Annotated in this window: 110 protein-coding genes (1 of these 110 only partly in view); 57 read left to right on the top strand and 53 right to left on the bottom strand. The window is 62.8% G+C overall.

Annotated elements, in window-relative coordinates:
• The 4 genes from GFJ39_RS03620 to spt form a co-directional block, all read left to right on the top strand.
• Positions 1-1,064, top strand: the 3' portion of a protein-coding gene (locus tag GFJ39_RS03620) for a sensor domain-containing protein (protein WP_153429895.1). The gene continues 67 nt to the left of window position 1, outside the view; the window shows 1,064 of its 1,131 coding nt (coding positions 68-1,131); its start codon lies beyond the left edge, outside the window; its stop codon occupies positions 1,062-1,064.
• Entirely contained in the window at positions 1,064-2,875 is a 1,812-nt protein-coding gene (locus GFJ39_RS03615) for a fatty acyl-AMP ligase (RefSeq protein WP_194285276.1), read from the top strand. The genes GFJ39_RS03620 and GFJ39_RS03615 overlap by 1 nt, the downstream gene beginning before the upstream one ends.
• A 114-nt stretch (positions 2,876-2,989) precedes the next feature.
• A complete protein-coding gene (locus GFJ39_RS03610; protein WP_011253570.1) occupies positions 2,990-3,244 on the top strand; it encodes an acyl carrier protein in 255 nt (84 codons plus the stop codon).
• The gene (gene spt / locus GFJ39_RS03605) at positions 3,241-4,434 is read left to right on the top strand and encodes a serine palmitoyltransferase (protein WP_325062817.1); all 1,194 of its coding nucleotides are present in this window, start codon (positions 3,241-3,243) and stop codon (positions 4,432-4,434) included. The genes GFJ39_RS03610 and spt overlap by 4 nt, the downstream gene beginning before the upstream one ends.
• Before the next feature lie 40 nt (positions 4,435-4,474).
• Here spt and GFJ39_RS03600 read toward each other — a convergent pair whose 3' ends face one another.
• Both GFJ39_RS03600 and GFJ39_RS03595 read right to left on the bottom strand, forming a co-directional pair.
• Positions 4,475-5,413 carry a hypothetical protein gene (locus tag GFJ39_RS03600; protein ID WP_153429889.1) on the bottom strand — a complete coding sequence of 313 codons (939 nt, stop codon included), beginning with the start codon at positions 5,411-5,413 and terminating at the stop codon, positions 4,475-4,477.
• Entirely contained in the window at positions 5,406-6,353 is a 948-nt protein-coding gene (locus tag GFJ39_RS03595) for a diacylglycerol/lipid kinase family protein (protein WP_325062816.1), read from the bottom strand. The genes GFJ39_RS03600 and GFJ39_RS03595 overlap by 8 nt, the downstream gene beginning before the upstream one ends.
• Before the next feature lie 139 nt (positions 6,354-6,492).
• Here GFJ39_RS03595 and GFJ39_RS03590 point away from each other — a divergent pair, with 139 nt between their 5' ends.
• The 6 genes from GFJ39_RS03590 to GFJ39_RS03565 are packed head-to-tail and all read left to right on the top strand — an operon-like array spanning position 6,493 to position 12,346.
• Positions 6,493-7,458, top strand: a complete 966-nt coding sequence (locus GFJ39_RS03590) for a metallophosphoesterase family protein (protein WP_153429885.1) — start codon at positions 6,493-6,495, stop codon at positions 7,456-7,458.
• Positions 7,455-8,609, top strand: a complete 1,155-nt coding sequence (locus GFJ39_RS03585; RefSeq protein WP_325062815.1) for an LptF/LptG family permease — start codon at positions 7,455-7,457, stop codon at positions 8,607-8,609. The genes GFJ39_RS03590 and GFJ39_RS03585 overlap by 4 nt, the downstream gene beginning before the upstream one ends.
• Positions 8,606-9,715 carry an LptF/LptG family permease gene (locus GFJ39_RS03580; RefSeq protein ID WP_194285275.1) on the top strand — a complete coding sequence of 370 codons (1,110 nt, stop codon included), beginning with the start codon at positions 8,606-8,608 and terminating at the stop codon, positions 9,713-9,715. The genes GFJ39_RS03585 and GFJ39_RS03580 overlap by 4 nt, the downstream gene beginning before the upstream one ends.
• Entirely contained in the window at positions 9,712-10,527 is an 816-nt protein-coding gene (locus GFJ39_RS03575; RefSeq protein WP_153429881.1) for a sterol desaturase family protein, read from the top strand. The genes GFJ39_RS03580 and GFJ39_RS03575 overlap by 4 nt, the downstream gene beginning before the upstream one ends.
• Positions 10,524-11,279: a nucleotidyltransferase family protein gene (locus GFJ39_RS03570; protein WP_153429879.1), complete on the top strand. Its 756-nt coding sequence runs from the start codon at positions 10,524-10,526 to the stop codon at positions 11,277-11,279. Before GFJ39_RS03575 ends, GFJ39_RS03570 begins: the two co-directional genes overlap by 4 nt.
• Positions 11,276-12,346: a glycosyltransferase gene (locus tag GFJ39_RS03565; RefSeq protein WP_153429877.1), complete on the top strand. Its 1,071-nt coding sequence runs from the start codon at positions 11,276-11,278 to the stop codon at positions 12,344-12,346. The genes GFJ39_RS03570 and GFJ39_RS03565 overlap by 4 nt, the downstream gene beginning before the upstream one ends.
• 9 nt (positions 12,347-12,355) lie before the next feature.
• Here GFJ39_RS03565 and GFJ39_RS03560 read toward each other — a convergent pair whose 3' ends face one another.
• Positions 12,356-13,246: a glucosamine inositolphosphorylceramide transferase family protein gene (locus GFJ39_RS03560; protein ID WP_153429875.1), complete on the bottom strand. Its 891-nt coding sequence runs from the start codon at positions 13,244-13,246 to the stop codon at positions 12,356-12,358.
• An 83-nt stretch (positions 13,247-13,329) separates the two neighbouring features.
• Here GFJ39_RS03560 and GFJ39_RS03555 point away from each other — a divergent pair, with 83 nt between their 5' ends.
• The 3 genes from GFJ39_RS03555 to GFJ39_RS03545 all read left to right on the top strand — a co-directional run bounded on the left by GFJ39_RS03555 (position 13,330) and on the right by GFJ39_RS03545 (position 15,638).
• The gene (locus GFJ39_RS03555; RefSeq protein WP_153429873.1) at positions 13,330-13,869 is read left to right on the top strand and encodes an MmcB family DNA repair protein; all 540 of its coding nucleotides are present in this window, start codon (positions 13,330-13,332) and stop codon (positions 13,867-13,869) included.
• 9 nt (positions 13,870-13,878) lie between these two features.
• Positions 13,879-14,667, top strand: a complete 789-nt coding sequence (locus tag GFJ39_RS03550; protein WP_153429871.1) for an inositol monophosphatase family protein — start codon at positions 13,879-13,881, stop codon at positions 14,665-14,667.
• Between the two features lie 86 nt (positions 14,668-14,753).
• A complete protein-coding gene (locus GFJ39_RS03545; protein WP_153429869.1) occupies positions 14,754-15,638 on the top strand; it encodes a lipid-binding SYLF domain-containing protein in 885 nt (294 codons plus the stop codon).
• A gap of 35 nt (positions 15,639-15,673) precedes the next feature.
• On the opposite strand, the gene mltG is transcribed toward GFJ39_RS03545, so the two are convergent.
• The 7 genes from mltG to GFJ39_RS03510 all read right to left on the bottom strand — a co-directional run bounded on the left by mltG (position 15,674) and on the right by GFJ39_RS03510 (position 22,073).
• Positions 15,674-16,723, bottom strand: a complete 1,050-nt coding sequence (gene mltG, locus GFJ39_RS03540; protein ID WP_153429867.1) for an endolytic transglycosylase MltG — start codon at positions 16,721-16,723, stop codon at positions 15,674-15,676.
• A 17-nt stretch (positions 16,724-16,740) separates the two neighbouring features.
• The gene (fabF, locus tag GFJ39_RS03535) at positions 16,741-18,027 is read right to left on the bottom strand and encodes a beta-ketoacyl-ACP synthase II (protein ID WP_153429865.1); all 1,287 of its coding nucleotides are present in this window, start codon (positions 18,025-18,027) and stop codon (positions 16,741-16,743) included.
• 136 nt (positions 18,028-18,163) lie between these two features.
• Entirely contained in the window at positions 18,164-18,403 is a 240-nt protein-coding gene (locus GFJ39_RS03530; RefSeq protein ID WP_011253554.1) for an acyl carrier protein, read from the bottom strand.
• 221 nt (positions 18,404-18,624) lie between these two features.
• Positions 18,625-19,365 carry a 3-oxoacyl-[acyl-carrier-protein] reductase gene (gene fabG / locus GFJ39_RS03525; protein ID WP_153429863.1) on the bottom strand — a complete coding sequence of 247 codons (741 nt, stop codon included), beginning with the start codon at positions 19,363-19,365 and terminating at the stop codon, positions 18,625-18,627.
• Between the two features lie 12 nt (positions 19,366-19,377).
• The gene (gene fabD / locus GFJ39_RS03520) at positions 19,378-20,322 is read right to left on the bottom strand and encodes an ACP S-malonyltransferase (protein WP_153429861.1); all 945 of its coding nucleotides are present in this window, start codon (positions 20,320-20,322) and stop codon (positions 19,378-19,380) included.
• Between the two features lie 72 nt (positions 20,323-20,394).
• Positions 20,395-21,153 (bottom strand): hypothetical protein, encoded by a 759-nt coding sequence (locus GFJ39_RS03515; protein WP_153429859.1) that lies wholly within the window; start codon positions 21,151-21,153, stop codon positions 20,395-20,397.
• Positions 21,154-21,194: 41 nt separating this feature from the next.
• A complete protein-coding gene (locus GFJ39_RS03510; RefSeq protein WP_153429857.1) occupies positions 21,195-22,073 on the bottom strand; it encodes a class I SAM-dependent methyltransferase in 879 nt (292 codons plus the stop codon).
• Positions 22,074-22,319: 246 nt separating this feature from the next.
• On the opposite strand from GFJ39_RS03510, the gene GFJ39_RS03505 reads away from it, so the two are divergent.
• Positions 22,320-23,099, top strand: a complete 780-nt coding sequence (locus GFJ39_RS03505; RefSeq protein ID WP_153429855.1) for an acetoin reductase — start codon at positions 22,320-22,322, stop codon at positions 23,097-23,099.
• 43 nt (positions 23,100-23,142) lie between these two features.
• Here the strand turns inward: GFJ39_RS03505 and GFJ39_RS03500 are convergent, their stop codons facing one another.
• The 4 genes from GFJ39_RS03500 to GFJ39_RS03485 all read right to left on the bottom strand — a co-directional run bounded on the left by GFJ39_RS03500 (position 23,143) and on the right by GFJ39_RS03485 (position 27,666).
• Positions 23,143-23,868, bottom strand: a complete 726-nt coding sequence (locus GFJ39_RS03500; protein WP_153429853.1) for a glycine betaine ABC transporter substrate-binding protein — start codon at positions 23,866-23,868, stop codon at positions 23,143-23,145.
• Between the two features lie 74 nt (positions 23,869-23,942).
• Complete coding sequence (locus GFJ39_RS03495) at positions 23,943-26,039, bottom strand: M13 family metallopeptidase (protein WP_153429852.1); 2,097 nt, start codon at positions 26,037-26,039, stop codon at positions 23,943-23,945.
• Between the two features lie 70 nt (positions 26,040-26,109).
• Positions 26,110-26,745: a Dabb family protein gene (locus GFJ39_RS03490; protein ID WP_153429850.1), complete on the bottom strand. Its 636-nt coding sequence runs from the start codon at positions 26,743-26,745 to the stop codon at positions 26,110-26,112.
• Positions 26,746-26,844: 99 nt separating this feature from the next.
• Positions 26,845-27,666: an acyl-ACP desaturase gene (locus GFJ39_RS03485; protein ID WP_153429848.1), complete on the bottom strand. Its 822-nt coding sequence runs from the start codon at positions 27,664-27,666 to the stop codon at positions 26,845-26,847.
• Between the two features lie 103 nt (positions 27,667-27,769).
• Here GFJ39_RS03485 and bioB point away from each other — a divergent pair, with 103 nt between their 5' ends.
• The 4 genes from bioB (at position 27,770) to GFJ39_RS03465 (ending at position 32,533) form a co-directional block, all read left to right on the top strand.
• Positions 27,770-28,810 (top strand): biotin synthase BioB, encoded by a 1,041-nt coding sequence (bioB, locus tag GFJ39_RS03480; RefSeq protein WP_325062814.1) that lies wholly within the window; start codon positions 27,770-27,772, stop codon positions 28,808-28,810.
• 123 nt (positions 28,811-28,933) lie between these two features.
• Complete coding sequence (locus tag GFJ39_RS03475; RefSeq protein WP_153429846.1) at positions 28,934-30,235, top strand: Hsp70 family protein; 1,302 nt, start codon at positions 28,934-28,936, stop codon at positions 30,233-30,235.
• 260 nt (positions 30,236-30,495) lie between these two features.
• Complete coding sequence (locus tag GFJ39_RS03470; RefSeq protein ID WP_407645856.1) at positions 30,496-32,094, top strand: carbohydrate porin; 1,599 nt, start codon at positions 30,496-30,498, stop codon at positions 32,092-32,094.
• A gap of 157 nt (positions 32,095-32,251) precedes the next feature.
• Positions 32,252-32,533, top strand: a complete 282-nt coding sequence (locus GFJ39_RS03465) for a hypothetical protein (RefSeq protein WP_228391769.1) — start codon at positions 32,252-32,254, stop codon at positions 32,531-32,533.
• Between the two features lie 52 nt (positions 32,534-32,585).
• On the opposite strand, the gene GFJ39_RS03460 is transcribed toward GFJ39_RS03465, so the two are convergent.
• From GFJ39_RS03460 to GFJ39_RS03440, 5 genes are read right to left on the bottom strand one after another with little or no spacing between them, the layout of a single operon-like run.
• Positions 32,586-33,482 carry a hypothetical protein gene (locus tag GFJ39_RS03460; protein ID WP_153429842.1) on the bottom strand — a complete coding sequence of 299 codons (897 nt, stop codon included), beginning with the start codon at positions 33,480-33,482 and terminating at the stop codon, positions 32,586-32,588.
• Positions 33,479-34,435: an MlaD family protein gene (locus GFJ39_RS03455; RefSeq protein ID WP_153429840.1), complete on the bottom strand. Its 957-nt coding sequence runs from the start codon at positions 34,433-34,435 to the stop codon at positions 33,479-33,481. Before GFJ39_RS03455 ends, GFJ39_RS03460 begins: the two co-directional genes overlap by 4 nt.
• On the bottom strand, positions 34,435-35,154 hold the full coding sequence (locus GFJ39_RS03450) for an ATP-binding cassette domain-containing protein (RefSeq protein WP_153429838.1): 720 nt from the start codon (positions 35,152-35,154) through the stop codon (positions 34,435-34,437). The genes GFJ39_RS03455 and GFJ39_RS03450 overlap by 1 nt, the downstream gene beginning before the upstream one ends.
• The gene (locus tag GFJ39_RS03445) at positions 35,147-35,971 is read right to left on the bottom strand and encodes an MlaE family ABC transporter permease (protein WP_153429836.1); all 825 of its coding nucleotides are present in this window, start codon (positions 35,969-35,971) and stop codon (positions 35,147-35,149) included. The genes GFJ39_RS03450 and GFJ39_RS03445 overlap by 8 nt, the downstream gene beginning before the upstream one ends.
• Positions 35,968-38,286: a cache domain-containing protein gene (locus tag GFJ39_RS03440; RefSeq protein WP_153429834.1), complete on the bottom strand. Its 2,319-nt coding sequence runs from the start codon at positions 38,284-38,286 to the stop codon at positions 35,968-35,970. The genes GFJ39_RS03445 and GFJ39_RS03440 overlap by 4 nt, the downstream gene beginning before the upstream one ends.
• 276 nt (positions 38,287-38,562) lie before the next feature.
• On the opposite strand from GFJ39_RS03440, the gene ygfZ reads away from it, so the two are divergent.
• Positions 38,563-39,375 (top strand): CAF17-like 4Fe-4S cluster assembly/insertion protein YgfZ, encoded by an 813-nt coding sequence (gene ygfZ / locus GFJ39_RS03435; RefSeq protein ID WP_153429934.1) that lies wholly within the window; start codon positions 38,563-38,565, stop codon positions 39,373-39,375.
• On the top strand, positions 39,372-39,782 hold the full coding sequence (gene hisI / locus GFJ39_RS03430; RefSeq protein WP_325062813.1) for a phosphoribosyl-AMP cyclohydrolase: 411 nt from the start codon (positions 39,372-39,374) through the stop codon (positions 39,780-39,782). Before ygfZ ends, hisI begins: the two co-directional genes overlap by 4 nt.
• Here the strand turns inward: hisI and GFJ39_RS03425 are convergent.
• The 3 genes from GFJ39_RS03425 to GFJ39_RS03415 are packed head-to-tail and all read right to left on the bottom strand — an operon-like array spanning position 39,770 to position 42,497.
• Entirely contained in the window at positions 39,770-40,534 is a 765-nt protein-coding gene (locus GFJ39_RS03425; protein ID WP_325062812.1) for a ribonuclease T2 family protein, read from the bottom strand. The genes hisI and GFJ39_RS03425 overlap by 13 nt on opposite strands.
• Positions 40,531-41,379: an S-formylglutathione hydrolase gene (fghA, locus tag GFJ39_RS03420; protein WP_325062811.1), complete on the bottom strand. Its 849-nt coding sequence runs from the start codon at positions 41,377-41,379 to the stop codon at positions 40,531-40,533. The genes GFJ39_RS03425 and fghA overlap by 4 nt, the downstream gene beginning before the upstream one ends.
• A 2-nt stretch (positions 41,380-41,381) precedes the next feature.
• Entirely contained in the window at positions 41,382-42,497 is a 1,116-nt protein-coding gene (locus GFJ39_RS03415; protein WP_153429827.1) for an S-(hydroxymethyl)glutathione dehydrogenase/class III alcohol dehydrogenase, read from the bottom strand.
• A gap of 180 nt (positions 42,498-42,677) precedes the next feature.
• Here GFJ39_RS03415 and GFJ39_RS03410 point away from each other — a divergent pair, with 180 nt between their 5' ends.
• From GFJ39_RS03410 to GFJ39_RS03390, 5 genes are all read left to right on the top strand, one after another.
• Positions 42,678-43,553: a bestrophin family protein gene (locus GFJ39_RS03410; protein ID WP_153429825.1), complete on the top strand. Its 876-nt coding sequence runs from the start codon at positions 42,678-42,680 to the stop codon at positions 43,551-43,553.
• Between the two features lie 76 nt (positions 43,554-43,629).
• A complete protein-coding gene (locus tag GFJ39_RS03405; protein WP_024716784.1) occupies positions 43,630-44,217 on the top strand; it encodes a CarD family transcriptional regulator in 588 nt (195 codons plus the stop codon).
• Between the two features lie 172 nt (positions 44,218-44,389).
• On the top strand, positions 44,390-45,190 hold the full coding sequence (locus GFJ39_RS03400) for an SDR family NAD(P)-dependent oxidoreductase (protein WP_153429823.1): 801 nt from the start codon (positions 44,390-44,392) through the stop codon (positions 45,188-45,190).
• A gap of 5 nt (positions 45,191-45,195) precedes the next feature.
• On the top strand, positions 45,196-45,576 hold the full coding sequence (locus GFJ39_RS03395; RefSeq protein WP_153429821.1) for a response regulator: 381 nt from the start codon (positions 45,196-45,198) through the stop codon (positions 45,574-45,576).
• A 9-nt stretch (positions 45,577-45,585) separates the two neighbouring features.
• Positions 45,586-47,214, top strand: coding sequence for a tetratricopeptide repeat protein (locus tag GFJ39_RS03390; protein ID WP_153429819.1), 1,629 nt, complete (start codon positions 45,586-45,588; stop codon positions 47,212-47,214).
• Positions 47,215-47,217: 3 nt separating this feature from the next.
• Here the strand turns inward: GFJ39_RS03390 and GFJ39_RS03385 are convergent, their stop codons facing one another.
• The gene (locus tag GFJ39_RS03385; protein ID WP_153429817.1) at positions 47,218-51,363 is read right to left on the bottom strand and encodes a translocation/assembly module TamB domain-containing protein; all 4,146 of its coding nucleotides are present in this window, start codon (positions 51,361-51,363) and stop codon (positions 47,218-47,220) included.
• Positions 51,363-53,513 carry an autotransporter assembly complex protein TamA gene (locus GFJ39_RS03380; RefSeq protein WP_153429815.1) on the bottom strand — a complete coding sequence of 717 codons (2,151 nt, stop codon included), beginning with the start codon at positions 53,511-53,513 and terminating at the stop codon, positions 51,363-51,365. The genes GFJ39_RS03385 and GFJ39_RS03380 overlap by 1 nt, the downstream gene beginning before the upstream one ends.
• Positions 53,514-53,834: 321 nt before the next feature.
• Here GFJ39_RS03380 and GFJ39_RS03375 point away from each other — a divergent pair, with 321 nt between their 5' ends.
• The 12 genes from GFJ39_RS03375 to GFJ39_RS03320 all read left to right on the top strand — a co-directional run bounded on the left by GFJ39_RS03375 (position 53,835) and on the right by GFJ39_RS03320 (position 68,012).
• Positions 53,835-54,791: a lysophospholipid acyltransferase family protein gene (locus tag GFJ39_RS03375; RefSeq protein WP_153429813.1), complete on the top strand. Its 957-nt coding sequence runs from the start codon at positions 53,835-53,837 to the stop codon at positions 54,789-54,791.
• Between the two features lie 273 nt (positions 54,792-55,064).
• On the top strand, positions 55,065-56,465 hold the full coding sequence (gene miaB / locus GFJ39_RS03370) for a tRNA (N6-isopentenyl adenosine(37)-C2)-methylthiotransferase MiaB (RefSeq protein ID WP_194285279.1): 1,401 nt from the start codon (positions 55,065-55,067) through the stop codon (positions 56,463-56,465).
• Positions 56,459-57,640 carry a PhoH family protein gene (locus GFJ39_RS03365; RefSeq protein WP_153429809.1) on the top strand — a complete coding sequence of 394 codons (1,182 nt, stop codon included), beginning with the start codon at positions 56,459-56,461 and terminating at the stop codon, positions 57,638-57,640. The genes miaB and GFJ39_RS03365 overlap by 7 nt, the downstream gene beginning before the upstream one ends.
• On the top strand, positions 57,609-58,130 hold the full coding sequence (gene ybeY / locus GFJ39_RS03360) for an rRNA maturation RNase YbeY (RefSeq protein WP_153429807.1): 522 nt from the start codon (positions 57,609-57,611) through the stop codon (positions 58,128-58,130). The genes GFJ39_RS03365 and ybeY overlap by 32 nt, the downstream gene beginning before the upstream one ends.
• Positions 58,127-59,074 carry a hemolysin family protein gene (locus tag GFJ39_RS03355; RefSeq protein WP_153429805.1) on the top strand — a complete coding sequence of 316 codons (948 nt, stop codon included), beginning with the start codon at positions 58,127-58,129 and terminating at the stop codon, positions 59,072-59,074. The genes ybeY and GFJ39_RS03355 overlap by 4 nt, the downstream gene beginning before the upstream one ends.
• Before the next feature lie 55 nt (positions 59,075-59,129).
• Entirely contained in the window at positions 59,130-59,765 is a 636-nt protein-coding gene (locus GFJ39_RS03350) for a thioredoxin domain-containing protein (RefSeq protein ID WP_153429803.1), read from the top strand.
• Positions 59,766-60,401, top strand: coding sequence for a thioredoxin domain-containing protein (locus tag GFJ39_RS03345; RefSeq protein WP_153429800.1), 636 nt, complete (start codon positions 59,766-59,768; stop codon positions 60,399-60,401).
• A gap of 34 nt (positions 60,402-60,435) precedes the next feature.
• Positions 60,436-64,971, top strand: coding sequence for an AAA family ATPase (locus GFJ39_RS03340; RefSeq protein ID WP_153429798.1), 4,536 nt, complete (start codon positions 60,436-60,438; stop codon positions 64,969-64,971).
• 112 nt (positions 64,972-65,083) lie between these two features.
• Positions 65,084-65,770 carry a metallophosphoesterase gene (locus GFJ39_RS03335; RefSeq protein ID WP_153429796.1) on the top strand — a complete coding sequence of 229 codons (687 nt, stop codon included), beginning with the start codon at positions 65,084-65,086 and terminating at the stop codon, positions 65,768-65,770.
• Positions 65,771-65,780: 10 nt separating this feature from the next.
• Complete coding sequence (locus GFJ39_RS03330) at positions 65,781-66,116, top strand: chorismate mutase (RefSeq protein ID WP_153429932.1); 336 nt, start codon at positions 65,781-65,783, stop codon at positions 66,114-66,116.
• On the top strand, positions 66,116-66,625 hold the full coding sequence (locus GFJ39_RS03325; RefSeq protein ID WP_153429794.1) for a SixA phosphatase family protein: 510 nt from the start codon (positions 66,116-66,118) through the stop codon (positions 66,623-66,625). Before GFJ39_RS03330 ends, GFJ39_RS03325 begins: the two co-directional genes overlap by 1 nt.
• Positions 66,626-66,716: 91 nt before the next feature.
• Positions 66,717-68,012 carry a citrate synthase gene (locus GFJ39_RS03320; protein ID WP_153429792.1) on the top strand — a complete coding sequence of 432 codons (1,296 nt, stop codon included), beginning with the start codon at positions 66,717-66,719 and terminating at the stop codon, positions 68,010-68,012.
• 16 nt (positions 68,013-68,028) lie between these two features.
• Here the strand turns inward: GFJ39_RS03320 and GFJ39_RS03315 are convergent, their stop codons facing one another.
• On the bottom strand, positions 68,029-68,265 hold the full coding sequence (locus tag GFJ39_RS03315) for a hypothetical protein (protein WP_325062810.1): 237 nt from the start codon (positions 68,263-68,265) through the stop codon (positions 68,029-68,031).
• A 207-nt stretch (positions 68,266-68,472) separates the two neighbouring features.
• Between GFJ39_RS03315 and GFJ39_RS03310 the strand changes: the two genes are divergently transcribed.
• Positions 68,473-69,219, top strand: a complete 747-nt coding sequence (locus GFJ39_RS03310) for an orotate phosphoribosyltransferase (protein ID WP_153429790.1) — start codon at positions 68,473-68,475, stop codon at positions 69,217-69,219.
• A complete protein-coding gene (gene murI, locus GFJ39_RS03305) occupies positions 69,219-70,064 on the top strand; it encodes a glutamate racemase (RefSeq protein ID WP_153429788.1) in 846 nt (281 codons plus the stop codon). Before GFJ39_RS03310 ends, murI begins: the two co-directional genes overlap by 1 nt.
• Before the next feature lie 46 nt (positions 70,065-70,110).
• On the opposite strand, the gene GFJ39_RS03300 is transcribed toward murI, so the two are convergent.
• Positions 70,111-71,166: a polyprenyl synthetase family protein gene (locus tag GFJ39_RS03300; RefSeq protein WP_153429786.1), complete on the bottom strand. Its 1,056-nt coding sequence runs from the start codon at positions 71,164-71,166 to the stop codon at positions 70,111-70,113.
• A 150-nt stretch (positions 71,167-71,316) separates the two neighbouring features.
• Here GFJ39_RS03300 and GFJ39_RS03295 point away from each other — a divergent pair, with 150 nt between their 5' ends.
• Complete coding sequence (locus GFJ39_RS03295; protein ID WP_153429784.1) at positions 71,317-72,159, top strand: tRNA1(Val) (adenine(37)-N6)-methyltransferase; 843 nt, start codon at positions 71,317-71,319, stop codon at positions 72,157-72,159.
• 22 nt (positions 72,160-72,181) lie between these two features.
• On the opposite strand, the gene GFJ39_RS03290 is transcribed toward GFJ39_RS03295, so the two are convergent.
• Both GFJ39_RS03290 and GFJ39_RS03285 read right to left on the bottom strand, forming a co-directional pair.
• Positions 72,182-73,201 (bottom strand): ribonucleotide-diphosphate reductase subunit beta, encoded by a 1,020-nt coding sequence (locus GFJ39_RS03290; RefSeq protein WP_153429782.1) that lies wholly within the window; start codon positions 73,199-73,201, stop codon positions 72,182-72,184.
• A 25-nt stretch (positions 73,202-73,226) separates the two neighbouring features.
• Positions 73,227-75,203, bottom strand: coding sequence for a ribonucleoside-diphosphate reductase subunit alpha (locus tag GFJ39_RS03285; RefSeq protein ID WP_153429780.1), 1,977 nt, complete (start codon positions 75,201-75,203; stop codon positions 73,227-73,229).
• Positions 75,204-75,541: 338 nt separating this feature from the next.
• Here GFJ39_RS03285 and GFJ39_RS03280 point away from each other — a divergent pair, with 338 nt between their 5' ends.
• Positions 75,542-75,973, top strand: a complete 432-nt coding sequence (locus GFJ39_RS03280) for an OsmC family protein (RefSeq protein WP_153429779.1) — start codon at positions 75,542-75,544, stop codon at positions 75,971-75,973.
• A 19-nt stretch (positions 75,974-75,992) separates the two neighbouring features.
• Here the strand turns inward: GFJ39_RS03280 and aroC are convergent, their stop codons facing one another.
• Together aroC and fabI are read right to left on the bottom strand one after the other, a co-directional pair.
• Complete coding sequence (aroC, locus tag GFJ39_RS03275) at positions 75,993-77,075, bottom strand: chorismate synthase (RefSeq protein WP_153429777.1); 1,083 nt, start codon at positions 77,073-77,075, stop codon at positions 75,993-75,995.
• Between the two features lies 1 nt (position 77,076).
• Positions 77,077-77,928 (bottom strand): enoyl-ACP reductase FabI, encoded by an 852-nt coding sequence (gene fabI, locus GFJ39_RS03270; RefSeq protein ID WP_153429775.1) that lies wholly within the window; start codon positions 77,926-77,928, stop codon positions 77,077-77,079.
• A gap of 144 nt (positions 77,929-78,072) precedes the next feature.
• Here fabI and GFJ39_RS03265 point away from each other — a divergent pair, with 144 nt between their 5' ends.
• From GFJ39_RS03265 to GFJ39_RS03230, 8 genes are all read left to right on the top strand, one after another.
• Positions 78,073-78,615 carry a hypothetical protein gene (locus GFJ39_RS03265; protein WP_228391766.1) on the top strand — a complete coding sequence of 181 codons (543 nt, stop codon included), beginning with the start codon at positions 78,073-78,075 and terminating at the stop codon, positions 78,613-78,615.
• A gap of 129 nt (positions 78,616-78,744) precedes the next feature.
• A complete protein-coding gene (gene pdxH / locus GFJ39_RS03260) occupies positions 78,745-79,362 on the top strand; it encodes a pyridoxamine 5'-phosphate oxidase (protein ID WP_153429773.1) in 618 nt (205 codons plus the stop codon).
• A gap of 48 nt (positions 79,363-79,410) precedes the next feature.
• Complete coding sequence (locus GFJ39_RS03255) at positions 79,411-80,295, top strand: universal stress protein (protein WP_153429771.1); 885 nt, start codon at positions 79,411-79,413, stop codon at positions 80,293-80,295.
• A gap of 42 nt (positions 80,296-80,337) precedes the next feature.
• Entirely contained in the window at positions 80,338-81,066 is a 729-nt protein-coding gene (locus GFJ39_RS03250; RefSeq protein ID WP_153429769.1) for a hypothetical protein, read from the top strand.
• 70 nt (positions 81,067-81,136) lie between these two features.
• Positions 81,137-83,017, top strand: a complete 1,881-nt coding sequence (locus tag GFJ39_RS03245) for a glycosyltransferase N-terminal domain-containing protein (RefSeq protein WP_153429767.1) — start codon at positions 81,137-81,139, stop codon at positions 83,015-83,017.
• On the top strand, positions 83,014-83,997 hold the full coding sequence (gene lpxK / locus GFJ39_RS03240; RefSeq protein WP_153429765.1) for a tetraacyldisaccharide 4'-kinase: 984 nt from the start codon (positions 83,014-83,016) through the stop codon (positions 83,995-83,997). The genes GFJ39_RS03245 and lpxK overlap by 4 nt, the downstream gene beginning before the upstream one ends.
• Positions 83,994-84,908 (top strand): lysophospholipid acyltransferase family protein, encoded by a 915-nt coding sequence (locus tag GFJ39_RS03235; protein WP_325062809.1) that lies wholly within the window; start codon positions 83,994-83,996, stop codon positions 84,906-84,908. Before lpxK ends, GFJ39_RS03235 begins: the two co-directional genes overlap by 4 nt.
• Positions 84,909-85,073: 165 nt before the next feature.
• Positions 85,074-85,457, top strand: coding sequence for a hypothetical protein (locus GFJ39_RS03230; RefSeq protein ID WP_153429762.1), 384 nt, complete (start codon positions 85,074-85,076; stop codon positions 85,455-85,457).
• Positions 85,458-85,543: 86 nt separating this feature from the next.
• On the opposite strand, the gene GFJ39_RS03225 is transcribed toward GFJ39_RS03230, so the two are convergent.
• The gene (locus GFJ39_RS03225) at positions 85,544-86,857 is read right to left on the bottom strand and encodes a penicillin-binding protein activator (protein ID WP_153429760.1); all 1,314 of its coding nucleotides are present in this window, start codon (positions 86,855-86,857) and stop codon (positions 85,544-85,546) included.
• Positions 86,858-87,006: 149 nt separating this feature from the next.
• Between GFJ39_RS03225 and rsmI the strand changes: the two genes are divergently transcribed.
• Entirely contained in the window at positions 87,007-87,840 is an 834-nt protein-coding gene (gene rsmI / locus GFJ39_RS03220) for a 16S rRNA (cytidine(1402)-2'-O)-methyltransferase (protein WP_153429928.1), read from the top strand.
• A 4-nt stretch (positions 87,841-87,844) separates the two neighbouring features.
• Here the strand turns inward: rsmI and GFJ39_RS03215 are convergent, their stop codons facing one another.
• From GFJ39_RS03215 to GFJ39_RS03200, 4 genes are all read right to left on the bottom strand, one after another.
• Entirely contained in the window at positions 87,845-88,471 is a 627-nt protein-coding gene (locus GFJ39_RS03215) for a LolA family protein (RefSeq protein WP_153429758.1), read from the bottom strand.
• A gap of 3 nt (positions 88,472-88,474) precedes the next feature.
• A complete protein-coding gene (gene mbfA, locus GFJ39_RS03210; RefSeq protein ID WP_325062808.1) occupies positions 88,475-89,431 on the bottom strand; it encodes an iron exporter MbfA in 957 nt (318 codons plus the stop codon).
• Positions 89,432-89,458: 27 nt separating this feature from the next.
• Positions 89,459-90,835 carry a glutamate--cysteine ligase gene (locus tag GFJ39_RS03205; protein ID WP_153429756.1) on the bottom strand — a complete coding sequence of 459 codons (1,377 nt, stop codon included), beginning with the start codon at positions 90,833-90,835 and terminating at the stop codon, positions 89,459-89,461.
• Positions 90,836-90,908: 73 nt separating this feature from the next.
• Entirely contained in the window at positions 90,909-91,655 is a 747-nt protein-coding gene (locus GFJ39_RS03200) for a 16S rRNA (uracil(1498)-N(3))-methyltransferase (protein ID WP_153429924.1), read from the bottom strand.
• 35 nt (positions 91,656-91,690) lie between these two features.
• Here GFJ39_RS03200 and ubiA point away from each other — a divergent pair, with 35 nt between their 5' ends.
• Positions 91,691-92,608 (top strand): 4-hydroxybenzoate octaprenyltransferase, encoded by a 918-nt coding sequence (gene ubiA / locus GFJ39_RS03195; RefSeq protein ID WP_153429754.1) that lies wholly within the window; start codon positions 91,691-91,693, stop codon positions 92,606-92,608.
• Positions 92,605-93,273, top strand: coding sequence for a class I SAM-dependent methyltransferase (locus GFJ39_RS03190; RefSeq protein WP_153429752.1), 669 nt, complete (start codon positions 92,605-92,607; stop codon positions 93,271-93,273). Before ubiA ends, GFJ39_RS03190 begins: the two co-directional genes overlap by 4 nt.
• Here the strand turns inward: GFJ39_RS03190 and GFJ39_RS03185 are convergent.
• From GFJ39_RS03185 to GFJ39_RS03165, 5 genes are all read right to left on the bottom strand, one after another.
• Positions 93,242-94,630 (bottom strand): MFS transporter, encoded by a 1,389-nt coding sequence (locus GFJ39_RS03185; RefSeq protein WP_153429750.1) that lies wholly within the window; start codon positions 94,628-94,630, stop codon positions 93,242-93,244. The genes GFJ39_RS03190 and GFJ39_RS03185 overlap by 32 nt on opposite strands.
• A 4-nt stretch (positions 94,631-94,634) precedes the next feature.
• Positions 94,635-96,047, bottom strand: coding sequence for a sugar porter family MFS transporter (locus GFJ39_RS03180; RefSeq protein ID WP_153429748.1), 1,413 nt, complete (start codon positions 96,045-96,047; stop codon positions 94,635-94,637).
• 131 nt (positions 96,048-96,178) lie between these two features.
• Positions 96,179-97,558, bottom strand: coding sequence for a ribosome biogenesis GTPase Der (der, locus tag GFJ39_RS03175; RefSeq protein ID WP_153429746.1), 1,380 nt, complete (start codon positions 97,556-97,558; stop codon positions 96,179-96,181).
• 4 nt (positions 97,559-97,562) lie between these two features.
• On the bottom strand, positions 97,563-98,975 hold the full coding sequence (locus tag GFJ39_RS03170) for a PQQ-binding-like beta-propeller repeat protein (RefSeq protein WP_153429744.1): 1,413 nt from the start codon (positions 98,973-98,975) through the stop codon (positions 97,563-97,565).
• Positions 98,975-99,655, bottom strand: coding sequence for a tetratricopeptide repeat protein (locus GFJ39_RS03165; RefSeq protein ID WP_325062807.1), 681 nt, complete (start codon positions 99,653-99,655; stop codon positions 98,975-98,977). Before GFJ39_RS03165 ends, GFJ39_RS03170 begins: the two co-directional genes overlap by 1 nt.
• Before the next feature lie 187 nt (positions 99,656-99,842).
• Between GFJ39_RS03165 and GFJ39_RS03160 the strand changes: the two genes are divergently transcribed.
• Complete coding sequence (locus GFJ39_RS03160) at positions 99,843-100,145, top strand: hypothetical protein (protein ID WP_153429740.1); 303 nt, start codon at positions 99,843-99,845, stop codon at positions 100,143-100,145.
• A 25-nt stretch (positions 100,146-100,170) separates the two neighbouring features.
• Here the strand turns inward: GFJ39_RS03160 and GFJ39_RS03155 are convergent, their stop codons facing one another.
• From GFJ39_RS03155 to GFJ39_RS03100, 12 genes are all read right to left on the bottom strand, one after another.
• Positions 100,171-100,566 (bottom strand): hypothetical protein, encoded by a 396-nt coding sequence (locus tag GFJ39_RS03155; protein WP_228391764.1) that lies wholly within the window; start codon positions 100,564-100,566, stop codon positions 100,171-100,173.
• Positions 100,567-100,611: 45 nt separating this feature from the next.
• Positions 100,612-101,931 carry a dihydroorotase gene (locus GFJ39_RS03150; RefSeq protein ID WP_153429739.1) on the bottom strand — a complete coding sequence of 440 codons (1,320 nt, stop codon included), beginning with the start codon at positions 101,929-101,931 and terminating at the stop codon, positions 100,612-100,614.
• A gap of 28 nt (positions 101,932-101,959) precedes the next feature.
• Complete coding sequence (gene asnB / locus GFJ39_RS03145; RefSeq protein WP_153429921.1) at positions 101,960-103,720, bottom strand: asparagine synthase (glutamine-hydrolyzing); 1,761 nt, start codon at positions 103,718-103,720, stop codon at positions 101,960-101,962.
• Positions 103,720-104,721, bottom strand: coding sequence for a glycosyltransferase (locus tag GFJ39_RS03140; protein ID WP_228391763.1), 1,002 nt, complete (start codon positions 104,719-104,721; stop codon positions 103,720-103,722). The genes asnB and GFJ39_RS03140 overlap by 1 nt, the downstream gene beginning before the upstream one ends.
• Positions 104,722-104,805: 84 nt before the next feature.
• The gene (locus GFJ39_RS03135; RefSeq protein ID WP_153429919.1) at positions 104,806-105,726 is read right to left on the bottom strand and encodes a glycosyltransferase family 9 protein; all 921 of its coding nucleotides are present in this window, start codon (positions 105,724-105,726) and stop codon (positions 104,806-104,808) included.
• On the bottom strand, positions 105,726-106,412 hold the full coding sequence (dnaQ, locus tag GFJ39_RS03130) for a DNA polymerase III subunit epsilon (RefSeq protein WP_153429736.1): 687 nt from the start codon (positions 106,410-106,412) through the stop codon (positions 105,726-105,728). Before dnaQ ends, GFJ39_RS03135 begins: the two co-directional genes overlap by 1 nt.
• On the bottom strand, positions 106,409-107,014 hold the full coding sequence (coaE, locus tag GFJ39_RS03125) for a dephospho-CoA kinase (protein ID WP_325062806.1): 606 nt from the start codon (positions 107,012-107,014) through the stop codon (positions 106,409-106,411). Before coaE ends, dnaQ begins: the two co-directional genes overlap by 4 nt.
• Positions 107,011-107,850: a shikimate dehydrogenase gene (locus GFJ39_RS03120; protein ID WP_153429734.1), complete on the bottom strand. Its 840-nt coding sequence runs from the start codon at positions 107,848-107,850 to the stop codon at positions 107,011-107,013. Before GFJ39_RS03120 ends, coaE begins: the two co-directional genes overlap by 4 nt.
• Positions 107,847-108,623 (bottom strand): N-formylglutamate amidohydrolase, encoded by a 777-nt coding sequence (locus GFJ39_RS03115; RefSeq protein WP_153429732.1) that lies wholly within the window; start codon positions 108,621-108,623, stop codon positions 107,847-107,849. Before GFJ39_RS03115 ends, GFJ39_RS03120 begins: the two co-directional genes overlap by 4 nt.
• 18 nt (positions 108,624-108,641) lie before the next feature.
• Positions 108,642-109,289: a TlpA disulfide reductase family protein gene (locus tag GFJ39_RS03110; protein WP_153429730.1), complete on the bottom strand. Its 648-nt coding sequence runs from the start codon at positions 109,287-109,289 to the stop codon at positions 108,642-108,644.
• A gap of 47 nt (positions 109,290-109,336) precedes the next feature.
• Complete coding sequence (locus GFJ39_RS03105) at positions 109,337-109,918, bottom strand: TlpA family protein disulfide reductase (RefSeq protein WP_153429728.1); 582 nt, start codon at positions 109,916-109,918, stop codon at positions 109,337-109,339.
• Complete coding sequence (locus GFJ39_RS03100; protein WP_153429726.1) at positions 109,915-110,514, bottom strand: TlpA disulfide reductase family protein; 600 nt, start codon at positions 110,512-110,514, stop codon at positions 109,915-109,917. Before GFJ39_RS03100 ends, GFJ39_RS03105 begins: the two co-directional genes overlap by 4 nt.
• A gap of 15 nt (positions 110,515-110,529) precedes the next feature.
• Here GFJ39_RS03100 and argH point away from each other — a divergent pair, with 15 nt between their 5' ends.
• Positions 110,530-111,975 carry an argininosuccinate lyase gene (gene argH, locus GFJ39_RS03095; protein WP_153429724.1) on the top strand — a complete coding sequence of 482 codons (1,446 nt, stop codon included), beginning with the start codon at positions 110,530-110,532 and terminating at the stop codon, positions 111,973-111,975.
• A complete protein-coding gene (locus GFJ39_RS14425; protein ID WP_267902328.1) occupies positions 111,972-112,103 on the top strand; it encodes a hypothetical protein in 132 nt (43 codons plus the stop codon). The genes argH and GFJ39_RS14425 overlap by 4 nt, the downstream gene beginning before the upstream one ends.
• Here the strand turns inward: GFJ39_RS14425 and gluQRS are convergent.
• Positions 112,072-112,932 (bottom strand): tRNA glutamyl-Q(34) synthetase GluQRS, encoded by an 861-nt coding sequence (gluQRS, locus tag GFJ39_RS03090; RefSeq protein ID WP_153429722.1) that lies wholly within the window; start codon positions 112,930-112,932, stop codon positions 112,072-112,074. The genes GFJ39_RS14425 and gluQRS overlap by 32 nt on opposite strands.
• Positions 112,933-113,075: 143 nt before the next feature.
• Between gluQRS and GFJ39_RS03085 the strand changes: the two genes are divergently transcribed.
• Positions 113,076-113,648 (top strand): HNH endonuclease, encoded by a 573-nt coding sequence (locus GFJ39_RS03085; protein ID WP_153429720.1) that lies wholly within the window; start codon positions 113,076-113,078, stop codon positions 113,646-113,648.
• 42 nt (positions 113,649-113,690) lie between these two features.
• Positions 113,691-114,111, top strand: a 421-nt coding sequence (locus GFJ39_RS03080) for a CHRD domain-containing protein (protein WP_153429718.1), incomplete at its 3' end; no start/stop codon positions are given.

The following is a 114,111-nucleotide window of genomic DNA, read 5'->3' as shown; positions in this document are numbered from 1 at the left end:
AAGTTTCCGCGCGTCATCCTGACGTCGCGGTCCATGTCTCATGCCTGACCGTGAGCCATCTCGAACTGGCACGCTCACTGGCCACGCTCTATCCGGAAGCCCGGGTGCAGTTCGATCTGCTCCCGATCTCCCCCAGGCTCCGCCGCCGGATCGAACTGCACGGGCTTCGGGTGGTGGACCGCCTGATCGGGCTTTTCGCCTCCCGGCATTATTTCCGGACCTTCGATGCGATCATCGTGCCGGAAGCGACGTCCCTGCAACTCCGCCGCATGGGCGTGCGGCGTCCGAAGATGATCTGGACGGGCCATGGCGCCGGTGACCGGGCGATCGGTTTTGCCCGCCATCTCGGGAAGTTCGATTTCCTGCTGGTTCCCGGACGCAAGGTGGAACAGCGCATGCTCGAAAAGGGCATCATCCGCCCCGGCGCCTATCATCGAGGCACTTATGCCAAGTTTGATCTCGTACGGCGCATGGACGCGAAACGGCCAAAGCTCTTCAACAACGACCGGCCGACGATCCTGTATAATCCACATTTCCTGCCCCGCCTGTCTTCATGGCCGGAGATGGGCCATCAGGTCCTGCGTTTCTTTGCCACGCAGGATCGCTACAATCTTGTTTTCGCACCGCATTTCCGTCTCTTCGACAATCACCGCGAAGAGGGGGAAGCCCTGAGGCGCCAGTATGGAGATCTGCCACACATGCTGATCGACCCGGGGAGCCACCGGAGCATCGACATGACCTATACGATGGGGGCGGACCTCTATCTGGGGGATGTCAGCAGCCAGGTGGCCGAGTTCATGATCCGCCCGCGCCCTTGTCTCTTTCTCAACGCCCACCATGTCAAATGGCATGGAAATCCGAACTACCAGTTCTGGACGCTGGGGCCAGTGACGGAAAATGTATCGGATCTGGGCTCCAAGATAGAGAATGCTTTCGAAACGCATCCTCGTTTTCTTGAGGCGCAGCGCCAATATGTATTAGAGACATTCGAAACACTGGGCGATGAGCCCACTGCTCCCGCTGCCGCGGATGCAATTGTCGATTTTCTGAAAAGGGCTGCCTGATGTCAGGTAATCCAAACGGAGCTAGTCCAGGTTTGACCGAGGCCAACCAGAACCCAACCGCCAATCCCGTTCCGACGCCAAGCCGCTCCGGCCTGGAAAGACGCTACGGAGATTTCCCCAGCTTTGCGGCCGCCCTTGATTACGCGGCCCAGGGTAAGAGCGGATTCAACATCTATTCCGGCCGGGGGCAGCTTCTCGAGGCATTGCCATACCGTCTGCTGCGCGAGCAGGCCCGTTCCATGGCCTGCCGCCTGCTGGGTCTTGGTCTGGTCCCGGGCGATCGCGTTGCGATCGTGGCGGAAAGCGATGGGGACTTCGCCCGGATCTTCTTCGGCTGCCAGTATGCAGGCCTAGTCCCGGCGCCACTCCCCCTGCCGGTCGCCTTCGGCGGACGCGAGGGTTATGTGACGACGCTGCGCGGCATGATCCAGAGCGCTGCGGCCCGCGCCGTTGTGGTGCCAGACGTGATCGGAAGCTGGACGGCGGATATCGTCGATGGTCTCGATCTGGTCTTCGGCGGCTCGCCGGCCGATCTGTACCGTCACGCCGAAGCCCGCGTCGAGCTGCCAGAAATCTCCCCGACAGCCCTGTCCTATCTGCAGTTTTCCTCGGGCAGCACACGCTTTCCGATGGGTGTTTCAGTCACGCAGGCAGCCGGCATGGCCAATGCCCGCGCCATCGCCCGCGACGGTCTTCACGTCTATCCGGCCGAAGACCCGCGCGATGACCGCTGCGTCTCCTGGCTGCCGCTCTATCATGACATGGGGCTGGTCGGCTTCTTCCTGACGCCCCTGACCTGTCAGCTTTCCGTCGACCTTCTGCCCACCCGCGAATTCGCGCGTCGTCCGCATGTCTGGCTGGACCTGATTTCCCGCAACCGCGGCACGATCGCCTACAGCCCGTCCTTCGGCTACGAACTCTGCTCCCGCCGCAGCGGTCAGGCCGATCTCGACCTGTCGTGCTGGCGCATTGCCGGTATTGGCGGCGACATGATCCGCCATCATATCCTCGAAGGTTTTGCGGAGCGTTTCGCCTCGAACGGCTTTCGGGCCACCTCCTTCGTCGCGAGCTACGGCATGGCCGAGGCGACACTTGCCATCAGCTTCGCCCCGCTCAACACCGGCATCCAGACCGACACGATCGATCTGCGCCGCCTTGAGAAGGACGGCATTGCCGAGCCTTCCAACGATCCGTCCCATCCGCTGCGGACCTTCGTCCTGTGCGGCGAGGCCCTTCCCGATCATCAGATCGAAGTCCGCGACGCCGCAGGACATGATCTGGCGGACCGGCAGGTCGGCACCGTCTATGTCCGTGGACCGAGTCTCATGTGCGGCTATTTCCGCCGTCCCGACGAGACCGAGGCCGTCCTCGATGCGGATGGCTGGCTGAACACGGGTGATCTTGGCTATCACCTCAATGGCCAGATCGTCGTTACCGGCCGCGCCAAGGACCTGATCATCATCAACGGCCGCAACATCTGGCCGCAGGATCTGGAATGGTCCGCCGAAAGCGAGATCCCGAGCCTGCGTTCGCGTGACGTGGCCGTCTTCTCAGTGGATGGCGACGAAGGCGAGAAGATCGTCGCACTCGTCCAGTGCCGCGCGACCGAGGATGAGAGCCGCAACCAGCTCCGCGACGAGGTCACGAGTCTGTTCCGCCGCCAGCACGGCGTGGATGTCGACGTCATTCTTGTGCCGCCCCGCACGCTTCCCCAGACCTCGTCGGGCAAGCTGACCCGCGCGAAGGCCAAGACCATGCTGCTCTCCGGTCAGTTCGAGCAGCAGCCCGAAACCACGTCTTCGGTCGCCTGATCCCGGACCGGCTCCGACCGCCCTGCTGCCTGAAGAGGCAAAGGGGTGGCGAAGGGGGCCGGTTTGGAGCATAAGGCTTGCCCAAGATTGCACAGACACCGAGAGTTGAAGTCCATGACTGACAGCGTCGCCGGTATTTCCGGAATGATCATTGAGAAACTGCTTGCCAATCCGAAAGTTCCCCGGGACATCGATGGCAACAGCAAGATTGTCGAAGACCTGGCCTTTGACAGCCTGGCCGTCATGAACTTCGTCATGGAAATCGAAGACGAGCTCGACGTCTCCGTCCCACTCGACAAGCTGGCCGATATCCGCACCATCAACGACCTTGCCGGCTGCCTGCACACGCTGAAGGTCGCCCACGCGTGACGGATATTTTCGCCAAGCACCAGGGGCTGCGCGAAGCCTATGAAGGCCTCACGGCCGCCTCCCCGCGCAACCCGTTCGAGGTCGTGATCGAACGTCCGATCTCCGCAAGCGTCGGGATCATCGAAGGGCGCGAGACGCTGCTCTTCGGGACCAACAACTATCTTGGTCTCAGCCAGTCGAAGAAAGCCATCGAAGCAGCCGTGGAAACGGCCGAGACGATGGGCGTCGGCACGACGGGCTCCCGCATTGCGAACGGCACCTTCGGTCTGCACCGCAAGCTGGAGGCAAAGCTCGCCGAGTTCTTCCGCCGCAAGCACTGCATGGTGTTCTCGACCGGGTATCAGGCCAATCTGGGCACGATCTCGGCTCTGGTGAACAAGGACGACGTCTTGCTGCTCGATGCGGACAGCCATGCCAGCATCTATGACGGCGCCAAGCTGTCCGGCGCGCAGGTCATCCGCTTCCGCCACAACGATCCGGTCGATCTAGAAAAGCGTCTGGCACGCCTGAAGGACCACCAGGGCGCCAAGCTCATCATCGCCGAGGGCATCTACTCCATGACGGGCAATGTCGCCCCGCTGGACAAGTTCGTCGACATCAAGACGCGCCACGGTGCGTATCTGATGGCTGACGAAGCCCATTCGTTCGGTGTCCTGGGTGCGCATGGCCGCGGCGTTGCGGAAATGCAGGGCTGCGAGGACGGGATCGACTTCGTGGTCGGGACCTTCTCCAAGTCCCTCGGAACCGTAGGCGGCTACTGCGTCACGAACCATGACGGCGTGGACCTGATGCGTCTGTGCTCGCGTCCCTACATGTTCACGGCGTCCCTGCCCCCGGAAATCATCGCAGCCACCATGGCGGCGCTTGAAGACATGCAGGCCCGCCCGGAACTGCGGACAAAGCTTCAGGAAAACGCAGCCCGTCTGCATGCGGGGCTCCAGAAGGTCGGCCTGAAAACGGGCGAGCACGTCTCCCCGGTGGTCGCCGTAACGCTGGAGACGGTGGATCAGGCCGTTGGTTTCTGGACCGCGCTGCTGGAAAACGGGGTCTATGTGAACCTCTCGCTCCCACCGGCCACGCCTGACAACCGGCCGCTGCTGCGCTGCTCGGTCATGGCGGCCCATTCCCCCGAAGAAATTGACCGCGCCGTGGCCCTCTTCGGCGAAGTCGCCAGACATTTCGGGCTATAATCCATAAAAAAGGGGAATCCACCGGATTCCCCTTTTTAATTCAGGCTTTCGACCGCCCCAGAAGGCCCCGCGCGCGCCACAGAAGCCGGGGCAGCATCACAAGCGGATGCCGGCTTTCGAAGGGCGACAGCTGCATGTCAAAACCCGTATGGCGCTGGATCTTCCAGGCCAGATAGGACGCGCCGTTTTCAAACGTGAAGGCGGCCTTCAGCAGTCTGGCCACATTGCGTGGACGTCCGGATGTCTGGATCAGCGCCCAGCGACGGGCCGCTTTCCGGCGAAGTTCCTCGTGAATGACGGGTTCAAGCCTGTCGCCATGAGCCGAGAACTGAAGATGTCCCCGTGCCCATCCCAGAGTCAGCAGGGCAGCGTAGCGCGCCTCCTGCCCTTCAAGAATGCTGTTACCCCGTCCCTTCTTCTCAACCCGCAGTTCGGACGCATAGGTACGGGCGAAAAGGGTCCGCCAGAACTCCAGCGCCGTCATGGACACATCGCCCAGAAGAGCCGCCCAGCACGCCGCCGTCGTCACACAGCCCGCGATCAGGGACAGAATGGCATCCGCGCTTTGCGTATCCCGCACCCAGACCAGCCGTACCGGCTGGCAGAACCGCGCCCAGATCGTCGTGTCGAGCGCGCCGAGCCCCGTTCGGGCTTCGAACTGCGCCCGTGACAGCACCGCGATCTTTGCTCTCAGAACCCGACCATCATGACGGAACTCGGAATAACGGACATTGGGTGGCAGGACGAGATTGCCGGTCCGGGCCACCAGTCCGCCCGCAAAGCCCGCGGCGTTTTCGGTAATGATATAGAAATCGAGAATACCGTCCGGATCAGCTTTGCGCAGAAGCGAGCCATAGAACAGTACGCCCAGCGGCAGGACGGGACAGGCACGGGCCAGCGCATCGGCAAAGTCGACCACGCCCGGATCGACCGGCGTCGTCAGTTCGCCGATCAGGCGCTGTTCGAGCGCGTCAGGCATGCAGAAACCGGAAGCGGGACGCACGCTCCAGACGCAGCACGCCGCCCGGTGCCGCGCTGAAGACTTCGCCATCGAGCACGAAATCGCTTTCCGTCACCAGCGTCATGTCGTCCGTCCGTCCGCTGACATAATCCGGGTGACGACGCAGCCAGCGCGGCGCGCGTCCGCACAGAAGGGCCGCCGTCGCCCGGAGCAGACTGTCCGGCCAGGCGCTCACGTCCAGATAGCGCAGTCCTTCGACATTGGGCTCGGCATCCCAGAAAGGCCAGATCCCGCGGGACAGGCGCGAAAGCCCTGTCGTCAGGAACATGAAGCTCTGCCCGTCATAGACGTGCCCGCCAGTCTCGATCCGCAGCGGATCGCCCCGGAGCCATTCCTCGCGGCTTTTGCGGAACATGAGGCTGACGAATGTCGAGAGCAGCGTGATACCGACCGCAAGATCATGGGGCGCAAAACGCAGGACGGTTGGCGAATGGGCAATCCGGACGGCACGCGCATATCCCGCGCAGCCACCGAACAGGCCAAGCACGGGCATCCGGTCGGTTCCGGGCCAGGACAGGCGGATCGGCGTCCGTACGCTGGAGCGCAGTGCGCCCTGACGCAGACGCTGGATCGCGTCCATCCCGCGCAGGCCGAACCCGACATCCCCTGCAATGAGGTTCGTGTTGCCGGACGCCAGGACCACGACGTCTGGCAGTCTGTCCGCGGGATAAGCACGTGCGATGGCGGTCAGGGCCGTGCTGACCGTCCCGTCGCCGCCATCAATGAGAATGGTGTCGATCCCACGCTCATAAAGCTGACGGACATGTTCGGTTGTCCCCTCCCGAGTATCGGAAGGCACGAAATCCTTCCCCAGAAGGGCCTGAGCCTCGACAGCAAAACTGGAACCGTTCCGGCGGTTTTTCCGGCTACGGGCATTATGGATCAAGGCAATGCGCACTAGGTGAGGCAATCTTCGTATGGCGTTCGGCTATGCGGGCGGGTCTAGCACGGCTATGATGGAACTGCCAGAACATGGCATCCCGGCGCGCCCGGATGCCGGCTTCCGACGTGGATACTGACAAGGCCCTTTCCTGATCATGACCCCTGACCTGCCCGCAGATCCCATCTCGTCGCGGCAAACGTCCCCTGTCATCACGCCTGCGCCCGCTGTCATTCCCACGGTCACACCCACGGTCACTCTAGCCCATATTTCGGACCCGCACCTGCCCCCGCCCCCGGTCCATTGGCGTGAGGCACTCAACAAGCGCGCCCTGAGCCTTCTGTCCTGGAAGAAACACCGCCGGTACGTTCATCTCGAACAGACCTGCGCGACCCTGATAAAGGATATCGGACGCTCGCACGTGGATACCATCCTCGTCAGCGGAGACCTGACCAATTTCGGAACGCCCGACGAGTTTGCCGCGGCCGCACGCTGGCTCGATGCCCTGCCCGCTCCGGCACTCGTGATCCCCGGCAATCATGACTGCATGGTCCGCCAGCCCGCCTCGGTTGGACTGCACCAGTGGGAGCGCTGGTCCGCCCGGCAGTATCCGTATGTCCGCATCCAGAACGGGGTTGCGATCGTTGGCGTCAATTCCGGCATTCCGACCGCGCCGTTCATGGCCTGCGGGCGCGTCGGGCACCGACAGCGTGAGCGGCTTGAGGCGCTGCTGGAAGAGCTTGGCCGGGAGGGGCTGTGCCGGGTCGTGATGATCCATCACCCTCCCCGGCGCGGACTCGTGCCCTGGCGGAAGTCCCTGCTCGATCACCGCGAGGTGAGCGCCGTTTTCAGGCGGGCCGGAGCGGAAATCGTGCTGCACGGACACTCCCATGACGCAACGCTGACCCATATCGCCGGCACGGACATTCCGCTGCTCGGTGTGGCCTCCGCCTCGCTGACGGATGAACGCCCGCACCGTCAGGCCTGCTGGAATCGCCTGAGCATCCACCCATATAGGGAGGGCTGGACCATCACTCTGGCACGTCACAGGCTCGATGGCTCCGTCAGTGAACGGGCGTCATGGAACCGCCCGGGGAACCATGCGGGAAGGACAGAGGCGTGAAACAGCGGGCCCATATTCTGGACCGGTATCTGCTGACACAGATGGCGCCGCCCTTTGCGATCGCGCTTCTGGCGATGCTGGTCGCGCTGCTGCTGGAACGCCTGCTGTCACTCTTCGACTATCTGGCTTCGGCGGGAAGTTCGCTCGGGACGTGTATCGCGCTCCTGACGGATCTTCTGCCCCATTATTTCGGTATCGCCCTGCCCGCGGCGCTGTGTATCGCGGTGTTCCTCACCATCCGGGGCATGAGCGACAACAACGAGATCGACGCGCTTCAGGCCGGCCGGGTCTCGCTGATGCGAATCAGTCGCCCTTTCATGATCGTGGGGCTGCTTCTCGGGGCGGCGAGCGTGTTCCTGTACGGCTATATCCAGCCCGTGGCCCGCTATGACTATCGCGCGGGCTTCTATTTCGCTGAACATACCGGCTGGGCCCCCCATCTTCAGGCGGGAATGTTCGCCTCCACGTCCAGCAAGGCCGTCATGACGGCCGACAGTGTCAGCCATGCCGGCACCCGCCTCAGACGGGTCTTCATCCGGGAAGTGAATGCCAATGGCGTGGCTCACATCATCACGGCCCGGACCGGCGCGCTGACCATTTCGGAAAAGACCCGCAGTACGCGCCTCGACCTGTGGAACGGGGAAATCGTGGATGATCCGTTCCAGGCCACCAAACCCCACAAGCCAACCGTGACGCATTTCGAACACGTCGTCCGCATCATTGACCGGCCGAACAAGGAAACCTCCTTCCGCTCCCGCGGGGCCGACGAACGCGAACTGACCCTGTTCGAACTGGCGCATGACCTGCGTTACGGGCTGCCGGGCATCGAATACCGCACACTGCGGGCGGAAATGGATTTCCGCATGGCCCGCGCCATCGCCATTCCGTTCATTCCGCCGCTTGCTGTCGCGCTGGCCATCAGCGCCCGACGCAGAAAATCCGTTTGGGGGCTGATTGCGGTGGCCGTGATCCTGATCGGCTTCGACCAGACGCTCATGTTCGGCCACAGCCTCGCCTCGACCGGACGCCTTCCCATCTGGCTGGCGATCTGGGTGCCCGAACTCCTGTTCTGCGTGGGCTGTCTGGCGGCCCTGCTGCGCCGTTCCCGTGGATCGTGGCGGCGACGCAAGCTCACAAGGACGCCAGCATGAGCGACTCCACACCTGCCATGCCGCGCCACGTCCTCATCAAGGCGCTCAACCGTGCCCTTCTGGGACGGTTTTTGCTGTGCGGGGCCGTTCTCGTCTCGCTGCTGGAAATTCTGGCGCTTCTTGAAAAGACGACGCCGATCCTGAACCGGCATCTCGGCGTTCGTGGTATCCTGACCTTTGCTTTCCTGCACCTGCCCGCCCTGAGCATCGACATCCTGCCGCTCGCCTTCATGGTGGGCGCGCTGTTCCTGCTCACGCAGATGACGCTGTCGAGTGAAATCTCGGCCCTGCGGGCGGCCGGGCTTTCCACGCCCGCGCTGTACCGTCTTCTCCTGCCCGCGGTGCTGATCGCGGGGATCGGGGGAACCTGCGCCCAGTACTGGCTGGTCCCGGCCTGCGAAAACGCCCTCACGACATGGTGGAACCGCACGGATCCGCTTGCCGGGCAGGATGGGCAGCCCGAGGACAATATCCTCTGGTTTCGCGCGGGGCCCACGCTGGTCCGGATCGGGCAGATCGCCCAGGGCGGTACATTCCTGCGTGACGTGACGATCTATCACCGGGACAGCACGGGCCTGCTGACCCGAACCGAACACGCCAACACCCTGACCTTTCAGAATGGCCTATGGCACCCTGACGGAACACAGGATCTCTCCCTGACCGATGACAAGTCGTTCGTGACTGTTACAAAGGGAGGCAATATTTTCACCATTCCGGCCACCCCTTCAGTCATCATGACGCTTTCGCAGACCGGTGCCGCCGTCACTCCCGGCCAGATCAGCGCCATTCTCCACAAGGGCGCGCCCGCAAGTCTGCCGCGGGCCACATATCGTATGGCTCTCTTCAGCGGGATGATTTTACCTGTTGAAATTGCAGTAATGCTTCTATTGACGCTCCCGGTGATCTATATCCCTCCCCGTGCGGGACTTCGAAATCCGCTGCCGGTGTATGTTCTGGCCGCTGGAATGGGTTTCGTCATCCTGCAGGGAATGATTTCCGCACTTGGAAACGCGGGGACGCTGCCAGCCCCGCTGGCCGTCAGCGTCGGACCGCTCCTGGGCACCCTTCTCGGGCTGACCTGGCTTTTGCGGATGGAGGAACGATGAGCAACTTCAAGGCGCCCTGGCGCAACATGTCCGCCATCAGGACGGGTCGCAGCTTCGATCTGGGAAAGATGAACCTCCCGCAACTGTGGTTCGCCTATCTGACCTATCCGACGATCCTGCTCTATTTCGCGCTGATCGCAGTGTCCGCCTGGGCCGCCCTGCATTTCTCGACCGCGCTCTGGGCCACGCTCATTCCCGTTCCCGTCGTGATCGTGGTCTATCCGCTGGCCTGGTATGCGATCCACCGCTTCATCCTTCACGGGCGCTGGCTGTACCGCAACCACTGGACCGCTTCGCTGTGGAAGCGCATCCATTTCGACCACCATCAGGACCCGCATCTGCTGGACGTGCTGTTCGGCTCCCCGCTGAACACGGTGCCGACCATGGCGATCATCACAATGCCGATCGGCGGGCTGATCGCGGGATGGAGCGGTGCGTTCTGTGCACTTTCGACAGCACTGGTCATGACCTGCATCTACGAATTCTTCCACTGCATCCAGCATCTGGCCTACAAGCCGCGCTGGAAATGGGTGGCGGACATCAAGCAGCTTCACGTCCTGCACCATTTCCATGACGAAGACGGCAATTACGGCATCACGAACTACGTGCCGGACCGGCTGTTCAGCAGCTTTTACCGCGAAGCCCGCGACCGCCCCCGCAGCAAGCATGTCTTCAACCTCGGTTACGACATCGAGGAAGCCCATCGCTATCCGTGGGTCATGGACCTGACGGGCTCGCCGCCGCGCGACCGTCCCGACGGCTCGCGACCAGCGGCATCCCGTACCGCCCCCGACCGTGACCGCGCGGCATGAGCCTTCCGGTTCTGGTTCTCGCCGGGTCCCGGGACGGCGAGAACGATGTGCTTGCGAAACTCGGGCAGGTTTCCCACAAGGCGCTTCTTCCTGTCGCGGGCCAGCCCATGCTGGCCCGCGTACTCGATACGATTGCCCGCACGCCCGGCCTTGGTCCCGTCACGATCAGCATCGAAAACCCGGACTGCATCAGGAATCTCGCGGGTGACGCCATGATCCTGCGTTCCGCCCCCTCTCCCAGCGAGAGCATGGCCGAAGCCGTTGCCCGGATCGGCACACCCTGTCTGGTGACGACAGCCGATCACGCCCTCCTGCGTCCGGAATGGATTCAGGAGTTCCTCGCGAAGGCGCAGGGCTGCGATCTTGCGGCCGGCGTGGCGTTGCGTGCGACGGTTGAGCGCGACGTGCCCGGCACGAAACGGACCTATATCCACCTGTCTGACATGAGCTTTTCCGGCTGCAACCTGTTCCTGATCGGCACGCCGAAAGGACGGAATGTCATCGAACTGTGGAAGCGCCTTCAGCAGAACCGCAAACGCCCGCTCCGGATGGCCCTGACGCTTGGGATCGGCACACTGCTGCGGGCCGTGACCCGTACACTCGACTCTACGGCCCTGTATCGCCGCATCCGGACGCTGACCGGCGCAGATGTGCGTCTGGTGACGCTCTCGGACGGGCGCGCGGCCGTGGACGTGGACAAGCCCTCCGACCTGACGCTGGCTGAAAAAATCCTGATCCAGACAACCCCATGAAAATCGCCTACATCATCAATTCGCTCGAATGTGGCGGCGCACAGCTTCCCATTCCGGATATCGTGTCCGTGCTGAAAGCACGCGGCGGGGATGTGACCGTCTTCGCGCTGGCCCGCAAGGACGGCCTCGCCATTCCGTTGCTCGAAGCCGCAGGCATTCCCGTCCGCGTCCGTGACGGCACGACGCGGGACCATATCGCGGCCTATCGCTGGCTGCGGGACGAGATGGAGGCATTCCAGCCGGACCTGATCTGGACGTCACTGAGCCGCGCCACACTTCTGGGGCAACTGGTCGCCCTGCGTCACAAGACCCCGACGGTTCACTGGCAGCATTGCGGACGGCTGAAGAAGGTCAATGCGTTCCTGCTGCGCCTGTGCCGCCCCTACACCACGCTCTGGGTCGCCGACTCCCAGTCCGTCATCACCTTTGCCGCGAAAGAACTCGGCCTCACCGACAATTTCGTCGCCTGGCCCATTTTCCGGGCCGATCCGGACGCCCCTGTGGCCACGCCCTGGAAAGAGGGGGAGGTCGTGCGCGTCGGCTCACTGGGACGGCTGAACCCGGTCAAGGCGTATGACATTCTGTGCGAGGCCGTGGCTCTTCTGAAAGACCATCCGGACCTGCCGCCGTTCCGTCTTCAGATCGCAGGCGACGGCCCTTTGCATGCCACGCTTCAGGCCCGCATCACGGCCGGAAATCTGCCGATCGATCTTCCGGGCTACACATCAAAGCCCATGGATTTCCTGAAAACCCTGCATCTTTATGTCCAGTCATCGCACTGGGAAGGAATGTGTGTCGCGGCGCATGAAGCCATGACCTGCGGACTGCCGGTTGTCGCAACCCCCGCCGGGGAGCTGCCATCGAGCATTCTCGATGGCGAAACGGGACGCATCGTGCCATTCGACAATGCCCCTGCCCTCGCGGCCGCTCTGGCGGACATGATCGGCAGATCCGCCGATCTGGCAGCAATGGGCGAACGCTCCCGCAAGCGGGTTCTGGAACGCTTCGGCCCGGAAGCCTTCATCCGCAACGGCAATGCCGTACTGGATCGGATTCCGGGCTTCTGAAGAGATCCTTCAGGCTCGGAAAAGCCGCCGCTTCACATTCAGCAGATCCCGCTTCAGGCCAAATCCGACTTTCTTGACGTCGATCAGCGTCACCTGCCCGGCTGCGGAGAGCGTGTGCATTCCGTCCGGAAAGCGCCGACGCAGGGATGCCGGAATGGAAATCTTCAGGCCGGGCGTGACTTTCGGCAACCCACGTTCCAGCCCTTCAATTTCCAGCAGCCGAATGCCGCGTCCATAGGTGCCCTGACAATCCTGCGTCGGCAGAATGATCTTTCCCTCCACCAAGACCGGCGTACCCGCGGGACGCGCTCCCGCACGGTCGTTCAGGAAGAGCCCAAGGTTCTTCCATGAACCCGTCAGCGTATCGGCTACGGAAATGTTCAGCAGACTCTGCCGTTCAGCTTTGCTGCCCGCAGGCGTCCAGAACATCCACCAGCGGCTGGCATAATGAAAGGGTGTGGCGTCGATCGCGGCTTCACGAAAATCAAAAGCCTCGACCCGCTCCCACTCACGCGGGAAGGACACCGCACGGTAAAGCGAAAGACGCCCCGAAGCACTTGCTTCGGGCAACATATAGACCTCGCCCTCATGCTCGAACACGAACGGATAGGACAGGTGCCAGGGCTCCTGCAGAACGGTTTCGCGCGACAGAAGGCGGCCCGTACCATCATAGACCAGAACCTCGATCGTGCCTTTCGGATGCCGATAATCGAATGCTTCAGCAAAGACATGCAGCTTTCCGTCCCGCCACAGCCCGAAAGGGTCCGCCAGAAAACGATGGTCGCCGATATCAGGTAGCGTCGTGATGGGAAAACCGTTCAGGCTGGCCGCTTCGACAAGCTCTGCCAGAGGTGCATGAACGATGGCGCATCGCCAGTGATCCGTCCGCAGAAATGGCATGAGGCACTCCTCCCCGCAAAATATAGCTTCAAAAAATATCTGCCGGGGCAGACGTAGAGCGCAGATCGGGGCAGGATGGAACCATGAGTGAGGCTTTTTCCGCAATTCCCACAGACATCTCCTCCGGTCTGCCCGAAACGCAACTGGCCATCCGGCGCGCCGTTCTCGGCCTGTGCCGGACGATGAACTGGGCGGCCATCAATGAGTTTGCCCTTCCCTCCGCCGGCCGTCGCGCGGACGTGATGGCGCTTCTGCCCGACCATTCCCTGACCTGCATCGAGATCAAGTCCGGCCTGCGCGACTTTCAGACCGATCAGAAATGGCCCGAATACCGCGACTGGTCCGACCGTCTTTTTTTCGCCGTGGATGACGGTTTTCCCGTAGACCTCATCCCTCCGGACGTGGGTCTGATCGTCGTCAGCGTCAGTTCCGTCCCCCCTGCCCTGCGCGATGGCGTTCTGGCAGAATGCACGATCATCCGGGAACCGGCGCTCCACAGACTCGCTCCTGCCCGGAGGCGGACGCTGCTGCATCTGTTCGCGACAACGGCCGCCAGCCGACTCATGGGCCTCGAAGACCCCGCCATCACCTCATCCCTCCGCGCCGCACGACGCGCTGAATAGAACTGTTCCATGACCTTCGATCCGATTGCCGTCCGCCTCGAAGCCGCCCGCAGCGTCGTTCGCGACGCGGCACAACTGGCCCTCTCGCTACGCCCCGCACCTGGCGGTCCGAGCGGCACCCTCAAGGGACGTCAGGACTACCTGACCGAAGCAGATGGCGCCGTCGAAGCCCTCGTCAGTCGCCGCATTCAGGAACTCTTTCCCGAAGACGGCTTTCAGGGCGAGGAAAACGGCACGACACGCCAGGGCCGCTTCCGCTGGGTTGTGGACCCGATTGACGGCACATCGAACTATGCCCGTGGCCGGGACCGCTGGTGTGTCTCGCTCGGCCTTCTGGAAGGCGACGACCCCGTCGCGGGCGTGATCGAAGCCCCGGCTCTGGGGGAAGTCTTCACGGCCAGCAAAGGCAGGGGCGCGTTCCTGAACGGCAAGCCCATCAAGGCGTCTCCCATCACCAATACGCAGGAAGCCATGATCGAAATGGGCTGGTCCTCCCGCGTTCCTGCCGAAACTTTCAACGAAAAGATCGCCGCCATCATGGCGCTGGGCGCAATGCCCCGCTCGGGCGGGTCCGGCGCGCTGGCTCTGGCGGATGTGGCCTGTGGACGTTCCGACGGCTATCTGGAAATCGTCATCCAGCTTTGGGATGTGGCCGCCGCTCTGGCCCTTCTCGCGGAGTCCGGTGCGGCTGTCTCGCCCTTTCTCCAGACCGGTGGCCTGACCGGGGGAGCGACCATTCTCGCAGCCGCTCCGGGCGTCGCCAAAGCCCTTTCAGCCGCGGTCGACGTGGAAATCTGACATCTCTTTTCCCGCACTCGTGATTTGGCCGTATTTGGCGCATAGTGCGGGAAACATTCTTTCGATGACTGCAGAAGGTATCTTCCATGACCCTGTCCGGTCTCCTGCGTACCACCACGCTCGTCGCTACGGGCTGTATTGCCCTGTCGGCCTGCTCCGACGCACCCCAGACCACTGCCAGCCAGCAGCAGCTTATCGTTGATCGTGCCACACTGGCTGTCCAGGATCTCTTCGCGGGCACTACGCCCCAGTCGCGCTCGCAGAAACTCCTCGCAGAGGCCAAGGCAGTCATGGTCTGTCCGTCCGTGCTGAACATGTCCTTCGGAATCGGCGGCTCGGGCGGGCGCTGCCTGCTGCTCAGCCGCGATGCACGCGGATCATGGTCCGATCCGGCGTTCTATCGTCTGAGCACAGCCTCGCTGGGATTGCAGGTGGGCGTTCAAAGCGCGGAAACCATCCTGTTCATCATGTCCCGGCGTGGCATTCAAGCCATTCTGGACAGCCAGTTCAAGTTTGATGCCTCCGCTTCCGCTTCCTTTGCGAGCATCGGGACGGGTCTGCAGGACAGCACGGCTGGCGCGCACAACACCGACATCTACGCCGCCCAGAAGAATGAGGGTCTGTATGCCGGTGCAGCACTGGGAGGGTCCAAGCTGACCGTTGATAGTGGCGCTAACCGGGCCTATTACAACCAGACTGTCGGCCCCGAGGACATTGTCGTGACGATGCGCGTCAACAACCCTTCCGCTGATCCGCTGCGCCGCGCGCTGATGTCCGTGGCGAAGCTGCCCGCCAGCAGCGCAGCCACAGCGACGTCCCACGTGTCACAGGCAACCACCGCCGCGCGCACGAACGCCACGCAGGACGTCGTCGGCAACAATCCGTATCCGGCGACCTATGACGCCACTCGCCCGTACTCGGCGCAGGCGTCCAGCGTACAGAGCCAGACTCTCGCCCCGCTGAAGCACTGAGACCATTGCGCCCGTCCTCCCCGGAGGACGGGACTTCAGTTCTGGTCCTGAGATGTCGCCGACAGATGCGCGTGATAGGCGCGGATGTTTTTATCCTGATCGGCGAGCGTCTCAGCGAAATTATGGCCGCCCGTTCCTGTTGCCACGAAATATAACATTTTGCCCTCTGCCGGATGCGCGGCGGCATCCAGAGAACTCTGCCCCGGCGAACAGATTGGCCCAGGCGGCAGCCCCGCCTGAAGATAGGTATTGTACGGACCCGGCGTTTGCAGATCTTCATGGGTCAGAGGCACATCAAGCGTTCCCAGCCCGTTGCTGAGCCCGTAAATCACGCTCGGATCCGTCTGGAGCCGCATTCCCAGCTTCAAACGGTTCAGGAACACACGCGCCACCATAGGGCGCTCCGACGGCACAGCCGTTTCGCGCTCGATCAGGGACGCCAGAACCAGAAGTTCCTGCGGAGACTGGATCAGCCCGTCCAGCGCCTCGACATTGCGCCCGTCCCACGCCGCGGCCAGCTTGGTCACCATCATTTTCTGCAATTTGTCGGCCAAAGCCTGACGCGACATGCCCCAGACATAGGAGACCGTCTGCGGAAAAACCGTTCCCTCAACCAGAGGCGGCAGATCTCCCTTCAGGGCCGGGGCCTTATCCAGAATGGCGGTAATTTTAAGTGCCGTAAGCCCTTCAGGTATCGTCACCTGATGGGAAACGGGCTTTCCATGCCGTAAAATCTCAAGGACATGCGCCACCGAGACACGGGAAGGAAACTGAAGTTCCGCCGCATGAATCTGGCCATCACGATGCGTCAGGAAAGCAGCAATCCGGAAAAAAGTACCGGAGGCCCAGGTCGGCGAAAGAATTCCGTCGTCCTGAAGGGCTTTCGTCACAAGAGCATTGTTGCCGTGCGGAATAACGAAGGTCTTCGCTTCCTGAAGCGGACCGGGATCGGTGTAATGGCCGTAACCTGCGGCCAGTCCTGCGACGAGGAGCAGTGGCGCCCCGAAGAGCGCCAGCTTGCGGCCAGCCTTTGGCGGAAGAACAAGCTTCCGCGGTTCCTCGCCGTCCGGCTGGCCTTCAGACATGAAAAACGAACCCTTCCTCAGTCCTTGAAACGCTTGAGGATGATGCTCGCGTTCGTGCCGCCAAAGCCGAAGCTGTTGGACAGGGCAACGTCGATCTTGCGCTGCTGGGCGACATGCGCCACGCGGTCGATGACGCTGTCACGCGCCGGATTGTCCAGGTTCAGCGTCGGCGGCACGATGCCGTCACGAATGGCCTGAAGGCAGAAGATCGCCTCAACCGCACCGGCCGCACCCAGAAGATGGCCAATGGCCGACTTCGTGGAAGACATGGCCAGACGCTTGGCGTCATCGCCGAAGAAGCGCTCGACCGCATCAAGCTCAAGGTCGTCCGCCATGGTGGAGGTGCCGTGGGCATTGACATAATCGATGTCAGCCGTGGTCAGGCCACCGCTGTTGCGCAGCGCGGCCTTCATGGCCCGGAACGCACCGTTGTGACCTTCGGCAGGAGCCGTGATGTGATACGCATCACCGGACATGCCGTAGCCGCCGATCTCGCCATAAATCTTCGCACCACGACGCCTGGCATGCTCGAGTTCCTCAAGCACGACCACACCGGCGCCCTCACCCATGATGAAGCCGTCGCGGTCCTTGTCCCAAGGGCGCGAGGCTTTCGTCGGATCGTCGTTGGAGCCGGTGGAGAGCGCCCGGGCAGAGCAGAACCCGGCAATACCGAGCGAGCAGATCGCGGCTTCCGCACCGCCAGCCACCATCACGTCGGCATCGCCATACTGGATGAGGCGCGAGGCATCACCGATGGCATGAACGCCGGTCGCGCAGGCCGTCACGACAGCATGGTTCGGTCCCTTGAACCCGTAGCGGATCGAGAGGTGACCGGAAATCAGGTTGATCAGGGCGGAAGGAATGAAGAACGGCGACAGACGGCGGGCCTTGCCGCTCGAAACCGTCAGGGAGCCGTCATAAATCGTCTGGAGACCGCCGATACCCGAGCCGATCATCACGCCGGTGGCGCAGCGATCATCCTCGTCCTCAGGCGTCCAGCCTGAATCCTCGACAGCCTGAATGGCTGCGGCAAGGCCCAGATGGATGAAGCGATCCATCTTCTTCTGGTCCTTGACCGGCACCCAGTCGGACAATGTGAGACCGCCTTCCGCCGTCGGGCCGTCCGGAACCTGTCCGGCGACCTGGGCAGGAAGTTCGGAGGGATCGAAATGCGTGATCCGGCCAATGCCGGACTGTCCTTCGATCAGCCGCTTCCAGGTCAGTTCCGCGCCCACAGCCAGTGGGCTGACAACACCGATACCGGTTACGACGACACGCCGCCCGTTAGTTGCAGTCCCGCTCATCGATGCCTCTTGTCTCACGTTATGTCCGGGTCTTGCAGCCGGGCCTCATGACAAGACCCGGCTGGCCTTCCGCCTCGTATGACGAGACGGGAATCCGGGGCCGGAAAACCTGCCCCGGTCAGCTTGAGGACTGGCCTCAGGCTGCCTTCTGCTTCTCGATGTAGTCGATGGCATCCTTGACGGTTGCGATCTTCTCGGCTGCATCTTCCGGGATCTCGACGGAGAAGGCTTCTTCGAAAGCCATGACCAGCTCGACCGTGTCGAGGCTGTCTGCGCCCAGATCGTCGATGAACGACGCGTCCGGCGTTACCTTGCTTTCGTCCACACCGAGGTGCTCGACAACGATCTTCTTTACCTTGTCAGCAATGTCGCTCATCTGTTCGTTCCTTCTGCCCGTCCGGGACCCTTTTGCCCGTTCGGTGCGTTACATCAAAACTCTTACTGCCGCCTGCCAGTCCGGAGAGCCAGAGGTCCTCCCAGAGCAGGGCCATCCCGTGGTCGGGACGGCATTGCCGCCGGAAGAACCGGACATCAGCCTTCAGCAGGCCGGGCAAAGCAGCGCGCGATTAGCACGCTTTAACCAAAAAGGCCAAGCATTCACACCATCGCCATGCCACCATTGACGTGCAGGGTCGTTCCCGTGACCCATGCCGCCTCATCGGAAGCCAGATATACCACTGCGGACGCCACGTCACCAGTATTCCCCATCCGGCCGAGCGGAATGGAGCCAACCAGCTTTTCGCGCACGGTTTCCGGCAGCACATCCGTCATCGGCGTCTCGATGAAACCGGGCGCCACGACATTGACCGTAACGCCACGCGGACCGGCTTCCTGCGCGAGCGACTTGCTCATGCCCACGATGCCAGCCTTGGCAGCAGCATAGTTGGCCTGACCGGCATTGCCCGTCGTGCCCACCACGGAGGCAATGGAAATGATCCGCCCTGCACGGCGACGCAGCATGCCCTTGAGCGCAGCGCGGGCCAGACGGAACGGGCTTTCCAGATCCACGGTCATGACCTGCGACCAGTCGCTGTCCTTCATGCGGATGGCGAGCGTATCGCGCGTCAGACCGGCATTGTTGACCAGAATATCCAGCGGCGTGCCCGCAACCGCTTCCGCCTTGGCGACGAGACCGTCAGCCTCGGCCGGATCGGACAGATTGGCGACCGCGATATGAGCGCGCTCGCCCAGGCCGTCAGCGAGTTCCTGAAGAGCCGCTTCGCGGGTGCCACTGAGCACGACCGTCGCACCCTGAGCATGAAGCTGACGGGCGATGGCAGCGCCGATGCCTCCCGATGCACCCGTGACGAGAGCCGTTTTGCCGGTAAGAGAGAACATGATCGGTTGTCCTTATAGGGTCTTGAGCAGGGCTTCGATTTCGGCAGGCGTCCCGGCATTGCTGGTCGCCAGTTCCGGGGCAATACGACGCGCCAGACCGCACAGGACCTTGCCTGCGCCAAGCTCGTGCATATTCGTGACACCCATCGCCACCATGGCCTCCACGCTCTCACGCCAACGCACCGTGCCCGTCACCTGCTTTACAAGCAGCTCACGGATAACTGCCGGATCGGTCACCTTCGCCGCCGTGACATTGGCAATGACGGGGACGGACGGCGCGTTCAGCGGCGCGGTCGCCAGCGCATCTTCCATCTCACGTGCGGCGGGCGCCATCAGCGACGAATGGAAAGGTGCGGAGACCGGCAGCTTCACGGCGCGCTTGATGCCATGTTCCCTGGCCACGGCAATGGCGCGGTCAATGGCGCTCATCATGCCGGACACAACGATCTGGCCACCGCCATTGTCGTTGGCGATTTCCAGCGTTTCGCCCTGAGAGGCTTCATCGCAGATCGCACGGGCCTGAGACGCATCCACACCCAGAAGAGCCGCCATACCGCCCTCTCCGGCTGGTACAGCGCGCTGCATGGCCTGACCACGCAGACGCAGCAGGCGCGCACCTTCCGCAATCTCCAGCGTGCCAGCCGCGGCGAGCGCGGAATACTCACCCAGCGAATGCCCGGCCAGCAGGGCTGCCTTGTCCGCCAGCTTGAAGCCGCCTTCGCTTTCCAGAGCGCGGACGGCCGCGAGCGAGACCGCGAACAGCGCAGGCTGTGCGTTTTCGGTCCGCGTCAGTTCATCCGCATCGCCGGAGAACATCAGGCGCGACAGATGATCGCCGAGCGCCTCGTCCACTTCCTGAAAAACGGCACGGGAGGATGCAAAAGCCTCATTCAGGGCCTGCCCCATCCCTACGGACTGGCTCCCCTGTCCCGGAAAGACGAACGCGTGAACCGACATGGATCCCCCTGCTGGCGATAATTTCAAGGTTCCGCGTGATGCGTCGTTGCGGGCCATCTGTCAAATCCCGCGTCACTTTTTCCGTTTGAGCGTGAAGAACTCGTCCGTGGGCACCTTCACGCGGATCATGGAAAACGGCCTGTCGGACCGGAACACCGTTCCATCCTGATAATCCTGCGGCCGGAGAACATATGTGTAGGGCACGGCCCCCTGATTATCGACCAGAAGCCGCGCCGTCCCGCTCTCCACCGCCTCGAACCGTGCGCCGGGGGCGACATCGACCTTCAGGCGATGAGCGTCCGGCGCCAGAAAGGCGAGGATCACGCCAAAGAAGTCCCGGATGGCGGCATTGATCTCCCCCATCCAGACCCCGGCCTGCTCTTTCGTGAAAGAGGGCGTCGGCAGGGGGGCCACCTCGATCGCCAGTTCAAGCTGGACTTTCCGGCCGGGTGGCAGGGTTAGCAGAACGGGCGGATTTTCGGCCAGAAGTGCGTCGGAACGGGGAAAACGCATGTCCCGGTCCTGCCCTACGAAGAGCGGAATATCGCCGCCTTTGGCATGGAGCACGACATGCGCCTCGGACGGCACGGCATGATCGGGCAGGATGTCGCCCAGAAAATGCAGTGACAGGTCCTTCCGCGCACGTTCGGGCAGACGGTCGAACCGGTCATAAACCCAGTGGATGCCCCTGTAGCTGCCGACACGCATCGCGTGCTGCCCGGTGACGGTCACGATTTCCGCTGTCTGGGCAGGCGCAGCAGAGGGCGCAGCAGAGAAAGACATGAGCACAAGAACTGCGAACAGGACCGTACCGATACCGGCTTTTCTCAAACCCCTCTCCTTACGTCCCGTCTCTTCATGACAAATGATGACTACCCGATCTTCTGCATCACGATCAGGACCTGTGGCAACCGCACGGGATTGTCCATATATTCGATCAGACGGAACAGACCGCCCCAGGTCTTGATGATGTAATTGCGCGGGATGATCGCCTCACCATAATGCGACTGGGGCTGCGGCGGTTTCGAGGACGCCGCATGCAGGAAGCGCCCGGCTTCAAACTCGGCATTGGCCCGCGCCTCGTCGATGAAGCTGTCCGCGCAGACTTCATGCCACGGGTGATCGAGCCGGATGCCGGAGGCGCGCTTGAGTCTCTGTTCAGCGCAGAACGCGATAAATCTGCGGCTCTGCGTCGTCATAACCAGCATACCGCCCGGCTTGAGCAGTCGATGGAACTCCCGCACCCAATGCCCGGCCAGAAATTCATCCAGATGCGAAAACACGGACCATGACGTAATCAGGTCAAAGCTTTCAGACGTCAGAAGCATCGGCGGGACCAGGCCGCACCCCAGAAAGTTGAGCGCGGGATTGGCCCGACGCGCCGCCATGAGGAAACGGTCCGTGGTTTCCACACCATACAGATTGGCCGGCCGGATATCCTTCATGAACAGCCGGGCAATACGCCCCCAGCCGCAGCCGAAATCCAGCAGCGCCGTCTCCGGACGGACCGGTCGCCCGGCATAGGCACAATACGCCTTGATTTCCCGGAAGAAGACATGCGCCTCATGGATGGAGATTTCCCCGTGGTGCCCATGGATTTCCCGCTGAAGGCCGTCCGGCGGAAAGGAAGGCATCATCACGCCCTGGATTTCAGGAATATGGACGGATGACACCAGAACCTGAAGCCATTCCTCATCACTGATGCCCCCGAAAGTCTCAAAAACGGCGCTAATGCTGTCGGGATGGTTCATCAATTTCCTGCCGAAGCTTCTTCGTAACGTTTATTTAACGCATCCTTGCAGGCACGGAAACAGATGACCAGAGCAGGTTTATGAAAATTATCCTTACCCAGACAGACCCCGTCCCCTTTGACACAATAATGTGTCAGTCTCGCGAAACAGGCGATTTTTTGTGGAATGCGGGAAGCAAAGGGGCGATGGTTCCCGCCGTCATGGCAGTCAGATGCCGATGACGGACAATCGAAGGATCTTTTTTCAATGTCCCTTTCTGGAAAAATCGCCGCAGTTACGGGTGCAGCCCAGGGTATCGGCAAAGCCATTGCGCTTCGTCTGGCCAGGGATGGCGCGGATCTCATCCTGCTGGACGTCAAGCAGGACACGCTCGCCGAAACCGCAAAGGAAGTTGAAGCTCTTGGCAGGCGCGCTGTGGCCCTGACGGCCGATATCAGCAACCGTGACCAGTTCCGCAGCACACTGGCCGATGCCGCAAAGACGCTCGGTGGCCTGGACATCATGGTCAACAATGCCGGGATCTGTCAGGTCAAACCGGTTCTGGACATCGAGCCTGCGGAAATCGAGAAGATCTTCAGCATCAATGTTCAGGGCGTGCTCTGGGGCATGCAGGCGGCTGCGGGAATCTTCAAGGAGAAGGGCACGAAAGGCAAGATCATCAATGCCTGCTCAATCGCCGGGCATGAGGGCTATCCTCTTCTGGGCGCCTATTCCGCGACCAAATTCGCCGTCCGCGCCCTGACGCAGTCGGCTGCCAAGGAACTCGCGTCCTCGGGCATTACTGTCAACTCCTACTGCCCCGGCATTGTCGGAACCGACATGTGGGTCACGATCGACAGGCGCATGGCCGAGATCACCGGCACGGAAGTCGGCGCAACCTACAAGAAATACGTTGAGGGAATCGCACTCGGTCGCGTGGAGACGGCGGACGATGTCGCCGGTTTCGTCGCCTATCTCGCCAGCAGCGATGCCGATTACATGACGGGCCAGTCCGTCCTGATCGATGGCGGTCTCGTTTTCCGCTGAGACCAGAAAAAAGGGGGCCGGTTTCTCCGCGCTCCCTTTTTTATCAGCGACCGATCAGACGTCCGCGCTGCCAGGCTTCGGCAGCCCCTTCCGGGTCCTGCCCTTCAACGGAAATGACATAGTCCAGGGCGCTCATGACCCTGTTGCCGAGCATCATTTCCGAAAGCTCGTCGAGCAGATCACTGTCCGCCTGACGGGCCACGTCTTCACGCAGGATCATTCGGGCCGACATTTCTCCGCCCAGCAGATGGGCCGGATCCTCGATCACGCTCAGCAGATCCGTATGGAAGACCGCATGAGGCTGCGTTGCCACGACCAGCGGCTTCTTTCCGGCATCGCGGGCCTTTTCCAGACGCTCGATCAGCGCCCCTTCCCCGATGCTTTCAATCGGCAACACCGAAAGGGCCGGAAGCTGCTTGAGGGCTTCTTCCAGCGCCTGACGGCTGTCATCGCTGACGATGATGCGGTCCACATCCGCGGATGTCAGCGTCCCGACGGCACCCAGCGGCGACAGGGCCGCAAAACTGACGACAGGCTGGTACAGATCGCCCAGAACCCGACGCCCCGGACCAGCAAGCTTTTCGTCCCGCGGAAACCATGCGGAGACGAGAAGATCGACTTCCGCCCCTTCGAGAGCCTCCTCGATATCATCGGGGTCCAGATCGACATATTCGACCTCGACCTCATAAGCCTCAAGAACGCGCGCGACCGCGCTGGCACAGCCCGCATGCAACGAGGTGTACAGATGGCCGATCGTCATTTGCGTCATGAGAATGGGTCCGTCAGGCAGAAAAGTGAAACGTGAGACCGTGATTAGGCCCCACGTTCCGATTTGTCACGACCTTACCAGATCTTTACACGCTGATCCGGTGCCAGATAGAGCTTCTGGCCGGGCTTTACGTCGAACGCATCATACCAGGCATCGATGTTGTGAGCCGGGATGTTGACGCGGGTAATGGCCGGGGCGTGCTCGTTCGACAGCATCTGCTGACGCAGTGCATCCGGACGATCCTTTTCACGCCAGACCTGGGCCCAGCCGAGGAACACGCGCTGATCGCCCGTCAGACCATGCACGACCGGCGCGGGCTTGCCGTGCAGCGAGTCATGATAGGCCTGAAGACCAAGGTTCAGCCCCCCGGAATCCGCGATATTCTCGCCCATGGTCATCTTGCCGTTCACATGCGCGCCCGGCAGGACTTCCTGTGCATCATACTGCGCACCCAAGCGGTCGGCCAGCTTCTGGAACGCATCCGTCGAAGCCTTGGTCCACCAGTCGTTCAGGCGACCGTGCTCGTCATAGTGACGGCCCTGATCGTCGAAGCCGTGGCTCATTTCGTGACCGATCACACCGCCGATGGCACCGTAATTGACGGCGACATCACCCTTCGGATCGAAGAACGGCGGCTGAAGGATCGCAGCCGGGAACACGATCTCGTTCATCGTCGGATCGTTGTAGGCGTTCACCGTCTGCGGCGTCATGCCCCACTCGTCACGGTCCACGGGCTTGTCGAGCTTGTCGAGGTCATGCTGCCAGTTGAACGCGGCACCACGAACGGCATTGCCGTAAACGTCGCCCTTGCGGATTTCGAGCTTGCTGTAATCCCACCATTTTTTCGGATAGCCGACCTGAATGGCGAAATGGTCCAGCTTGTTCAGGGCCGCCTTGCGGGTCGGCTCGTCCATCCAGCTATTGTGCTCGAGACGTTCGTGGAAGGACGCCTTCACTTTCTGCACCAGCGACGTGATCTGCGCCTGTGCGGAAGGCGGGAAGTAACGCGCGACATATTCGCGGCCCAAGGCCCAGCCCAGGGCACCGTTCGTCACGCGCACGGCGCGCTTCCAGCGCGGAGACTGCTGCGCCACACCCGACAGCGTATGGCTGTTGAATTCGAACGACGCGTCATAGAAATCGTGGGACAGGTAGGCTGCGGCATTGTCGCCCAGATGGAACGCCAGCCAGGCGCGCAGCGTTCCGATATCCGTCCCCTTCAGCACCGTGGCCATCGCCTTGACGCCCGCAGGTTCCCGGACATCGACCTTGCGGTTTTCCAGCCCTTCCGCCGAAAGTCCGGCGCTCGTCAGGAACGTGACCCAGTCAAAGTCCGGAGCAAGCTTCTGAAGTTCGGAAACCGGCATCGGATTGTAGATCTTGAGCGGATCGCGGGTCTGGTCACGCGGAACCTCGACCTTGGCAAGCGCGGTTTCGAGATCGACCACGGCCTGGGCGTTCTTCTCGGCGTCCGGCCAGCCTTCGAGCGTCAGCATCTTGGCGATATAGGCCTGATAGGCTTTCTTTTTGTCCGCCAGCTTGGGGTTTGTGTAGTAGCTCGTATCCGGCAGGCCGAGACCGCCGCCCACCCCGATGCTCATGCCCTGATCGAGCATCAGCATGTAATGCTGGGGATCTTTCTGATCCTGCTCCACGCCGATCTGGAATGTTGAGAACATCATGGATTTGAGGGAAGCGCCAAACGCTGCGGCAAGATCCCTGCCGTTCGCGACCTTGCGAATCGTCTCGAGATCGGCGGACAGAGGCTTGCCGCCCAGACGGTCCACAGCCTTCTGGTCCAGAAAGCTGGCGTAATAGGTGCCGATCTTGCCCATATCATCGGAAGGCCGTTCGGACACTTTGTTGGCAGCCTCGTCGAGAATGGTTTTCTGACGGGACAGCGAAAGCTCATAAAGAATACGGAACGGACCGTAGCTGCTCATGTCGCCAGGAATCTTGAGATTCCTGAGATAGGTACCGTTGGCGTATTCGAAGAAATTGTCACCGGGGCGAACCGCGCGGTTCATTCCGGCCTCGTCAAAGCCCCAGCCCGCATTGTAACCGGCGGCCTGGGCGCCGGAAACAGTCAGCCCCGCGGCGAGGGCGAGAAGACTGGCCCCTTGTTTCAGGGCATGTCGCGACGTAAGGAATCGTTTCACATCAAACCTCATTCCAGAGTGGTGCGCTAGAATGAGGGATAAAATATCATTTCGTCAAAAGGACAGAACGAAAACCGGCCGATCAGCGGTGATGCCTGACTTTCCCTGCTTTTGCGCCTGTGCCGGCAGGTGCGACCTCAGCCGCAACCGTGTAGTCGAACACCATGACCTTCTCGAGATACGGAGCCGCGAATTCCTTGAAAGCTTCGTGAGCCGGATCGAAAAACGCAGGATCCGTTACGATGGGCTTGCCGACATAGTAGTTGCGATCGCCCTCGGACCGGAACGTCACGAGAAACGCCTGCTGCAGGCCGCCATCGGCCCCTTCCCCGCTGCTCTGGAAACCGGTTTCAATGCTGGCGACGACCGGCTTGCCATCCGCGCGTCGGCTGTCCTGTGCAAGATGCAGGAAACGGCCTGAGACCTCGGCGCGCTGGGCGGTCGTTGAGTCCTTGGTGTAGCGGAACATGACCATGTGCCGGACCAGGCCGACATGCCAGTCAGCCGCAGTGAACTGCGCATAACCGACCTGCTTGGCAAGCTGCTGGGCGGACAGTGTGGCGGGGCTGAGCATATCGGTCTTTACCGGCCCGGATGTAGCAATCGGCAGAGAATACGGATCCGCTTTTGCGGCCGGAAACTGATACAGCCCGATGGCACACAGCGCCAGGGTGGCCCCATAGACGGCACGACGGGAGAAAAGGGCGGAAACGGTCATCTCGATCTCCGGACGCAGGGAAGAAAACAGCTGCCTTTCATGGCACAACCGCCCTGTTTCGTCTTCTTTTTTCAGTATCCCAATGTTTCGTGCCTGACCTCAGGCTTCCATAGCTTTCTGAAAGACTTTCCGACGCCACTGCATGAGGCGATAGACAAGGTTCGCGGCAAGCTTCTGCCAGCGCGAATGCGGCGTGAAACCGATGGTCTTGAAGATCATCGCGGTCACCCGGTCGATATGCTTGGGCTTGTAGAACCCCATGGCCTTGGACATGTAGGCCGCGATGCACCGCTGATGGTCATAGGCCATGCCAGGCGGCTCGTTGGTCGTGTGATAGGCGGAGGCCAGTTCGTCGTCCTCGCTCTCCGTCACACGACCCAGCGCAATGCGGGTCCGTGCCCACACACCGAGCTTCTCGCGCTTCAGGTAACGGCGCATGTGATCGTAGAACAGCTTGAAATGCCGGTATTCATCGGCCGCGATCTGCTTGCAGATGGCCTTGAGCAGCGGCTCGTCCGTCGCATCGGCCAGTGCTGTGTAGAACGACGACGTGCCGGTCTCGACCATACAGCGCGCGATCAACTCCCCCGTGCGGGAACCGCGGATCGAGGCGTCCACATCCGCATCGATCTGATAGGATGCCCGATAGCGATCGAATGCCTTTTCATAATTCCAGGACGGATCGGCGAGCATGGCCCAGCGCCCGAGCGCATCCCCGTGCTGCACTTCCTCGACGGCCCAGTTCTCGGCCGCCTTGCTGAAATCCGGATCGCCCACAAAGACGCGACGGAGATACTGGGCGTAGTCGAGACCGTTCTTTTCCACCACGGAAGCCGCCTTCACGAGGGGGATGATCTCGGGATCGACGCGGGAAGGATCAAAGGAGTTCCAGTCCATCTGATCGATATGCCAGTGTTTCATTCTGCGACCTCGTCCGTTTTCCGGCTCATCAAGAGTGACGATGAGATGACACGATGGGACAATTTTGGGTAGGTGTGATGCAGCAACCCTTGGAGATTGATCCGTGACGGCCACCACCACGACCAAGCCAGACGTCCGCCACGACTGGACCCGCGACGAAGTCGAAGCTCTTATCAGCCTGCCTTTTCCGGAGCTGATGTACCGCGCGCAAACCCTGCACCGCCGGTACTTTGACCCCACGAAAGTGCAGATTTCCACGCTTCTTTCGATCAAGACGGGTGGCTGCCCGGAAGACTGCGCCTATTGTCCGCAGAGTGCACTGCACGAAAAAAGCGTCAAGGCCGAGCGCCTGATGGCCGTGGAGTCCGTCATGAAGGAAGCACGCGCGGCCAAGAAGGCCGGTGCGGGCCGATTCTGCATGGGAGCCGCCTGGCGCACGCCGAAGGATCATGACCTCGACACCGTCTGCGAGATGATCGAAGGCGTGAAGTCCCTCGGGCTGGAAACCTGCGTGACGCTCGGGATGCTCGACGCGCAGCAGACCGAGCGCCTCAAGAACGCGGGACTGGACTACTACAACCACAACCTCGACACGTCCGAAGAGTTCTACGGCTCCATCATTTCCACCCGCACCTACCAGCAGCGTCTCGATACGCTCTCGAACGTGCGCGACGCAGGCATCAATGTCTGCTGCGGCGGAATCGTGGGCATGGGTGAAGACCTGTCCGACCGTGCCGGCCTGCTCATGACGCTCGCCAACCTGCCCAAGCACCCCGAGAGCGTGCCGATCAACCTGCTCGTCCGCGTCGAAGGTACCCCGCTGGGTGAGGCCGAAGCCGTCGATCCCATCACCTTCGTCCGCATTATCGCCACGGCCCGCATCATGATGCCGGAAAGCCATGTCCGCCTCGCCGCAGGCCGCGAGAACATGACGGACGAAGCCCATGCGCTGTGCTTCCTGGCCGGTGCGAACTCGATCTTCTGTGGCGAGAAGCTCCTGACCACGCCGAACCCGGCCAAACACCGTGACCGCCAGCTCCTGTCCGCGCTCGGCATGTCGCCCATGGTGCAGTCCGAAGCCGAGATGGGCAGGATGCGCCCGGCCGTGACGGAAGACGCCGTCTGCGAGATGGCCGTCTCCTGATCCCCGGTCCACGTCTGAAAGGGGAAGCGTTCGAAAGGGCGCTTCCCTTTTTTTATGCTTGGCCTTTGCCCGCTTCTTCCCTAAACCCACGCCCTTTGCCCAAACCGGAAGAAAGCAGAACCAATGACGGCGCCCGGACACAACCAGACCAAAATCCGCGTCGGCATTGACTTCGGCACCACCAACAGCGTGGTCGTGATCGCGGATGAGAACGGCAATACCCACCCTGCCCGCTTCGTCTTTACCGACCACGCCACCAGCGAAACCTGCCGCACGCTGCTCTGCCTGTGGATGGATCAGGACGGACGCCGCCGCGTCATGAAGGATGCGATCGGGCTGGACGCCATTGAGGCGTATCTGGACGATCCGGCCGAAAGCCGCCTCATCATGTCCATGAAGACCTATCTCGCGCAGGGGTCTTTCCGTGAGACGCGGGTTTTTAGCAACACCATGACGCTCGAAGCCCTGATTGCGCGCTTTCTGACGTCGCTGATGGACAAGGCAGGACTGACTCCGTCCGATGTCAGCGCCACAATAGGCCGCCCCGTGCGCTTTGCGGGCGAACTGGCCGATGATTCGCTTGGTGTCGCCCGTCTGCGCGAGAGCTTTCTGGAAGCGGGCTTTCCCGAGCCCAATATCGTGCTCGAACCCGAGGGCGCAGGCTGGCGCTTCATGCAGCGTCTCGACAGGCCCGCCACCGTTCTTGTTGGCGATTTCGGCGGCGGTACCAGCGATTTCTCGGTCATGCGCTTCAATCCGCAAGGCAGCCAGCGCGTCACCACACTCGGCCATTCGGGTGTCGGCATCGCGGGCGACCAGTTCGACTACCGCATCATCAGCCATGCCGTGGCCCCGGCTCTGGGACGCGATGCGACCTATCGCGTCATGGGCGGCCAGCCCCTGCCTGTCCCGGCAGAATGGTTCGCAAGCCTTGGCCGCTGGCATCGCCTGTCGCTGATGCGCACGCCCCAGACCCTGCGCGACATCGCGGACGTCGCCAAAACATCGTCCGAGCCGGAAAAGCTGCGGAGCCTGCTGCGACTGATCGAGGATCAGGAAGGCCAAAACCTCTATCGCGCGGTCGGACAGGCCAAGAGTGACCTGTCGCGTCAGGAGAGCACCGTCCTGCGCTTCATTCACCGTGATCTGAAGATCGAAGAGACCATCACCCGCGCGGATTTCGAAAGCTGGATCGGGCCTGATCTGGCGCGACTGGACGACGCCATCGAAGATGCCATGGTTCAGGCTGGGCTTGGACCGAACGATATCGACCGGGTCTTCCTGACCGGAGGCACGTCCTTCGTGCCTGCTGTCCGCGATCTGTTCGACCGTCGCTTCGGGGCCGAGCGAGTGGACGGCGGATCGGAATTCGTCTCGGTCGCCGAAGGACTGGCCCTGATCGAGCGTGAGCGCCATCAGACCTGAACAGATCCTGATCCAGTCAAACGCTCCCTGAAGCCGCACCAGTCCGGTCTTCAGAAAAGCTGATTCAGCCACCCTTCAAATTGCGGAATGCCCGCGCAAATGCCCGACAATAAATTATACTTTTTTATTTAGTGAAGAAAATTCCGGATTATGTGATTGGGAATTTTCTTCATTAGGGACTTTATGTCTCTATCAAAAGATACAAACACACCACATGCGTTCATTCTGCTATCTGTGTTCGTATATTGTATTTAAAATCAATACCCATATTTATTATGATCTCAGAAAAGAATACCAAGATGTCTTGTAAGTATTTTTTAAAAATATTCCTGAAGATTAATATTATTTCGGCTATTGGCACCCTTCCCCTGGCCGTCCATGCTCAGGATACAGCCGCCGTCGCACCACAGAACATCCCCTCTGCGAGGCCCCTCCAACTCCCCTCCACGAACCCGGCCATCGCGCTGCCACCCGCCCGGAAAACCCCGGCTCGCCATCCACATCCGCCCGCGCCATCCGCCGATCATCTGGGCGCGATTTTCGATACGGAGAGCATTTCATCGCTGCTCAACCGCAATGATGATGCCCTGCGACGCAGGGACCTGACAGCCGGTTATTATGTACCGGCACAATCCTTCGGTCACATTGCGCCCCAGCTCTCGCCCTACCGGAACTGGCTGGCGGAGCGCGGCTTCAGCTTCGAGTTCTCCTACAAGGCAGAAGCCATGGCGAATGTCGGTGGCGGCATCAGCAAGGGCATGTCCTATGCCCATGAACTGACCTTCAATACACGATGGGATCTGGGCCGGCTGCTCGGACTGGATGGCTGGATCCTGCATGCGGTGATGATGGAGCGCGCGGGCCGCGAGGTCTCCTATGACCATGTCGGGGACCACCATATCCTGCTGAGTGAGGTCTACAGCCTCTCAGGCCATGCGGCGGCCCATCTGGCGGACATCTATCTCGAAAAATCGTTTTTCAACAACCACCTCAACATCAATATCGGCCGCATCACGCTGACGCATACCTATGCGACGTCCCTGCTGCTCTGCACGTTCATGGTGCAGTGCTCCGCGCCCCCCGCCATCAAGGCTGACGAGGGCTGGAGCGTCTATCCGAAAGCCACCTGGGGCGGCACGCTGCGCTTCAAACCCACACGGGACCTGACCCTGCGAACCGGCGTCTACAGGGTTGGCGCGCTGACGGAAAATCCGAGCGGCTGGGCCTGGGGCAGTGAAAAATCCACGGGCATCATGCTTCCGATCGAACTGACCTGGGAGCCCTTTATCGGTCCAGACAACCTTCCGGGCCATTACAAGCTCGGCTTCGCGCATGACACATCGCCTTATGCGGATCGCCTCGGGACCATTCCGGCGATGTTCGCGAAGGAAGTCTTCCATGACGCCACCAAACCACGCGACACGTTCTATATCGAAGCGGACCAGATGGTGTATCGCAAGGGCGGCCAGCATCAGATGGCGGGCGGATACATCCTCGCCGGCTACGTGCACAATACGCCCAGCGTCTCGACATTCTCGGATCAGGTCTATGTCGGCGCATCGCTGCTGGGCATTATCCCCCGCCGGCCGTTCGACCGGTTCGGCGTGATGTATTCCTACTATCAGATGAGCCCTGCCATCACGCTCGGCCAGCGCCTGAGACAGCTCGCGGGCATGTCCATGGGAGCTTTCGTCAACGGCCCGCAGACCCATTCCGCCATTCTGGAAGCCTATTACGGCGTCCCCATCCGGCCGGGTCTCGTGCTACAGCCGGAGTTTGAATACATGATGCGCCCCGGCCAGACCTCGGTTATTCCGAATGCGACACTGGTGGGCCTCAAGATTCTCGGGAACCTGTAATATTAAGTCATATATAACAAAGACGTTACTTGTGGTTTAACAGAAATGTTATTCCATATTTTATTAATTACCCGTTCGTGATTTGGAACAGAACATCCATTTACATAACCTGAAAGCCCATAAGGATTACAGCCAAGGGACTTTCAGCATGAAAACAATGCTTGCTTCTTTTTTCGTTCTTGGACTTCTGGGCGGCACAGCTCTCGCGCAGGAGCCCAAGGCTGAGAATGCTGTCGCCAGCACGACTTCAGGCGAGAAGCCCCGGGTCACACAGGCGGCAGACCGAACGAACAGCGAGACCTGCAATCAGGTCTGGGTCAACACCGCAACGCATGTCTATCACGTTCAGGGCAGCTTCTGGTACGGCGCTACGGCCCACGGGACGTATATGTGTGAAGCGGACGCCAAGCGTGCAGGCAATACCCGCGGCCAGTTCTGACGAACATTACAAACAGGCTTCCGGCCTCATGGACCATGAAGCCTGTGATCGTTCAGTCGGATGCGCCGAGACCTGACTGGTCGACCGGGGTTCCATGAACCTGCACCGTAACCTTTCCGGGTTCCGCCTTTTCAGAAGCGGTCTCTTTGGACGCGGCCCCATCATCTCCAGCCTGCTTTGCCGCCACCTGCCCGCTGATTTTTTCCTGCTGCCGAAGGGCCGCAGCCTGTGGCTGATGCCCCGCCGCCTCGGCCGCGTCCGCCGCCAGAGTGAGCGCACGGCGCATCCCGCGATAATCCAGCGCATCACGGCGACTTTTCACAACCGACAGGGCCTCGCTGCTGGCCAGTTCGGGCTGGCGGCGCAGCAGGTTCAGACGGGCCGTCAGTTCCTGCCGGTCAACCTGCGCGCTGGTTTCACGGAAGGTGGCCAGATCATTCACGCGCTGGGCCAGAACCGTATCCTGTCTCAGATCCGCTGCGATCAGACCTGACAGGTAAAGCGCCCGTTCACGGATTCCCGTATCCGGAGACTGAAGCGCGCGCCCCACAGCCTGCGACGCGAACACCGTGTCATGAAGCCGGTACAGGGCGGCCGCGCGGATCACGGCCAGGTCGGACGTATCCGAAACACCGCGCAGGCTGAGCGCGGCTTCGGTCTCGCCAAGACTTTGCAGGGCTTTCCGCGGCTCGTCTTCCGCCAGCAGGACTGTCGCCAGATTGAAACCGGCCTCGTGAATGGACGGCGCATCATCGCGCATCAGGGCACGGTCCATCGCGGTCCGGTACTGGGCCTCGGCCTGTGTGGCCTGACCGATTCCATAGACGCTCTTACCGGTATCCATGGCGTCTTCATAAGGCTGATCGGGCTTTGGCCCCTTCGTCGCGGACGAGCAGCCGCCCAGCGTCAGAACCATCAGGCCCGTGCAGGCCAGAAGAACGCGCCTCATGGCCGCACCGCCTGTGCCGGCAGACGACGCGAGGGTTCCTGCCTGCTGCCCCCACCGCCCAGCAGCCACAGCCCGCGCAGCTGATCCGTCAGCTTGCGCAGACTGCTCGCACTTGCTTCCGCCTGAGCCAGAAGAGCCGGAAGCTGCGCCGTAGCCGTATTGGCATGTGCCACGGTCTGCTGTACCTGCGGCATGCTCTGACGCAGGCTGGCCGTCGCGGCCCTGGCATTGGCCATCGTTCCATCAACCTTCGTCATGACGCTCCCTGCCTGTTTTTCAATGGGCCTGAGATCCGCGATGACAGCATCAAGATGCGCCAGGGCCGCATTGGCCTTGTCGAGCACGTCATCCTTGACCAGCAGCCCGCCGATCGTGCCCTGTCCTTTTCGCATGTCGGTCAGCATATCGTTGACCTGCGTCGTAATGAGCTGGACGTTATTCATGGCCGGTACGAGCTTGTTGCGCAGATCCATGACGGTCCGGGTAATCACGTCCGCCGGGTTGGCCTCGACCGTCGCCTGAAGGACCGCGTAGTCCCAGTCGAGCGGCTTGCCCTTGCCCCGGCCCAGTTCAATGTAACTTGCCCCCGCCACGATCAGGCGATGGCGGATGATGGCGGTGCTGTCCTGGCGGATGAAGTTGGCGAACTGCGGGTCCAGATCCCCTTCCGCATACATCCGGCCCGTCTCGTTGAGCTTCAGACGGCGGATTTCACCTGCATGAACCCCCATGACCTCAATATCGTTGCCGATCGCAAGTCCGGCCACACCGCTTTCGGGCAGGACAAAATGCAGTTTCTTTTCCGGCGTCAGCCACTGGCGCAGGAAACCGGCCTCCACGACAGCCACCGCGAACATGACGATCGCGGCAAGGACAAGCAGCCCGACCCATTCATCCGCATAGCGGTTCTGAAAGAGTGGTCGGGCGGTCTCGGTCTGGCGTACGCGAAACATCAGGAACCTCGCATCGAAAACAGTCCGTCATCATAAAGGCGCAGGCGGATGGTGGCATCGGACGCATAATCCCCCCACCCGCTTTCATCCGGAGCCATCCACACAACCGCGCATCCCCGGTCCCGCAGATCGGTTACGAGAGACAGAAAAGCATTCATCAGACTGGCCGGCGCTCCTTCCATGGGATGCTCCAGCAACAGCAGGGTCGGCTCGCCCATCATCGCCCGCACACAGGCAGCGCGCCGCCGGTCCAAGGCCGACAGGCGGTTCGGCGGGATTACCGGCAGGCCCGGCAGACCGAGCTGGAGGGCAAGATGCACCGCCTGCGCCTGCAACCTGTCGGTCGGAATGCGTGTATGGTGCAGTTGGGGCCACAGGATGTTCATGTGCGTTCCATACAGATCCACCCATCCCCCCGTGACCACGACCCGCCCGATCCGCCCACGCAGCGCATTGCCGCGCCGTTCATCGAGATCGGCCCAGTCCAGCCCCATGCACCGGACATGCCCGGCACCCAGCGGAATGAGGCCCACGCACATATCGGCGAACAGGGCCGCCTGCGCCATATCACGACACTCGATCAGGGCACATTCGCCAGGATTGAGACGCAGGTTGTAACGGCTCGATACCAGCCCGCTCTCATCGAACTGCGGCGTGGCATCGAGCAGTTCGAGCCGGGCATCCAGTGCATTGAGGAAGACGTCGTCAGTCTCAGCCATCGAAACACACACTGAAAACGACGTTGATGACCATGATGGACAGCATCCCGCGCGCAAACCCGCGCGGCAGCATGCTGGACAGGTCGTCTTCGGTCGTGACATCCATACCCGACAGGCACGAACACACACCCACGGCGTAACCGCTGAAAATGAACTTGGCCGGGATCACGAAATAATCGATCGGCTTTACGCTGGCCACCACCTGATCCATAAAAGCCCAGATCGGCATCGTGATCGCATCTTCCACGCGACAGACCCCGTAGCCCACGACAAGGGCCGCCATACTGAAAATGATGCCGAGCGTGAACCCACTGATCGTCATGGCAAGACTGCGCGGCAGCAGGAACGAGATGAACGGATCTATCCCCATTCCGGTCATGGCGCGCATCTGCCCGCCCGTCGTGAGCGTGCCAAGCTCGGTGAGCATCAGCATGCCCGACCGTCCCAGCAGGATCACGCCGACCAGGACCGGGGCGATCTCGCGCACCAGAACCGTGGACAGAATGGACCCGGTCATCTGCGCCATGCCCGCGAAACCGAGCCAGTAGACGGTCTGCGCCACGATACCGAAACCCGTCAGCGCCGCCGTCACCAGCGTGCTGAGAATACCACCGCCCACGGCCTGATGCAGGGAGGCCCAGAACTCGATCCGCACCGTCCGCCGCCAGGTCGTCAGCCGCACGGCCTCACGCATGATGCCCCAGCCCGCACCGATCATCATGAGCGTGAAACGCATCTGCGTGCGGGAAAAATATCCCAGATGCACCAGCATGTTCCGGACCATCGTGATCCGGTCGAGATTACGCAGCACTTTCATCGGCGGCCCGCCAGAATGAAGCTTCGGGTAATGCCGCTATGGGGCAGATAGAACATCCCCCTCTCCCGGAAGAGGAAATGTTCCCGCAGGATCACGTAGGCCTGCTCGGAGACCTGGATCGTACCCGCATCCGGCGCGCTGCCGGTCAGGAGTTCAGCGCCATTGAGGGCATCGCCCCAGATGTTGAAGACGGAAGGCCGTTCGCCGAGTTCCGACGCCATGACCGGGCCGACATCCATGCCGATCCGGAACACGGGATCCAGATCCGCCGCCGCCAGCGAGGACAGACAGGCTTCACGGATCGAGACCGCGGCATCCGCCAGCCGGACAGCCGCGGACGGGTCCGGCGTCTGCGAACAGCCGCCCACGAGGACGAGCCGGTTGCTTACGACCTGAACGGAGAACAGCCCGCTGTCGCGCGCGATTTTCTGGATTTCCAGACTGAGCGTGCGGATGACGTTCATGGCGCGCGCGATGCTGTCACGGTCCGGCGCATAGGGGTCCACGAAGGAAATGACCATGACCGGAACCTGCGGATACACACCCGCCGCCACCGGTTCTCCGGCAGTGGCAGAAGGCTCCAGAAGAAAGCCCTCGTCAAACCGCGTGTCATGCTTTTCGGCCGGTATCGTCAGACCGGAGTGACCCTCGCCCTCCGTTGCATCAAACGGCTTGGCAAAACGCAGGGCCACGATGGAGCCCACGATGGCGATGATGTGCTCCATCGTCTCCGGCTGCCCCGGATCCTCCAGCACGATCGCGCCAACGGTCCTGTGCGCATTGCGGACCGGCTGAAACAGCAGCGTATTCGCCCCCACGGCCCGCATGATGACACGCTGGAAGTTCTGGGTGCGCTCGTCCTGCGAGGCATCCGCGATCGACAGTGTGTGCCCCTCGTCCAGAGCTTCGAACAGCTTGCCATTGTCCCGCCGGCTGATCTCGACGCCCGTGCTGTGCACGTCGCGCGACGGATCGAAAGCATCCTCGCAGAGCAGACGATCCCCATCTGGCAGCAGACGCCACAGACTGGCACGCCGCGCACTGGTCCGGGCCGTCAGGGCCTCCGTCAGGATCGGCACTTCATGCGCGGGATCGAACAGGTCCGGCGTGCTGGCGATTTCCAGCAGCGAGGCATTCTCCGCCTTGACCTGATCCCGCCCCCACTGGAGCCGCTTTCTCAGACGTTCCACATGCCGCCCCTGCGCGACCAGCGCGAGCGCCAACACCGAGGCCAGTCCGACGACCAGCAGCGAGAACCCGATATTCTGCCGCCGGGCCGTCTGGGCAAAATCGGCAAAATCGCTTTCCGGCGCATTCAGCAGCAGCACCCAGTGCCGATGCACGAAAGGCAGTTCGGAGGCGATGGTGACGTAATTCCTGCCCCGCGCCCGCACCACGCCTGTGCCCGGCCCCTTGATGCGGAAACGGTTGAGCGCGTGAATAAAGACGGGCTGCGTCTTGGGATCGAGAAACACATTCCCCGGATCGAAGGTCTTCGGATCCTGCCCGGCCGCGACATTGTGCCCTGCGATGATCTGGCCGTGCATGTCCACGATCACCGCCTGTCCACTGCGCCCGACCTGAAGCTTGTTAAGGAACGAGGTCAGCTGGTTCAGCGAAATGTTGATCGCAAAAACCGATTTATGCCCATCATGCCCGTCAAAGGCGAGCGACGCGGTGATGATGAACTGATGCGTTGAAATATAGGCGTAAGGATCGGTCCAGTGGAGCTGCCGCTCCGGGTCATTCTGATGCTTGACGGCCTTTGCGAACCACGGCCGGACAACGACGTTATAGCCTTCCGCCGGGTCCGAACTCTCGCCCGTAACATTGCCGTCCTTGTCCGTATAGACGTGGTGATAGACCTGCTTGCCGTCATCGGTCTGGAAATGGGTCTGCTCGAACCCGTCCTGACCATGGCGCGTGATCATCCAGAACTGGCCCTGATCGTTCGCAATATAGAAGCTGTCCACCTGCGGCGTATGCGTCAGGATGGAGCGTCCGTAGAGCATGAACGTGTCAGGCGTAGCGTTGGTCAACGGATCGCGGAACATGTCCTGTGCGATCAGGGCGCCGATGGAGGCCGGGGCCAGATAGTCGCTGACCTCCTGCGTCACATAGCGCTGCTGGCTGCGCAGAAGATCGTTGGAGAGCGCAATCGCGCCCTTGCGGGTCGTCTGGTAATTGTGAAGACTGATTCCTGTAATCGCGGCGATGACCAGAAGCACGCCCACGAGAGGGCCCAGGATCTGGAAGATCCTTCGCCGGTCACTGGCAGGGCTCTGGGTGGGATCCACGATTTCTGCGGCTGACAACGTTCTTTCACTCCGAACAGAGACGGGGTCGCGGAACAGGGCCGTACTACCGCGATACGCCAATATCCTCCGACTATTACCAGACTGCAACCCGCAGCCATGAACTGAAACACGCCTGCACGTCCGAAGTTTACTGTTTCCACATCATCCGGTCAGAGGTCTTCCGCGCATTCCATCCCGACGCAGAGATGGTGGATGTGGGATTTGCCCGCTATGGTCGGGCGTTTTTCCAGCAGGGTGGTTTTGCTGGAAGCCATCGGAACAGCGATGTCTCACATGCACGAATATCTTTCTCACCGCGCCATTCTGTCATTTACGGGAACGGACCGCGCCAGCTTTCTTCAGGGGCTCGTCACCAACGACGTCCAGAACCTGACGGACACGACAGCCGTCTGGAGCGCGCTGCTCACACCGCAGGGACGCTGGCTGAGCGAATTTTTTCTGTACGCCACGCCCGACCGCATCCTGATGGACTGTCCAGCCGATCATGCGGAGATGCTCGCCAAGCGCCTCTCCCGCTTCCGTCTGCGCGCGGATGTGCAGATCGAGAACACGCCCTTTCAGGTCATCACCGGCGCTGAAGGCCGCACGGTTCCTGAAACCGTCCTCGCGAGCGCCCCGGACCCACGCTGCGAAGGGGCTGGATGGCGTGCGATCATGGCCGGACCGGCCCAGGGCGGTGAGACGGCGATCGCATTTCTGGAGCGGCGCCTCACGCTGGGCCTGCCGGACGTCATGGATTTTGAAAGCGAGCAGACACTGGCGCTCGAAGCCGACATGGACCTGCTGCATGGCGTATCCTGGAAAAAGGGCTGCTATATGGGACAGGAACTCACCGCCCGCACCCATTACCGCGGCCTCGTCAAGCGCCGCCTGCTGCCCGTTGCGCTGTCGGATGGCACATTCCCCGACGAAGGCGGCATCATCGTTTCCGGTGAGCGCGAAGTGGGCGACATCCGCTCCCGGAGCGGCAGGCGGGCGCTCGCCATGCTGCGACGTGACGCCTGGTCCGCATCGGACCTCACATGCAATGGGCAGCCGCTTTCTGTAGTCTGGCCCGTCTGGTTTCCCGAGGAGATGCGTTCGTGACCTATGTTCCCCCCGCCTCGTCCATTATCGATGACATTATCACGCAGGTGAAGTTCGACGCGAACGGCCTGATTTCCGCGTTGGCGCAGGCCCCGGATGGCGTGGTCCTGATGCTGGCCTGGATGAACGCGGACGCCCTGCGCGAGACGCTCCTGACGGGCCGGGTCTGCTACTGGTCCCGCAGCCGCCAGAAGCTGTGGCGCAAGGGCGAGACCTCGGGCCAGCAGCAGAAGCTCATCGAAGCGCGGCTCGACTGCGACATGGACGCCGTTCTCATGATCGTCGACCAGACCGGCGTGGCCTGCCACACCGGCCGCCGGAGCTGTTTCTATCACGGCGTGACGCCAGACGGGCTGCGTGATACCGCACAGCCCGAAATCAGCGCCGAAGAGCTTTACGGCCGCTGATCGACCACGGACGGCGCCGTCCAGCCCGGGACAAGGAACGTGGCCGGGCAGCCGTTCTGGTCATCCGGTGAGGACAGATAGGCGCCTTCATAGGGGAAGCGGGAGAGCTTCTTCGGGTCCAGCGTGAACCAGAGCTGCGTCAGCACCATCTGCCCGTTATGGGCCGGTTCGCAACGGACCTGAAGCGCCCGGCTGTCGCGCACATTCATCAGACGTGCGAAGGTGGCCAGCATGTCATCGCGCTTGACCTGAAATCCGGCCTGCTGTGACAGCCACAGCCCGAACGCCGAAGCCGCGAACCGGTCCCGCATTTCCATGGACGTAATAAAGAAGCGGTCCGCGTCATAGCCGAAGCAGCGCGCATGCTTGGTGTATTCATGCACGTAAAGCGGCTTCTTCAGATGTGGCACCACACCCCGCAGCGCCTCGACCGTTGTCGGCAGGAGCTGCGGCGGGGTGTCGTTGTGATCGTAGAGATCACAGCCCTTGGACCACCATTCCTGCACCGGCACACCCTGTGCTTCCAGAGCATGCGGCTCGGACGCCCACAGCCCGTGCAGACCGATCGAGATGCGATGCGTCTGGTCCCATTCACATCCGCCGCCCGTGGCGCAGAAACCCGGCTGCCAGGTCAGGGCCAGCGTGTCATGCCGGAAATCGGTATGGGCCGTGGGCGTGATCGAAGGGCCGGTTGGAGCCTGCGAGACGCAGCCTCCCAGCAGGAAAAGAGCGGCAAGAACGGAACGCTTCACGCGGAAAGCCCCTTGGCATGGTGGATCAGATGGTCCGCGATGAAACTCTGCACGAACCAGTAGGAATGGTCATACGCGGCATGACGGCGGAGTTCGAGAGGCTGTTTGCCTTCTCTCGCCGCCCCCTCCAGCGCATCCGGGCACAGATCCGCCAGATACTGGTCCATCAGTCCCTGATCCACGAGAATGGTGGACGGATGGGTATGCTTCGCGCGCAGCAGAAGCGTCGGGTCGCAACTCTGCCATTTCGCCGGATCACCGCCGAAATACGCATCAAACGCTTTCTGCCCCCAGGGCACGATGCTCGGATGGCAGATCGGCGCGAAAGCCGAGACAGTTTTCCAGCGGTCGGGATATTTCAGCGCCTGAAGCAGCGCCCCCATGCCGCCCATGGAATGCCCCATGATGCCGCGCCGCGCGCCATCCAGCGGGTAGAGCCGCTCGGTCAGCGCGGGCAGTTCCTCGCCGACATAGGTCTCCATCCGGTAGTGATGGCTCCAGGGCTCGGACGTGGCGTCGATATAGAAGCCGGCACCCGATCCCAGATCGTAACTGTCATCCTCGCCCTTGATGCCAGTATGGCGCGGGGACGTGTCGGGGGCGACAAGTGCGATGCCATGTTCGGCGGCAAAACGGATGGCATTGGCCTTGATGAGGAACGTCTCCTGCGTCGCGGTCAGCCCGGCCAGCAGATGAATGACGGGGACCTTGTGCCCCGCCAGAGCCTCTTTTGGCAGAAAGATGCCAAACGTCGCGGGAACGCCGAGCGCCTGCGAATTATGCCGGACAAACCGCAGGGAGCCGTCAAAACAGGCATGATGCGCCAGAACCTCGATGTCGGACACGCTCAGTACTCCACGACGGTGCGAATGCTCTCACCCCGACTCATCATGTCGAAGCCCAGATTGATGTCAGCGAGCTTGAGCTTGTGGGTGATGAGATCGTCGATGTCGATCCGGCCTTCCATGTACCAGTCCACGATCTTCGGCACATCGGTTCGCCCGCGCGCACCACCAAAGGCTGAGCCAATCCAGCGGCGTCCCGTCACGAGCTGGAACGGCCGCGTGCTGATTTCCTGCCCTGCCCCGGCCACACCGATGACGCAGGACACGCCCCAGCCACGATGCGCGCTCTCCAGCGCCTGACGCATCAGGGTCGGATTGCCGACACACTCGAATGTGTAGTCCAGACCACCACCGGTCATCTCGATCAGATGCCCGACGAGATCTCCGTCCGGCCCCGGATCCTTGGGATTCACGAAATCCGTCATGCCGAACTTGCGGGCAATCGCCTCGCGCTCCGGATTGATATCGATGCCGATGATCCGGTTCGCGCCGACCATCTTTGCACCCTGAATGACGTTGAGCCCGATGCCGCCCAGCCCGAACACCGCAACGGTCGATCCAGGCTCAACCTTGGCGGTGAACAGCACGGCGCCAATGCCGGTCGTCACACCGCAGCCGATATAGCAGACCTTGTCGAACGGCGCGTCGGGGCGGATTTTCGCCAGTGCGATTTCCGGCAGGACCGTGAAATTCGCGAAGGTCGAGCAGCCCATATAGTGATGGATCGGCTGACCTTTATAAGAGAAGCGGAATGTGCCGTCCGGCATCAGGCCCTTGCCCTGCGTGCTGCGGATGGCCGTGCACAGATTGGTCTTGCGCGACAGGCAGGACGGACACTCCCGACACTCCGGCGTATAGAGCGGAATGACGTGATCGCCGGGTTTGAGATGCTTCACCCCGGCCCCGACTTCCCGGACGATACCCGCTCCCTCATGCCCGAGAATGGCCGGAAACAGGCCCTCGGGGTCCTGACCGGAGAGCGTGTATTTGTCGGTATGGCACAGACCGGTCGCCATGATTTCGACCAGCACTTCCCCGTCGCGGGGGCCTTCAAGCTGAACCGTGTCGATTTCCAGCGGTCTGCCGGCTTCGAACGCAATGGCGGCGGTCACATCCATAACATCACTCTCCTCTGAAACGGTGCGGACAGGGTGTCGTATTAAACGGCATGGCGGCAAGAGGGCACTGCAAAAGAAAGTAAAGTGACAGACACCCTTTGGTGTTGGCCAGGAACTGACTTCGCCGCTACGCTTCCGCACGACTTCCCTGCACATCCCGTCACCCGAGGAGACAGCCATTTGATCGTCAACCGTCCACATGGACTGGCCATTCTTTTTCGGGAAGCCCTGCCCCCCCTGATCATCCTGACCCTGTGGGACTTCGTCGTGGTGGTACTGTTCCAGATCTTTCATCAGGACTGGATGGAGCAGCCGGCACTTCCGATTTCCCTCATGGGCTCGGCGCTCGCGATCTTCCTGAGCATGCGCAACAACGCGGCCTATAACCGCTGGTGGGAAGGCCGGACCCTGTGGGGAGCGATCACCAACAACTGCCGTTCCTTCGGGCGCGAAGCGGCGACACTTCTGGGCGGGCGTCCGGATCTGGCCCGCGCCATGGCCGCCTATCCACATGTCCTGCGCGCGGCGCTGAGGGGCGACCCGCCCAACGAGGACACCAGGAGGCTGCTGACGCCCGAAATATACGAGAAAGTCTTTTCCTGCTCGAACACGGCCAACATGCTGCTCTACCAGATCGGCCTGGGGGTCCGGGACGAAGTCGAACGCAAGGGAATCGACGGCGCGGTGCATGGCACCGTGGACCGCATCCTGTCCGACATCGCCAACGCACAGGGCGGCCTGGAGCGGATCAAGAACACGCCGCTTCCCGCGCAGTATTCCCTGCTACCCGAAATCGCGACGCATCTGTTCTGCATCATCCTGCCGCTCTCGGCCGTGCAGACACTCGGCTGGATCACGCCTCTGGGCTCCAGCATCATCGGCATGCTGTTCCAGATGCTCGACCGCAGCGGCCGGGACCTTCAGGAACCCTTCAAGCAGAGCGTCCATGCTCTGCCGATGCTGACCATGGCCCGGACAATCGAACGTGATCTTCTGCAACCGATTGGCGATACCCCCCTCGATCCCATCCAGCCCATCAACGGCGTTCAGCCCTGACGCACTCGGGAAGCCACGGCCGATCTCTTGCGAACAGACAAGACAGCAGGGAGTTTTTCTGCTATAAGCCGGGGCTATGAACACGTTCAAAAGCCCCCAGAAGGGCGGCATGACCGATGAAATGGCTCGTGTCGCAGCCAACAACACTGCCCGTCAGACCGATCCGGAACACGACGCGGACCCGTTCCGCGAAGGTGACTCCATTGTCTACGCCGCGCATGGCGTCGGACGCGTGGACAAGATCGGCATGGTCGAAGTCGCCGATACCGTCATCGAGATGATCCAGATCTCGTTCCCCGGCAACCAGATGACGCTGCGCATCCCGCTGGCCAAGGCCCGCAAGGCCGGCCTGCGCAAGATCGTGACGCGCGACATCGTCGACAAGGCGATGACCGTCATCAAGGGCAAGCCGCATGTCAGCAAGGGCATGTGGGCCCGCCGCGCCGTGGCCTATCAGGAAAAGATCAACTCCGGTGACCTGATCCAGATCGCCGAAGTGCTGCGGGACCTGCGTCGCAACGTCGACAGCCTCGATGGCAGCTTCTCCGAGCGCAAGCTGTTCGAAGCCGCACAGGAACGCTTCGTGGCCGAGGTCGCCGTTCTCGAAAACGTCGATCCCGCACAGGTTCTCGAAAACCTGACCAAGACCATGAAAGCCGCCTGAATCGCGGTCGGGAGCGCGGTTTGAAAAGGCTGCACTTCTCCAATATGGATCAGGCTGTGGTTTTCTTCGCATCCCGGACGGGTCTCTCGCGTTGGCGACACGAGAGACCTTTTCCGTGAAGCGTTTTCAGTCACGGTTTCAGACCTGCATTCACAAGGAGAGGTGAGGCCAGATGCCTGCCCCTTACAAAGACCGTTTCGCCGGCAAGAAAGTCCTCGTCACCGGGGCATCCCAGGGAATTGGCGAGGCCACCGCGCTTCGTTTTGCCGAAGAAGGCGCGCAGGTCGCCCTCAACGGCCGCAAGGAAGACAAGCTGATCGCCGTCCGCGAGAAGCTGCCCAAGGTTTCCGGCGGAGAACACCCGATCGCCACGGGTGACATTTCCAAGGAAGACGACGTCAAACGTCTGGTTGCCAAAAGCATCAGCGCCATGGGCGGCCTCGACGTTCTGGTCTGCAATGCGGGCTATCAGATCCCCTCCCCGTCAGAAGACATCAAGCTCGAAGATTTTGAAGGCGTGATGGCCGTCAACGTCACGGGCGTGATGCTGCCCTGTCGTGAAGTCCTCCGCTACTGGCTGGAGAACGGCATCAAGGGCACGATCATCGTGAACTCCTCCGTTCACCAGATCATCCCCAAACCGCATTATCTGGGCTATTCCGCGTCCAAGGGTGCCGTCGGCAATATCGTCCGCACACTGGCGCTGGAATATGCCAGCCGCGGCATCCGCGTGAACGCCGTGGCTCCGGGCGCCATCGTGACGCCAATCAACATGTCGTGGATCGACGATCCCGAACAGTACAAGGCCGTCGCAAGCCACATCCCGATGAAACGCCCCGGCGAAAGCCGCGAAATCGCGGATGCCGTCACCTTCCTCGCCGCCGAGGACAGCACTTACATCACAGGTCAGACCCTGTATGTCGATGGTGGACTGACCCTGTACGGCGATTTTGAAAAAAACTGGTCCTCATAACCACCATGGCCCCTTCCCTTACCGTTCTGCTGATCGAGGACGATTTCCTCATCCGGACCTGCCTGGCGGAGTTCCTGCTGGACAGCGGCCTGACGGTCAGGGAAGCGGACAACTGTGCCGAAGCCCGCGCCATCATCGGCGCGGAGCCGAAGCTCGACGCCCTCGTGGCGGATATGACCCTTCCGGACGGGGATGGCATGACCCTTGTCCAGCCAGCCCGTGAACGCTGGCCCGATCTTCCGGTCATCTATATCAGCGGCCATGGCGACCTGCGGCGTGACGAGACGTCCGGCGATCCCGCGCGGGACCGTTTCATCTCGAAGCCTTATACGCTAGCAAGCATTCTGGAGGCTCTTGAGGACATGACATCGGCGGCCTCCGACTAGGAGATCCGCATGTCTGCCAGTCTGGACGGACCAGCCCCTGAAGATCCGGCCCTGACACCTGGAGAAGAGCAGCCTGCATCAGCCAGCCGTCTGGCCGGGGCACAGGACGCCCTCGCACGCGGGAACCCCGAAGAAGCACTGGCCATCGCGGGCGCCTCCACGGACGATACGACTGAAATCCCGGCCCTGCGTTATGTCCGGGCCCGCGCGCTGTTTCACCTTCACCGCTACGCCGAATGCGCGGAAGAGCTTGAAAAAGCCAGCGCCAATGTCGGCCCCCATGCCATTGCCCTGCTGCTGGGCGAAGCCGTTTCCATGCGCCGGCGGGACGATCTGCTGCCGCTGCTGGGAATCTGCCGGAGGCGCAAGCCCGATGATGCCCGGCTGATGGATGCCGAAGCGACGGTGCTGATCCAGCTCGCACGCTTTGACGCGGCGGAACTCCTGCTGCGCCAGAGTCTGCACCGCCGCCCCGGCAACCGCGGCACACTCAATCTGCTTGCTCTTCTTCTGACGGAAACAGGCCGCTTCGAGAGCGCACTCTCCATCATGAACGACCTGCGCGAAAGCGATCTCCAGGACTGGGAAGCGATCTGCAACATGGCCTGCATCCTCAGCAGCCTCGGGCGGATGGCAGAAGCGGCCAATCTGTACCGGCAGGCGGTGCCCATGGCGCCGAAGGACCCGCGCCTGCGTCTGAACCATTCCATCACCATGCTCAAGAGCGGACGCATGGCGCAGGGCTGGGCGGAACATGAATGGCGCTTCGGGCTGCCGGGGCATACCAGCATGCCGCTGGACCGCCTCCTGCCCAACATTTCCCCATCGCTGGACCTGAAGGGCAAGCGCGTCCTCGTCACACAGGAGGAAGGTCTGGGCGATACGCTGATGTATCTGCGCTACATCCCGCCCCTCGCCCGCACAGGGGCCATCGTCCATATCTGGGGCACCGAGACACTGGCGGCGATCTGCGGACGTGTCGCCGGGGTAGCGGAAGTCCAGTTTGGCGGCGAAACGCCGGAATACGACTATCACTGCCCGTTCATCAGCCTGCCCCGTGCCTTTTCGGGCACGCCCGACGCGATGGGAGCACCCGTGCCCTATCTCAGCGCGGACCGCCGGAAGGCCGAGATGTGGCGTCAGCGCCTGCATGATGATCGCGGGTTCAGGATCGGCCTCGTCTGGGCTGGCGCAGCGCGACCTGAGGATACGGCGGCGCTCATGGTGGACCGCCAGCGTTCCATGCCACTTTCCGCCCTCGCTCCTCTGGCCGACATTGAGGGCGCGAGTTTCTATTCCCTGCAGAAAGATCGCCCGGCCGAGCAGATCCCCGATTTTCCCGGCGAACTTATCAACGTCATGCCCGAATGTCACACGATGGACGACACGGCGGCGCTCATGGTGAATCTGGACATCATCGTCTCGGTGGATACGTCAGCCGTTCATCTGGCGGGCGGACTGGGCAAGCCTGTCATCATGATGGACCGCGTCAATAACTGCTGGCGCTGGCTGCACGGGCGTGAGGATACGCCCTGGTATCCGCAGATGACGATTGTCCGTCAGACCCGTTTCGGGGACTGGTCGGACGTCGTGGAGCGCGTGAAACAGCGCCTCGAAGACGCCGTTTCCGCCCATTAGAACTCAGTAGCTGTAACCGTAGGACAGGCCGATGCTCGATCCCGGATCGTTTTCCGGCGTCGTGAAGCCCGTGACCTGACCGCCCGTTCCGACCGTGGTGTTGAACTTCAGCCGCTTCGTCAGGTCGATCTGCACCTGCGCCTGCGTACCGGAGCCGGACGTTGCCTGCTTGGCCCCGACATAAACGCCCTTCATGACGTATTTTCCGGCCTCGACACTGGTGCCGCCATTGTCCACGCCGCTGCCGCCACCCACGGCCAGACGGTCCAGACCCAGCAGGTTGCGGACCTTGCTCAGCGGATCGAAGGCCGAGCCACCCGCAAGCTGCACCACAGCCGCACCAAGTTCAGCAAGCTGCGTCGTGGAGAGCGAATGGCTGTCAGTGCCGAACAGCAGGATGGACAGCACCTGATCGCGCGGCAGACTTGGCGTGGAAACGAAGTCGATCTTGGGGGCGCTGGCATAGCCCGTCACCAGAAGGCTGGCGAGCGTGCCGCTGGCGTTGCGGTCGGCGCGGAAATCGAGCGTCGGATCAAGCTTGTGGTTCACGCCCGAGCCATTGAACGCCACGCGCCCATTGGTGAAGTTCAGATTGATCCCGCCCAGATTGAAATTACCCCGCTTGAGATCAAAGCCACCGCTGACCGCAGGTTCCGCACTCGTACCCCGAACGCGCAGACGGCCCTGCATTTCCGCGAAGACGCCATGACCGCGCACGAAGAACTCGCCCGGCGAAATCACATCCACACCCAGCCCGATAATCAGGCTCGAGCTGGAACTGGACGGCGGCTTCTGGCCCGGACGGATGACATCGAGCTGCGGAACGGAGGCCGGCATGGAGTCCGGAATATTGATTGTGGCGTTGGGAATAATGACTTTCCCGTCCACATCCAGCCGCGTCGTGGCCTGCCCGTGAATATGCAGATCCGTATTAACCGTCGCGGTCAGCAGGTCACTTGAGACAGGTCGGGCCTTGTCGGACGTGACATGAATATCCACCGGGATATCCGGCCGGAATGCACCCACCGAACCATCCATTGCAATGGTGCCAGGACCTGCATGTGCGACGATATGATTGATCGCAATGCTGTCCCCGGAAGCGACAAGCGCGCCATTTATGTGATTGAGATGCACACCCTGCGCGTAGTGATCGAAGGAGGCATTCTCCAGCGTCACCTGACCCGTTGCCCGCGGCTGCGCGGCCGTTCCGGCGACATTGAGATTGATGCCAACCTTGCCGGCCACTCCCATGCCACTGGCGCCCAGGACGGCATTGCCCACGGACAGATCAACATGCCCCGTGGTCGCAAGCGCCATCGCACCCGTCCTGGAAAGCGGCGCGGTCCCCCGCACGGCCAGCGCGACGGACGGACTGGCGCCCAGAGTCGCATCAACCTTCGCGGAGCTGCCGGCGAGACCCACATTGGCCAGGATCTGCGCCGCCGGAAGGGACGATGCCGGGCCGGTCCGCATCCGCAGGTCACGTCCGGTCAGCGAGACAGTGCCCGTCGGCGCGGCCAGCGTTCCGCCGAGCCTGGCGTTAAGCGAAATCGCGCCCGTCGCCGACAGATCGGGCACGAAAGGTTTGGCGATCGCGGGCGTGATGTGATCCAGACGCGCCGTAAGTGCGAGCGCCGGTTTGATCGTTCCCGCCACATCGATCATTGCAGGCGCGACACCCTGTGGCGCCACCGTCGCCAGAAGATGATCCACACCCATCGTCTTGCCGAAGGACACCACGGCCGGGCGGCTCAGACGCAGACTCTCGCCCTTGGCCAGAGCCGTCAGTTGTCCGAGGCGCACCGTCTTTTCGGGCACGTTCAGCACAAGTGCGGTGTCGATATTCGCCGGAGCGTCCATCACGTTCTGGAAGGCCGCGTTCAGCGCAATGGCCATCGCGGTCTGCGGCCCCTTGATCGTGGCATGCGCCTTGCCGGTCATGGCCTGATAGCGCATCCCGGCCAGATCCAGCACCAGCGCGGGTTCGGGTGCGTCGATCGGATTGGTGATGGTGCCGCTGACCTTCAGGGACTGGACGGCGGCCTGCGCCATCGACAGCATTCCATCCAGTCCAAGTTTCACGACAGGCGGCGCATTTCCAGCTTCCGTCGTGTGCAGACCCAGCATCAGATGACCTGAAATCGCCTGCCCGATCAGACGCCGGAAATCGCCCAGATTGCGTATCGAAACGTCCAGATCCCCGAGCGGGACTTTTGCTCCCTTGGGCAGACGGAGCTTGCCCTTTCCGGACAGGCTGTTCCAGTCCAGCGTATTAAGATCCAGATGATACGCGCCCGAATCATCCTGCTGAAGCGCCGTATCGAGCACGAGTGGCGCGTGGTCCAGCGTGCCTTTGGCCGTCAGCGTCCCATCCGGATGAGACGGCAGATGCTGGAAGTCCGCATGCAGTTCCACGGGCCCTTTCGCGACCTCTTTTGTGCCGAAATCACCGTTCAGGTCGGCCTTGACCGCCAGATCATCCGTCGGACCATCCGCCGTGGCCGTCAGCGTCGTATGGCCGAGGATGGCGGGGCTGGCCTTTGCGAGATCGGGCAACTGGACGGTGGCCTTCGTCTGCATCCGGTTGCCATGCGCCATATCGATCACGGATGACACCAGCATGTGCAGCGCCGCGCCATCCAGTCCGAAGCTTTTCAGCGTCAGGACATTGGCAGGGGATTTCGTCAGATCCAGCGAGAACGTGCCCGTCCTGCCGATCAGGGTCACGGCCTGTGCCTGACCGCCCGTAATCGCGAGCGTCCCCGTGCTTTTCAGTGTCAGGTCGTCCTGCTTCGTGACCGGCATGGCAAAATCGGCATGCAGCCCGGCATTTCCCTTGAGGTCCGTACTGCCCATCGCCGCCAGCGGATGCAGATCCGGCAGGTCGAGATCCAGATGTCCTTTCGCAGCAGGCTTCAGATCCACTGTTGCCGTAGCATGAAGCAGCGGATGATCCAGCTTCGCCACGATTGGCGCGGATGGCGCCAGCGGGTGCGCCAGAACATCCAGCGTCAGGGGAGCCGCGGCCAGAAGCGTGGGCTGGGAGCCCGGGATTTTCAGCCCATCCAGAGACGCTGTCAGATGGCCCGCCGCATCATCAGGCTGGTCGCTCTCGACGCCCTCGAACTGTGCATGCAGATGCCCGATCCCGGCACCCGCCGCGCTCAGGGAGTCGATATCCAGAACACCCTGCCCGTTCGGCGCCGTCAGCGGCCCATGCAGATCCGTATCGAGCGCGATGGCATTCCACGCAATCCCGGGGCGCAGCGTCATGGACGGCGCGTTGGCCTTTGCATGCAGGTCCCCGACACGCGTCAGCAGGTTCATCGTACCATTGGCCGAAGCCTTGATGGGGCCAGCGACCAGTCCGAAATCCAGCACGGACGCCGTGCGCGGCCCGTTGAGGTTCAGGTGCAGATCCAGCGGGTCGAGCTGCGGCATCTGGCCCAGCGTCGTGACAAAGCCGCTGCTGCCTTCCTGAAACCGCACCCCAACTGCAATCCGCTTCTTCGGCGTCTGCACGTTCAGCGTCAGGCTGCCCGGCTGATCGAGCCGTTTCATCGCCAGCGCCACATCCATGACCGGCAGCGTCTTCACCGTCACGCCGTCCAGAAACGGCGCGATGCTGTGGATATGGGCGTGACCATCCAGCGAGAAAGCCGTCGGCGTGACGGTATAGTCCGGCCCGATCTCCAGCCGCCCGACATGCAGCGATGCCAGATCGACACGCAGATGCAGCTTCGACGGTGCCGTGCTGGTCGTCGTGGGCTTTGCAGGCGTCGTATCCGGAGCGGAGACCATCTTGCGCAGGACGGCGACCCGGGAGGCGCTCAGACTGGTGATCTTCGCATCCAGATGCAGCAGCGACAGCGGCGACCATTTCAGATCGGCATTGTCCAGCTCGATCCAGGGGCCTTTCGTATCCTTGATGAGCAGTTTCGCCACCGCCAGATGATGCGGCAGAAAGCCCGAAAGACCGGAAATCTCGACCATGCCCCCCGTCAGCGGGCCGATCCTGCGCTCGATCAGGCGCTGACCGGGTGAGATGTTGATTCCGATCAGAACACCCGTAACCGCCACGGCCACAAGCCCCACGGGCACGATGACCAGACCGGCCGCGACACGAAGAAGGATCCTGCGAACACGCATCAGAACGTCTCCCCGAGGCCGAAATACAGTTCCCATTTATCGCCGTAAGCCGGACGGTTCATCGGCAGCGCCACATCCACGCGGATCGGCCCGATCGGCGTGAAATACCGCACGCCGCCGCCATAACCGACCCGCAGCGTGCCCTGTCCGGGTCGCGATCCCGTGCCGACCTGACCGGCATCCACGAAGCCGGCAAAACCCAGATTCATGGGCAGGCGCTGGCGGAACTCGACGCTACCTGCATCCATGGACGTGCCGCCGATGCCGTATTTCGTCTTGCCGTATTGAGGCCCGACCCCCTGATAGCGGAACCCGCGCACTGTGGCCGGGCCACCGGCATAGAGACGCTGATCGGGCGGGATCTGGTAGGTGGACGCGCCCTGCACCGAGCCCACGATCCCGCGTACGGCAATCACGCTGCGTCCGGGTCGGGAAATGCCGAGATGCTTCAGATCGAAATAGGTCGAGACCTGCGCCGACAGCAACGTGAAGAATGACGACCCGCTCTCCAGCGATTCCGAGGGCGTTATCGAGAATGAAGCGCGGACACCATGTGTCGCCGGGTCGATCGGGTTGGAGAGCTGGGTGTTGTCGAATGTGGCGTTCAGGGGAGCCGCGATGATGAAATAGCTCCGCGTATCGCCGAACTGCTGGATCTGCTCCTGCTCCCCCATCACGCCGCCGGAGACATTCCAGTACTTCCCGACATGGCGGTTCACCCCCGCGCGGCCGACGATGGCGGTCTGGTGGTAGGAATAGAGAAGCTGGCGGATCCCCTCGAGACGTACGCTCAGATTCTGCCCTTTGGACAGAAAGTCCGGCTTCATGAAATCCGCGTAAACATCATAACCCAGGCCCTGCTGCGCGGAACCACCAAGCCCCGTGACCAGGGCCGTCAGGCGCAGTTGCTCGGCATTTCCCAGAAGGTTGTGATGCGTCCAGCTCACACCAACGCGCCCGCCGAGATCGGTCGAGTATCCGATTTCGGCAGACAGGGTCCGCCGCTTGGCTTCCTTGAAGCCGAATTCGATCGGCATGGCCTGAAGGATGCCGGGCATGAGGGTGCGCGTGGGCGGAAGGGTGATGATCGGCGGGACATTGCGGACCTGAACAGACGCAAAAACACCCGTGCTGGCCAGATCCTGCCGCGCGGCCTCGATCCGGGAGGGGCGATAAAGCTCGCCTTCCCTGAGTTCCAGCCGATTCATGAGATAGCGCTGTCTGGTATGCACCAGCCCCGTCATGCTGATCGGACCGATCACGACCTTTGGTCCGCGGTTCACCCGGAACACGATATCCAGCGTATGCGTCGGGGGCTTCAGATAGGCCAGAGGGGTCGAGACACTCGCCGTGGCATAGCCTTCTTCCTGAAGCTGGTTGAGCAGGCTGTTCTGTGCGGTCAGCACATCCGCCGCCACGGCAGGCTGCCCCGAAGACAGACCGAACGCCTTGCGCTCCGCGGGCAGCAGGCTGATCGGCTGGGCCTGTGCGATCGCCTGCTCCGAAGTCGCCGCGACCGCCGCAGCGGGCGGCGGTGCTGCCGAGGCGGTTTTATCCAGTGGATTTTTACCCGAAGTCTTTGCGACAGGCGCCTTCGCGGTCGGATCCTTCATGGCAGGGACCGTTGCCGCGGGCGTCACAGGGGCGGGTGCTGGAACGGATGCGGCGGGAGCTTTCTGTGGCAGGGTGGTCAGCGCCACGGTTCCCAGACTGAACCTCGGCCCGATCGTGGCGGAAATCGTAATCGCGACCTTCTGCTTCTTGCCGAGCGCCTTGAGAATATCCGGCAGGGACGGATCCTTGCCATCCACGGTCCGTACACCCGCCCTGACGCTGATCTTCACAGAGCCCGCATAATATCCCTGCGATTCAAGCGCGCTGTTGACGCGGTCATAATCGCTCCGGATCCGCCCGGCGAGCGCATAGGCTCCGACGGTGTGGGACGTCTGAAGGGATTTGAGCTGCGAGGATGCGGCAATCGCGGCGTCCAGATCCGCCTGTTTCGTCGGCGTCAGCGTCACGGCATAGGGAATGGCAGGATCGGACGTGCCATCCGTCACCGGCTTTGCGTTTGCAGTCGCTTTCGACACCTTCGCCTCTGCCGGCGGGGGCGCGCAGAACACCGTCACGATGCCCAGAATGCAGGACATCGAGACAACTGACACAGAAAAAGAAACGGGGCTGCGGCCTGACTTCACCGTGCGTCCTGAAATCCGTCTTGAGGGCATTTCCGGCCTTGTGAAAACCGGACACGAGAGCGCAGACCGAACGAGGCGGCTGCACCATCCGAGGAACCTTGCACGACGCTCCCTGTCAAGTCCTCCCAGACAGGAACCGGCAGGAACCGCCCGGAAAACTGCCCTGCACCGGCAACGCCCGGCAGACAACCCGACCGGCAGGCCGACAAACAAGCCGACAAACAAGCAAACAAGATTGTGTCCCCCCCGCGAAAACCGTATCACTCAGCACCCATGTCCCATCGTGATGCCAAGACCCCGAACGGCCGACGCGGTCACAACCGTCCCGTCCTGGATGGAAATTCCGACTTTCCGGCCAGTCAGCCGACAACCTCGACCACCCTGTACAGTCGCCTGCGCTGTGCCGGCCGTCTGTCGCTTGTCCTGATCTGGGCGTTCTGGGCGTGCAGTATGCAGGCCATCCTCGTGCGTCTGCCCGGTCGCCTGAAAATCATGATGCCCCGCGTTTTCTGGAAGGGCGTCTGCCGGATTCTTGGCATCCGGATCAGGGTCATCGGACATAGCGCCGGAGGCGTCCGCACGGCAAAGGACGTGCGCGAAGGCAAGCGGCCGGTCGTATTCGTGGCCAATCACTGCTCCTGGCTGGACATCGCCATCATCGGGAGCACCCTGCCCGTCGTGTTCGTGGCCAAGGGCGAAGTCGGAAAATGGCCTCTCATCGGGACGGCCTCGCGACTGGGCCGCACCATTTTCGTCAGCCGCAACCGTCAGGAAACCGGCCGGGAACTGCACGACATGGCCGCGCGCCTGTGGGATGGCGACGATATCGTTCTGTTCCCCGAAGGCACGTCTTCGGACGGCTCGCGCGTCCTGCCGTTCCTGTCCTCGTTCTTTGCCGTCGCCAAGCCGGGGCGCCTGGAGCAGGTCGGCCTGCCCAAGGCTCCGCCCGTCCTGATCCAGCCCGTCTCCGTCGCCTATGACTGTCTCGAAGGACTGCCGGTCGGCCGGAGCCGCCGGAACGTCTTTTCCTGGTATGGCGACATGGATCTCGCACCCCATCTGTGGTCCTTCGGCCAGTGGCGCTCCATGAGGGCGTCGCTCCTGCTGCATGAACCGATCACGCCAGACGATTTCCGCACCCGCAAGGATCTGTCCCGCGCGACCTTCGAAGCCGTCAACAATGGAGCGGCAGACCTGCGACGCGGCCGTCCGAAAGTGTACGGTTCCTGAAAATCCGCTCCAGAACAGGGCGGACACCGAGGTTTATCTTGACTTGAAGCCCGCCTCCGCGCCATTTTCAAAGCAAGACACGGCAGCAATCCGGCTCTCCTGTCCCGAGGTGGTGATACCCATTCAGGCCCGTTTAATCATCCGTCGGCCCATCGCATTCAGGACGCCGTTCCCCGGAACAGGCTTGACCGCGCGGATGCCTGCCCCGATGTGTGTGCCTGATTCTGCCATTCCCGGACCGAGACCTTGATCACCGCCCCGACTTCTCCAGCCCTGCCCGCTTCTTCCGACACTGCGCCCACTGGGCCTGCTCCACGGGGCCTTCATGTCATTACATGGGGCTGCCAGATGAACGTGTATGACAGCGCGCGCATGGCCGATGTTCTGCGGCCGCTGGGTTATGGCCCGGTCGAGCGCCCCGAAGACGCCGACATGGTCATCCTCAACACCTGCCATATCCGCGAACGGGCGACTGAAAAGGTCTTCTCCGAACTTGGACGCCTGCGCAAGATCCGCGACGAACGGATGAGCAATGGGGCTGACCGCACCATCATCGCGGTTGCGGGATGCGTGGCTCAGGCGGAAGGTGAGGTCATCCTCTCCCGCGCGCCCTATGTGGATCTGGTACTCGGTCCGCAGACCTATCACAAGCTGCCCGAAATGGTGGCCCGCGCCGCCCGTGCCGGTGGGGCCGTGATCGAGACGGATTTCCCGGTCGAGCAGAAGTTTGACTTCCTGCCCACGGACGCCGCCCCCCAGACGCAGGGCAATCTCACGGCGTTCCTCACCATCCAGGAAGGCTGCGACAAGTTCTGTTCGTTCTGCGTCGTGCCTTACACCCGTGGCGCGGAAACGAGCCGCCCGGTTGCTTCGGTTCTCGCCGAGGCCCGCCGGATGGCCGAAAGCGGCGTGCGCGAGATCACGCTGCTCGGGCAGAACGTCAACGCCTATCACGGTGACGACGGCCATGGCGGCAGTGAGACTCTGGCCGGGCTGGTCGAACAGCTCGCGCAGATCCCCGGTCTTGGGCGCATCCGCTACATGACGTCCCACCCCCGCGACGTGGACCAGAGCCTGATCGACGCGCACCGGGACAATCCCGCCCTCATGCCGTTCCTGCATCTGCCGGTGCAGAGCGGCTCGGACCGGATCCTCAAGGCCATGAACCGCGGCCACACGGCGGACGAATACCGCGAGAGCGTTCGAAAACTGCGTGAGGCCCGTCCGGATCTGGCCCTGTCTTCCGATTTCATCGTCGGCCATCCCGGCGAGACGGAAGAGGATTTCGAAGCGACCATGCAGCTCGTGCGCGATATCGGTTTCGCCATGGCCTACAGCTTCAAATATTCCCCCCGTCCCGGCACACCCGCCGCCGGCCAGCCGATGCAGGTGCCCGAGGACGTGAAGGATCGCCGCCTGGCCGAATTGCAGGCGCTTCTGCGCGAACAGCAGGACGCCTTCAATGCCGACATGGTGGGAACGGTGCAGGAAATCCTGGTGACGAACCGGGGCCGCAAGCCCGGTCAGATCGCCGGACGTTCCCCCTATCTGCAACCCGTTCATTTCGACGGACCGGATCATCTGATCGGGTCCACCGTCAAGGTCGCCATCACCACACGCCGTACCAATTCCCTGGGCGGCACCCTGATCCGGGAGACAGCCTCCGCTTGCTGACAACGCACCCGACCCGTCCCGTCGCCACCAGCAGTGGATCCGAAGGCAACCGCACCGTTGCCCTTCGCTTCAACGACAACATCCTGCTCCAGCGCCTGCTGGGAGACCATGACCGGCACCTCGTCCGGCTTGAGGAAGGATTCGACGTCAAGCTGTCCTGCCGTGGCAACAAGATCGCCATTTCCGGAGAGACGGAATCGGTCGGTCGCGCACAGGCGGCCATCATTGCGCTGTACAACCAGCTCGAACAGGGCGGCACGATCGATGCCTCGCAGGTCGATGGCGTGATCCGCCTGACGGCCCTGCCGAGCCGTCCGGAACGCCCGGTTGACATGAGGCAGGCCCGGCCTGTTCCTGAAGAGCGCCCGCGTGGCAATAACGGCCACCGGCGGCCGGAAAAGGGCCATGGCAAACCGCAGAACATGCCCGTAATACCTTTCGGGGACCTGCCCGCCATCAAGACCAAGCGCGGCGTCATTGCACCGCGTTCGCATGGTCAGGCCGCCTATATGGAAATGCTGGCCAATACCGACATGGTGTTCGGCATCGGTCCGGCCGGTACGGGCAAGACCTATCTGGCCGTGGCGCAGGCCGTGGGCATGCTGCTCGCCGGACAGGTGGACCGGATCATTCTCTCGCGCCCGGCCGTCGAGGCCGGTGAGCGCCTCGGCTTCCTGCCCGGCGACATGCGCGAAAAGATCGATCCCTATCTGCGTCCGCTCTATGACGCCCTGCATGACATGATGCCGGGCGAGCAGGTGGTGCGCCGCATGGGGACGGGTGAGATCGAGGTGGCGCCGCTCGCTTTCATGCGCGGGCGCACTTTGGCTCATTCCTATGTCATTCTGGACGAAGCCCAGAATACGACCGCAGCCCAGATGAAGATGTTCCTCACCCGCATGGGCGAAGGCACACGCATGGCCATTACGGGCGATCTGAGTCAGATCGATCTGCCGAATGGTGTATCATCCGGTCTGCGTGAAGCGGTCGAGACCCTCGAAGGCATCAAGGGAATCGGCATCACGCGCTTTTCTTCCGAAGATGTGGTGCGCCATCCGCTGGTTGCCCGTATCGTCGATGCCTATGAACAGAAAGCGCCAGCCCCCCGGGACGTGTTCCGGAACAGGCTGCGCCGGGAAAACAATGGAACCTCCAAGTCGATACGCCGGCACTGACATCATCATCGAGGACGCCCGCTGGCGCGCCTCGGTTCCGGGGACGGAGCGTGCAATCCGGCGCGCCCTCGTCGCGGTCGCCCGTCAGGGTGGACCCGACTTCACGCAGTCTCCGGCTCCTTCGATCCTTCTGGCGACAGACCGGATCGTCAAGCGCCTCAATGCGCGCTTCCGGGACAGGAACAAGCCCACGAACGTCCTGACGTTCGAGCCGCTCTCGCCCGCCCATGGCGGAGACATCGTGCTGGGTTACGAGACGGTACACCGCGAAGCCGCGGCCGCCCGGCGCTCGCTGAGGGCGCATCTGTCGCATCTTGTGGTGCATGGCGCACTGCATCTTGCCGGTTACGACCATCACCATCCCGGCGAGGCCCGGGAAATGGAAGGAATTGAGACCCGTACCCTGCGGTCCCTCGGTTTTGGGGATCCTTGGCGCCAGGGGAACTGGAGACAGGGGAACTGGCAGCAGGCTGGGAGTGTCCGGATATGAGTGACGATTCACACGACCGCCCGACCGAAGAGTCGGGCAAGAGCCGCCCTTCCCGCGGCCTTTTCGGACTTTTCAACCGCCGCGGACGCGATCAGGGCCTGCGCGAGTCCATCGCCACCCTCGTTCAGGAAGCCGGACAGCCGACCGAGGATGCGGGCGACGAGCCGGAACTCGACCGGCAGGAACGCGCCCTCATCATGAACGTGCTGCGTCTGCGGGACATCACGGCGGATGACGTCATGATCCCCCGCGCGGACATCGTCGCCATGCCCGAGGCCCTGCCCTTCAACGAAGCACTGGACCTGATGCGTAGGGAAAACCATTCCCGCCTTCCGGTCTATCGCGACCAGCTCGATGACATCGCGGGCATGATCCATGTGAAGGATCTGATCGCCTATGTCGGCGATCCGGAAGCTTTCGACATCCGTCCGCTTCTGCGGCAGCCGCTGATGATCGCGCCGACCATCCCGGTGCTGGACCTGCTGCTCCAGATGCGCCAGCGCCAGATGCACATGGCCCTCGTGATCGACGAATATGGCAGCATCGACGGGCTCGTGACGATCGAGGATCTGATCGAAACCATCGTCGGCGACATTTCGGACGAGCATGACGACCCGGTGACGACCATGTGGGTGGAGCGTCCGGACGGTTCGTTCGATATCGACGCCCGCCTTCCGGTCCGGCAGCTTGAGGAACGGCTTGGCGCCGTGCTGACGGATGCCGAACGAGAGGCCGAGATCGAGACGGTCGGTGGGCTGGTCTTCCGTCTGGCCGAGCATGTCCCGGCCAGGGACGAGGTGCTGACCCATGAAAGCGGCCTGGAATTCCGGGTGCTGGATGCGGATGCCCGGCATATCCGTTCCCTGCGCATGCGGGTTCCGGAAGGCTGGGAAAACAAGCCGCTTCCCGCTCTCAAGACGCAGGAAGATGACCGGGGCTCTTGACGGAGGCTCCGGTTCATCGTTCGAGTATCACATCGTTTCCAGCGGAGCCCCGCCCATGTCTGCCGACCACCCTCTCGGCCGCCGTATCCTTCTCGCTTCCGGAATGGCCCTTGTGGCCAGTGCGGCCGTGCCGTTTGCACGGGCGGAGGACCTGCCCGCCAGCGATCCGCGCATGGGGCCCCGGGTCATTGGCTCGCCGGATGCAAAAGTGATCGTGGACGAGTGGTTCTCGCTGACCTGCTCGCACTGCGCCCATTTCGCGCAGGAGATCTTTCCGCGGATCCGCAAGAACCTGATCGACACGGGAAAGATCCGCTACCGCTTCCATGATTTCCCGCTCGATCAGGTTGCCCTGCTGGCGGCCATGGTCTCACGCTCCCTGCCCGCCGAACGCTACGAGCCCTTCGTGACGGATCTGCTCGACCATCAGGACGAGTGGGCCTTCGCACAGAACATCGACCCCGTGGCGGAGTTGAAGAAGCGCGCGGCGCTGTTCGGCGTGAGTGCTGCCGAATTCGACAGGATCAATGCCGATAACGCCCTGCGCGAGTCCATTATCAACAGGCAGGACCGTGACGGCGCTTTCCTCCAGATCAAGGGCACGCCATATTTCCGCATCAATGACGTTCCCGCGCCTGACGTGGTCGGGAGCTATGATGATTTCGCCAAAGCAGTCGCAAAGGCTTCCTGAATGACCCGTCTTTCCCTTTCCCGCCGCTTTTTCGTCTCCGCCGCGCCGGCTCTCGCCGTGGCCGGAACTGCCGCTGGCACGGCCCGCGCGGCCGCTTCGGGCTCGACCGATTCCCGGCTGAGCCCGCGTATCATCGGCAACCCGAACGCCAAGGTCCTGGTTCAGGAATGGTTCTCCCTGACCTGCACGCACTGCGCGCATTTCGCGACGGAAGAGTTCCCCCAGATCAAGGAAAAACTGATCGATACCGGCAAGATCCGCTATCAGTTCCATGATTTCTGCGGCGATCGCGTCGGCCTGACGGCGGCCATGGTGGCCCGTTCACTGCCGGAAGAGCGTTACGTCCCCTTCCTCGAAGCCCTGTTCTCCAGCCAGATGCAGTGGGCTTTCGCCGCCGGTGGCGACCCGATGCAGCGCCTCCAGCAGATGTCCGCCCTCGCCGGCGTCTCCGCCGCCCAGTTCGACGCCATCAGCAAGGATAACGTGTTCGCCGAAGCCCTGTTCGATCAGGTCAAGAAGGATTCGGACACCTACAACATCCAGGGCACGCCATATTTCCGCTTCAACAACACGCATTATGACCAGGATCCGGAAACCTACGAAAAGTTCGCCGATCTCGTCGCCAAGGCGTCCTGATCCACTAACGTAGGACCAGTATTTCCATACCCTGATGTCGAGCCGCACAACGACGATCGACCGCCTGAGCATTGGCGGCTTCAAGAGTTTCGCCGATGAGGTGCGTCTCGATATCCTTCCGGGTCTGACGGGGATCATCGGGCCGAACGGCTGCGGAAAATCCAATGTCGTCGAAGGCCTGCGCTGGGCCATGGGCGAGACCTCCGCCCGCGCCCTGCGTGGCGGGGAACTCGATGACCTGATCTTCGCGGGCACGGGCGCACGCTCGGCCCGCAACATCGCTCAGGTCACGCTGCATCTGAGCAATGCGGCCGGTCTGGCCCCGTCCCCGTTCCAGGACGCGGACGAGCTGGAAATCAGCCGGCGTGCAGAGCGTGGATCGGGTAGCGAATACCGCATCAACGGCCGCGTCATGCGCGCCCGTGACGTCCAGACGCTATTTGCCGATCTGGCATCCGGCGCGCGCAGTTCCGCCATCATCAGCCAGAACCGCGTCGGCCAACTCATCGCGGCCAAACCCGAGGAACGGCGCCTGCTGCTCGAAGAGGCCGCGGGCATCACAGGTCTGCACGCCCGGCGCCACGATGCCGAACTCAAACTGCGCCAGACCGAGACGAACCTTTCCCGCGCCGAAGACCTGCGCCTTCAGCTTGAGGAGCGACTGGAAAGCCTTGAGGGCCAGACGGTTCAGGCCCGGAAATACCGCGAGATTTCCGAAAAGATCCGCCAGACGGAAACCGAGCTTCATGCCCTGCTCCATGCTCGCGCCAATCTGGCTGTCCAGCGCAGCCGGGACGATCTGGCAAAAGCACGCGAGGACCTGAAAAAGGCCGAGCAGGCCGCAGAAGCCGCCGCCACGGCCGAGTTCGAGGCCCGCAAGGCCGCCCCGCAGGCGCGCGAGGAAACGGACCGTCTGCGCAGCGCTCTGGAACGGCTGAAGGTCCAGTCCGAAATCCTGAATCAGGATCTCGACCGCGCCCGGCAGACCGAGTCCGAAACCCGCCTTCGCCTTGAACAGGCCGAAGGCGACCTGACCCGCAGCGAAGCCAGTCTGACGGCGGACCGGGAAGCCCGGCAGAAGGCCGCGGAAGAATGTGCGGGCCTTGAGGCCGACATGGCCGCCCTGCCCGGTCTGCGTTCATCCTGCGCAACAGAATGCGAGCGTCTCGATACGCTCGAAAAAGAACAGGCCCTCGCCCTGGAAAATGCGACCCGCCTGCGGGATGCTGAAGCCATCCGCAGGGATGGCGTGATGGAAGGGCTGGATGCCCTGACCCTTCGTCTGGATGCGGAAATCGGCGCGCTGGATGCCCTTGAGGCAGAAATCGCGGCACTGGATCAGGCGATGCCCGATCACGACACGCTGGACGCGCTGCGCCAGAACACCGCACTGATGCAGGAACAGTCGCAGTTCGCCAGCCGTCGGGAACAGGACTGCACGACCGCCTTGCAGGAAGCGCGCCTCAAGGCCGAGCTGGACGGGCGGGCGCTGGCGGAAGGCAGGAGCCGCCTCGAAGCGCTTCAGGCCACGGAAGCCGATCTGGACAGACGTCTTCAAACGACCCAGACCCAGATCACGCAGGACCGGACCACACGGAATGCCGCTCAGGCCGCCCTGCTGACCGGGGACGCAAGAGCCGGGCTTGAAACGGCCCGCGACAGCACGGCACAGGCGCTGGCCGAAGCCCGCGAACGCGAGGACCACGCCCGGCAGGAACAGGAGCGGCTCGGCGCCCTCTGGCTGGAAGCCCGTGCTGCGGCAGAAGAAGGCACGCAGCGTCGCAAGGCGCTTTTCCGAACCGTTGAACAGACCCGGCAGGCCGTCGATCAGGCGCGACAGAAAGTTCAGTTGGCCACTACGGCGGAGACAACGGCCCGGGCTGCCCTTGTGCCCGAACAGGCCGTTCTGGATGCCCGCAATACCGTCACGCAGGCCGAAGAGCGCCTGACAGATCTGCAAAAGGCTCTCACAGAGGCGGAAGCCACACTGGCAGAGACGCGCGAACAGGAAACACAGGCCCGGCAGGCCCTGTCCGCGCTGGAAACGCTCATCCTGCGCACAAAGGGCGAATGCGAGGGGCTGGAGCAGAGTCTCAACGCCGTTGCCGCCCAGCCCGATCCGCTGGAAGACACGCTGGACCTTCCGGCGGACATGGCTCGCGCCGTCGCGGCGGTGCTGGCGGACGGGCTGGATGCGTCCCTTGCTCCCGACAACACTTCCGCCGACCGGCGCTGGCGCTCTCTGGACCGTCTTGGGAGTGCGGAACTGGCGGGCTGTCGTCCGCTCTCGGATCTCGTTCAGGCCCCTGCGGCGCTGCAACGCTGTCTGGACGCCGCATTCCTGCTTGAGGATGCCAGCGCCGGGCCGGACCTGCAGAAAACCCTTCAGCCGGGACAGGTTCTGGTCTGCCGCAGCGGTGCGCTCTGGCGCTGGGATGGATTTACCCGCTCCGCCGATGCGCCGGATGCCGGAGCCGCCCGGCTGGAGCAGCGACGGCGTCTGACGGAAGCCCATGCCCTGCTTCGGGTCCAGCAGGCCGATCAGCCCCGCCTGAGCCAGACCTGCACCACAGCCATCAAGGCGCGCGAACAGGCCGAAACGGCACTCGCGGCCCTGCGACGCGACCGCACAGCGCTGGAGCCGCGGCTTGCCGAAGCCCGGACCGTGGCATCGCGGATCGAGCAGAAAGCAGCGCTGGCCCGCACACAATGGGAACAGGCTGCGGAACGCCTGAAAGACGCCGAGGCTGCACTGGAAACCGCCCAGGGCGCAGCCACGCAGGCCGAAGCCGAGCTGGAAGCCCATCCCGCTCCCGACGACCTGCTGCTCAGGGCGCAGACCAGCGCTCAGGATGCTGAAAACGCCCGCAAGGCCCTGCGAGACGCCAGCACCAGCCTTCAGGATGCGCGGAGCGCCGCGGATACCGCAGCGCGCGCGCTGGATCAGGCCCTTCTGCGGCATGACAGCACACTCACCCGCCTGCGGGATCTGGATGAAGGGCTGACGCGGCTGGAGCAGGAACACGAGCGTCTGACAGTCCAGCGTGTTGCACTCCAGCAACAGGACAACCGGCCCGATATCCCCGCATTACAAGCCGCGTCTCAGGTCTCGCAGCAGGTTTTCGATCAGGCACGTTCCTCTGCCGAGGCAGCATCGCAGGCGGCACGGAAAAGCCGTGAAGACGCCACCAGCCTGACGCGGGAGCTTCAGGCGCTCGACCAGTCCGCCGCAACGGCCCTCGCCCGGCGTTCCGCGCTGGAACCGCGTCAGCGGGAGCTGCACGACCTCGTCAGCCGCCTGCGCGACGATCATGCCAGACGGACGGCCGAACTGGCCGAAAGGCCCGATCCTGCGGTGCTGGAACAGGCGGTTCTGGACGCCACGGCGCCCCTTCACGAAACCCGCACTCTGCTGGACGCCGCCCGGGCCGAAAGCGGCCGCCTGTCTCTTGAAGACGTCCGTCTGACCGGCGCCCTGGCTGCGGTCCGCGCCCGGCTTGAGGCACTCGGCACCCGGATCGCGGGCGAAGAGGCCAGTCTTGCGCATCTGAGGAGCCGACGGGACGAGCTGCGGGACAGCTTTCAGACGCACAGCGCCATCCCTGCCGAGCTGGAACGGAAACTCTCCGGCCATGACCAGACCCTGACGGACGCCCGGAACGCCTATGACGCGGCACGCGCCCGGGACGAAGCGGCCGGTGCCGCGGGGCTGGAAGCGCAGGAGCAGCGTCGTAACGCCGACCTCGCACTGGCGGCAGGCCGGGAAGCAATCGCACGCCTGACCGAACGCGCCGAACAGGCCGTCGCCGCCCGCGAGCGCCTGCTGGCCGACAGCGAACCTCCCGAAGGCGGGGCACAGGGCGCTGCCTATCCCTCCGATCTTTCCGAACAGGCCGAGACCTCGACCCGCCGCCGCCTTTCCCGCCTGACCCGCGAGCGCGAAGACCTGGGCGCGGTCAATCTGCGGGCCGAAGCCGAATTCGAGGAAGCGCGCGAAACAGCCGAGACCATCGCCCGCGAGCACGCCGAACTGACGGCGGCCATCAACAGGCTGCGCGGGGGGATCGGCACGATCAACCGCGAAGGACGCGAGCGCCTTTTGGCGGTCTTCTCGGAAGTGGACCGGCATTTCCAGTCCCTGTTCGCGCGCATGTTCGGCGGCGGACGCGCACATCTGGGCATGGTCGGCAGCGATGATCCGCTGGAAGCCGGGCTGGAAATCTTTGCCCAGCCACCGGGCAAGAAGCTCTCCACGCTGTCCCTGCTTTCCGGCGGCGAACAGGCCCTGACCGCGCTTTCGCTGATCTTCGCGACCTTCCGCTGCAACCCCGCGCCCATCTGCGTGCTCGACGAGGTCGATGCGCCGCTGGATGATGCGAATGTCGAGCGTTTCTGCTCCCTGCTGTCCGACATGACGAAGGAAGCCGGCACGCGCTTCCTGGTCGTGACGCATCATCAGCTGACAATGGCGCACATGGACCGTCTTTATGGTGTCACGATGCAGGAACGTGGTGTAAGCCGGGTCCTGTCAGTCGATCTGGGGCGTGCCGCAGCACTTGTGGACGGCTGAGGTCAATTTTCTCAAACAGATAAATTGACGTTGGACCGTTCTGGCCCTTTGATAGAAGGAAAACTGGAAAGCACGCGCCATCTTCGTTGATCCACCCCTTCCCGACCCCGTCATGACGCGAATCCGTGAACACGGCATCCGCGTGGTGGGAGACGTGCATGGTGATCTCAACGCTTTCCGTCACGCCACCGCGACCGACCGCTTTGTCATCCAGCTCGGAGACCTCGTCGATCACGGCCCCGACAGCGCCGGCGTGATGGAACTGATGCTCGAACTTCTGGAGCAGCAGCGCGGGCTGTTCATTCTCGGCAACCATGACCGCAAGCTGGGCCGCGCCCTCGAAGGCAGGCGCCTGAGGCGTGATCCGCCGCTTGAGGAAACGCTGCGCCAGATTTCGCTGCCGGAATATGAGGGGCTTCCCGAACGCGCCTACAGGGCCATCGATCAGGCGCCGACATGGCTGCGGATCGGCCGCTCCCTGTTCGTGCATGGCGGATTTCATACGGCCATGCTCTCCCATTCCCCGGTGCCGGGTCTGGGCGAGATGTCCGCGCCGCTGTCCCGCGCTCTTTTTGGTGAAACCACCGGCCGCATGCAGCCGGATGGCTATCCCGAACGCCGCCTGACCTGGATCAACCGCATCCCCGAGGGGATGACGGTCTATGTCGGCCATGACCGCCGCTCGACCGACGGACGCCCCTGGCGCCGGACGGGACGTCTGGGAGGCACGGCCGTCTTTACCGATCTCGGTGCCGGAAAAGGCGGCCATCTTGCATGGATCGATTTGAATGAGCCCTGAGCCCTCCAACATGCCTCACACCTCCAGACCGGCTGGCTCCGATCCTGCCCTGGCCGAACTCGAACGCCTGCGCGCAAGCATCGACAACATCGATGCCGCCCTGATCCACATGCTGGCGGAACGCTTCCGCTGCACGCAGGAAGTCGGGAAGCTCAAGGCCCGCGCCCATCTCCCGCCGGCCGACCCGTCCCGGGAGACGCGCCAGATCGAACGCCTGCGCCAGCTTGCCCGTGATGCCCATCTGGATCCGGATTTCGCCGAAAAGTTCCTGGCCTTCGTCATCCGTGAGGTCATCCGCCATCACGAAGCCATCGCCGCGGACGCCCGCCGGGCATCGGAAGGCTGATGCGCCGCCTCCTGCTTCTGCGCCACGCCGAGGCCGTCCCCCATGTCCTGACGGAGAAGGGGGACCGCGCCCGTACGCTTACACCGAAGGGACAGGAGCAGGCCGCCAGCATCGGCAGACAGCTTGCCACGCTGGACCTTCCTTTTCCCATGCGGGTCCTGTGCAGCCCCGCCATCCGCACCCGGCAGACCGCGCAGGGCGTGCTTGCCGCTTCTGACATGGCCGCCTCGCTTGAAATCGCAGACAGCCTGTATTCCGCCACGGCTGACGATCTTTACGGCCTCATTCACGCCACGCCGGAAACTGTCGGGACTCTGATGATCGTCGGCCATAACCCGACCATCGGCGACTTCGCCTGCGATCTTCTCGGTCCTGCTCTTCAGAGCACCCGGTTTTCCACGCTCTACCGCTCTTATCCGCTGGCTGGCCTGACGGTTCTGGGCGTTCCGGGACAATGGCTGGACGTCCGCCCGTCCACGATCCAGCCCATTACGCTCCTCCAGCCCTGAAAGCGCGTCCAGAGGGCTTCTCTGGACATAAAAAACCTTTCAGAGATAAAACAGAACAACATCCTTACAGTCCAGGCGGGTTATCAACTGCATGTCCGAAAACCGTTCCGCAACCTTTGGTCTCGATGGCCTCAGCCGTCAGTTTCCAGTTCTGGAAGGGACGATCGGTCCGGACGTCGTGGATATGCGCGCCCTGTCCCAGAAAACGGGCGTCTTCTCCTTCGATCCGGGGCTGGGCAGCACCGCGACCTGCACCAGCGCCATCAGCTATATTGACGGCGACAAGGGCATCCTGCTGCATCGCGGCTATCCGATCGAAGACCTGGCCCTCAACGCCAGCTTCACCGAAACGGCCTATCTGCTGCTTTATGGCGAACTGCCAACCGCCGCGCAGTATCAGGCATTCCGCACGGACATGAACACCCACCGGCTGCTGAACGAGCAGCTCCGGAACTTCTTCAACGGATTCCGACGCGATGCGCATCCCATGGCGATCCTGTGCGGAACGGTCGGCGCGCTTTCGGCCTTTTATCATGACGGGCTGGACATTTCGGAGCCAAAAGCCCGGGATCTCTCGGCCCGCCGGCTGATCGCCAAGGTCCCGACCATCGCAGCCTGGGCATATAAATATTCCATCGGTGAGCCCTTCATCTATCCCGATGAAGAAATGTCGTTCTCCGAGAACTTCCTGCACATGCTGTTCGCCCGGCCCGGCAATCATTACCGGGTCAATCCCGTGCTGGCCCGCGCGATGGACCGTATCCTGCTGCTGCACGCCGATCACGAGCAGAACGCCTCCACGACGACTGTCCGCCTCGTCGGTTCGACCGGCGCGAATCCCTATGCCTGCATCGCGGCCGGCATTGCCGCCCTGTGGGGGCCTGCGCATGGCGGCGCCAACGAAGCCGCGCTCGGCATGCTGGAAACCATCGGCACCCGCGACGGCATCCCGGCCTTCCTCAACGAGGTCAAGAACCGCAATTCCGGCGTGCGCCTGATGGGCTTCGGCCATCGCGTCTACAAGAACTTCGATCCGCGTGCGAAGATCCTTCAGGCGACCTGTCACGAGGTCATCGAGGAACTGGGGCTCAAGCGCGATCCGCTTCTGGATCTGGCGATGGAACTGGAGCGCGTGGCGACCGAGGACGATTATTTCGTCAGCCGCCGTCTCTACCCGAATGTGGATTTCTATTCCGGACTGATCCTCAAGGCCCTCGGGATTCCCAAGAGCATGTTCACCGTTCTGTTCGCGGTCGCGCGGACGGTCGGCTGGGTCAGTCAGTGGAAGGAAATGATCGAGGAACCGTCCGTTCGCATCAGCCGTCCAAGACAGCTCTATATCGGTGCGGCGGAACGGAGTTTCGTTCCCATGAGCGAGAGGCGCTGAAGCGCCTCCACGGCGTTCAGCAGTCGCAGCCCGGGGTCTGGCCATGGGCCTGACGGACGACGTGATGGTCGATCCATTCGGCCACGAGGCGGCGTGCTTCCTTCACGGAAGATTCGGGATGGTGGATGCGATACAGCGTCGTGCAGGCCGCAAAAGCCTGCATGTCCGGCTGGCCGACTTCACGCAGTTCCTGATAGGCCGTCACAACAGCGCGTTCGCATTTCCGGCCGATCCGACTGGTCTCTATGCTCACTTCTGTTCCTGCCGTAAATGAGAATGAATATCGATATCTCTCCCTAGAACTCCGGACGCCCGCATGCAAGCACGAAGATCGATGGGACCGGTAACACTGACAGGCAGCAGATAAAGTTCACACAGCCCGGAAGCAGAACATATTGCCCCTACCCTTCCCGGCGACAGCCCGGTAAACCACGAGAAAACGACGTCAGCGGAGACAAGCATGACCCAGTTCGCCGAAAGCCCGATGGCGGGCCGCACCCAGTGGGACCGCGACGCGGCCCTGACCACGGCCCGTATCCTGCTTGAGATCAAGGCCATCAACTTCCGCCCGGAAGAACCCTACACCCTGACGTCCGGCTGGAAATCCCCGGTCTATATCGACTGCCGCAAGATCATTTTCTTCCCGCGCGCCCGCACCAAGATCATGGAACTGGCCGTCGAGAAGATCGGCCGTCATATCGGCTATGAAAGCATCGACGCCGTCGTGGGGGGCGAGACTGCCGGCATCCCGTTCGCTGCCTGGATCGCGGACCGGATGATGACCCCGATGGCCTATGTGCGCAAAAAGCCGAAGGGCTTCGGCCGCAATGCGCAGATCGAAGGCGATGTGCCCGAAGGCATGCGCACCCTGCTGGTCGAGGACCTGACGACGGATGGCGCCTCCAAGATCCGATTCGCCAATGCCCTGCGCGATGCCGGCGCCATCGTGAACCACACCTTCGTCGTGTTCTTCTATGGCGTGTTCCCGGGCGCCCATAAGACGCTGGCGGACATGGACATCTCGCTCCATTCGCTCTGCACGTGGTGGGACGTTCTGGAAGCCTGTGCCGGCGGTGACTACTTCTCCGAAAAAGACAGCGCCGAAGTCCGCCGCTTCCTGGAAGACCCATGCGGCTGGTCCAGGAAGCATGGCGGCGTGAGCAGCGCGGAAGAAGCGCTGGCTCTCAAGGCCAAAGCCGAAGCCTGATGGACACTGGCGCGTCCGTGCCAACTGGCCGGAGTCTGGTTTTTGACTCCGGCATTGGCGGGATGGGGGTCGTGCAGGCCCTGCGTGACCTCCTCCCCGCCCTGCATATCGACTATCTCGCCGATACGGCGCTGTTCCCGTATGGCGAACAGCCGGACGATCTGCTGACCTCCCGGATCGTCAGCCTTCTGATTGCCGCCTGCGAGCGACTTCAGCCCGATGTTCTGGTTATTGCCTGCAACACCGCCAGCACGATTGCCCTACCTGCCCTGCGGCAACGCCTGAACATTCCCGTAGTCGGCTGCGTACCCCCGATCCGCTGGGCCGGGCGTGTTTCCGAGAGCCGGGTCATCGGTCTGCTGTCGACGTCGGCCACGGCGCGACGCCCATACATCCTCCAGCTTCATCGTGATTTTGCGCCCGACTGCCGCCTGATCACCCATGGTGCACGCCGACTGGCGGATCTGGCAGAGCGCGCCTTTCTGGGTAAGGCCATCGCAGATTCAGACGTACAGCACGAACTGACCTGCCTCTTCAGTCAGCCTCATGGCGGCGAAATCGACACCGTAGGCTTGGGCTGCACGCATTACACATTCCTGATGGATGCTTTCGAGCGCCTGTCGCCCCCCGGCATCACCTGGCTGGACCCCGCCCCCGCCGTCGCACGGCAGGTCAGGGCTGTCCTTCAGGAGGCACGCCGCGCCTCGGCACCATCCCGCCCCGGTAGGCTTCTGATGACCCGCGCACCACAGGACGCCGCAGGACTGGAAGCGGCAGCGGAAAGACTCGGTTTTTCGCAATGGGATATGTTCGCGGCTCTCGCACCGGGCATGGCGGAAGCCTGAAAAAAAAACGCCCTGTCCACTCAGGAACAGGGCGCTTCAGGCTGCCTCAGCGTGCGCGATCGACGGTGTACTGGACCGTCTCCGTCATAAGGCGCCGCAGTTCACTGTCGGGGAAAATCGACAGCGCATTCACAGCCTCGGCCGCATAGGCCTGCGCGCGGGCGATCGTCGTTGCAATAGCGCCGGTCTTCTCGATCAGGGCCAGAGCATGCGGCAGATCGGCTTCCGTCTGCTCGCCCTTTTCGATGACACGCTCCCAGAACGCCCGGTCTTCGGGAGAGCCGGCTTCATAGGCCGCCAGGACCGGCAGCGTGATCTTGCCCTCACGCATGTCATCGCCGACCGTCTTGCCCAGAACCTGCTGATCGGCCGCGTAGTCCAGCGCATCATCGACAAGCTGGAACGCCATGCCCAGATTGGTCCCGAAACGGTCCAGCGCCAGTTCTTCCGCTTCCGGACGGTCCGCGACCACCGCACCCACGCGACAGGCTGCCGCGAACAGAGCGGCCGTCTTGCCGTGAATGACTTCAAGATAGCGATCGACCGGCGTGGACAGATCGTTCTGCGTCACCATCTGCAGGACTTCGCCTTCGGCAATGGTCGCCGAAGCATCAGACAGAATCGCCATGACCTTGAGCGACCCGTCCGCCGTCATGAGCTGAAACGAGCGCGCGAACAGGAAATCGCCCACCAGGACGGAGGCCTTGTTGCCGAATACGGCGTTGGCTGACGCCAGCCCCCGGCGCAGATTGCTCTCATCAACCACGTCATCGTGAAGGAGCGTCGCGGTATGGATGAACTCCACACAGGCCGCGAGACCGACATGACGCTGGTTTTCGGGAGTCGACTGGTAGCCGCACAGACGGGAAGAGGCGAGTGTCAGCAGGGGTCGCAGACGCTTGCCGCCAGCCGCGACAAGATGGGCGCCAAGCTGCGGAATGAGTGGAACCGGGCTCTCCATCCGCGCAATAATCGCACGGTTGCAGGCCTGCATGTCCTGTTCCAGGTAGGCGGACAGAGCGGAAAGGGCACTCTCGCCCCCTGCATCCCTGACCACAGCTTTCTCAACGGTCGCAGAAACGTCCGGTGCGGCAGAATCCAAGGGTGATTACTCCAGTTCCCGCAACGGCCCCGGAGACTGGCCCAGGACCGCACGGGCACGATATGATGTGGCGTGGCCCGCTTCTTTCTCTCCTGTCGCGGGAAGAACGAACGGGCCATGTAACGCCGGACGACAGGTTGGAAAGACCATATGAGCGGCAGCAGGAAGACGGTCAACCCATTGCAGCCCCCGAAGCCCTCCCCCGATGGTTCATTCGCCACGCTTTGCTCCGCCAGGGAGGAAGGCTCACTGCTGGGGGGATGGGTCCGCTATGACCAGTTCCGCCAAGGCTACCGGACCGGACTTGAGCCTGTCCTGATGGCCGCCTCCATCCCGGCGAGACCGGGCGAAACAGTTCTGGAAGCCGGCTGTGGCGCCGGTGCCGCGCTCCTGTGTCTTTCAGCCCGCATTCCGGATCTGCATGGAGTCGGCCTGGAAGCCGATCCCGAAACCATCAAACTGGCTGAATGGAATATCCGGAACAATCTTGGTCCGACCGATTTCCCGAGGCTCCAGATTCTTCAGGCCCATTTGCCCGACATTCCCCGCACCCTGCGTGCGCTCACGCCAACAGCAAACGGCCGCTTTCATCATGTCATGGCGAACCCGCCCTGGCACAGCCCCCACGGAACACCCTCGCCCGATACGAGACGACGGCTTGCCCTGAGTGCGGAGACAACCGCTCCGGAAGAGTGGATCCGAGCCCTGACAAAATGGGTGCTGCCCGGAGGAACGCTGACATTCGTGCTGTCCGCGACCGTTGCGGACCGGGCGTGTCAGACATTGCTGGAAAACGGATGTGGTTCGATCCAGTTCTATCCCTTCTGGCCCCGTCAGGGACGTGAAGCGAAGCTGGTTCTGGTCCGTGCGGTGCATGGAGGCCGCGGGATCTTCCGGCTGCGTGCCGGACTGATCCTGCATGAAGCAGATGGCCGCTTTACCACTGCGGCCGAGCGCGTCCTGCGCGACGGAGAAGCCCTGCCCGAGGGCTAAGGCTTCTCCATACGAGGGGCTCCTAGCTGAAGACGTTGCCTTCGAACGCTTCTTCCCAGGTCCCGGACGTGGACGCACGGGAGTATTCGGTCGAACGGTTTTCGAAGAAGTTGGCGTGCTCGACCGCGTTCAGCATGTCGTCGATCCACGGCAGAGGATTGCTTTCCTGCCCATAAACCGGATCCAGGCCCAACTGCGTCAGGCGGCGATCGGCAATAAAGCGGATGTACTTCTTCACGTCCTCGGAGGACATGCCCTCGACCGGCCCCATCTCGAAGCACAGATCGATGAACGCGTCTTCATGCTCGACTGTGGTGCGGCAGATCCGCGTCAGTTCCTCGCGGAAATCCGGCGTCCAGATTTCGCTGTTTTCGCGCACGAACGTCCGGAACAGGCGGATCATGGACAGACAGTGCAGCGTCTCGTCACGCACCGACCAGGACACGATCTGTCCCATGCCCTTGAGCTTGTTGAAACGCGGGAAGTTCAGCAGGATCGCGAAGGACGCGAAAAGCTGAAGCCCTTCCATGAACGCCCCGAAGGCCGCCATCGTCTTGGCGATTTCACGCTTGTTGTCGATGTTGAACGACTGCATGAAATCGTATTTGTCCTTCATCTCCTTGTATTTCAGGAAGGCCGAATACTCGGTCTCGGGCATCCCGATGGTATCAAGGAGATGGGAATATGCAGCGATGTGGATCGTCTCGATATTCGAGAACGCGGACAGCATCATCAGCACTTCGGTCGGTTTGAAGACCTGGCTGTAATACTTCATGTACGCGGAGTTCACTTCCACGTCCGACTGCGTGAAGAAGCGGAAAATCTGCGTCACGAGATGACGCTCGGCTTCCGTCAGCGTCCGGTGCCAGTCCTTCACGTCATCGGCCAGCGGCACTTCCTCCGGCAGCCAGTGGACGCGCTGCTGGGTCAGCCAGGCGTCATAGGCCCAGGGGTAGCGGAAGGGCTTGTAAACCGGGTTGGCGGTCATCAGGTCGAAATGCTGTTCCGCCTGATGTCCGGTCGTCGGGGTCGTGTCGCTCATGATCGCGTCCTTTCGCATCCCGCCATTACTGGCAGGACAGGCACTCTTCGTAATCGCCGCTGCTCATCTCGCCGCGCGGGGCGGCCTGAGCCGTGGCTTCGTATTTCTCGTCTTCCAGAATGTCGCTCTTCACCGCGAGGTTGGACACGGCATCCGCGCGCTGCACGGACAGGGAGCGGCAGTAGTACAGGGACTTCAGGCCCTTCTTCCACGCCTGGAAATGGATCTGATGCAGATCACGCTTGTGAACATCGGCTGGCAGGAACAAGTTCACCGACTGCGCCTGACAGATGAACGGCGCACGGTCGGCGGCATGTTCCACAACCCAGCGCTGGTCGAGTTCGAACGCCGTCTTGAACACGTCCTTCTCGTCCTGCGTCAGGAAGTCGAGGTTCTGCACGGAGCCTTTGTTCAGCGTGATCGCCGACCAGACTTCGTCCGTGTCATAGCCGCGCTCTTCCAAAATCTTTTTCAGGTGGCGGTTGCGGACCGAGAAAGAGCCCGAGAGCGTCTTCTGCAGGAACACATTCGCGCTGATCGGCTCGATTCCGGGGCTGGCATTGCCAGTGATGATGGAAATCGAGGCCGTCGGGGCAATGGCGAGCTTGTGCGAGAATCGCTCCATGAAGCCGTATTCGGCAGCATCGGGGCACGGACCACGCACTTCCGCCAGATGTTTCGACGCAGCATCAGCCTGCTTGCGGATGTGTTCGAAAATCTTCCGGTTCCAGACCTTCGCCATTACGGACTCGAACGGAATCATCCGGGCCTGAAGGAAGGAATGGAAGCCCATCACGCCCAGCCCGACCGAACGCTCACGCGCGGCGGCGTATTTCGCCCGCGCCATGTCGTCCGGTGCGCGGTCGATGAAGTCCTGCAGCACGTTATCGAGGAACAGCATCACGTCCTCGATGAACTGCGGATCATCCTTCCACTCGTCCCAGGTCTCGAGATTGAGCGAGGACAGGCAGCAGACGGCCGTACGGTTCTTGCCGTGATGGTCAATGCCGGTCGGCAAGGTGATCTCGGCGCAGAGATTGGAGGTCTTCACTTCCAGACCAGCCAGCTTGTGATGCTCGGGCCGCGCACGGTTCACATGATCGGAATAGATGATGTAGGGCTCGCCCTGCTCCATCCGCGCCGTCAGGATCCGGATCCACAGACCGCGCGCCGAAACCTTGCGGATCGTGCTGTGATCCTTCGGCGACAGCAGCGCCCATTCCTCGTCATTTTCCACGGCGCGCATGAACGCATCCGTCACGAGCACGCCGTGATGCAGGTTCAGGGCCTTGCGGTTCGGATCGCCACCCGTCGGACGGCGCATCTCGACGAATTCTTCCACTTCCGGATGCCACACAGGCAGATACACCGCGGCCGAGCCACGACGGAGCGAACCCTGCGAGATCGCCAGCGTCAGGCTGTCCATGACGCGGATAAAGGGAATGACGCCCGACGTCTTGCCATTGCGGCCGATATTTTCGCCGATGGAGCGCAGATTGCCCCAGTAGGACCCTATGCCACCGCCCTTCGACGCCAGCCAGACGTTCTCGTTCCACAGCCCCACGATTCCTTCGAGACTGTCCTCAGCCTCGTTCAGGAAGCAGGAAATCGGCAGACCGCGCTCGGTCCCGCCATTGGACAGAACGGGCGTCGCCGGCATGAACCAGTGGCGGGAAATGTAATCATAAATCCGCTGCGCATGGCCCGCATCTGCCCCGTAATAGGATGCCACCCGTGCGAAAAGCGACTGATAGTCCTCGCCCGGGAGCAGATAGCGGTTATTCAGAGTCGCCTTGCCGAAATCAGTCAGCAGGGAATCGCGCGAGCGATCCACGCGCACGGCATGATGGCCCGGAAGCTGCACCACATCGTCGAACATGTCCGCAGAATTGGCATCTCCGGGAATCGGCGTCTCGCCCACGGGATGATCGGAAAGCGGACGCACATCATGAGTGCGCCGGGCCTTGTCGGACACGTCCATTGTCACGTCATGAAGGGTCATTCGCTCTCTCCGCCGGGCGTCTATTTCTGGTCTCTCGAGCACTCATTTCCATCACTCCGAACCCGATCGCAAGCACGAAGTTCGCTTGCAAAATCGAAAGAGCTGTGAACTTGAACCATCCCATATCTAGGGAAGGAATTCGTTAATGCCCCTAGATATAGTGCTGATCGCAGAAAACCGGGCCTAAGCCTTGTTATCCCAAGAGTTTTCTCCCGGGAGCCTCTTCCAGGTGTGTGATGCCAGTCACAGGATTGGGAAATTTCGTGAACATTGCGGCGGGCAACGATCCGGACACCAACACGTTTGAACGGGCAGCCCACAAAAGGGAAGAGCCCATCATGACGATAAAAAAAACGGCTTCGGCACACTGGAGCGGCGGTCTCAAGGACGGAAAAGGCACGATTTCCACCCAAAGCGGTGCTCTGCACAACCAACCCTACGGCTTCAACACCCGTTTCGAAGACAAGCCCGGCACGAATCCCGAAGAGCTGCTCGGCGCGGCCCATGCCGGCTGCTTCACCATGGCGCTGTCCATGATGCTCGAACAGGCTGGCTTCAAGGCCGAAGCCCTGGAAACGAAAGCCACAGTGTCTCTGGACAAGTCCGGCGAAGGTTTCGCCATCACGCAGTCTCACCTGACCCTGCGCGGCAAGGTACCCGGCGCATCGGAAGCGCAGTTCCTGGAAATTGCCAACAAGGCCAAGGAAGGCTGCCCGCTGTCACAGGTCATCAAGGCCAAGATCACCCTGGACGCCACGTTCGAAGGCTGAGGCGTCTGGTGGCTGGGGCCTAGCGCCCCCAGCCACACTGCGCGTGATCGCGCAGCAGATGATCGGCCAGCACACAGGCCATCATCGCTTCAGCAACAGGCACGGCCCGGATGCCGATGCAGGGATCATGCCGCCCCTTCGTCATCACTTCGACAGACTCGCCATTGCGCGTGATGCTTGGAACGGGCGTCAGGATCGAACTGGTCGGCTTGATCGCAAAGCGCGCCACGATGGGCTGTCCCGTTGAAATACCACCCAGAATGCCGCCGGCATGGTTGGACGCGAACTGCGGTCCCGACGCAATCGGATCGGCATTCTGCTCACCGCGCAGGGCGGCTACGGCAAAACCGTCTCCGATTTCGACGCCCTTCACGCCATTAATCCCCATCATGGCGCCCGCAAGGTCGGCATCCAGCTTGCCGTAGACCGGCGCGCCGAGTCCGGCTGGCAGACCTTCCGCCACGACTTCGACAGTCGCCCCGATCGATGATCCATCCTTGCGAACGGAGTCGAGCAGCGCTTCCCATGGCCCCACGGATTCCGCATCCGGACACCACAGCGGATTACGCTCGACCTCGTCCCAGTCCCAGCGGGCCGGATCGATGGTCTGGCCACCGATTCCCGTCAGGGCTGCGCGGATCTTCACATCCTCACCCACCAGCGTTCCGAGCAGCACACGCGCTACAGCACCCGCCGCAACCCGCATGGCCGTTTCACGCGCCGAAGAACGTCCGCCCCCGCGATAGTCGCGGATGCCATATTTCATGTCGTAAGCAATATCGGCATGGCCGGGGCGATAGCGGGTTGCGATATCGCCGTAATCCTTCGACCGCTGATCGGTATTCTCGATCATCAGCGAAATGGGCGTGCCGGTCGTCCGGCCTTCGAACACGCCTGAGAGGATCCGGACCTGATCCGGCTCCCGACGCTGCGTGGTAAAGCGGGACTGCCCCGGCCGACGACGGTCGAGCCAGGGCTGGATGTCCTCTTCGGACAGCTTCAGGCGGGGCGGACAGCCATCAATGACGCAGCCAATGGCCGGCCCGTGACTTTCTCCCCAGGTGGTGACGCGAAAGAGCTTCCCGAAGCTGTTGTCCGACATGTCAGGTTCCGGAACCGACCGCGGCGATATCCGGGGCGTCCGGGTTCTTCATGCCGACCGTGTGATAGCCACAGTCCACATGATGGATTTCGCCCGTCACGCCGCTGGACAGGTCGGAGAGCAGGTACATGCCCGAACCACCGACATCCTTGAGCGTCACGTTGCGCTCCATCGGGGAGTTGAGCTGGTTCCAGCGCAGGATGTAGCGGAAATCGCTGATCCCGTTGGCCGCCAGCGTCATGATCGGACCGGCGGAGATTCCGTTCACGCGGATATCGTCACGTCCCAGATCGGCGGCCATGTAGCGCACGGAAGCTTCCAGAGCCGCCTTGGCCACGCCCATCACATTATAGTGTGGCATGACACGCTCTGCGCCGAGATAGGTCATGCTCAGGAACGACCCGCCCGGATTCATCATCGCGGACGCGCGACGCGCGACAGCAACGAAGGAATAGCAGGAAATGTCCATGGCCTGCAGGAAGGCATCACGCGGCGTGTCGATATAGCGACCACGGAGATACTGCTTGTCCGCAAAAGCGATGGCGTGGAGCACGAAGTCGATCTTGCCCCAGATCTTCTCGATCTCGTCGAACGTCGCGTTGATGGCGTCGTCGTTGCTGACATCGCAGGGCAGAACCAGCGAGGATCCGACGCTTTCGGCCAGCGGACGGACGCGCTTGCCCAGCGCCTCGCCCTGATAGGTGAAAGCAAGTTCCGCGCCCTGTGCAGCGCAGGCACTCGCAATGGCCCAGGCAATGGAGTGCTTGTTGGCAACACCCATGATCACACCGCGCTTGCCCTTCATGAGCGTGCCGGTCACTGGAGCCGGGATATTGTCTTCCGTTTCAGACATGGTGATTTCCTGAATCGCGTTGGCGTATTGAGGGCCGTGGTTGCACAAGCGCCCGTTACAGACAAGACTTTGCGACGATTGCGCCGTTTTTTGCCCTCTGACAGGGCATTAAGGCATCACTCCGGCACTGAGGAATTTCCGCCCATGCGTTCGAAATCCGCCTGCGCCACCATGGAACCGTTCGATTTTTCCGAACGTCATTCCATCCTGATCCATGCCCGGCCCGAGACCATTCTGAACTCCGTACGCCGCTACCGTCTGGGAGATGATCCGCTTCTCCGCCCCGCCCTTTACCTGCGTGGACTGCCGGCCCGCCTGCTGCATGCCCCCTCTCCGCCGCCTCTGGAGCTTCAGGATTTCACGCTCCTTTCCCAGACCGGTCACAGTCTGGTCTACGGGCTGAAAGGCGCTTTCTGGCGGACGGATTACGGCCTGCGCCGCTTTGACACACCCATGGAGTTTCTCGGTAACAGGGATGCGTCCGTTGCAACCCTGATCCTGTCCTTTATGACAGTGCCAGCGAAGCGGGAACGGACGCGCCTTGTCACGCAGACACATGTCCTGTGCCCCACTTCCCATGTCCGGCGGCGCTTCCTGCCCTACTGGCTCGTGATCCGCCCCGTCAGTGGTCTGCTGCGGCGACGCATGCTGTCCCAGATCAAGGCGCGCTGCAAGCGGAGTGTATAAACTGTTCCCCTACCGGGCCGGATGGCTGGAACGTGCCATCCGCGTTATGATCCTCACACTGGGGAACCGGTCTGCGTCGCTGCTGCCACGCCTTGCCTGTTCCGCCAATCCAGTTCCAAGGAGAGTCCCATGTCCGACATCCCCCTGATTGACCTGAAGGCCGATCCCTTCGCCCTGTTTGCGGCCTGGATGTCGGATGCCGGGACATCCGAGCCGAACGATCCCAACGCCATGGCCGTGGCAACCGCCACGCCTGAGGGGCGACCGTCCGTCCGGATGCTCCTGCTCAAGGGCGTGGATGAGCGCGGCTTCGTTTTCTATACCAATCTGGAAAGCCGCAAGGGACGCGAACTGCTGGCCAACCCGCATGTCGCCCTGCTGTTCCACTGGAAATCCCTCCGCCGCCAGATCCGGATCGAAGGCCCGGTCGAAGCCGTCAGCGCCGCCGAGGCCGATGCGTATTTCGCAAGCCGCTCGCGCATGTCCCGCCTTGGCGCCATTGCGTCCGACCAGTCACGCCCGCTGGATGACCGTACCACCTTCGAGCAACGCCTGAAGGCCGTGGACGAGAAATACGGCGACGGTCCGATCCCCCGCCCCGCCAACTGGTCGGGCTTCCGCGTTCTGCCCGAAGCCATCGAATTCTGGCAGGACCGTCCCTACCGCCTGCATGACAGAGCCGTGTGGACCCGTGACGGAAACGCCCATGACGGAAACGGATGGAACGTCACGCGACTTTATCCGTAAATACATCATAACGACGTTCCGCAGATTCTGGCCGGGGAGCCCTGACCCATGCTTATCGACATCAAGAATATCCTTCTCCCCCTCAATGGCTCCGGTGACCTCGAAGCCGTCATGTCGGTCGCGCTCGATTTCGCGCGCCGTTTCGATGCCCATCTGTCCGCTGTCGTGGTCGGCTCGGATCCGTCCGAAGTCGCGACGCTGGCCGGTGAGGGCATCTCGGCCGGAATGGTCAATGAAATGATCGACACGGCCACGACCGAGGCGCAGCGCCGCGCGATCGCGATCCGCAAGGCCTTCGACGCCTTTGTTCAGGAGCATGACATCCGCCGCGTCGAACCCTCGAAGATCGGCTCATCCGCTGGCGATGGCGTCAGCGCCAGCCTTGATATCCTCAACGGGACCGAGCATGACTCCCTGACATGGCGCTCACGTCTGGCCGACATGACGCTGGTTCCGAATCTCGCCAAGGACGGCGACCCGCGCGCCTCAGAAACGCTGCATGCCATCCTGTTCGACAGTGGCCGCCCGCTCGTGATCGCACCGCCCGCCCCGCCGAAGACGGTAGGCAAGCGCATCGCCATCGCCTGGAACGGCACGCCCGAAGCCTCGCTGGCCCTGCGCTGCATCCTGCCCTGGGCCCATAAGGCCGAAGCCGTGCAGGTCCTGACCTGTCAGGACTACCAGCGTCGTGGACCGGGCGCGGATGAAGTCGTGACCTATCTGCGGATGCATGGCATTTCCGCCACTTCCCGCGAGTTCGAAGCCGTCAACCGTGACATCGGCGCGGGACTCCTGAAGGCGGCCACGGAGTTCAATGCCGACATGCTCGGCATGGGCGCCTATTCCCACTCCCGTCTGCGCCAGATGATTCTGGGCGGCGTCACCCGTCATATTCTGGAACAGGCGCAACTCACCGTTCTCATGAGCCGCTGAAACGCCCTGTTCACGCCTGCCTGCCGATCTGAAGGAACCGTCATGTCCCTGCCCCGCCTCCTTTGCGCAACCTGCCTGACCCTCGCACTGGCAGGTACCGCGCTGCTCCCCGCATCGGCCATGGACACACGTTCTCCACCACAGGCGGGCAGCTTCACCCTTCAGGAGCCGCAGGCACGGCTGAAACTGCGCCTCGTTCCGGGCACCACGCTCGCAACCGGCTATCACAGCCCGTTCTATCAGCAGAACCCGGCAACAGGCGCCATCACCCTGCGGACGGACGGGCTTCAGCCGTTCATCCGGGGGCAGACGGCCTCCGCGACCGTCCTTCGTGAAGGCACGGCCTGGTATTTCCAGCAGACCCCGGCCGACATGAACGCCAGTCTGCATATCGACACCTGGCCCAGCGACCAGCGCATCATCATCGGCCGTATCCAGAGCCCGCACGGTCCCGTCGTGGAGCTGGTCGCAGACGGTCATCGCTCACAGGTAACCGTCACCGTCCATGATGGCAGTTCGGCCCGCAGTATTGTCGCCGGTACGATCTATCCGGACCGCAACGTCAGCTATGCCATCTCCTCGCGTCCCAACGGAACACTCGTCGTTGTCGTCAATGGCAGCCGCAGCGTGCTCGCCATGCCCATGGCCGGGACCGCGCCCGTCATGTGGTTCGAAGCCGTCGCCGGCCAGACCGGATGGCATATGCCCTGTCACGGTGACACGGCGCAGGTGACCTTCACGTCCCTGGAAGTCCGTCATCCGGCGCCGTGAGGGCCAGAACCTTACGGGAAAGCCTGTCCAACCTTTGCCGCCTGTAACGCCGCGTGCTACCCGACAGGGCATGACCCTGTTTCCGCGCCTCCTGCGCCTGTGGCTGGGAACCTGCCTGCGCTCCACGCGCTGGCAGGTCAGTGGCTCACCCCGCGCCCTCGAAACCCTGACAACCCCGGCGCAGGGGACGGTCGTCGCCTTCTGGCACCGCTCGCTGACACTCAGCCCGGCCCTGTGGTTCTGGGCACGGACGCTGGAACCCCGCCTGGAACTGCGGGTCCTGATTTCCCGCAATCCGGACGGGATGCTGATCGCCGATGTCGTCCGCCCCTGGGGCATCATCGGCATCCACGGATCTTCCAGCAAAAAGGGCAAGAACAAGGGGGGCGCGACCGTTCTGCGCACCGCTTTGAAGGAACTTGAAAAAGGCTCGCTGGTCGGGATCACACCGGACGGCCCCCGAGGCCCGGCGGAACAGGTCCAGCCCGGAGCCGTCGCGCTCTCCCGCCTTGCGGCCTGCGCGGTCGTCCCCGTCGGGATGGCCAGCACGAGCCTGCGCCTGCCTTCATGGGACGGGCTGGCTTTCCCCCTGCCGTTCGGACGCGGCGCCCTCATCATGGGCGAGCCCCTGTTCCAGCCCGATGCCACGATCCTCCAGAACGCCCTGAACGACGTCTCGCTGCGCGCCGAGAGCGTGGTGCAGCACCGGCAGTCCAATCTGGCGGACCGTCTGTGGCGTATGGCCGGAACCCTCATGGCCCCGGCCCTGACAGTCATGCTGCGCATCCGCCTGCATCGCGGACGTGAACTCCCCGGCCGCCTGCGCGAGCGCATGGGACTGGAGCGCACGGGACCACGCCAGGGCCATCGCCCCACGGGACAGCTTCTGTGGATCCATGCCGCCAGCGTGGGCGAGACCCTCTGCGCCCTGCCGCTGGCCGAAGCCCTGCTCGAGGCCCGGCCCGAGATGCGCATCCTCTTTACGACCGCAACCGTCACCGGCAGCGAGATCGTGGCCCGGCATCCGCTCTACCGGCAGCGGATCATCCACCGCTTCATCCCCCATGATGTGCCGCGCTGGCTCAGGCGCTTCCTGAACCTCTGGCAGCCGGAAGGCGCCATATTCGTGGAAAGCGAACTCTGGCCCGGCATCATCGCCGCCTGTTCGCGCCGCGACATCCCGGTCATGCTCGTCAACGGGCGCCTGTCGGACCGTTCGGCCCGTCTGTGGACCCGTCTGGGAGACCCCGCACGCCGCATGATGAAGCGCCTGTCCTGGGTGGCAGCCCGCGGCTCCGAAGACGCCGCCCGCTTCCGGGCTCTGGGGGCTCTCCCGGTCCATGAAGATGGCGACCTCAAGCAGGACGCCCCGCCACTGGCCTATGACGAGGCTGAATATGCCCGGCTGAGGAGCCTGATCGGCGACCGTCCGGTTTTTGTGGCGGCCTCCACCCATCCGGGCGAGGAAGAAGCTGTTCTTCAGGCCGCTGAAAGGGCCCGCGGGCTCCAGCCCGATCTGCTGACCATCATTGTCCCGCGCCATCCCGCCCGTGGCGTGGAGCTGGCAGCCCGCTTTGACCTGCCCCGCCGGGCGGCAGGCCAGGATCCAGCCCCGCAGATGCCGGTCTGGCTCGCTGACACGCTGGGCGAGCTGGGCCTGTTCTATCGGCTGGCGGACCGCTGTTTTCTGGGCAATTCCCTTGCCGGAAAGGGCGGCGGCCACAACCCGTTCGAGCCGCTGCGTCTGGGCGTTCCCACGGCGACGGGGCCAAAAATGGAGAACTGGCGGGAGGCAATGGCCACCGTTTCTGATACCATCCACATCGTGAACGATGTGGAGTGTCTGACACAATGGCTCGAATCCCCCCTCCCGCCCGTCAGGACAACGGGATTGCAGCGCTCCGTGGTGAGCGTCCTGCGGGACCGCATCCTGAAAACGGTTGAACGATGACCCCTCGCCCACCCCGTTTCTGGCTGCGTCCCACTCGCAGCATCGCCGCCCGTCTCCTGCGGCCGTTTTCCTTCATCGCCACAACACTCACCCGCCGTCGCCTCAGACAGCCGACCTTCCATGCCTCCGTTCCGGTCCTGTGCTGCGGCAACATCACCACAGGCGGTACCGGCAAAACCCCCCTCACCCTTGATCTCGTCCAGCGCCTCAGGAACCGGGGCCATCATCCTCATATCCTGAGCAAGGGTCATGGCGGCCGCGAGCGTGGCCCGATGGGCGTCAATCCAAACCGCAGCACGCCCCGCGACGTGGGTGACGAACCACTTCTCCTCGCACAGAGCGCCCCGACCTGGATCGGGGCCGACCGCGCCGAAACCGCCCGCCTCGCCATCTCCCAGGGCGCGGACTGCCTCGTCATGGATGATGGCTTCCAGAACCCGACACTGCATCAGGACGTCTCCGTTCTCGTCGTGGACGGCGTCACCGGTTTCGGTAATGGATGCGTCCTGCCCGCAGGTCCCCTGCGCGAGCCGGTAACCGATGCCCTTGCCCGCGCCCAGGCCGTCATCGTCATGGGGGATGACCGGCACAACCTGATCCCGACATTCCCGCCGCATCTCCTGACCGCGCAGGCCCGACTGGTGCCCGGACCCGAAATCCGGACCCTTCAGGGGCGACGCATTGTGGCCTTCGCGGGCATTGGACGCCCTGAAAAGTTCTTCGATATGCTCCGGGACGCAGGCGTAGTCCCCATCCGCTCGCTTCCCTTCCCCGACCACCATTTCTATACGCCCCGTGACATCCAGCGCCTCGAAGCCCTCAGCCGGGAGTCGGGGACCACGCTGGTCACGACCGCCAAGGACGCCGTGAAACTCCCATTCCCATTCCGTACGCAGGTAAAGGTCATCGGCGTAGAGCTGCTCTGGGCCGACCCGAAATCCCCCGAACGTCTCCTCGATCTGCTGTTTTCCGGCACGTGACGTCTTTCCTGTACCGCGCGGAAACCCTTCTGGTCCGTGTTCTTCTGGGCGCCATCCGGACCCTCCCGCCCGCAGCCTCTTCCAGTCTGGGCGGGTTTGTGGCCCGCACAATCGGACCGCTGCTGCCCGTCTCGAAAGTCGCAGACCGGAACCTTCAGCTCGCCCTGCCGGAATATGACGCTTCCGCGCGCCGCCGCATCGTCCGCGACTGCTGGGAGAATCTGGGCCGCACGGTGGGCGAGTTCCCCCATATCAGCCATCTGAAACAGGACACACCCTCCGGCGCGGGATGGAGCGTCGAAGGCGCGGAACATCTCGAAGCGGCCGGAGCATCAGGCCGGCCCGTCATTTTCTTCTCGGGTCATATCGGCAACTGGGAACTCATGCCGCCTGTGGTGGCGCGCTATGGCATGCCATTTGCGTCCTTCTACCGCGCGGCCAGCAATCCCGGCGTTGACCGCCTGATCCACCGGCTCCGACAGGACGCGATGGGACAGGACGTGCCCATGTTCCCCAAAGGCGCGAAAGGCGCGCGCGCGGCCCTGAAATACCTGTCCAAAGGCGGAAATCTGGGCGTTCTGGGCGATCAGAAAATGAATGACGGGATCGAGGCCAGGCTCTTCGGTCGCCCCGCCATGACAGCCTCCGCCGCCGCCGTGTTCGCCCTGAGACATGACGCCCTGATCGTGACCGGACATGTCCGCCGTGATGGTCCGGCCAGACTCGTGCTGGTCGTGGATGCGCCCTTCATGCCGGAAAAAACGGACGACCGTGCCAGGGACGTTCTCGCCCTCACGCAGTTGTTCAATGACCGTCTCGAATCATGGATCCGCGACATTCCGGGCTCGTGGCTCTGGCTGCATCGCCGCTGGGACAAATCCCTGTACCGGAATATGACAACACAATGTTGAGCCATGCACTGAGAGCATGGCAGATTTGCCACAGTAGGGATGGTTTGTGTCGCAAAACTGTCTTCAGACGTTATTAAAGATTGTGAAACGTCCCTTTCGAACCCTAGCCTGAACCCATCACCACGACCCGGGTGCCTTGCCCGGCTTTATGATGAGGACTTCCTGATGGCGCAGGTGGCTCACCTTCACGACCTCTCTCATGGCCGCAACGCGAGCAACATCGTACCTCTGCGTCAAGGCCTTCTCCCCCGTCACCGCGAGTACCTGCTGCGCTGGCTGGAAGCCGGACAGCGGATGGGGGTATTTGATGCGGAAATCGCCCCGGCCGCCCATGACACCGTCAATATGGATGGCACGGCTCCCGTCGATCATGTTCTGGTCTGGGTCCGTGAAAATCCCGATCCGGCCTATATGCTACGCCCCCAGGGCATGCGCTGGGTGCTGGTCGACCAGATCCGTGGCCACGAACTCGGAAGCTATGCCAGCTTCGAGCTTGCCCTGCATGTCATCCGCCCGGTTCTGCCGCTCGCCGAGACCTGCGCCGCCTGATCCCGCGCCCGGATTTCCTCGACCAGACATGAAAAAAGCGCGCCGTTCAGAAAACGGACGCGCTTTTCTTTTGAAAAAATATCGTATCAGCCCGGACGGATCGCCACATCCCGCGAAGCGGGCACAACGATGCGGGCACCGCCGCCGCGCTGGATCTGATAGATCGCCAGTGCCCGCGTCACATGTCCGTCCGGCCGCAGGCGAAACAGCCCGTCCACACCCATGTAACCATCCGGCCGCGTCAGTGCTTCCGTCGTCACGCCACCCTGACGGATCAGACTTCCCGCCAGAGCCGCGGCGTCATAGGCGAAATCCGTAACCGGTGACGGGGCCTGCTTGTACAGAGCCCGGTACTGCGCGACATAGCCCATGCGGTCATGCGCATCCGGCGCGGCATACCAGGCCCCGTGCAGCGCACCGAGCTTGCCGTCAAACACCTTCCACAGCGCCGGCCCCATGATCTGGACCTGCGACGAATCGATATGATCCGCCTGAAGCGCCGTAATGACCCGCCCAAGCTCCAGCCCCGTATCGGCCAGCACCAGCGCATCGAATGGCGGCGGCGGAACCGGTACGGCCTGGGGTGCCGGAGCCGGAGTGGCCGGAGGCGTGGCCAGCGGCGCAGCACCCGTTTGTGCCGGAACCGAGGGGTTTGCCGCAGCCTCACCCGTCGGATCGATCGCGGATGGTCCGGCCGGAACATCTGTCGGCGTGGGCGCCGGAGCGGCCGGCTGGCGTGTCTCGATGGCCGAGAGCGTCTTCAGGCCGTCATTGATATTCTGCGCGTCCATCGTATGGAACACGATCTGCGGCTCTTTCAGCCCCGCATCGCGGCAGGCCCGCGCCAGTCCGTCACCCATCGCATGTCCGAAAGCGTTGTCCGGCAGGAAGGCCGCGAAAGTCCGGCGTCCCGTCGCCCGGGCGGCATCGACCATCCGGCGCACCTGCTGCTCCGGCGTCAGACCCATGACCCAGACGCCCGGACGGGCCTGCGTGGAGTCGCTGGTAAAAGCCAGCTCCGGCTTGCCCGCATTGACGGCAAGCGGTGCCGCCGCAGACGTTTCCGTCGCGGTCAGAGGTCCCAGCACGATGGCGTCACCACGCGACAGCGCATCCCGGGCCGCCTGCTCAGCGCCGCCCGGCGCGTTGGTGTCATGCACGTCCAGCGCAGGCGATCCCCTGGCCGAAAGAGCCAGCTTCGCCGCATCGCGCATCCGCAGACCATAAGCGGCATTGCGCCCCGTCAGCGGCAGGATCAGCCCGACATCATGCGCGCCCGCACCTTCCGGAACGCCGCCCACACCCGGCACGGAAGACGACCCGCCACCCGAGCAGGCGGCAAGGGTCAGGAAGGTTCCCGCGGCAAGGCCGGTGCTTACACCCTTGCGCAGACGGCTCAAGGGGCGACAATACGCCCCTGAGTTTGTCACCGAGGATGCAGATGTCCGAAAAGTCATGTTCCGCTGAAACTCCCTTGAGCGATGCGGCTGAAATGTTAGCGGCCGCCCCCCTGCCAGCGCAGGGCCAGGCCGAAGGTGGATGTCTGATATTGGTTGCAACGCCGATCGGCAACCTGGCCGATATCAGCGAACGCGCGATCGAGGCGCTGAACACCGTGGACGCGATCCTCTGCGAGGATACGCGCGTCACGGCAAAGCTCCTGCTTTCGCGCAATATTGCCACACCAACCCGGACACTGCACGACCATAACGAACAGGACCGCACTCCGTTCCTGATCGAAAAACTGCACGACGGCGCGCGCTATGCCGTCGTCTCCGACGCGGGCACACCACTGGTGTCCGACCCCGGATACCGGCTGGTCCGCGCCGCCATCGCAGCCGGCATCCATGTCACGGCCATTCCTGGCCCGAACGCCGTCGTCACGGCCCTGACGCTGTCGGGCCTGCCGCCTCTGCCCTTCATGTTCCTGGGCTTTCCCGCCCCCCGAAGCGAAGCCCGCAAGACCGGCTTTACCACCCTGCGTGCCGCCGAACAGGCCGGGCTGCATTCCACACTGATCTGGTACGAAGCCCCGCACCGCCTGATCGAAACACTGGAAGACCTGATCGACGTCTTCGGTCCTGACCGGGAAGCCGCCGTCGGCCGCGAACTCACCAAACGCTTCGAGGAAATGGTGCGTGGGACGCTGGCGGATGTTCTGGAACATTTCCGCACCACCGCACCACGCGGCGAAATCACGCTCCTGATCGGCCCCTCTGCCGAAGATGACAGCGGTGCCGCCGATCTGGACACGCATCTGCGCGAGGCCCTGACGACCCACTCGGTCAAGGATGCCGCCGCTCTCGTGGCAGGCATCGTGAAACTGCCCAAACGCACGGTCTATGCCCGCGCGCTGGAACTTTCACGCGAACTGAAAAACTGAAGCCTCAGTCAGCCTTGGGAAGTACGAACAGGGACTGAGGCACGGTCCCGCCCAGACGCACATCGGACAGGGCAATCGTAGTCGTGCGCCCCTGCGCATCCACGACCGTCCAGCCCAGAAGCCCGAGCGGCGCATCGGAGAGAACCAGCGTCAGGGTGCCTTCTCCCGCACTCTGCGTCCGCACCACCTGCACCCGGATCTGCCCGTTGCTGTGCTCGAAGCCCGTCACCGTCACATCGCCCGACAGTTTGAGGTCCGGACGCAGCAGAAGCCCCAGCGGCGTACGGTCCAGCGGAATGGTCGTCACCTGATCGACGCTGCGATCCTGAAACACCACGCGCCCGTCATTGGCGACCAGCAGCAGCGGACTCGGCTTGTCGTAATCGAAACGCATGCGGCCCGGCCGGTCGAGCGTCGCTGTTCCGACCGTCGTGCTGCCATCCGCCGCCGTCTGTCTGAAACGCGCCTGAAGGGTCGTGACCTGCCCCAGCGCGTCCTCGATCCGTGAAATCCAGCCCTGATCCGCAGGACGAAGCTGGGCGGGAATCGCCTGCGCAAAAGCCATGGATGGCAGTGCAACGGGCAGCAGCGCCGCCAGAGCGGCAGCGCGGAAAAAAGAACGGTTCATCATGTCTCAGGAACTGCCAATCAGCACACCGGTTGCGAAAACGAGAGCCCCGCCGAGGAAGACCTGCACCAGAGCCGATCCGAACGGCGTGTCCTGATACCGCCAGCGCACCCAGGAAATCAGCAGAAGCTCAATCGCCACGGCGATGATTGCGACACCAAAGGCAAGACGGAAATCCGGCACGAGGAACGGCAGCGTATGCCCGATCCCGCCACCGAAAGTCATGGCGCCGCAGATCAGGCCACGCAGCAACGGAGCCCCACGCCCGGACAACTTGCCATCATCCGCCAGCGCCTCCGCAAGGCCCATGGAAATCCCGGCCCCCAGTGAAGCGGCAAGTCCGACCAGGAAGGCCGCATGCGGGCTGTGCGTTGCAAAGGCCGCCGCGAAAACAGGCGCCAGCGTCGAGACCGAGCCATCCATGAGCCCGACCAGACCCGGCTGCACGATCCGCAGAACAAAGTCCCGGCGACTGTGCTCGTCCTCGCGGTCACGCGTATTGTCATTCAGATGCGCGTCTTCAAGCCGCCGCGCCTCACGCTGATGCCGGTCTTCCTCGGTCGCCAGATCGCCCAGCAACTTGCGGATTTCGGCATCGTTGGTCTGTCCAGCGGCCTGACGGTAGAACCGCGCCGCCTGTCGCTCCATGTCGGCAGCCTGCGCCCGAATCGCTTCGATCCCGCGATTCTGCATCTGCCAGGCCGATTTGCGGGATGGAAATCCCTGTACATCCTGCCGACGGACCAGCGGGATATGATTACCGAACCGCCTGACGAACAGGTCTATCAGCGCGCGGCGATGGTGGTTTTCCTCTTCCGCCATGTCCTGAAAGATGGCGGCGCTGTCAGGATAGTCTTCCGCCAGCATCTGGCCGAAATCCGCGTAGATATGACCATCCTCCTCCTCGCTGGCGATGGCCAGCGCAAGGATTTCGCGTTCGGTCAGATCGGAAAGTTTCGTCACGTAGGCAGCAGATCCCGTCTCGTAAAATCAGATGGCGGCTTCGGCAAAGAGCGGCGTCACGCTCTGGCCCCAGGCGCCGTTATACAGATCCAGCCAGTACTGGGCCTGATTTGGACCACCATCAGCAATCAGATGCAGTGGATCGAGATAGCCGGCCTCGTTGCGCACACGCGCCCGCAGTCCCTGCTCGGCCAGTTCGACCACACGCTTGGCAAACGGTTTCAGACCACCCGGGAACGCGGCATCCAGTCCCAGACGCGGCACATCGGCGCGGAGCTGCTGGTACACGCTCCAGGGCTGCTCACGCACCAGCTTTTCCGCCGCTTCCAGCGTGGCGGGATCGTAAAGCAGACCGACCCACAGGGCCGACTGCGCCACCATCATCTCGAGCTTTCCGGCATCCGCGCCACGCATTTCAAGGAACTGCTTGAGACGGACATCCGGGAATACCGTCGTCAGGTGGTCTTCGAAATCCCCGACTGTCGGCGTCAGGCCCTTCAGCGGTTCCTGAACATCGCCAGCCAGCCAGCGACGGAAGGAGCAACCGGCAACGTCGATATTCTTACCGTCCCGCGAGACGAAATACATCGGCACGTCGAGTGCCCAGTCCACATACTGCTCGAAGCCGAACCCGTCCTCGAAGAACACGGACGGCTGTCCCGAACGCTGGTTATCCGTATCAGTCCACATCCGGGCCCGATTGGAGAGCAGACCGTTGGCCTTACCCTCAACGAAGGGCGAGTTCGCAAACAGCGCGGTGGCCACAGGCTGAAGTGCCAGCGACACGCGCATCTTGCGCGCCATATCGGCTTCATCGCTGAAATCGAGATTGACCTGAACCGTGCAGGTCCGCGTCATCATGTCGAGGCCGAGAGAACCGACCTTCGGCATGTAGTTGCGCATGATCGCGTAGCGGCTCTTGGGCATCCACGGCATTGCATCGCGCGGCCAGAGCGGCTGAAAGCCAACCGGCAGGAAACCGAGCCCGAGTTCCGCAGCCGGACCACGGACCTGATCGAAATGCGCCTGCATTTCCGCTTCGGTTTCCTGAAGCGAGACAAGCGGCGCGCCCGAAAGCTCGAACTGCCCGGCAGGCTCAAGCGAGATCGCCCGTCCTGCCTGTGCGTTCTGGCCCTTCAGACCGATCAGGTTCTCACCGTCCATGATCGGCGCCCAGTCCGGTCCCTGAAGCTTCTCCAGCAATGCGCCGATTCCGCGCGGCGCGTAAGGCGGCGGGGAAAGCGGTTCGCGTCCGTCAGCGGCATGAGGAAGAACAAAACCGAATTTTTCATGTTCGGTGCCGATCTTCCATTCCGATTTCGGTTTGCAACCACGCGCGATCGCCTCGACGAGCTGCGCCCGGCTTTCGATCGACGCAGTATTGGACGTGCCGGGATTGGACATGGCGTTTGGCCTCGGTCTGAATTCGTTGTTCGATAATGATTGAACTGTAGCAGGTCCGACGGTTCTGTCACCCTCAGCCGGCATCGGCGGCCCTGGCCATCAGACGGGACAGCCCTGCACACACGGCCGTCTCCGCCCGCAGCACCAGCGCGCCCAGGCTGAGCGCATGAACGGCTGCATGCCGCCGCAAAAGCTCCACCTCCGCCTCGGAGAAACCGCCCTCCGGCCCGATCAGCAGGGCCGCGGCCTGCACCGCGGCACCCTCACCCGGACGGCGCTCAAGCGCGGCAAACAGCGGACGATCGTCCGGCCACTCCGCCAGCACTACCCGCAGCGACTCAGGCGGCAGGATCTCCGGAACATCCAGCCGCTCGCACTGCTCGGCCGCTTCGGTCGCAATCACCGACAGTCGCTCCAGATTGAGCCGGTGGGTATTGGTCCGCTCCGTCACAACCGCACGAAAGCGCGTCACGCCCAGTTCGGTTCCCATACGGATGACAAGTTCCGTCGCATCGCGCTTGAGCGGCGCAAACAGCAGTTCGATGCCGTGCGTCGGAACCGGAGTCCGCTCACAGCGATGCAGCAGGACATTTCCCTTGTCTTTTTTCAGGGCCGCAATCTCTGCCCCCCACTCACCGTCACGTTCGTTGAACACCCGAACGGTGCTGCCCACGCCCTGCCGCATGACATTGCCCAGATAATGCGCCTGCCCCGGTGGAAGCGAGATCGTCTGGCCTTCCGCGAAGGCGGTTTCAGACGCAGGGACATAAAGACGGGGGTCGGATCGGCTCATCCTTTTCCGATAGCGCGCCTCGCCCATTGACGGAAGCATATCCGCACCGCATCACATCTCCCATGAGCCAGACCCGCGCCCATACCGATATCCAGCTGACCGGCCGCATCGCGCGCCTGCCCGAGCCATGGCGCTCCTACGCCCTGCTCGCCCGTCTCGACCGTCCGGTCGGAACATGGCTCCTGTTCCTGCCCGGCGTGTGGGGCCTGTTCCTCGCACCCCATGCATCGCTTCAGACGCGCCTGATCGACACGGCCCTGTTCGCCTTCGGCTCGCTCGTCATGCGCTCGGCCGGCTGCGTCGTGAATGACATCTGGGACCGCGACATCGACGCAAAGGTCGCCCGCACCGCAGGCCGCCCCCTCGCCAGCGGCGCGCTATCGCTGAAACAGGGCCTGATTCTGCTGGCCGTCCTTTTGCTGATGGGACTGGGCGTGCTCGTCTGCCTGCCGCCCGTCTGCTGGGCCCTTGCACCGCTCGCGCTCCTGCTCGTGGCCCTGTATCCCGCAGCCAAGCGCGTCACCTGGTGGCCGCAGCTGGTCATGGGCTTCACCTTCGGTTTCGGCGCCCCCATGGGATATGCCGCTGCCACAGGCACGCTGGATGGCAACGGCCTGCTGCTCTACGGCGCCGTCATTCTCTGGCAACTCGGATTCGATACGATCTATGGCTTTCAGGACATGGATGACGACGCCCGCATCGGCGTCCGCTCCACCTCCCGCCTGATGGAAAAGAGCGCCCGCCCATTCATCGCCACCTGCTACATCCTCATGCTTCTGGCGCTGGCACTCGTCGCCATCCACGCGCATCTGCACTGGATCTTCTGGCCCTTCCTTGCCCTTGCGACGGCCCTGCTTCTCCAGCAGGCCCGCGCGCTGAACCCTTACGATGCCCCGGCCTGCCTTAAGGAGTTCCGCCGCAACGTACCCATCGGATTCGTACTGGCCACAGGGTTTGTCGCCGCAAGACTTTTCGGATGAGCACAGTCCTGAGCGATCCCGCCGGTTTTATCCGCAACAACACCGCCATCGCACAGGCCGCGCTCGTGCCGGAGATTTCCCTGCATCTGGCGACCGAAATCACACCCATCTGGCAGGCCAGCGAAGCCTATCTCGAACAGATCGGCATCGAACCGCCCTTCTGGGCTTTCGCCTGGCCCGGCAGCCAGCTCATTGCCCGTTTCATTCTCGACAACCCTCGGCATGTCCGGGGGCGCCGCGTTCTCGATGTAGCCTGCGGATGCGGTCTCGCCGCCATTGCCGCTGCCCTGTCGGGTGCGTCCGAGGTGCAGGCCAACGATATCGATCCCATGGCGCTGGAAGCCACGGCTCTGAATGCACGCCTCAACAGCGTGACCATCGCCCCCGTTTCCGGAGACCTGATCGGAACACTCCCGGACTGCGACCTTCTGGTCATCGGAGACGTCTGTTACAATGAAGCCATGGCGGCGCGGATCGTGCCATGGCTGCTGGAATGTTCGAAAACCTGCGACGTCTGGCTCTGCGATCCGGGCCGGCATTATGCGCCGTCAATGCCGCTCGAAGTGCTGACCCGGCAGACCGTTCCCGTCACGCAGGAGCTGGAAAGCGCGGACCGGCGCACCACCACGCTCTTCAGGCTGCGAGATATTTCCGCCCCAGACTAAGAGTGGACCCCGCCAGTGCGGCTACCATCGCAGCGCCCAGGCAGATGAACGCCGGATGAGCAAAAATCGTGAACAGCCCCGCGACAAGCAGGGCACCCGTTGTTTGTCCCGCCAGACGCGCAACGGACAACATGCCGCTCGCCCCGCCCTCACGGCCCGGCGGCGCGGTCACCATGATCGCACGGTTATTGGGCGGCTGGAATAACCCGAATCCGCATCCGGCAAACAGCGTCCGCCAGGCGATGGCCCAGTTGCTGGCATCCGTCGGCAGAAACCACAGCAGACAGAATCCGCTCGCCGTAATGAGCAGACCGATCGAAGAGAGGACCGACGCCGGAAAGCGGTCCGCCAGACGGCTGACCACAAAGGACATCGTCGCGACACCCACAGCCCAGGGCGCAATCAGAAGGCCGATCATCCCGGGCCCGCGGTGAAAAGCGGTCGCCAGCGTGAACGGCATCGCCACGATATAAAGATTGGAGGCCACAAACCCCAGAAACCCGACCAGACAGGCCAGCAGGAACGGCCTGCGCGCCAGCAGATCGACCGGCACGATCGGCTCCAGCCTCTCGCGTTGATAGTGCAGCAACATGGCCCAGCACAGCACGCCCGCAACCGTAACAGCCGCTCCGGACAGGAAATCGGCATGCATCAGACCGTCGAGCCCCACACCGGTCAGCGCAAAGGAGGCCACGGTCAGCAGGGAACCCACCATATCAGTCGGAATATCGCTTCGCGGGGTCTGCGGCAGTGCGGCATGAGCCAGCGCCAGGGCCGCAAGGGCCAGCGGCAGATTGATCCAGAAAATCCACGGCCAACTCGCCACGGACAGGATCAACGACCCCAGAGACGGCCCAAGCGCCACACCGATGCCCACGAACAACCCGTTCAGGGCAATCCCGCGCCCCAGTTCCTTATGTGGGTAGATGAAGCGGACGAGTGCGATGTTCACACTCATGATGCAGGCCCCACCCACACCCTGCAACGCCCGCGCGAGCGTCAGCTCCAGCAGGTTCTGCGACAGCGCACAGGCGACGGACGCGATCAGGAACAGAAATATCCCAAGCTGGCTCAACCTCGCAAAACCAACCCGTGATCCGAGCGACGCCAGCGGCAGAAGACAGGACAGATTGGCCAGCTGATAGGCATTCACGACCCAGATGGCCCGCGAAGACGACGCATGCAGGTCCTGTGCGATCAGCGGCAGGGCCACGTTGGCGATTGCATAATCCAGAACCGACAGAAGGAGCGCCAGAAGCACGGCCGACATCGCCTTGAGGCGCTGGGCTCCATACAGCCCGGCATGGCGTTTAGCGTCGTACTCTTCTTGAGGACCGTCTTCCGTCGTCACCGTCATTCTCTCAGCGCCCCAGATCACGCAGGCGCGTGCCTGCAAAAAGATTGGCTTCCAGCCTCTCGAGCGAGACGCCTTTCGTTTCGGGGACGAACAATACGGTCACAAGAATGAAAAGACCATTGAAGACGGCAAACATCAGGAACGTCGAGGACGCTCCCATCATCGCCATGCCCAGCGGAAACATGTTGGAAATGGCCCAGTTCGCGGCCCAGTTGGTCACTGTGGAGCAGCCGATCCCGAAATCCCGCCCCCGCGTCGGCTGAACTTCCGAACACAGCGTCCAGACCAGCGGCCCTTCACCAATGGCAAAACCCGCCACGAACAGGAGAACGAATCCGCACAGCAGGAGCTGGAGCCCAAAGCTCTGCGCGCCGATGGCCAGCAATATCCCCACCCCTGCCAGCGAAAATGCCGCGATACCGCAGCTGAGGATCAGCAGCGGGCGCCGCCCCCAGCGGTCGACGCAGGCAATCGCCACTCCGGTCAGCGCCATATTCGTCAGGCCCACAAGAGTCGTGGCCCAGATGGATGCATTCGTCCCGAAATGCGCTGCCTGAAAGACACGTGGGGCATAATAGAGCAGCGCGTTGATCCCTGAGAGCTGCTGCATGATCTGGAGCAGCATGCCCAGGAAGACGGTGCGGCGGAAATTGGGGTTGCTCCTGAAAAGCCCCAGACCGGCATCGCTGCTCTTCTGGAGGCGTGAGTGGATGTCGACCAGTTCCGCTTCGGCCACTTCCTCATCCGAGCGCAGGCTCTGCAGGACGCGCCGTGCATGCTCCTTTTCCCCGCGCATCATCAGCCAGCGCGGGCTGTGCGGCAGGATCAGGACGATTCCAAGAAAGAAACTGGCCGGCAACGCCATAACGCCGAGCATCCAGCGCCAGTGACCGCCCGAAGCCAACAGGCTGTCGGAGACGAAAGCGAGGAAAATCCCGAGGGACACCATGAGCTGATAGAACGAAATCATGGCGCCACGGACGGACTCAACCGTGATCTCGGAAATATAAAGCGGGGCGGCAAACGCGGCCACACCGACCGCGAGGCCCAGGAAAAGCCTCCCGATAATCATGACTGCGGCCCCGGGCGCCAGGGCGCAGAGCAGCGTTCCGAGCAGGAACAGGATCGCCGCCCCGAGCATGGCGCCCGTGCGGCCGAACCGGACCGAGGTCCGCCCTGCGAACAATGACCCGACCGTCGCCCCCGCCATCATCGACGAGACAATCCAGCCCTGAAGGACATCGCCGGCATGGAAATCGGTTGCAATGAACGGAAGCGCACCGGCGACGACGCCAGTATCAAGGCCGAACATCAGTCCGGCGAGAGCTGCCAGAATACCGAGGGTTGTCGCCCGCGCCGTGCTGCGGGGCTGTTGCGTGGACAGCACCCCACTGGAAGACGAAGCAATCCCAACCATATCCGTAGTCACCTCCCCCGAAACACACCCTTCATTCAAGGGGACAGGACCGAACGTTCCGAAACCGGAAGCAGCCGGTCCTGTATTAATGATCGATCAGGGGTGTGGTCTATATACAAACGAACAGAAAATCACTTTTCCGCGTAAGGATTTTTCGTTCCACGTAACTGCAAACGCACCGGCACACCCGGCATGTGGAACGTTTCACGCAGTCCGTTAACCAGATAGCGCTTGTAGGAATCCGGAAGCTGCTCCGCCCGCGTGCCAAACAGCAGGAATGTCGGCGGACGCGCCTTCACCTGCGTCATGTAACGCAGCTTGAGGCGACGTCCGTCCACAAGCGGCGGCTGATGACGCTCGAGCGCATCCTCGAACCAGCGGTTCAGTTCACCCGTGGAGACACGCGAGTTCCAGATCTCGTAAACCTCCCGAACGGCCGGAAGGAGACGATGCACGCCCGCTCCCGTCAGCGCGGAGAACGTCACGACCGGAATGCCACGCACCTGGGCCAGCGAGATTTCCAGACGGTCCAGAATCGCCTTCCTGGTCGCGTTCCGGTCCTCGACCGCGTCCCATTTGTTCAGCGCGATGACACAGGCCCGACCCTCACGCTCGATCAGGCGGCCGATCTGGAGATCCTGCTCATGCACGCCAAGCGTCGCATCAATCACCAGAACGACCACTTCCGCCATTTTCAGCGCTTCGATGGAAGCCGAGACGGACATTTTTTCGAGATGCTGCTCAACGCGCGCGCGCTTGCGCATCCCCGCCGTATCGACAAGCTGGATGGGGCCATGCTCGTCATGCAGTTCGACAGTGATGGAATCGCGCGTCAGACCCGCTTCAGGCCCCGTAATCATCCGCTCTTCGCCCAGCAGGCAGTTCAGCAGCGTGGACTTACCCGCATTCGGACGACCGATAATGGCCAGACGCAGCGGTCCAGCCGGGCGCTCGTCGTCCTCGCCTTCGGCCTTCGGAGCCTCACGACGACGGGATTTTTCCGCTGGCGGCAGACGCTCGGCAATCTCCCCCATGAGATCGGCAATGCCCTCGCCGTGCTCGGCGGACAGCGCCAGCGGCGTTCCCAACCCCAGTGAATAGGCTTCGAGAGCCGCATTCGTGCCAGCCTGCCCCTCGGCCTTGTTGGCAATCAGCAGAACCGGCCGGTTCTGACGGCGCAGCCAGCTCGCGAAATGCGCATCCGCGGGCGTGATTCCAGAACGTGCATCAATGCAGAACAGCACCAGATCCGCCATTGCGACAGCGGATTCGGAGGACGCCCGCATCCGTCCATACAACGTATCCGGCGCCGCCTCTTCAAGACCGGCGGTATCAATCAGCCGGACCCGACGACCACGCAGAAGGGCCTCCCCCTCCTTGCGGTCGCGCGTAACGCCCGGCATGTCGGAAACGATCGCCTGACGGCGGCCGACGAGCCGGTTGAACAGTGTGGATTTCCCGACATTCGGGCGCCCGGCAATAACAACAACGGGCAGGTTCTCAGAGGTCATTCGTTCAGCCATAGGCCCGCAGAACGGCGTCCTGGGACAGGGTCAGAACCTGACCGTCACAGACGATCGGCTGAACCTGGCACGGGGCAGGGGTCTTACGGGTCAGTTCAAGTTTCCCGGTCACGGCATTCAGGACCGCCATGCCTTCTTTCGGAAAGGTGGAGAAGCAGATCAGCTTGCCGTTCACAAGAAGCGGGCCCACCCAGGCAATCGCGTCCTTTTCCACGTCAACGCGGATGAAGCGACGCAACTGCGTGATCCAGCGCACATGCCCGGACAGACGATCCAGACAGGCGATCTGCTGATCTGTGGACAGGACATACATCCAGTCGCCACAGAGCGCTATAGGACTCTGCCCGCTGACCTCACGTTCCCACAGACGCCGGCCTGACCGCATGTCGATCGCGACCAGCACGCGGGACATGGACACGGCATAGGCCGTCCCATCCATGATGACCGGCGCGCCGCGAATACAGGAGAAATCGAGCATGGCGCCCATGCCGTTGGAACCGCCGAGACTGTCACTCCAGACCATCTCGCCCGACGCCGCTCGCAGTGCCACCAGATCGCCGCTGCCAAAGCCCGCGAGAATGACGCCGTCCACGAAAGCAGGAGCGGACTGACCGAAGATGACCGTATCGGCTGCCGTGGCCTGATACGTCCAGATCTGATGACCGGTCTTGGCGTTCAGCGCGATCAGACGCTCGTCGATCGTTCCGAAAACCATCAGACCTTCCGCGATCGTCGGTGCGGAACGGCCCGGCGTCCCGGTGTTGACGCGCCATTTCACCTTGCCGGTCAGGGCCTCAACAGCCAGGGCCTGAGCCACGCCGTCCACGATATAGAGCGTGTCCCCATCGAGGGCGAGGCCGCCGCCGATATTGGTCGATCGGCTTCTGGCCGTGGCAGGCTGACGCGTCCAGACGTGACGACGCTCCGGCCAGGTCCAGGCCTTCACCACGCCCTGCGCATCCGTCGTGAAGATATGACCGTTACCGATCACCGGCGGCGACTGGATGGCGCCCCGGTTGGTCGGCATGATGGCGATCATCGACAGAAAACTGGACGGATCAGTCGGCGCGCCGACCGAATGGCTCCACGCCAGATCAGGCCCCTTCCACGCTGCATTCACCGATACATGGGACGGACGCCCTCCCTCCTGCAACCACTCCCGAACCGGCTGGACCGGACCGAGGCTGATCGGCGTATGATCGTCATGATCGACCGTCAGCCCGGCGCCTGTGGACAGGACATCCACGCGATGTCCGGCCAGAGGCGGCTTCTTGTCGTCTTCGAACAGGCTGCACCCGCCCAGAACGGCCAGGGCACTCCCCGAACAGGCCGTCCGCAGAAGACCACGGCGACCCATGGAGCGGTTCACGAAAAGGGAAGAGCGGGAAAGAACAGGACGGCGCATCAACCGGCGTCTCCAAATGTCTCGAGTAGGGCCTGCGCACGCGCACGCACCCCTTCGGTCGCGTTTTCACTGCCAACGATCTGCGTCAGGATGCGCCGGGCTTCCTTCTGCTGGTCCGCCGTCGCACCGGGGCGCAGGTCAAGCGCGGCAAGACCTTCCTGAGCCAGAGGAGCCCAGGCACCACCGCCCTGCGCCAGGGCTTCATAGCCCGGGCGGAGTGTCTTCGGATCGGCCGTCGCGGTCCGGGCGTTCAGGCTCATGTAGCGCGCCATGTCCCGCAGGGCCGGATCGGCAGCGTTATCATCCGCCACGCCCTGCCACGTCTTCAGCGCAGCGTCCGTCTGATGGGCCTGGCTCTGCAGATCCGCCAGACGCAGCGCGGCATAGGAGCGCACGCCCACCGGACCATGCTCCGCCAGATCCTGGAAGGTCGCGGTGGCTTTCTGAGTGGCCGCGGCGTCATGCTTGGGGTCGGACAGGGCCGTCATGGCGGTAAAATACCGTGCCGATGCCGCCTGCTGTGCCGCATGGCGCGCGTGACTGTTCCAGCCCCACACGCCCCCACCGATAGCTCCAAAAACGGCCACGGCGCCCACCACGGCGCCAATACGCCGTGCCATGGCCCGCAACCGCTGCGCCTGCATTCCTTCGTTCACCTGCGTGATGAAATCGTCTGCCACCTGGTCCCCTGCTGGATCGGTCTTCAAACTGTTTGCGCGACCATACAGGTGCCGCACCGTCGCGGCAAACGCTTCACACATCCGAAGGCTGGCTGAAGCAGTCCATGACTATGAAAAACGGTATCACGATAGAAAATCCAGCCGACATTCAGACTTCCTTAACCGCACCGGAAGCATCCTGACGGTCATGAAAAAGCCCGTCCCGCTCCTGCTGCTTCCCCTGGTGTTCTGCGCGCTTGAAGGCTGCGCGCCGGATCGCATCGCGTCCGCCGTCACGGGGAAGGACTGCAACACGGCCTATCTATACGATGACGAAAGTTTCTGTGCCCGGCCGGTCGGGCCGCCTCCGCCGCAGCCCTACTGCACCACGAGCTTCGAGGGCACGACCTGCTGGGCGCGCCCCGATCTGATGCCCAATGTCGCCCGCCAGACCTATGGCGGCCCCACATCCCTGACTCCGGCCCAGAATCAGGAACGCATGAGACAATAAGAATCGCGGCGCGCTTTGCAGAGCGTCAGTGATGGCCCAGTTTGCGGCTGGCAGCGGCCAGATTGGCGGACAGCGTCTGGAAGGACGCCGCAATATGGGACTGAACAGCCGCGCTGCCCGCATGGACATGGGAAATTCGCGCGCTTGCTTCCTGGCTGATGGCCGTCTCTTCCCGGTTGGCCTGCGCCGCGACACACGCATTGTAAACCCGGGCCGCTTTTTCATAAGCCGTCACGCGATCCACGCTTTCGTTATACTGCGCGACCGTCGCGGCCTTCACCGCAGGCGCCTGCGGCTCGGCGCCGCATTTTGAAGCAGTCCATGCAGCCTCGGCCGCACTGGCCGACCCGGCACTGGCGGTCCCTGCAAACACCAGACCAAACAGCGCCGCCTTACGAAGGGCGACAACGCAACGTCTCATACAGCTCCCTTTCCTGTTCGAAGCGTTGCGCGCCCTACGCCTAGATCAAGGCGCAAATTTGGCAGGCTGGCCAGTCGGACCACCGAAGACCTCATTGTCCCGCATCACGACCGTTCCACGAACGATCGTCACCATGGGCCAGCCCGTCACGCGCGTTCCGTCAAACGGCGTCCAGCCAGCCGGCGTGACGATCCAGTCATTCGTGATCTCGCGCTCGGCCTTCATGTCCACAAGCGTGAAATCGGCATCGAATCCAACGACCATACGTCCCTTCGTCTGCAATCCGTAAACCCGTGCCGGCCCTGCCGCCATCAGATCCACCAGACGCGACAGCGACAGAAGTCCCGCATTCACATGATCGAGCATGACCGGCACAATCGTCTGCGTCCCCGTCAGACCCGCCGGGCATTTCGGCCAGGGAAGCCGCTTGGCTTCCAAAGGATGCGGCGCATGATCGGACGAAACCACGTCCACCCGGCCATCCCGCACGGCCCGCCAGCTTGCTTCCCAGTGCGCCCGGTCCCGCAGCGGCGGGTTCATAACGGCCAGACCACCGAGCTTCTCGTAACATTCCGGCGCCACCTGCGTCAGATGGTTCACCAGAACCTCGACCGTGGAAATATCGCGGTAATCCGCCAAATACTCCAGTTCCTCAGCGGTCGAGACATGCAGGATATGCGCGGGGCGGTTGGTCTTGCGAGCCAGCACCATGATACGGCGTGTGCCGAGGAACGCACATTCCACGTCCCGCCACACACTGTGCGTCTCGTAAGGCTGGCCTTCATGGAACATTGCCTTGCGGGCCTGAAGGCGATATTCGTCCTCCGAATGATAGGCCACGCGGCGATGCCCCGAGCGCATGACCGCTTCCAGCCCGGCATCGTCCTCGATCATCAGATTGCCCGTGGACGATCCCGCAAACACCTTCACCGCACACACACCCGGCTGCTGCTCCAGCATCGCCAGATCTGGCGTATTCTCACGAGTCGCGCCGACATAGATACCCACATCCACATGCGCCGTCTTGCGGATATGATCGCGCTTCCAGTCGATCATCGTCACGTCCGTCACACTCGGGGACGTGTTGGGCATGTCGAAAACCGTCGCAATACCGCCCAGCGCCGCAGCCCGCGTCCCGGTCTCCAGCGTCTCGACCTCGGGCTTGCCCGGATCGCGCAGATGGACATGCGCGTCAATCAGCCCGGGCAGGACATGCAGGCCGCGTGCATCGATCACCCGATCCGCCTCGTCCGCCGATCCCACGGACAGCGACGCCACTTTCCCGTTGCGCACGCCGATATCCGCTTCGGCCTCGCCCCATGGAAAAACGCAGCGCCCGCCGCGGATAATCAGATCGTAATGCATGTTCCGTCCTTGCAAATCAGTAAGACACTCATGAAGCGCGCGAGAGAGTTTCGAACGTATCCCCGTCCACGGGAACCCCTTCGATATGATGACGGTGCCACAGCGCGAAAAACAGGAGCGTCCATGCCTGCCGCGCCATGCCGCGCTGGCTGGCCCGGGCAAAAAGACGCTCGACATCCGGTCCCGGCATCATGGCCCGGATGCAGGACTGGCGCGCGACCAGAGGCCCGAGACGGTGCGCCTGCTTCTCGATCCATGACCCAACCGGTACGGTAAATCCCTGTTTCGGCGCAAATGGACGCGCCTGCGGTAGCGCATCCTGAAGCCAGCAGCGCAGCAGCCATTTGCCGTAAGCATCCCGCACCTTGAAGTGTTCGGGAAGCGGCCAGATTGCTTTGGCCACAACCGGGTCCAGCAGCGGCGTACGTCCCTCGACCGAATGTGCCATCAGGCACCGGTCCAGCTTGAGCAGCAGATCGTTGGGCAGCCATTCCGCAATATCCAGCGCCTGAGCGCCTTCCAGCCCCGAAACCCCGAGAGCCAGTTCCGTCATGGCAATCCCGCGCCGCCACTGCCGCCCCTGCTCCGCAAAATGCTTGCCGAACGTCCCGGACCGATATGGCGCACGACCGCCCTTCCACCAGGGCTTCATCACGCGCCGATAGCGACCATAACCGGCAAAAAGTTCGTCCCCGCCCTCACCACTAAGCATAACGGTAACGTCCTTCCGGGCCTCACGCGCCAGGAACCATGTCGGGATGACGGCATAATCGGCGGCGGGATCATCCATGCACGCTACGATGGCCGGCAGATCGCGCCAGACCATGTCTTCCGTCACGGTCAGCACATGATGCTCGGCCCCGACAGACGCCGCCAATGCCGCGGCATCAGCGGATTCGTCCGCAGCTCCGGCATCAAAGCGCGCCGTCCAGGTGCGCGGATGCGGCAGTCCCAGACGATGCGCCGCCGCCAGAATGACCGAACTGTCGATCCCGCCGGACAGAAACAGCCCGAGCGGCACATCCGCCCGCAGATGCGCCGACACGCTGTCGAGCAGTGCCGTATCCAATCGTGCCAGCGCCTGCTCATCGCTCAGACGGGCCGGAACCGTATCCCGCGCTTCATGCAGAACATGCCGCCGACGCGATTCCACGATTCGTCCGTCAACGATCCGGAGCGTCTCACCGGGCAGAAGTCGGCGGATGCCAGCAAAAATGATGTCCTGCCCTGTCGTAAACTGAAGCTGCATCAGTTCATTGCGGGCACTATCCCGAACGCTGCGCTTGCCAAAGCCCCCCGCCAGCAACGCCTGCGGCTCGGACGCAAACGCGATGCCGCCCTCATACGCTGCGATATAGAGCGGCTTGATGCCGAACGGATCACGCGACAGCACCATCTCATGCCGTCCATGCTCGTTCTCGACGATCGCAATGGCGTACATACCCCGCAATTCGTGCGTGTATCCCGCACCGTCATGCAGCCACAGATGCAAAGGCGGTTCGCAGTCGCTATGGGTCTGAAAACAGGTTTTGGGAAAGCGCCCGCGAATGGCCGGATCGTTGTAGATTTCCCCGTTCGCGATCAGGGCTGCCGCGCCAAGCCTGAACGGCTGCGCCCCCCCGGCGATATCAACGATGGACAGCCGACGGTGACGCAACGCCGCACTACCCAGATCCAGCCGCCCTTCCCCATCCGGCCCACGGTGGAAAATGGCCTGCGACATGCGCTCCAGCGCGTCCTGATCCGGATGATGCCCCGGCAGGCAGGAAAGACCCGCAATTCCACACATCAGGCCCGCACTCCGTCCAGAAAAGCCGACCATCGCGCCATGACAACGTCCTGGGCAAACTCCCGCTCGAACCGCGCCCGCCCGTTTACGGAAAGAGTCTGCGCAACAGACGCATCATCCAGCACGCTGCCGATCTGCGCGGCAAGATCGCGCTCATTCTCGACCTCGGCCAGCAGACCGTCCTGCGTCCCTTCGAGGATTTCCTGCGGTCCCTGAATATTGCTCGCCACAACCGGCACCCCGGCTGACAGCGCCTCGATCACGACATTGCCCAGCGGCTCGATCCGCGACGGACACACCAGAACATCGCATGCCCGGAGCCAGGGGCCGCTCTGCGCGATCCAGCCGGGAAGATGCACCCGGTCTGCAACATTTTCCGCCTTCGCCAGCGCCTCAAGCGCGGAACGCTCCAGCCCCTCGCCTGCAATCACCAGATGCACGCCCGGCAGATGCTTCATCGCCCGGATCAGCACATCGAAGGCCTTGTTTTCATGCAGGCGCCCCAGAGCAAGGGCAAACGGCACGTCCGGAGGCAGAAACGCGGGCCGCTGTGGCGTCAGGGTTGAAAAATCCGTCGCGAAATTGGGCAGATGATGCACATGATCGGCCGCCCAGCCCTGCGCCCGCATCCACTCCGCCAGACCGCGCGTATTGCCGATCAGATGGTCGCAGCGGCGATAATTCGACAGATCGTAATACCCGCCCAGACGCCCGGCGATCTGCCACGGCCCTGACGGCACCAGCCGCGCCGCCCGGCTCATCCACGCGACGACAACATCCGGCCTGAACGCTTTGAGACTGCGCCGCAGTCCCGGTGTGGTCCGCAGATCCAGCAGCCCGCCGAACCGGAAAGACTGGGTCTCGACGCCCGCTTCCTCAAGCCGTGCAACCCGGCCTTCATCCTGACGGATCAGTGCCTGAACGGGTCGCCCGTCCCGCGTCTGGGCCATTGTCAGACGCTCGAAGAACAGCTCCGCGCCGCCCCTGGGAGCCCCAGCCATCACATGGGCCACACGACCCCGGTATCCATTGGACGATGCAGACTTCATCTCTCTTCTATCGGCCATGACCGACAGGGCATCAAGTCAGTCCGAACGCCTGTCCGGAACACACATGTCTTTTTCACGCAGGATTTCCTTCACGGCTTTCAGCACAGCCGCGACACCCAACCCTTCGATGGGCGCATGACCCTCCGGTCCCGCTGCCTCCACGAACCGTGCAAGCCGCCCGGCCGGCGCATATTCCGAGGCCCGCGACGGCCCGAACAGACCCAGCGTCGGCGTCCCCGCGGCGGCCGCCAGATGCATCAATCCGGAATCATTTCCCACAAACAGAGCGCAACGCTGAAGCAGCGCGGCGACCTCGCCCAGCGATTTGTCTCCGCCAAGGTCCAGAGCGTCCGGCAGCGCCTTCAACACCGGTTCCGCCCGCGCGCGCTCCCCCTCTCCGGGGCCATAGAAGACGACGGGACGCAGATTTTCCGCCTTCAATGCCTGCGCCAGTTCCACAAACCGCTCGGGCGGCCAGATTTTGCCATCCCAGTTCGCCGTCGGTCCCAGCGCCAGCCACCGCCCTTCGGGCAAGGCCGCAACAGCCTCCGCACGCTGCTTTTCCGAAATCCAGACACGCGGCATGGGCGTCCTGCGATATCCGAGGGCCTCTCCAAGCTGCTCAACCCGCCGACCCGGACGCCGCCCGCCGCGCACGATGATCCGCCGTCGCGCTCGCAATATCAGTCCGATCAGCGAGCCACGCAGATCCACGACCATGAACCAGCGCGTCCGGCAGCAGGCGCGCCACAGATCGATCCAGTGCCGGTCATGCCGGCGCTTTTCCATGGTGATGATGCGCTCGCAACGCGGATCGGCCTCGAAAAGCCCCGCCGCTACAGGCCCACAGACCACCGTGAACATCGCTGCCGGATAACGCTTCTGCAACGCCTCCAGCACCCCCGTGGAAATAACCGCATCGCCCAGACGGTTGGACGTGATGAACAGGATCCGCATCATTCGCGAAGCCAGACCGCATCCTTGATGGTGCTGACGAACGCCTCATGCGCCTGAAGCTCTTCCGCAGTCGGAGGCGCCATTTTTCGCGGCTTGCGGCTGGCAAGCGCATTGATCCCGTCCGTCATGCCGCGACTGCGGGAAGGCCCCGCCAGACCCAGTCCGCGCTGACGGCCACCCATCAGTTCAACATAGACTTCGGCCAGAAGCTTGCAGTCCAGCAGCGCGTTATGGGTCCCACGCTGCGACAGATCGATACCGAAACGCCGGCACAGCGCATCGAGACTGGCAGGAAGGCCCGGATATTTCTTCCGTGCCATTTCCACCGTATCGATGGCCCGGCTGGCGTAATCAAGCGGCTCGCGACCGCAGGCGACCAGTTCCGCATTGACGAACTTGAAATCGAACCTGGCATTATGCGCGATCATCGGACTGTCCCCGATGAACTCCAGAAACCCGTCCGCCACCTCGGAAAATATCGGCTTTCCTTCCAGATCCTCGATCCGGAACCCGTGCACCTTGGTCGCCTCGGGCGGAATATCGCGCTCGGGATGGATCAGGACGTGATAGGCCTCACCCGTCGGCAGATCATCGATCAGTTCGAGGGCCGCGATCTCGATGATGCGGTCGCCCATATCCGGGTCAAAACCCGTGGTTTCCGTATCGAACAGGATGGATCGTTTCATGACGCCTCACGAAGCCGGTGCAACAGGGCATGGACCTGCCTGACGGCCTGCCCACGCGACAGGCCGGTTCGTATCACGATGTCGGCCCGGCGTCTGCGCTCATGCTCGCTCATCTGGCGCGCCAGCAATCCTTTGGCATCCGCCATGCTCATACGCCCCCCACTGCGACCACGCTGCCGGATACGGGACAGACGTATGGCCATCGGAGCTTCAGCCACCACCACCACATGGCAGCGGCGGTCCTCGCCAATTTCCATCAGCAGCGGAATATCCAGCACGCAGAACGGTTCATGCCGCACCCGGCACTGCTTCAGAAACCGCTCACGCTCGGCCCGGACCAGCGGGTGCATGATGGCTTCCAGACGCTTCAGCGCCTCGGGCTGTCCCCGCACGGTCTCACGAAGCGCCGCACGATCCAGACGACCATCAACGACCGTTCCGGGAAATGTCTGCCCGATCAGCGGCAGGGCTTTCCCCCGTTCGCCCTGAAGTGCCCGGACACACGCATCCGCATCGAAAACCGGCACGCCTTCCCTGCGAAAAAGCGTGGCGACCGTACTTTTCCCGGCCGCCATCCCCCCGGTCAGACCAATAATCTTCACGCGTCAGCGCACAGGCTCGCCGCCAGCAGATCGAATGTCGTCCGGTCGGCCTGCGGGTCAACGCCGAACCATGCCTGGAACCCCGCCCGCGCCTGATGAACCAGCATCCCCAGACCATCCACCGTCCGCAGCCCGCGCGCCTGAGCGGCCAGAAGCAGAGGCGTCTCGCGCGGCGTATAGACGATATCCGTCACACATAGCCCCGGCGCGGCCTCTCGAAGCGCCGCGTCCCAGTCCAGACCGGCCTTACCACCCATGCCCATCGACGTGGCATTCACCAGAAGCGAACAGCCCGACAGCAGAGACGGCCATTCATACCAGGCCACGGCCTCGCCGCCGCCAAGTGCCTCGACCAGTGCCTCGGCGCGCTCCAGCGTCCGGTTGGCGATCACGACCTCGCAGCCCCGGTCCAGAAGCGCCGCAGCAACGGCCCGTGCCGCACCTCCCGCGCCCAGAACCATGGCACGACCGGCAATCACCACATCATGCGCCGCCAGATTATCGCAAAAACCCGTCCCATCCGTGCAGTCACCAATCATGCGCCCCGCCACGAAACAGATCGTGTTCACCGCTCCTGCCCGCTTTGCCGTCGGGGTCAGATCATCACAGGCCAGCATCGCGGCTTCCTTGTGCGGAATGGTGACATTCACACCCTGGAACCCGGCCGCCGCCAGTCCACGCAGTGCCTGATCGAAGCCCTCCGGGCGCGTCGGCAGCGGCACATAAGCGCCGTTCACGCCATTCACCCGGCACCAATGGTTGTGCATCAGCGGGGAGCGCGAATGCTCCACCGGCCATCCCATGACGCCTGCAAGTTTCGTGTGACCGTCAATCATGCGCCCGGCCCCGCTACCAACTTCTCCCAGACCTTCGGCAGAAGTACCGCCAGACGCCGGGCCCAGTCCCGCTGTCCGGCTTTTTCGACGATCAGATCCTGCCGGATCTCGATTTCAAGATAAGGCAGACCAGCCGCTTCCGCATGCCGTGGCACCGTATAGTCGGACGTATCGGTCAGAACATAAGGTTCATTGTCGCCCACACACAACGTCGCATCCTCACGCAGCAGCTCCAGCGCAATCGAGGCCATGCGGCTGTCCTGATTGTGAAGGATGCCGATCTGCCAGGGCCGCTCCCTGCCGTTCATCTGCGGCGTAAAACTGTGCAGCGCGATCAGCGCCGTCGGGCGCGGCCCGCGCTCAGCCAGAACCTCGGCAATCGTATCATGATACGGATGCAGGATTTCCCGCTCCCTCTTCGCCCGGCACGTTTCCCGCGCCGCCTGATTGGCCGGAACCGGCGTCCCGTCGCTCACAAGCGGCATGGACGTCGGATGGCCCGGCGCGCGGTTGCAGTCGATCACGAGACGGGAATAAACCTGCTCGATCAGCGCGGACCCCAGCAGTTCGTGCAGGATGCGCCCTACACCCACGATGCCGATATCCCAGGCGATGTGCCGCTGCCAGTCCTCGGTCTGCACCCCCATATCCCCCAGCGCATCCGGAACCGCCCGCCCCGCGTGGTCGCTGACGAACACGAACGGCGACGGCGTCTTTTCAGGAAAAAGAAGGAAAGGCGCCGGATCACTGGCGCCAAGAAGGGGAGCAGACATCAGGACTTCACACTCTTACTATCCAGCCAAGGCCCGTACAGTATGCCTCACGGCGTCCGCAGACCAGTCCATGTTCCCGATGGCCTCCGCGACGACCTCGCCTTTGCCGTTCAGGATCAGCGAACGCGGCACGCCATGCAGGGACATGACATCCGGTTTCAGGCTCTTCAGATCATCGGGACGTACCTGCCGGATGGACTGGACCAGAGCCGCCTGATCCGCCGTCTCCATCATCACACCCGACACCGGATCAACCAGCAGCGGCAGGGCGTCGATCCCATGCGCTTCATAGAACGCCCGGACTTTCGGAATCGTACTGCCACGCACAGCCACGGCCACGATCTGCGGTCCATCCGCGCCCAGAGCCTTGGCCGTCGCATTCACCAAGGGCAGTTCCCGGATGCAGGGCGGGCACCAGGTCGCCCAGAAATGCAGGATGAACGGATTGCCGTACCAGTGCGACAGCGACACGTCCTGCCCCTGCTCGTTCTGCACGCTCAGCGGCGGCAGAACTTTCGGCGTTGCGAGCCTTCCAAAGGAGTTCGGCTCGAAAGGCAGTCCCTTGCCAGCCTCTTCCTTTGCAGCCGTTGCCGCAATGGCCCGCCCCGAAACCAGAAGGGCACCGGCTCCTCCCAGAAGATGACGACGTGTCAGGGGGAGAGTCATGTTGGAAATCCGTTCTTTCATTACATGCAAATCCATCCCGTCGCAGTTCAGGCGGTCGTGGCGGCAAGCACCCGACGCATCGCGGCAGGCGCTCCGGGAGTCGCCCAGTCCAGCGATCCCGCCGCCGTCGCGCGAATGCACCCGGCACCATCAATCAGAAATGTTACGGGGATGGCAAGCGCCCTGTTTCCGCACCATGCCTTCAGATCTTCCCCGGCCACCGCCCAGACGGGCAGGCCGGCCACATCATCGCGCTCCAGAAACGCGTGGATCTCTTCCGGCGATCCACTTGAAACCGCCACTGGGACAACCGGACAGTCCGGCCCCCATGTCTTCATGAAAGCCGCCAGCCCCGGCAGTTCATGGCGGCAGGGCGGACACCACGTCGCCCAGACATGCAGCAGGAAAGGCGCCCCCCGACGCGAGGCCAGCGCATAACGCACGCCTCCCGGGCCGGCGAGCCCGAACCCGACAGGCCCCGAAACCGCTTTTCCCGGCGTCAGACGGTCGATCGGCATCCCCGGTCGCACGACTGTCCCCGCCAGCTTCGAGGCCCCATAACTCACCGCAACGGCGAGGCCCGCTGTCCCGAAAACAACGTTCCGCCGACTGAGCAGACCTGAACTCATGCCGGTTTGGCGGGCTGAAGATCCGACAGGATCTTTTCCAGAGACGCCTGGCTCTCCGGCGCGGCCCAGGCCATTTCCCCTTCGACACTGGCCCGCAGCCGCCCCTGCGCATCAATCACGCAGGTCATGGGCAGGCTTGGCGCACCGGATGTGAACCATTGGGAAAACTCATGCTGGCCCAGCGTCCAGGGCGCGATATGCGGCAGATTGCCCTGCGCCAGAAAAACCATGACTTTCGGCATCGGGCTGGCGACGGCCACGGGGATCACGGGCACGGTCGAGCCTGTTTTCTCGATGAAGGTATTGAGCGCCGGCAGCTCCAGTCTGCAGGGCGGGCACCAGGTCGCCCACAGATGCAGCACAAAAGGCCGCCCCCTCATCGTGGACAGGGAAAATGCCGTCCCCCCGGGTCCCACAAGCTGGAAGTTCACGGGCTCCAGCCTGGGCGCGCCGGGCTTGAGCGACGGCAGCATCGGCTGCGCACCATCCGCCGCGCGGGCAGAATTCCCGAGCCCGCAATTGCAGAGGGAAGCCGCCGCAGCTAGGCTGGCGGCTCCTCCAAGAAGGGTTCGCCGGTCGATCTGCTTCCGAATCATCTGTTTACGGTTCCCATGAAAAACGCTCCTGTCGACACACAATCAGATGCCGCTACATCCTTTGAAGGCACAGCCGCCAATCCGCAATGGGGTGGCCGCTTTGCCTCGGGCCCGGCCGCCATCATGGGCGAGATCAACGCCTCCATCGGATTTGACAAGATCCTGTGGCGACAGGACATCCGCGGCTCCCTCGCCCATGCCGCGATGCTCCAGAAAGTCGGCCTGCTGACCGAAACCGAACTGGCCGAAATCCGTCAGGGGCTGGGCGATATCGCACAGGAAATCGGCGAAAGCCGCTTCGAGTTCTCCCCGGCCCTCGAAGACATTCACATGAACATCGAGGCCCGCCTGTCCGAACGGATCGGCGAGGCCGGCAAGCGCCTGCACACGGCGCGTTCGCGCAACGATCAGGTCGCCACCGATTTCCGCCTCTGGGTGCGTGACGCCATCGACGGCCTTCAGGAGCAGACCGCCGCCCTGATGCGCTCCCTCGCCACCCGTGCGCTGGAACATGCCGCAACGCCCATGCCGGGCTTCACCCATCTTCAGGTGGCCCAGCCGGTCACGTTCGGACACCATCTTCTGGCCTATGTCGAGATGTTGTCTCGTGATCGTGGCCGCCTGCGTGACGCCCGCGCCCGTCTGAACGAATGTCCGCTCGGTTCGGCCGCCCTTGCCGGCACATCCTTCCCGATCGACCGCCGCATGACGGCCGCAGCGCTGGATTTCGACCGCCCGACCGCCAATTCGCTCGATGCCGTCTCGGACCGTGATTTCGCGCTCGAATTCCTCTCCGCCCTGTCACTTCAGGCCATGCACCTGTCGCGTCTGGCCGAGGAAATCGTAATGTGGGCCTCCGCCCCCTTCGGCTTCATCGCGCTGTCGGATGCCTTCACGACCGGCTCGTCCATCATGCCGCAGAAGCGCAACCCGGACGCCGCCGAACTGGTGCGCGCCAAAATCGGCCGCATCATGGGCGATTTCGTGGGCCTGCTGACGGTCATGAAGGGACTGCCCCTCGCCTATGCCAAGGATACGCAGGAAGACAAGGAGCCCGTCTTCGACGCCACCGAGGCCATGACGCTCTCGCTGGCTGCCATGGACGGCATGATCCGGGACCTGAAGGCTAATGCCCCCCGGATGCGCGAAGTCGCGGGCATGGGCTTCTCCACCGCGACCGACCTCGCCGACTGGCTGGTCCGCGAACTGCGCGTTCCCTTTCGCACGGCCCATCACGTCACCGGCCGTCTGGTCGGCATGGCAGAACAGAAAGGCTGCGATCTGGCCGATCTGTCGCTGGGCGAAATGCAGTCCGTCGAGCCCCAGATCAACGCGGGCGTTTTCGATGTCCTGACCGTTGAGGCGTCTCTGGCGTCCCGCACGAGCGAAGGCGGTACCGCACCGGCCAATGTAAAGCATCAGGCTCAGGCATGGCTCGCAAAACTTGGAGAATCCGCATGAAAACACTGCTGCTCGTCAGCATGACGGTCATGGCTCTCAGCCTGACCGCCTGCGGCAAGAAAGGCGCCCCCCACGCCCCCGGCCCGTCGCAGGACATCACCTATCCGGGCGTCTATCCGCCGGAATAAAGCTCGCCGCCAGAGCCTGCCGCACCAGTGGATGGTCCAGAACCAGTCGGGCCGTCCACCCTTCCTGCCGCAGAGCCCGCACGCCTTCCGCGCCGTCCCGTTTGGACAATTTCTGCCCGTCCGCACCCATGATGAGCGCATGATGGGCGTACACCGGCTCAGGCCAGCCCATCAGCTCCTGCAACACACGCTGAACTGACGTTGCCTCATAGAGATCCCGTCCGCGCGTTACAGTCGTCACACCTTGCAGCGCATCGTCATGCGTGACGCACAGATGATACGACACGCCCGTATCCCGCCGCGCCAGAACAATATCGCCGAACGCATCGGCCTGCCCCGCGATCCGCCCGCGCCCAAGCTCCTGCCAGCCCGGCACCTGCTGCAACACGTCAAGCGCCCGCCCCATATCCAGCCGCCAGACCGGTTCACGATCTGCATGACTCGCGCCATGCCGACAGGTCCCCGGATACACGACACTCCCATCCGGCGCGGTCTGTGTCGCGGCGTCGGCGATCTCCCGCCGCGTGCAGAAACACGGGTAGAGCAGCCTCCGCTCCCGCAGAATGTCCAGTACGGCCTGATACTGCAGCAAATGTCTCGACTGCTGCCGAACCGGCTCGTCTGACGACAGCCCAAGCCAGTCCAGATCCTCCCGCAGCGCTGCCGTCAGTTCCGGCGTACAGCGCGTCGTATCAATGTCCTCGATACGGATCAGGAACCTTCCGCTCTCACCCGCCATGATCCGCGAATAGAGCCCCGACACCACATGCCCCAGATGCAGAAATCCCGTGGGACTCGGCGCAAATCGTGTCGTGGCGGGAAGCGTCATGAATGTGTCACCAGCGTTTGCTTGCGGTCCGCGCAGTTTACTGGAATAGTTCCTTCAAAGAAGCCGACGACACGTGTTTTCCCGCTGTTTGTCCCGTTTTCATTCGGCGCCGTAACCCCGCATGTGTCGTCCTTGCAGAAAGGATGCGTGTGGTGTCCGTCAGCGGTCAGCATTTTCCGGCTCTTGTCCTGAACGCGGATTTCCGTCCGCTGTCCTATTTCCCGCTCTCGCTCTGGTCCTGGCAGGAAGCCGTCAAGGCTGTCTTCCTCGACCGCGTCTCAGTCCTTTCGGAATACGAAGACGCCGTCGTCCACTCCCCGAGCCAGAGTATGCGCCTGCCCAGCGTCATCGCCCTGAAGGACTATATCCCCACCGCCCGCAAGCCCGCCTTCACGCGCTTTAACGTCTTTCTGCGGGACAATTTCTCGTGTCAGTACTGCCATGACCGATTGCCCACCCATGAACTGACCTTCGATCACGTCATCCCCCGCGCGCGGGGTGGCCGTACGACCTGGGAGAATGTCGTAACTGCCTGCAGCCCCTGTAACCTGCTGAAAGGCTCAAAACTCCCGAGCGAACTGGGCATGCATCCGCACCGTAAACCCGTCCGTCCCAGCAGCCGCCTCCTGCAGGAAAACGGCCGGACCTTCCCGCCGAATTATCTTCACGAAAGCTGGCGCGATTATCTGTACTGGAACACCGAACTCGAAACCTGAGCACGCGTTTTACCGGTCCAACTTCTGCAAGGATGGACTTCCATGCGTACTGGACTTCTGCTGACCACGCTGGCCCTCGGCCTTTCCGTCACCGCCCTCCCCGCCTCAGCCGAAACGCTGCATCTCTTCGGCCCGTTCAAGGGCGAGCATGGCGCCACGGCCCCCATCAAGGGTTCGGCGTCCGCAATGCTGGACACCACGAAAAATACCCTGACTTACCGTTTTGAGGATAACGGCCTGTCGGGTCCGGTCACGGCGGCTCACCTGCATGGTCCTGCCGCAGACGGTCAGGACGCTGGCGTTCTGGCCCCGATCAGCGGCCCATACACGACCCGCATGACCGGCACGCTCCAGCTCACGCCCGAGCAAGTCAAGGAGGTCCAGGCCGGACAGAGCTACATCAATCTCCACACCGAGAAATACCCGGACGGCGAAGCCCGTGCCCAGCTTACGACCGATCTGA

The sequence above is a fragment of the Gluconobacter aidae genome (assembly GCF_009547075.1).
GTDB lineage: Bacteria > Pseudomonadota > Alphaproteobacteria > Acetobacterales > Acetobacteraceae > Gluconobacter > Gluconobacter aidae.
The sequence above is the reverse complement of the archived record's forward strand: the minus strand, read 5'-3'. Positions and strand labels throughout refer to the sequence as shown.

What these genes read in the sequence shown, in the direction of transcription:
- GFJ39_RS03615 (WP_194285276.1), top strand. Translation starts at nt 1,064, where the DNA reads ATGTCAGGTAATCCAAACGGAGCTAGTCCAGGTTTGACCGAGGCCAAC.
- GFJ39_RS03610 (WP_011253570.1), top strand. Translation starts at nt 2,990, where the DNA reads ATGACTGACAGCGTCGCCGGTATTTCCGGAATGATCATTGAGAAACTG.
- GFJ39_RS03600 (WP_153429889.1), bottom strand. Translation starts at nt 5,413, where the DNA reads ATGCCTGACGCGCTCGAACAGCGCCTGATCGGCGAACTGACGACGCCG.
- GFJ39_RS03590 (WP_153429885.1), top strand. Translation starts at nt 6,493, where the DNA reads ATGACCCCTGACCTGCCCGCAGATCCCATCTCGTCGCGGCAAACGTCC.
- GFJ39_RS03580 (WP_194285275.1), top strand. Translation starts at nt 8,606, where the DNA reads ATGAGCGACTCCACACCTGCCATGCCGCGCCACGTCCTCATCAAGGCG.
- GFJ39_RS03575 (WP_153429881.1), top strand. Translation starts at nt 9,712, where the DNA reads ATGAGCAACTTCAAGGCGCCCTGGCGCAACATGTCCGCCATCAGGACG.
- GFJ39_RS03570 (WP_153429879.1), top strand. Translation starts at nt 10,524, where the DNA reads ATGAGCCTTCCGGTTCTGGTTCTCGCCGGGTCCCGGGACGGCGAGAAC.
- GFJ39_RS03565 (WP_153429877.1), top strand. Translation starts at nt 11,276, where the DNA reads ATGAAAATCGCCTACATCATCAATTCGCTCGAATGTGGCGGCGCACAG.
- GFJ39_RS03560 (WP_153429875.1), bottom strand. Translation starts at nt 13,246, where the DNA reads ATGCCATTTCTGCGGACGGATCACTGGCGATGCGCCATCGTTCATGCA.
- GFJ39_RS03555 (WP_153429873.1), top strand. Translation starts at nt 13,330, where the DNA reads ATGAGTGAGGCTTTTTCCGCAATTCCCACAGACATCTCCTCCGGTCTG.
- GFJ39_RS03550 (WP_153429871.1), top strand. Translation starts at nt 13,879, where the DNA reads ATGACCTTCGATCCGATTGCCGTCCGCCTCGAAGCCGCCCGCAGCGTC.
- GFJ39_RS03545 (WP_153429869.1), top strand. Translation starts at nt 14,754, where the DNA reads ATGACCCTGTCCGGTCTCCTGCGTACCACCACGCTCGTCGCTACGGGC.
- mltG (WP_153429867.1), bottom strand. Translation starts at nt 16,723, where the DNA reads ATGTCTGAAGGCCAGCCGGACGGCGAGGAACCGCGGAAGCTTGTTCTT.
- fabF (WP_153429865.1), bottom strand. Translation starts at nt 18,027, where the DNA reads ATGAGCGGGACTGCAACTAACGGGCGGCGTGTCGTCGTAACCGGTATC.
- GFJ39_RS03530 (WP_011253554.1), bottom strand. Translation starts at nt 18,403, where the DNA reads ATGAGCGACATTGCTGACAAGGTAAAGAAGATCGTTGTCGAGCACCTC.
- fabG (WP_153429863.1), bottom strand. Translation starts at nt 19,365, where the DNA reads ATGTTCTCTCTTACCGGCAAAACGGCTCTCGTCACGGGTGCATCGGGA.
- fabD (WP_153429861.1), bottom strand. Translation starts at nt 20,322, where the DNA reads ATGTCGGTTCACGCGTTCGTCTTTCCGGGACAGGGGAGCCAGTCCGTA.
- GFJ39_RS03510 (WP_153429857.1), bottom strand. Translation starts at nt 22,073, where the DNA reads ATGAACCATCCCGACAGCATTAGCGCCGTTTTTGAGACTTTCGGGGGC.
- GFJ39_RS03505 (WP_153429855.1), top strand. Translation starts at nt 22,320, where the DNA reads ATGTCCCTTTCTGGAAAAATCGCCGCAGTTACGGGTGCAGCCCAGGGT.
- GFJ39_RS03500 (WP_153429853.1), bottom strand. Translation starts at nt 23,868, where the DNA reads ATGACGCAAATGACGATCGGCCATCTGTACACCTCGTTGCATGCGGGC.
- GFJ39_RS03495 (WP_153429852.1), bottom strand. Translation starts at nt 26,039, where the DNA reads ATGAGGTTTGATGTGAAACGATTCCTTACGTCGCGACATGCCCTGAAA.
- GFJ39_RS03490 (WP_153429850.1), bottom strand. Translation starts at nt 26,745, where the DNA reads ATGACCGTTTCCGCCCTTTTCTCCCGTCGTGCCGTCTATGGGGCCACC.
- GFJ39_RS03485 (WP_153429848.1), bottom strand. Translation starts at nt 27,666, where the DNA reads ATGAAACACTGGCATATCGATCAGATGGACTGGAACTCCTTTGATCCT.
- GFJ39_RS03475 (WP_153429846.1), top strand. Translation starts at nt 28,934, where the DNA reads ATGACGGCGCCCGGACACAACCAGACCAAAATCCGCGTCGGCATTGAC.
- GFJ39_RS03465 (WP_228391769.1), top strand. Translation starts at nt 32,252, where the DNA reads ATGCTTGCTTCTTTTTTCGTTCTTGGACTTCTGGGCGGCACAGCTCTC.
- GFJ39_RS03460 (WP_153429842.1), bottom strand. Translation starts at nt 33,482, where the DNA reads ATGAGGCGCGTTCTTCTGGCCTGCACGGGCCTGATGGTTCTGACGCTG.
- GFJ39_RS03455 (WP_153429840.1), bottom strand. Translation starts at nt 34,435, where the DNA reads ATGTTTCGCGTACGCCAGACCGAGACCGCCCGACCACTCTTTCAGAAC.
- GFJ39_RS03450 (WP_153429838.1), bottom strand. Translation starts at nt 35,154, where the DNA reads ATGGCTGAGACTGACGACGTCTTCCTCAATGCACTGGATGCCCGGCTC.
- GFJ39_RS03445 (WP_153429836.1), bottom strand. Translation starts at nt 35,971, where the DNA reads ATGAAAGTGCTGCGTAATCTCGACCGGATCACGATGGTCCGGAACATG.
- ygfZ (WP_153429934.1), top strand. Translation starts at nt 38,563, where the DNA reads ATGCACGAATATCTTTCTCACCGCGCCATTCTGTCATTTACGGGAACG.
- GFJ39_RS03415 (WP_153429827.1), bottom strand. Translation starts at nt 42,497, where the DNA reads ATGGATGTGACCGCCGCCATTGCGTTCGAAGCCGGCAGACCGCTGGAA.
- GFJ39_RS03405 (WP_024716784.1), top strand. Translation starts at nt 43,630, where the DNA reads ATGAACACGTTCAAAAGCCCCCAGAAGGGCGGCATGACCGATGAAATG.
- GFJ39_RS03400 (WP_153429823.1), top strand. Translation starts at nt 44,390, where the DNA reads ATGCCTGCCCCTTACAAAGACCGTTTCGCCGGCAAGAAAGTCCTCGTC.
- GFJ39_RS03395 (WP_153429821.1), top strand. Translation starts at nt 45,196, where the DNA reads ATGGCCCCTTCCCTTACCGTTCTGCTGATCGAGGACGATTTCCTCATC.
- GFJ39_RS03390 (WP_153429819.1), top strand. Translation starts at nt 45,586, where the DNA reads ATGTCTGCCAGTCTGGACGGACCAGCCCCTGAAGATCCGGCCCTGACA.
- GFJ39_RS03385 (WP_153429817.1), bottom strand. Translation starts at nt 51,363, where the DNA reads ATGCGTGTTCGCAGGATCCTTCTTCGTGTCGCGGCCGGTCTGGTCATC.
- GFJ39_RS03380 (WP_153429815.1), bottom strand. Translation starts at nt 53,513, where the DNA reads ATGTCCTGCATTCTGGGCATCGTGACGGTGTTCTGCGCGCCCCCGCCG.
- GFJ39_RS03375 (WP_153429813.1), top strand. Translation starts at nt 53,835, where the DNA reads ATGTCCCATCGTGATGCCAAGACCCCGAACGGCCGACGCGGTCACAAC.
- ybeY (WP_153429807.1), top strand. Translation starts at nt 57,609, where the DNA reads ATGGAACCTCCAAGTCGATACGCCGGCACTGACATCATCATCGAGGAC.
- GFJ39_RS03355 (WP_153429805.1), top strand. Translation starts at nt 58,127, where the DNA reads ATGAGTGACGATTCACACGACCGCCCGACCGAAGAGTCGGGCAAGAGC.
- GFJ39_RS03350 (WP_153429803.1), top strand. Translation starts at nt 59,130, where the DNA reads ATGTCTGCCGACCACCCTCTCGGCCGCCGTATCCTTCTCGCTTCCGGA.
- GFJ39_RS03345 (WP_153429800.1), top strand. Translation starts at nt 59,766, where the DNA reads ATGACCCGTCTTTCCCTTTCCCGCCGCTTTTTCGTCTCCGCCGCGCCG.
- GFJ39_RS03340 (WP_153429798.1), top strand. Translation starts at nt 60,436, where the DNA reads ATGTCGAGCCGCACAACGACGATCGACCGCCTGAGCATTGGCGGCTTC.
- GFJ39_RS03335 (WP_153429796.1), top strand. Translation starts at nt 65,084, where the DNA reads ATGACGCGAATCCGTGAACACGGCATCCGCGTGGTGGGAGACGTGCAT.
- GFJ39_RS03330 (WP_153429932.1), top strand. Translation starts at nt 65,781, where the DNA reads ATGCCTCACACCTCCAGACCGGCTGGCTCCGATCCTGCCCTGGCCGAA.
- GFJ39_RS03325 (WP_153429794.1), top strand. Translation starts at nt 66,116, where the DNA reads ATGCGCCGCCTCCTGCTTCTGCGCCACGCCGAGGCCGTCCCCCATGTC.
- GFJ39_RS03320 (WP_153429792.1), top strand. Translation starts at nt 66,717, where the DNA reads ATGTCCGAAAACCGTTCCGCAACCTTTGGTCTCGATGGCCTCAGCCGT.
- GFJ39_RS03310 (WP_153429790.1), top strand. Translation starts at nt 68,473, where the DNA reads ATGACCCAGTTCGCCGAAAGCCCGATGGCGGGCCGCACCCAGTGGGAC.
- murI (WP_153429788.1), top strand. Translation starts at nt 69,219, where the DNA reads ATGGACACTGGCGCGTCCGTGCCAACTGGCCGGAGTCTGGTTTTTGAC.
- GFJ39_RS03295 (WP_153429784.1), top strand. Translation starts at nt 71,317, where the DNA reads ATGAGCGGCAGCAGGAAGACGGTCAACCCATTGCAGCCCCCGAAGCCC.
- GFJ39_RS03290 (WP_153429782.1), bottom strand. Translation starts at nt 73,201, where the DNA reads ATGAGCGACACGACCCCGACGACCGGACATCAGGCGGAACAGCATTTC.
- GFJ39_RS03285 (WP_153429780.1), bottom strand. Translation starts at nt 75,203, where the DNA reads ATGACCCTTCATGACGTGACAATGGACGTGTCCGACAAGGCCCGGCGC.
- GFJ39_RS03280 (WP_153429779.1), top strand. Translation starts at nt 75,542, where the DNA reads ATGACGATAAAAAAAACGGCTTCGGCACACTGGAGCGGCGGTCTCAAG.
- aroC (WP_153429777.1), bottom strand. Translation starts at nt 77,075, where the DNA reads ATGTCGGACAACAGCTTCGGGAAGCTCTTTCGCGTCACCACCTGGGGA.
- fabI (WP_153429775.1), bottom strand. Translation starts at nt 77,928, where the DNA reads ATGTCTGAAACGGAAGACAATATCCCGGCTCCAGTGACCGGCACGCTC.
- GFJ39_RS03265 (WP_228391766.1), top strand. Translation starts at nt 78,073, where the DNA reads ATGCGTTCGAAATCCGCCTGCGCCACCATGGAACCGTTCGATTTTTCC.
- pdxH (WP_153429773.1), top strand. Translation starts at nt 78,745, where the DNA reads ATGTCCGACATCCCCCTGATTGACCTGAAGGCCGATCCCTTCGCCCTG.
- GFJ39_RS03255 (WP_153429771.1), top strand. Translation starts at nt 79,411, where the DNA reads ATGCTTATCGACATCAAGAATATCCTTCTCCCCCTCAATGGCTCCGGT.
- GFJ39_RS03250 (WP_153429769.1), top strand. Translation starts at nt 80,338, where the DNA reads ATGTCCCTGCCCCGCCTCCTTTGCGCAACCTGCCTGACCCTCGCACTG.
- GFJ39_RS03245 (WP_153429767.1), top strand. Translation starts at nt 81,137, where the DNA reads ATGACCCTGTTTCCGCGCCTCCTGCGCCTGTGGCTGGGAACCTGCCTG.
- lpxK (WP_153429765.1), top strand. Translation starts at nt 83,014, where the DNA reads ATGACCCCTCGCCCACCCCGTTTCTGGCTGCGTCCCACTCGCAGCATC.
- GFJ39_RS03230 (WP_153429762.1), top strand. Translation starts at nt 85,074, where the DNA reads ATGGCGCAGGTGGCTCACCTTCACGACCTCTCTCATGGCCGCAACGCG.
- GFJ39_RS03215 (WP_153429758.1), bottom strand. Translation starts at nt 88,471, where the DNA reads ATGATGAACCGTTCTTTTTTCCGCGCTGCCGCTCTGGCGGCGCTGCTG.
- GFJ39_RS03205 (WP_153429756.1), bottom strand. Translation starts at nt 90,835, where the DNA reads ATGTCCAATCCCGGCACGTCCAATACTGCGTCGATCGAAAGCCGGGCG.
- GFJ39_RS03200 (WP_153429924.1), bottom strand. Translation starts at nt 91,655, where the DNA reads ATGGGCGAGGCGCGCTATCGGAAAAGGATGAGCCGATCCGACCCCCGT.
- ubiA (WP_153429754.1), top strand. Translation starts at nt 91,691, where the DNA reads ATGAGCCAGACCCGCGCCCATACCGATATCCAGCTGACCGGCCGCATC.
- GFJ39_RS03190 (WP_153429752.1), top strand. Translation starts at nt 92,605, where the DNA reads ATGAGCACAGTCCTGAGCGATCCCGCCGGTTTTATCCGCAACAACACC.
- GFJ39_RS03185 (WP_153429750.1), bottom strand. Translation starts at nt 94,630, where the DNA reads ATGACGGTGACGACGGAAGACGGTCCTCAAGAAGAGTACGACGCTAAA.
- GFJ39_RS03180 (WP_153429748.1), bottom strand. Translation starts at nt 96,047, where the DNA reads ATGGTTGGGATTGCTTCGTCTTCCAGTGGGGTGCTGTCCACGCAACAG.
- der (WP_153429746.1), bottom strand. Translation starts at nt 97,558, where the DNA reads ATGACCTCTGAGAACCTGCCCGTTGTTGTTATTGCCGGGCGCCCGAAT.
- GFJ39_RS03170 (WP_153429744.1), bottom strand. Translation starts at nt 98,975, where the DNA reads ATGCGCCGTCCTGTTCTTTCCCGCTCTTCCCTTTTCGTGAACCGCTCC.
- GFJ39_RS03160 (WP_153429740.1), top strand. Translation starts at nt 99,843, where the DNA reads ATGAAAAAGCCCGTCCCGCTCCTGCTGCTTCCCCTGGTGTTCTGCGCG.
- GFJ39_RS03155 (WP_228391764.1), bottom strand. Translation starts at nt 100,566, where the DNA reads ATGAGACGTTGCGTTGTCGCCCTTCGTAAGGCGGCGCTGTTTGGTCTG.
- GFJ39_RS03150 (WP_153429739.1), bottom strand. Translation starts at nt 101,931, where the DNA reads ATGCATTACGATCTGATTATCCGCGGCGGGCGCTGCGTTTTTCCATGG.
- asnB (WP_153429921.1), bottom strand. Translation starts at nt 103,720, where the DNA reads ATGTGTGGAATTGCGGGTCTTTCCTGCCTGCCGGGGCATCATCCGGAT.
- GFJ39_RS03140 (WP_228391763.1), bottom strand. Translation starts at nt 104,721, where the DNA reads ATGGCTGGGGCTCCCAGGGGCGGCGCGGAGCTGTTCTTCGAGCGTCTG.
- GFJ39_RS03135 (WP_153429919.1), bottom strand. Translation starts at nt 105,726, where the DNA reads ATGCGGATCCTGTTCATCACGTCCAACCGTCTGGGCGATGCGGTTATT.
- dnaQ (WP_153429736.1), bottom strand. Translation starts at nt 106,412, where the DNA reads ATGAAACGATCCATCCTGTTCGATACGGAAACCACGGGTTTTGACCCG.
- GFJ39_RS03120 (WP_153429734.1), bottom strand. Translation starts at nt 107,850, where the DNA reads ATGATTGACGGTCACACGAAACTTGCAGGCGTCATGGGATGGCCGGTG.
- GFJ39_RS03115 (WP_153429732.1), bottom strand. Translation starts at nt 108,623, where the DNA reads ATGTCTGCTCCCCTTCTTGGCGCCAGTGATCCGGCGCCTTTCCTTCTT.
- GFJ39_RS03110 (WP_153429730.1), bottom strand. Translation starts at nt 109,289, where the DNA reads ATGACTCTCCCCCTGACACGTCGTCATCTTCTGGGAGGAGCCGGTGCC.
- GFJ39_RS03105 (WP_153429728.1), bottom strand. Translation starts at nt 109,918, where the DNA reads ATGAGTTCAGGTCTGCTCAGTCGGCGGAACGTTGTTTTCGGGACAGCG.
- GFJ39_RS03100 (WP_153429726.1), bottom strand. Translation starts at nt 110,514, where the DNA reads ATGATTCGGAAGCAGATCGACCGGCGAACCCTTCTTGGAGGAGCCGCC.
- argH (WP_153429724.1), top strand. Translation starts at nt 110,530, where the DNA reads ATGAAAAACGCTCCTGTCGACACACAATCAGATGCCGCTACATCCTTT.
- GFJ39_RS14425 (WP_267902328.1), top strand. Translation starts at nt 111,972, where the DNA reads ATGAAAACACTGCTGCTCGTCAGCATGACGGTCATGGCTCTCAGCCTG.
- gluQRS (WP_153429722.1), bottom strand. Translation starts at nt 112,932, where the DNA reads ATGACGCTTCCCGCCACGACACGATTTGCGCCGAGTCCCACGGGATTT.
- GFJ39_RS03085 (WP_153429720.1), top strand. Translation starts at nt 113,076, where the DNA reads ATGCGTGTGGTGTCCGTCAGCGGTCAGCATTTTCCGGCTCTTGTCCTG.